Here is a 115,343-nt window from a genome sequence, read left to right as displayed (position 1 = left end):
GTCAAACAGGTAGTAGGTACACATACTGAGAACCAGACCTGTGATTGCCACTGGAATGGTTTTGCCATTAAAAAGCTTGCCCACTGCAATGGTCATGAGTAAGGTCGCAACGATAAAGCCGAACCCTTCAAAAATAACTGCATATACGGTCAAGGCCAGTACACACAGCACTAGCTTGCCCAGCAAATGCTTGGTCCATCCCAGTTCAACCGGTTCAAACATGATGGCTGGACGTACGGTCAGATAGACTGCACTTGCTGTAATTAAGCCCATTAGTAAAATTGGAAAGGCTTTGGGTCCTACTGGATCGTAGGAAATTGGAGCTTCAAAACTGCAAGCATAGATCAGTAAAAATAATCCGCAGACCGCAATGATGCCCGTAAGAATACGTTCAGATTTCATCATCTACCCTCAAAACAAAAACTGAGCTGAAAATGGTTTTCAACTCAGTTCTTTTGTTATTTTGACAATTTATATTCTTCAGATAACTGACGCATTTCCGCAGTCTGCTTATAGACATAAGCAGTCAGTTCTTCACCGGTCAACTCGAATGGCAACAAGTCTTGATTTTCACGTACTGCATCGAACTTCTGGTTAGCCATCATTTGATCAAAAGCATTTTTCCACCAGTTAAAGGCTTCATCACTGACTTTTGGACCCATATAGAAGCCACGAATTACAGGCCATTCCAGATCATAGCCCTGCTCTTTTGCAGTTGGTAGCTGAGAGAATTTACCTTCTAAACGTTTGTCAGAGAAAACAGCCAGAATTCGGATATTACCTGCTTCGAGGTGAGCGCCTACTTCACTGACATTCCCCACACCCACCTGAATATGTTGACCAAGCAGCGAAGTCAGGACTTCACCACCACCTTCAAGTGCCACAAAGCTCATATCAGCAGGGTTCACACCAGCTTTCTTCGCCAGAATGGCAGTTTGCATCCAGTCCTGGCCGCCTACACTACCTGCCCCCCCAAAGCTGATTGCTTTTGGATTTTTTTGCAGGGCTTTCATTAAGTCGTCCAGCGTTTTTAATGGTGAATCTTTATGTACAGAAACCAGACCATAATCTACGGCCACACCAGACAGCCATTTCACGTCTTTTTCAGTAAAATTACCGAATTTCCCTTGTGCCAGGTTCAAAAGTGAACCAGTAGAAAATGCAATCACCGCGTTATTATTTGCCGGATCGTTATTCACAATCTTGTTATACGCGACTGCTCCGACACCGCCCGGCATATAAGTCACACGCATCGGGTCTTTTAGGGTTTCAGTCTGTTTAAAACCTGACTGAATAAGCTTACAGGTCATGTCAAAACCACCACCTGGTTTGGCTGGAGCAATACATTCAGGGCGCTTTGGCTGACCAGGATCTTTAGATGCATTGCCAGTGCCGCATCCTACGACTGCTAAACTGGCGCATGCGACTGCAATTAATTTTAGATTTTTCATGATTGTTACTTCCTTATAACTTACTTGTTGTCCATTTAGGTTTTTAAATCTCTTACCTATAGCCATCATCGACCTCCATGGTCCTGTTCTGGTTTGGGTGTTTAAATCTTTACTTAGTTTTTGCACGATGTTTTGCAACACGCTCTTCGACTGCAAATTTTAATAAGGCCGCACTGCGGTAGAATCCATGGGCAAACTTGCCGAAAGGAATAGTCAGGAAGAAGGTCATTACGGTAGCCAAGTGGATAATCAGTAATAAAGCCATCGCTGAAGTATCACGGAAAGCCAATAAAGCCAGGCCAGTAATACTGATCAGCAGCAGTAAGAAGATAAAACCGCGATCTATTGGTTTCTGTTTTGCATCACCATGCAAAGGATGACGTTTGATATTCAGATATAGAAGGCCAATTGGACCAATCACCAAACCTAAGCCACCTAGTGTTCCCAGAATGACAGGCAAGCTGGTGTAACCATACGGTGCCTGTAAACCTAAGAAGTAGTGATAAAGTGTCGCAACACTGGTCGCAGCGAAGCAAAGTAAGAAGCCATACATAGTGAAGTGATGGAAAATACGACGGATCTGGGTATAACGATCATCTTCTTCATTACAGCCTTTACCATGTCCACCATCCAGATATTTTAGCGTTAGTACATTTTTAGAGGCTTGTAGAATATCTGGTTGTGCCACACCTTCTGGAATAATTTTTGAAGTCTGTCTCCAGAATTTCGCAATCCCTAAACCGAGTAGAATGAATGCCACAATAAATACTGAGCCGAACAACACTGCCAAGAAGTTATGCGGAAAAATCGCATAGAAATTACCTTGGTAGCGACCGAATAAATCAGTACCATTTAGCCAAACACCACCCAACATGAGCAAGAAGAAAAGCACAGACATTGCAGAAACCAATGGAATACCGGTTTTCTTATAAATTGAGCCAAAAGAAGCAGGTACTGCAAATTCCTGATAGGTTTCCAGACGGACTTGCGCCATCGCTTGTGGAATATTCACACCAAATTCATGTGGCGGTGCATACTGACAGGCATGCAGACAGGCACCACAGTTATGGCACAGATTAGCCATGTAGTGAATATCTGCCTGAGTGAACTCAAGACGTTTCGTCATGGCAGGGAATACAGCACAGAACGTTTCACAATAACGGCAGGCATTACAAATCTGCAAAGCCTGTTTTACTTGTTGTTCATTATCGGTTAGCTGCACTACAGGAATTAAAGTCTTTACATTTGCATTCATATTTTAAACTCCCTGCTTTAATGCAGCTTTTGCCGCATTTTTACCAGCAATACGTCCAAAGGTTGTGCCAATCGACATGCCTACACCTGCGGTATATCCTTGGCCCAACACATTCCCTGCCATCATTTCGCCTGCTACATACAAGTTGGGACTTGGTTTATTATTAAAACGTACTGCCGCATCGTCTTCGACTTTCAATCCTAGGTATGTGAAAGTAATCCCCGGACGTAATGCATAAGCATAAAATGGTGGCTGATCCAAAGGCACAGCCCAGTGAGTTTTAGCTGGTGTCAGGTTTTCGGTATGACAGTTGTCGAGAACAGTATGGTTGAATTCGCCTTTGACACAAGCCTGGTTATAGTCCGCGACGGTTTTAGATAGTGTTACAACATCTAGATTGAGTTTTTCAGCAAGCTCTTCAATCGTATTCGCTTTAGTGCCTTCAAATACAGGTGGCATGAAACGCCCCACTGATTTTGAATCAATAATCGAGTAGGCAATTTGGTTCGGTTGTTTGGCTACCAGGCGTCCCCAGATCGCATAACGTTTTGGCCAGAAGTCCTCGCCTTCATCATAAAAGCGTTCGGCATTTTTATTCACTACAATGCCTAAAGATACGCAATCAATTCGTGTACAAATGCCACCATCATAAAGCGGTGCACGTGCATCAACAGCAACACAGTGCGATTGTGATGGATCACCGATAATATCGGCTCCTTGGTCGATCATGAATTTCAGCAAGTTACCCTGGTTGAAGCGTGTACCACGGATAATAAAGTTGTCCGCGGGCCATTCACCATTTTCGTTCTGACCCCATGCTTCTTTCAACCATTCGCGATTTGACTCAAAACCACCTGCAGCCAAAACACAAGATGCACCTTCAAAGCGCGTACCATCTTCTGCCACGACAGATTTAAATACACCTTCTTCAATAATCACTTGAGTAATTTTAGTGTTATAGCGAATCTCTACCCCTAGATCTTGAGCACTTCTGAAATAGGCATTAACCAGGGCTTTTCCGCCCCCCATAAAGAAAGCATTGGTGCGTGCCACGTGCAAAGCCCCTGATAAAGGTGGCTGAAAATTTACACCATGCTTACGCATCCAGTCACGACAGGTTGCAGTTGAACGAATAACGAGACGAGCCAGATGCTCATTAGTTTTACCAGCAGTAACTTTTAATAAATCCTGCCAGTATTCTTCTTCAGGATAGGCATCAATCAGCACGTCCTGAGGTGCATCATGCATACAACGTAAATTACGTGTGTGCTGTGAGTTTCCACCTCGCCATTCTTTGGGAGCTGCCTCCAAAAGCAATACTGAAGCACCCGCTTCTCGTGCAGTGAGTGCTGCACATAATGCGGCATTCCCACCGCCAATCACAATTACATCATGCATTCGATGTCTTCCCTTTCGAATTTGATGCAATTTAAGACTAAAAATAGGGATTTCAGTGATAGGCTGAATTTAAATAGGTGTTTAATAAAATTAAATAGGCTAAAAGTCTAATAGTTCTGCACCTGACCATAAACCTTTATTTATTAATTCCTTAACACAAATTTTTATTGCAACTTTGGTGGCAAGACTTGCTGGAGAAAGTTCTTCTTCTGAAATACTAATTAAATAGTTGATTCTGGCAAGTTCTGGTTCGACTACTTTCAACAAGCAAATATCAGATTTAAGATAATCGAAGTGAGCACTCACAGGCTGAATCGTAGCCATATTTAAGTGACTGACACAGTTCATCAGTAAATGCAGTCCATCGACCTCATAATCAACATCTAATAACTCTACTTTCTGGTCTAAGAACTTACGTAAACCATGTCTTTGGCTAGGTAAAACGAGTGGTAAACGGTTTACTCTTTCCAAATCAATTTGGCCGTTTTGAATACAATTTTCTAAATCATGTTGTTGTAATAAGGCTCTGTTAGCCATTAAAAACATTTGTTCTTTTAATAAAGGCTGAACAGACCAATTGGCATCTACGTCCTGTGTAAAAATAATAGCAATATCAAGTTGTCTTGAATTGACAAGATTGGTGAGGTTTCCAGATAAGCTTTCCACTAAATGAATCTTGATATCCGGATAGCGTTCGGACATGAGTTGCATAAATGGTATGCCCAGTACAGATGCAATACTTGGTGAAAAGCCCACGCTTACATGACCTGTTAGACGAGAGGAATGCGCGGCCTCAATTGCATACTGTACATGACGTAATGATAATTGCGCTTGCTTAAAAAAAGCTAACCCTGCTGGAGTAGGTGTAACCCCGGTAGAAGTACGGCTTAACAGGCGGGTACATAGCTCATCTTCCAGTTTAGCAATTTGCTGACTTAAAGCAGATGTTCCAACATCTAGTTTTTGTGCAGCTTTGCCCAGGCTTCCAGACTCTACAATTGTGATAAAGTATTTTAGCTGTTTTAATTCCACTCATTTCCCTTGATACGTTTTAATAGCAATATGTTAGGTAGATACAATATACGGTGTAAACCTACTCAAGAGAATGATAAAAAAGAGGTATTGAAGTTTTAGATATTCATCTTTTTTACTAATGCTGTTTATTTTTTGAGTCTGTAAGACTGATAATTAATTTAGGCATCTTTTTACAGTATCCTAAAACGCCTTCGGATATTATCGGACAACAGAAAAATATAAGTTATTAATTTTTAATAACATTAGGATTAATTCGAATGTAATCAAACAAGGAGATGGTGCGCTCAGCGCGCATAAGAATGAAGTTTTATCTTTTTGATTAATAAATATAAAAAATTAATTCTTAACAGCATATACCATAAAAAATACCGTATAAATATGGCAGAGTAAAACTTGAAGTGCGACATAAACCACCTAATTAATTTAAAGGGTTTATGGAGTATATAAAATTGTCATACCATCATCTTAACTTTGAAGATCGTACTGCATTAATGCTTGAGTCAAGAAAAGAAGGCTTTTCAGCCAGAAAATTTGCTGAACTCATTAAAAGACATCCTAGTACGATCTATCGTGAGCTTAAAAGAAATAGCATCAATGACGTTTATCAAGCTCGATATGCTTCTGATAACACCTTCGCTAGACGTAGACGTGGTCACAGAAAACTCAAAATCGATTCAATCCTCTGGAAATTTATTGTTGAAGCGATCCGTTGTTTATGGTCTCCTCAGCAAATAGCAAAGCGTTTAAAGACATTTCCTGATTTGGATCAAACAATGAATGTAAGCCATACAACGATTTATTCAACGATACGAGCATTACCAAAGGGTGAGTTGAAAAAAGACTTATTATCCTGTCTGCGTCATGAAAATAAAAAGCGAAAAGCTAACGGTGAACCTAAAAAAGATTCTATATTACAGGATATTAAAACTATTCATGAGCGCCCAGCCGAAGTTCAAGAAAGAAAAATACCGGGTCATTGGGAAGCTGATTTAATTAAAGGTAAAGACAATAAAAGTTCGATAGCAACACTTATTGAACGAAATACACGGCTCTGTATCTTGGCAACATTACCTGATGCAAAGGCAGAATCAGTGCGCAAGGCTTTAACTGAAGCTCTGAAATATTTACCTGCAGAACTGCGTAAAACGTTGACCTATGACCGTGGACGCGAGATGTCAGAACATAAAATACTCGAAGAAGATTTAGGCATAGATGTATATTTCTGTGACCCACATTCACCTTGGCAAAAAGGCACATGCGAAAATATGAATGGTTTAATTAGGCAATATTTACCTAAAGGGATTGATTTAAATCAGGCAGATCAGCATTATTTAAATCAAGTTGCCATGTCACTGAATACTCGTCCTAGAAAGGCGTTAGATTGGCTTACACCATTAGAGAAATTTGCTCAGCTTGTTGATTATCATATGGCTTTTGAAACTGTCGCACCTCATGTTTGAATTCGCCTATTATCTATTTTATATCTTACTTATTGATTGCCCCCCTGCATGAGTTTTCAGGCAATCGGAGTATCTATACAAGATCACAATCACTTGCAAATCGTCATAATAATACTAGGTAATAATAAATAGTTCTTACTACAAATTTTGCAATTACACTATTTCCCTTTACAGGAACGTCTTAAATAGCACTCTCCCATGCTTCACACTCGGCAGAATCCGTAATCTGCTCAAGATAGCAACTATAAAAAGTTTAAACAATTTTTCACAAGTCGTATTTCTTAAAGAAACTAGTTACGCATCAGTAAATCATAAAAGCAGATTTTACCCCTTAATATTATTAATGGATCCAATTTATACTTTTATTGTACATTTTATATTGACTATTCGCATCAATAGTCATAAATTGGATCCAATTGATAAGGAGATCAGAATATGTTCATTAAAAATGCTTGGTATGTGGCAGCGCGTCCTGAAGAAGTTATGGAAAAGCCATTAGGTCGTCAGATCTGTGGTGAAAAGATGGTGTTTTATCGTGGTAAAGAAAATAAGGTCTATGCAGTAGAAGACTTCTGCCCACATCGCGGTGCTCCACTATCTTTAGGCTTTGTAGAGGATGGCAATCTGGTTTGTGGTTATCACGGCTTAGTTATGGGCTGTGATGGCAAGACAGTTGCTATGCCTGGACAGCGTGTTCGTGGTTTTCCATGTAACAAGAGTTTCAGTGTCATAGAGAAATTCGGTTTTATCTGGGTGTGGCCAGGTGACCAGTCACTTGCAAGTGAAGATCAGTTACCTGAACTTGAATGGGCAGAGAATCCTGAATGGGCATATGGTGGCGGATTGTTCCACATCAATTGCGATTATCGCCTGATGATTGACAACCTGATGGATCTTACTCATGAAACTTATGTTCACTCAGCCAGTATTGGACAAAAAGAAATTGATGAAGCAGCACCTACTACTCGTATAGATGGGGATCATGTCATTACAGAACGCCATATGGAAAATATCTATGCACCTCCATTCTGGCAAATGGCATTAAGAGGCAACAATCTGGCTGATGATGTTCCGGTAGACCGCTGGCAGATCTGTCATTTCTTTGCGCCAAGTAATGTTCATATTGAAGTTGGCGTAGCACATGCAGGTAAAGGTGGCTATCAGGCAGCTGCCGAGCATAAAGTATCTTCTATTGTGGTGGACTTTATTACGCCTGAAACAGAAACCTCTCACTGGTATTTCTGGGGTATGGCCCGTCACTTCCAGCCAGAGAATGCGGAACTGACAGATCAGATCCGTGAAGGACAAGGCAAGATTTTCTCTGAAGATCTGGACATGCTGGAACAGCAACAACAAAACCTGCTCCGCTATCCTGACCGCAAGTTGCTGATGCTGAATATTGATGCAGGCGGAGTGCAAGCACGCAAAGTGATTGATCGTCTGATTAGCCAAGAACAGGTTAACGAGATTGCAGGCAAAGAGCAGATTCCGTCAGTCACGCTTGGTTAAATAGTTAAAGTTTTAGAACAGTATTTTGATTTTTTAAATTTTAGGAGCGGCACTCACATGGAAGTGACCATTCATCAGATCCATCAACACAATTCTCAAATAAATTCATTTGAGCTCATGAGTTGTAATGGGGAGCCTCTACCTCCTTTTAAAGCAGGTGCCCATATTGATGTATATATGGGCGAAGGCTTAATACGCCAATATTCCTTGGCGAATTGCAGCAGTGAACAGCACCGCTATGTAATTGGTGTACTGAATGATCCAAACTCACGTGGTGGCTCACGCTTTATGCATGAACAGTTACAGGTGGGGCAACGCATTCAGATTAGTGAACCCCGTAACCTGTTTGAGCTGAATACAGAGCTTGAACATGCAGTCCTATGTGCAGGCGGGATTGGGATTACACCAATTCTGGCAATGGCCAAAGAGTTAAAACGACTGAAAAAATCTTTCAAACTGTTTTACTTTGTTAAAACCCGTTCGGCAGTGGCTTTTCATGAGGATCTCAATCTTCTAGGTGATTCAGTTCATCTGCACATTGATGATGAAGCCGCCACACATTGCAACTTACTAAGTGCGCTTGCTCAGTCTGACTTAGCACATCATGTTTATGTATGTGGTCCACAAGGTTTTATGGATTTCGTGATCCAGACTGCCCAACAGCAATCCTGGCCTGAGACGCATATTCATAAAGAACACTTTAGTGCTCCAGCAATTGATACCAGTGAAGATGGTAGTTTCAATATTAAAGTTAAAAAAACCGGCCAACTGATCCATGTTGCACAAGACCAAACAGCTGTACAAGCACTTGAAGCTGCTGGGGTAAGTATTCCTGTTTCTTGCGAACAGGGTATTTGTGGTACCTGTTTAGTGAAGGTAGTAGAGGGTGAAATTGACCACCGGGATATGTATTTAACTGAAGAAGAACAGGCGGCACAAGATCAATTTACTCCATGCTGCTCGCGTGCAAAATCTAAAATGCTAGTTATTGATCTTTAAAAAATAAAAAACTGCTATCTCATTAGAACTAGCAGTTTAATCTTTCTCCACTTTCCACCCTTCTGCACCCTCAGAAGGGATTTTTTTATTTAAAGAAAAGGCTTAACCTTAGGAATGCGCATGTGAATTAAAAATAGAACGCATCATATCGCCCAGAGTGACTACATGGCTATGTTCACGCATCAGACTCTCTGCTCGTGCTGAATCACGATTTTTTAAAGCATTGAAAATGGCACAGTGTTGAATATGGGCATGATGCAGACGGCGAATTTCTGAGAGGGGATTATTTTTATCATAAGTTAAGGCTTGGGCAGAAGCCATGGGTAGCTGATTATTCTTACTCAGAGCCTGCACAATAGCGATATTATCTGAGCCTTGAATAATCGTATTATGAAAAATGGTATTGTAATAATGATAGATTTCAATATCCTCATTACTTAGTTCAGTTTTTTTAAATATTGGCTCTATTTGAGTAATGCACTGCATTAGCTGATCTTTTTGCTGCGTACTTAGCCCTTTTTCTGCCAGTTTTTTTGCTGCCAGGCCTTCAAGCACTCCTCGCACCTCAAGTGCATCCTGAATCAACTTGGGAGAAATTTCTCTAACTGTATAGCCGCGGGTTGGATTTTTTAATAATAATCCTTCTTGCTCAAGCAGTTTAAATGCCATACGCACCGGTTGACGTGAAACTCCAAGCATTTCTGCTGTTGGAATTTCAGCCATGCGAGCACCGCCCGGAATTTCACCTGAAATAATCATTTTTCTAAGTTCAATCAGTACTTGCTGACCTGATGACATGGACTTACTCATTTATAATATGTGTACTGATGCTACCGGGTGCATGAAAATAATTCAACAGAAGTCATGAAGATCCTATTCAGCTTATTAAGTTATTGCTTCCTCAAGAATAGACATTGAAAAGTAGCTAGACGAACTCAAATCCGACCTGATGATATAGAAAATTATCCTTCCTGAAAATGCTGTAAATTAATGGCCATGATTTCAAGATTATTCCTGATCAAAAAGGCCAGATTAATATCCACGCCTTTTAGCATCGTTTGTTCCAGTTCCTGAACGACTGCCCGACACTCACTTAATTTATTTAACCCTGCTTGAGTGACATTGACAAGAATACGACGACCATGAGAGGGATCCGATTCCTTACTAATCCAGCCGCTACTTAATAAATCCTGTAGAATTTTATTAGTCGATTGGGGTTTGATAAAAGAACGCTCCGCCAGTTTGGCATTGGAGAGATTTCCTTTTGCTGCGAGTACTGACAATGCCGTGAACTGAGGCAAAGTAATATCTAAAGGCTTTAGGCGTTCATTCAGTAATTTACTGATAATACGATCAACACGAGCTATCATATAGCTCAGGGTTGGCAGTTGATTTAACTGATGTTCCATAATACTTAATTCAACCTTAAATTCTAACCATTAAAAAGTATGGCCAATTTGGCCATACTTAAGTCATCACATTACTGAGTTTGAGTTGATGTATTTAATACAGGGACCTGCCGTGAAACTTTTGATTTACGGACCAAAAGTAACGCTGCGATCATTGCCATTAAAATCAGTGGAATACTTGCACCAATGACCATCGCTGAACTTGAACCGAGCGATAACAGCATACCTGCGAAAAGAGGCCCGGCAAAAGAACCAATTCGACCAACTGCAACTGCTGCACCAACCCCTGTTCCACGCATTTCAGTTGGGTAGAACATGGCTGCAAGACCATACAGTGCAGACTGACCACCGACAATAAATAGACCACATCCGACAGCAGATAATACAAGTAATGCCACGGTTGGTGAAATAGCCAGACAACACAGCGAGACTAGGATACCAATGTAAATCAGTTTGACCGTAGTACTCATTCGAATTTTATCTAGCAAGACGCCCATTAAAATCGAACCAAATATACCGCCAATATTATAGCCAATCTGAACATAGTTTGCTTCCGTCTTACCTAGGCCTTGTGCACCCATTAACAGAGGTAACCAGTTGAGCAGGAAATACAGCACCACAAGGGTAAAGAAGAAACTGACCCAGATCTGAATGGTAGAGAAACGACGTTCTTTGGCAAACAGCACTTCAAAGAATGGTGTCGAAGTTTTTTGCTGCGCTGCTGTCAAATAGTCTTTCGATTCAGGTAAGAATTTAATTAATAAAGGAATTAATAAAATCGGGGCAAAACCACCGACATAGAAGATATGCCGCCACTGCGCATCACCTGCAAGTGCCATCGCGACAAATGAGGTCAACATACCGCCAAATGGAATACCACTGTACATAATACTGACAGCAATCCCTTTATGTTTCTCCGACACAGCTTCCGATGCCATAATAATCATCATTGGCAATGCACCGCCCATCCCAAGACCGGTCAAGAAACGAATAATCAGTAACAAGGTATAGTCTGCTGCATAGGCGGTTAACACCGACATAACACCAAAAACTAAAATACTTGTTAACAAAACTGCTTTACGCCCGATTTTGTCTGCAAACCGTCCACCAATGATTGCGCCTGGTAAGGTTCCCAAAATTGCTGCACTAAATGCCCATGCCATTTGGGCATTGTCCAAGCCAAACTCCGCTCGCATCCGTGGTGCTGCAACGCCCATCGATTGAAGATCAAAACCTTCAAACACTGCAATTGCAAAACACAATACGAGTGTAAGCATAGCTTTACCTTTGCTACTTACACTATTTTCCATTCGTTATTGTCCTTTTAGAATTTTTTAATTCATACACTTCCCATGTATTGCTTTCCGTCCTAAGCAATTCAAAAAATATCACCTAAACTTACAATTTAATCAATATGTATTTTTATATTTTTACAATTAAAATATTTATTTTATTAAATTACATAGGCTTATAAATTATTTTTAAAAAATGCAAAATAAGACTTGAATGTAAGTTTAACTGATATTAAATTAAATCCTATCAGGACATAAAACGAACATTAAGGAGCAACACATGTCTTATCAAAACCGCTGGGAAACCGTTGATGTACAAGTTGATGCAGGTATTGCATGGGTTACTTTAAATCGCCCAGAAAAGAAAAATGCAATGAGTCCAACACTCAATAAAGAAATGATAGATGTACTTGAAACCTTAGAACTTGACCCTGCAGCGAAAGTACTTGTTTTGACTGGCGCTGGTGATTCATGGACAGCGGGTATGGATTTGAAAGAATATTTCCGCGAAGTTGATAACCAACCGGAGATCTTCCAAGAACGTATTCGCCGTGATGCATCTCGCTGGCAATGGCATTTACTTCGTTTCTATTCAAAACCAACAATTGCGATGGTAAACGGTTGGTGTTTTGGTGGTGGCTTCTCTCCTCTGGTTGCCTGTGATCTTGCCATTGCTGCAGACGAAGCTACTTTTGGTTTATCTGAAATTAACTGGGGCATCCCACCAGGTAACCTTGTAAGCAAAGCAATGGCGGATACAGTTGGCCACCGTACTGCGATGTACTACATCATGACTGGCAAGACCTTCTCAGGTGTTGAAGCTGCCAATATGGGCTTAGTCAATAAAAGTGTTCCACTTGCTCAACTTCGTGCTGAAGTAACTGAACTTGCCAACAACTTACTTGAGAAAAATCCAGTTGTACTGCGTACTGCGAAAAATGGTTTCAAACGTTGCCGTGAACTAACTTGGGAACAAAACGAAGATTACTTATATGCAAAACTGGATCAATGTAATCATCGTGATGATGAAGGTGGTCGTGAACAAGGTCTGAAGCAATTCCTTGATGACAAGTCAATTAAGCCAGGTCTTCAAGCTTACAAACGCCCTGCTTAAGCAGTATCAATTCACATTCGTCATGATGGACATGTAAGGAAACATTCGCCATGCAAAACGTACAGTTACTTATTCACGGTCAATCCGTTGCAGCAAGTTCAGGACAAACTTTTGAAAGAATCAGTCCGATCGATGGCTCAGTTGCTTCAATTAGTGCTGCTGCAACTTTATCGGATGTTGATCGTGCGATTGAATCCGCACACGAGGCATTTAAATCATGGTCTGCCCTTTCTCCAACAGACCGTCGTTTAAAACTGCTTAAAGCGGCCGACCTGATGGATCAAAAAACTGAACAATTTATTCAGACTGCGATTCATGAAATAGGTTCAACTGCAACGTGGTATGGTTTTAATGTTCACCTTGCAGCCAATATGCTACGCGAAGCTGCAGCTATGACCACACAAATTGATGGCAGTATTATTCCATCAGATGTACCGGGCAACATGGCGATGGGCATTCGCGTACCCTGTGGTGTTATCGTCGGGATGGCACCATGGAACGCCCCTGTGATTCTTGCCACACGTGCATTAGCTATGCCTCTTGCCTGTGGTAACACTGTGGTCCTTAAAGCATCTGAAGCATGCCCTGCAACACATCGTCTGATTGGTGAAGTGTTACATGAAGCAGGGATTGGAGATGGGGTAGTCAATGTCATCACTCATGCGGCCCAAGATGCCCCTCAAATTGTGGAACGCTTAATTAGCCACCCACTAACCAAGCGTATTAATTTTACCGGTTCAACCCATGTGGGCCGGATTATTGCTGAAACAGCAGCAAAATATTTAAAACCGGTCCTGCTCGAACTTGGTGGAAAAGCACCTGTAATTGTGCTTGATCAGGCTGACCTAGATGAAGCTGTTAATGCCGTAACCTTCGGTGCTTTCTTTAACCAGGGTCAAATCTGCATGTCCACAGAACGCGTCCTTGTAGATGAAAAAATTGCAGATATCTTTATCGAAAAACTCGTGGCGAAAGTCAAAACTATTCGCGCTGGCAATCCACTTGAGAGTGATGCTCCTCTTGGTGTGTTGGAAAGCTTAAAAGCAGCTGCACGTATTGAAAAGCTAATTGAAGATGCACGTGAAAAAGGTGCAAATTTACCACTCGATTTGGACATTGACGGTGCTATCATGCAACCTACGATCGTGGTCGATGTCACTAAAGAGATGCAGATTTATGCCGAAGAATCGTTCGGCCCTGTCTGCACAGTACAACGCTTTAAAACAGTTGATGACGCCGTAGAATTGGCAAATGATTCTGAATTTGGTTTATCTGCAGCTGTGTTTAGCCAAGATTTAGCACAGGCGCTTGCCGTAGCAAAACGGATTGAATCCGGTATCTGCCACATCAATGGCGCGACTGTACACGATGAAGCACAAATGCCGTTTGGTGGTGTAAAACAAAGTGGTTATGGACGATTTGGCAGTAAAGTCTCTGTTGCTGAATTTACCGAATTACGTTGGGTGACTATACAAACCAGCCCACGTCACTACCCGATCTAACGAAAATACAAAGAGTTGACATGAGGTCAACTCTTTTCATGGGAAAAGAATAGATAAAAATACATGGAGTAATAACAATGGCACGCGTGACAGTTCAATCGCATAAATATCCTGAACGTTTTGTTAAATTAGGTAGTCATGAAACACATGTTGAATATAAGAATGACGTCTTATACATTTCTCCCAAAGAACAACTTAAGCCTTATCCGCAAAAATTGACCGATCGTTTATTACAGTACGCAGAAACATACCCAAACCGTGTCTTCGCTGCTAAACGTGATAGTTCAGGTCAATGGATTGAACTGACATATGCCGAAACAGCAAATCGTGCATGGCGTATTGCACAAAGTTTAAAACAATATTCACATTTATCGACTGAACGTCCTATCGTCATTTTATCTGGTAACGATTTGGAGCATCTCACCCTATCCATGGGGGCAATGCTTGCAGGGATTCCTTTTTCCGCGGTTTCCCCAGCTTATTCTTTAATTTCCAAAGATTTTGGCAAACTCAAACATATCTTTGATGCTCTTACACCTGGTTTAGTTTTTGCCAATGATGGGGATGCTTTTGCGACTGCCATTGAGCACTGCCGTAATGCTGATGATATTGAAGTAGTCACTTCATCTGGTCAGTGTGGTAATCAAGCATGTACTTCCTTTGCAACACTGCTTGATTCTGAAATCAATGATATCAAGGCTCACTATGCCACGATTGATGAACATCAAATTGCCAAATTTTTATTTACCTCTGGTTCAACCAAAATGCCAAAGGCAGTGCCGACCACACATTTGATGCTCTGCACCAATCAGCAAATGTTGCTGCAAACTTTCCCAGAATTTGAAGATACACCACCGATTTTGGTCGATTGGTTGGCATGGCATCATACCTTCGGGGGGAGCCATAATGTCGGAATCGCACTTTACAATGGCGGCACGATTTATATTGATGATGGCAAACCGGTGCCGGGGAAAATGGAAGAAACTATTCGTAACCTGAAAGAAATTGCACCAACGGTATATTTAAATGTACCGAAGGGTTGGGAAGAAATCACGGTAGCACTTGAACAGGATGCTGAACTCCGTGAAAAATTCTTTAGCCGTGTCAAAGTGTTGTTTTTTGCTGGGGCTGCGCTATCTGAAGCAGGTTGGAACCGTCTAGATCAGATTGCACAAGCCCATTGCGGTGAACGCATCCGTATTATGAGTGGCTTAGGCATGACAGAAACCGCGCCATCTTGTGTATTTACTACAGGTCCTAAAGTCATGGCAGGCTTTATTGGCTATCCAGCGCCGGGCTGTGAAGTCAAACTGGCACCATGTGGCGATAAACTTGAATTTTGTGTTCGTGGCAAAAATGTCATGAAACATTATTGGCGTCTGCCTCAAGAACAACAAGCTGGTATTTTCGATGAAGAAGGGTTTTACCGTACCGGCGATGCTGTAAAACTTGTTGATCCAAACGACCCAAGCCAAGGCCTTATGTATGACGGACGTATTGCCGAAGACTTTAAACTCAATACTGGCACCTTTGTTAATGTGGGCACCTTACGGAATAAAGTCCTGATTAATGGCAATCTGCTTATTCAAGATGTCTGCATTACCGGTTCTAACCTGAATGCGATTGGTTTTCTGATTTTCCCGAAACTTTCAGCTTGTGCTGAATATGCAGGTTTAGATCTTAAACACACGACGGCCCAAGAAGTGTTGAGCCACCCTAAAGTGCAGCAATGGTTTAAACAATTTCTGGTGGACTTCAATAAAGATGCTACTGGCAGTTCAAATACCGTATCAATGCTGTATTTAATGACAGAAGCTCCACAGCTGGATGCCGGAGAAACCACTGATAAAGGTAACTTAAATCAGAGTGGCATTTTAAAACGTCGTGCTGCCATGGTGCAGGAACTCTATGAGAAACATGTCAATAATCCACTGATTATTCGTATTCCAACCCTTAAACAATAAGCCCTTACCCTGAGTTTAGCAGCGCTTTTTATAGCGCTGCTTGGGCAGTTGCATCCAAATTAAGGATAATTCTATGCAAAAAGATAGTGATTTCGAGCTATTTCGTGATAATTATCAACGTTTTTTAGCAGAACACGTTGCACCATTTTATGAAACTTGGGAAGAGCAAGGCTTAATCCCTCGTGAACTATGGCACAAGCTTGGGGACAATGGTTTTTTATGTGTTGATGTCCCTGAAGAGTACGGGGGCTTTGGTGCACCGATTCACTATTCACAAATGTTGGTCCAGGAAACAGCCAAAGCTGGTTTTACTGCCTTGGCAGTCGGTATTGGAGGGCAAAGTGAACTTGTCTCCCCTTATATCCAAAATATTGGTAGCGAAGAACAAAAAAAATATTGGTTACCCAAGATGGTCTCGGGTGAGGTGGTCACCGCGATCGCAATGACGGAAGCCAATGCTGGTTCAGATTTGCAAGCGATTCGCACCCAAGCCATTTTAGATGGTGATCATTATGTGGTAGACGGTTCCAAAACCTTTATTTCCAACGGACATCATGCCGACTTAATCGTACTGGTTGCAAAAACTGACCCGCAAGCACGAGCCAAAGGCATCTCCATTTTACTCGTTGATGCTCATTTAGATGGAGTGAAAAAAGGACGTGGCCTGAAAAAAATTGGACTACATGCCCAAGACACTGCTGAACTGTTTTTCGACCAAGTTCATGTACCTAAAAGTCAACTTTTGGGTCAAGAGGGTCATGGTTTTAGCTATCTGATGCTAGAACTCCCACGTGAACGCCTCAGTATTTCACTCATGGCACTTGGGGCAATCCAATGTGCTATCGACATTACCAAAGAGTATGTACTTGAACGTAAAGCCTTTGGTCAAGCTTTATCGCAATTCCAGAATACACGTTTTGTGCTTGCGCAAGCGCAAATTAAAGCACTTGCAGCTGAAGCATTTGTAGAACGTTGTAAAGACCTATATAGCCGAAATGCTCTAAGTGTGACTGAAGTGGCCGCATTGAAATGTTTTATTACTGACACCCAATGTGAAGTCATTGACCAGCTCCTGCAACTGTTTGGGGGCTACGGCTATATGCAGGAATATCCAATTTCGCGCTTCTTCGTCGATGCGCGTGTGCAAAAAATTTATGGGGGAACCAATGAAATTATGAAGGAGATCGTAGCACGCGAACTCTTGGGGAAATAAAACACGCATGACTTAAAACAATATTTTCAATAATGTTTCAGGATGAAATAATGATGAAAAATTTATGGATCACACCGTTTTTACTTTTAACTACACCTGCTTTTGCCAATAGTTTTATTGAGCAAAGTAAAGTGGATTTAACGGCTCGCAACTTCTACTTTGATCGCGATTTCCAGGTTGAAAACCGCTATCCGGCACTCCGGGACTGGAGCCAAGGCTTCATTTTAAAAGCCCAGTCAGGTTATACCGAAGGCCTTATTGGATTTGGTATCGACATTTTAGCCACCGCAGGGTTTAAGCTGGATGCTGATGCAAAGTATGGTGGTACAGGAAACCTGCCACGTAATGCCAGAACCAATGAGCCAGCAGATCAATATGGGGAAATTGGGATTACGGCTAAAGCCAAAGTTGCTCAAACTGAAGTCCGCATCGGTACATTACAACCGATGACACCAGTACTTGTCGGTTCCCCTGCGCGCCTGTTACCTCAAAGCTATCGCGGGGTTGCAGTTCAGTCTAAAGATGTGCAGGGTCTCGATTTACAAGCATCCTATATTGACAAGGTCAATCACCGTGATTCGACCAATTATGAAAACATTAAAATCTCTGGGGTAAACGGCCGTTATAGATCGGTTGAAACAGATCATTTGTACTATCTTGGTGGCCATTATGATCTCAACAATTATCCACTAAAACTGACAGCCTTCCATATGGATGTCGAAGATCTGTATCATCAATCATTATTGGGCGTCACCTACAAGCATGCCTTTAATGACGATACCGCACTGACCAGCCAGCTACGTTATTATATGAGTGATGCTGATGGTGCTGCCAAAGCAGGTAAAGTAGATAACAATCTAATCCATAGCCACTCAGAGCTAAAGCATCAAAACCATAAATTTATTCTTTCGACTTTCCATCATCTAGGTGACACGGCCTTTCCTTATCTAACTGGCGGTGAAACAGGCTTAACCATCGATACATGGACCGGCGAATTCTTAAATGCCAAAGAACGTGTTTATAGTGCCCGTTATGAATATGACTTTAAAGATTATGTTCCGGGTTTACGTTTTATGACTCGTTATACCCATGGTAGCAATATTTATGCGCCGCAACTCGGAGGCACCGATTTTGAGGAAGATGAACTCGACTTTGACATAGGTTATACCGTGCAAAATGGCCCACTGAAAAACCTTGGGCTACGTGCACGTTATGCAATTTATGATAATGATATGCCGATTACTGCCAATATTAAACCGGCTAATGAAACCCGTATCAATATTGATTACACATGGAAATTTAAATAATACCTTCAAAGGCTCTAGTTTTTAGGGTCTTTTTTATTTTAAAGGATGATAAATGAAATATTTATTTGGCATTTGGATCGGCCTAAATCTATCTGTACTCAGTTATGCAGATACACAGTTTTCGCCTCCACCACTTAAACTTGAACCCTTGGCCACTTTCAAGGTTGAATTAAATGCTCCAGTTTGGGAGTTAGGCAAAACGGCAGATATGGGACAAAGACGGATTATTCCGATTACTGGCGGCACTTTTGAAGGTCCTTCATTTAGAGGACGTATTCTCAACAATGGCGCAGACTGGCAAATCGTAGATAGCAAAGGCCTAGCGATTATCGATACACGATATCTTTTGAAAACTGATGACGGCGCATTGATTTATTTACAGACTAAAGGTTACCGACATGCTTCACCTGAAATTTTGAAACAGTTAAGTACAGGTAAAGATGTCGATCCAAGTCAGTATTATTTCAAGTTGACTATGCAATTCGAGACCAGTGCACCCCAATATGCCTGGTTAAACCAAACCGTAGCTGTAGGCAGTGCAATGCGTTTAGGTAAGGCGGTGATTTATGATGCATTTACCTTAAAATAAAAGTATGAGAAAAAATAAGTATTTGTAAAGATTGAAGGATTCATCACTATGGAAAACAAGATTCTGGAACATCTCCCACCAATTCATCATTTATTGGGGGGACATAATATTCAATGGGATGCTGAAAGACGTCAACTTACCGTGAACTACATTGCGCTCGAGAGCTTTACCAATCCGCGCGGTAGCATCGAAGGCGGTATGATTTGCGCTATGCTTGATGATGCTATGGGGATTTTGGCAGCACTAAATCAGACTTCAAAACCTGCCGCGACGATTAATTTATCGATGGATTTTTTTCGACCATGTGAAGTCGGTGAAGTACAGGCAAAAGCGTGGTTTATTAAAGAAGGAAAAACAATTCTAAGTATCGAAAGTGAAGCATGGCAACATAATAAACTGGTTGCGAAAACCAGTGCCTCTTTTATTATTCTTTCTTAAATTAACCCTTAAATTTAGCTGATCACCATAGCTATTTTATCTAATTCAAATGGTTAGTTGCTTATTTGCAACAGCAGGCTAGAAACTAAATAACCTACTGTTGCAATTAGCATAAATAGATTAAGCTTATTATTTTAACGTTTAAATTAAAGACTGAATGATTCGTCGGGCATGGGTCAAACCCACATCAATATGTATACCGATCATCTCTGGATGATTAAACTCTTCTAGGTTCTTGTACTGGTTTTCTATCACTTCTTTATCTTCATCAAAAGTCTGTTTTGTCTGATCAATGACTAGCTTTGCAATATGTTCGCGGTCATGTTTAGGGTTAGTCGACATAGTCCAAAAATAATGACAAGAATTCTCTGTTTCAGGCGTAATTGCATGAAAACCTCTCATATGAAATCCTTTGCGATCTGGATTCTCCAGGGAGTCATCACCTGCTTCTATGGCTCCTGTCCAAATACGGATATGAGAAACTCTAAAATCAATTTCTTGCCAACGGTCTATTTTATTTTTAAACGGATAAGCCATACTGTAGGTTGGCGGTGGGTCCGATTCGAGCATATGCCGTGTGACTATGACTTGATTACCTATCACTTTGGTTTTCATGGTCGCATTCATATGAGCTTTTGCATTACCACCAATAGTTTTTAAATGAACATAGGCTAAATGGCTTAAGTCCATTAAATTATCATGAATGAGCTGGTAAGGTGCCTGATAATGATATCGGTCTCCATCATATAAGTATTCTGGATCATCATGATATGGGTAATCTGGTGCTCCTATGAGAGGTACTCTTTCTGCTTTTCCATACCACAACCAAATCAAACCTTGTTTTTCTTCAAGATAAAATGATTTGATTTTCGCTTTTGAAGAGATTCTATTTTGCCCTGGAACCTCTACACACTGTCCATTTTCATCATATAGCAATCCATGGTAGCTACAGCGAATTTTCCCCTGCTCCAAAAGTCCTTGGGATAACGGCATCCCCCTATGGCAGCAGCGATCTTCTAGTGCAATAGCTTTGCCCTCATTATCTCTAAAGATAACCATTGGAATATTTAAAACTTTACGTCCAAGTAAATTATCTCGTAGCTCTTTAGAGAGTGCGATGATATACCACTGATCTTTTGGGAAAGGACTTCTTGTTGAGACTTCTTGATCTACAAGCTTAATTTGACGACCACTATTCATAGCACTACATCCTTTTTGTAATGATTCTGATGCTTTCCTTAATCACAATTATCCTGATTTAAAAATACGAGCTTTATAAATACAGAATAAGGTCTACATGAATAAAAATAGGTCAAATCAGTTGTCATGTCAACCAATTAGTTGATATAACAACAATATATCAATAAACCATGTTAAAGTGCTTAAAAGACTTTTTGATACACGCTGTATGAACACTTCACTTAAACTTCAATTAGATCGATATATTCCTGCTTTAATTAACTTTTTTTCAAATAAGATGTCGAATGGTGCATCACAATTGTATGCTTTTTTATTTGATATGGGAGTCACGGATTGGCGCATTCTTTCTCTTTTAGCGGTTGAAGAGAATATTCCTGCAAGTAGAATTTGTCATGTTATTGGACTGGATAAGAGCGCTGTGAGTCGCTCTTTAGCAAAACTCCAAGAACGTGGTTATATTAAAATGACAGTAGATAAAAAAGATTCTCGTGTGAAAAAAAATACGCTCACATCTGCTGGTTTAATCATGTATGAAAAAATGTATCAAGTAGCCAAAGAGCGAGAAGAAAAAATTTTAGAGGTACTTTCTGACGAAGATCAAGAGCATTTAATTCGGATCTTAAATATTTTAAATTGTGAAATTAATGATATTAATGAATTTTTTATAGAAAAATATATTCAAAAATAACTATCAACCTTATGATTTAAATAGGGTCTGTTGACATTTCATAAGTTATTTATCTTGAAATATCTCTCGCTAAAAGGTCAGCAAATGCTGACCTTTTGTCATTTTAACGCTTTTTATCGCATGCTTAGATATCTAGGAATACCGTTTCATTATCACCCTGGATACGTACATCAAAACGATAAACCACTTCACTATCACGTTCTTCACGTTTAGCAATTAAAGTCTGACGACGTGGCGCCCATTCGATTCCATTCAGCAATGGATCTTTAGCATTGGCTTCTGCCTCATCATCAAAGTAAATACGGGTATGTAAACCTAAGTTAATACCACGTGCAAAAATGACTAAAGCAATATGCGGTGCCTGACGGGTACCTTTACGCCCCGGTACAGCGCCTGGCTTAATCGTATCAAAGCTCCATAACCCCGTTTCAAAGTTTGCAGCTGCACGGCCCCAGCCAAAGAAATGTGGATCAGCCTGTTTACCTTGAATATCTGCCTTACTTGGATAGACGCCATTTGCATCTGCCTGCCAGATTTCAACCAATACATCACGTAAAGGTAGACCGAGGCCATCAAATACCTGACCTTCAAGGCGAATACGTTCACCTTGAGTTTCAGCTTTAACCAATTGATTATTAAAACTATGCTCAAATACTTCAATGCCTGCCTGATTGGGCATCAGGCCAATATGGACGTATGGACCACCTGTTTGAGATGGTGTTTCATGTAATTCCTGAAAATTCCAACCGTTCATCATGATGCTCCTTATCACGTTAATTCATTTTCAAAATAAGTTCCGCGGCGACCACGTAAAGTAATGTCAAAGCGATAACAACGGCTGTCAGCCTCAATGAAATTACTCTTGTCCTCCAAGGCAATCAAAGCACGGCGTTGCTGCTCTGAAGGAACCGTTTTTAGAATTGGGCAGCTGTCAATTAAAGTATCGCCTTCAAAATAAAATTGCGAAATGAGACGTTGTGCCCAGCCATCTGCCATGACCGAGAAATGAATATGTGCAGGACGCCATTCATTGATACGGTTACGCCAAGGATATGGACCCGGTTTAATGGTGCGGAAAATAAAAAAACCATTTTCATCCGTCAGCATACGACCACAACCACCAAAGTTAGGGTCCATTGCACCAATATATTGATCATTTGGATGACGATAACGACCAGAGGCATTTGCCTGCCAGACTTCAATCAGGGCATTTTTAACCGGGCGACCAAATTGGTCACGCAAGTAACCATGAATAATGACACGTTCACCAACAGGTAAACCATCTTTGGCATAGTTCAAAATCAAGTCATTGTCTTTAGGCCCTAAAAGTTCTGAAGTGAAATGTGGTGCCGTTACTTCAGTCAGGGTTTGCGCAATTGAAATGAGTGCATTTTTCGGCGAACGCAGCACACTGGTTTTATAACCCGGTGCGTAGGCCGGTGGATGATCTTCCGTATTACGTTGCGCATAAGCGCCTAGTTGATTCTGAATCATGAATCTCTCCTTGTTCAATTCTAAAAAATCGTCCGTCATTTAAGTTTGGTCGGTGCAATACCAAGTTCTACAAAAACTTCCTCTGCCATGTGCATTGCAGCGTTTGCAGCAGGTAAACCTGCATATAAAGAAGCATGTAAAAACAGTTCTTTAAGCTCATCTTTGGTAACACCATTGTTAAAACATGCACGAATATGCATACGTAACTCAGCTTCACGACCCAATGCGAGCAAAATACCGATAGTTACCAGACTACGGGTATGACGTGGTAAACCTGGACGTGACCATACTTCTCCCCAGGCAAAACGACTGATGAAGTTTTGGAAGTCTTCATTAAAGTCATTTAAATTTTCCAAAGAGCGTCCGACGTGTGCTTCACCTAACACTTCAGTGCGTACTTCTATTCCCTGTTTGTAACGTTCTTCATCATTCATGATAAATACACTCTTTCAAGTTTATAAGGCGGATTGAAGATGTCTGAGGAACACCTTCATTCCATGATGATCTTTAATTGAAATCAGTGCTTTGCAATAAATTCTGCAAAGACTTGGTTAAATTCTTGTGGAACCTCAATATTTGATAAATGTGAAGCATCTAGCACCGCAATCTCACAGTTCGGTATATGCGCTTGCATAAATTCGCCATCTGCCACCGTTGTCACAGGATCAAGTCCACCGCATAGCGCCAGACAAGGGACTTGAATCATTGCAATCCGTTCACGTAAGTCAGCTTGAGCGAGTGCACGACACGATGCTGCATAGCCTTTCGGCGGTGTCACCGACAAACTTTGAATGGTCTGCTGTGCAAGGCGATCGTGGATATAATCAAATTTGTTGCTGAACCACCGGGTGTGTGTTGTGCTGACAATATCGGCCAATCCCTGTTCTTCGACCGCATCTGCACGTGATAACCATGCTTCAGCTTGTCCAATCTTCGCGGCTGAATTGGCAATGGTAATACTCAGGAAACGCTGTGGCGCGATTAAACCCAATTGCAGACCAGTGATTCCGCCCATCGAAATACCACAAAAATGCGCTTTTTCAACTTTGAAGTGATCAAGAATATCAATGACATCATTAGCTAAGTCGCTCAGCGTGATATTTTCAATGACCGCACTTTTACCATGACCGCGGGTGTCATAACAGATCACAAAGTAGTCTTGAGCAAATGCAACGACTTGAGCCTGCCACATGCCGTGATCTGTACCCAATGAGTTCGAAAAAATAAGGGCTGGATGAGCGGTATCACCAAAAGTGTAAACTGCCAATTGTTGGCCATTACGATTATTGATAAGTGTCATGATGACTATTTTCCTTGAACACGTTGCAATACTGCATCGATCTGCTGCTGGGTATTACCTAAATAATTTTGTGGATTAAAAATCTGGCTTAATTGTTCCGAATTAAATACAGCTAAAATTTCAGGATGATTTTGTGCTACATCTAATAAGTGACGTTGTTCAGCAACTGCCTGTTTACATGCGGCTTCAACCACATGATGGGCATTGAGTCGGCCTAACTTTGGTGCCAAGGACATCATGAGGGCTTCTGCCATAATTAAGCCCTGAGTACATTCTAGATTGCGGCACATATTGTCCTTCTGTACTTCCAGGCCCTCAAAAACTTCTATCGCACGTTGCAGGCTACCAGCACACAATTGGAAGATTTCAGGCAGTGCTAGCCACTCAGCATGCCAGGCCCCCAAACTACGTTCATGTTCCTGAACCATACTTTGATAGATACTCGACATGAGTGCAGGGACACGATTGGCTGCTGCCAGAATTGATGCTGCTGCAACAGGATTACGTTTATGTGGCATCGTCGATGATCCGCCACGCCCTACTCCGCTTGGTTCAAACACTTCTGCAATTTCGGTTTGCATCATCAGTGACCAATCGCGTGCCATCTTGCCCAAGTTACCTGTAATTATGGCAAGCACATGGGTTATTTCCACAATACGATCACGTTCGCCATGCCAAGTACAATCCGGGACATTGAGTTGAAGTTCTGTTGCAAACGCCTTTACAACTGCACTGCCTTGATCAATAAGTGACGCAAGTGTGCCCACAGCTCCACCTAATTGTGCAGTGAGCGCAACATGTTTGAGTGCTTGCACACGCTCAAAATCCCGCTGTAAGCTTGAAAGCCAACGTGCAGTTTTATGACCGAACGTCATTGGTAAACCTTGTTGTAACCATGTCCGACCAATCATGACTTGATCACGATATTGTTCGGTAAGTACCTGAGTTACATGAATAGCTACCGTCAACTGTTTTTCGATAATATCTAAGGCATCTCGACACTGTAAAATACAGGCCGTATCAATAATATCTTGGCTTGTCGCCCCCCAATGCACATAGCGTGAAGCATCTTCATCAACTTTTTTAACGGCAGCCGTCAATTGCTTCACAAAGGGAATTGCAATGTTTCCAGCAAGTCCTGATGTACTTGCAAGCGCAGTAAAGTCAATGATCTCATTCACCTGTTGTTGGGCAACGTATACAATATTTGCTGCCGCTGAAGCAGGAATCACACCCACTTTTGCCTGAGCTTGAGCCAATGCTGCTTCTGCTTGCAACATATAACGCACTACCCCTTCATCACTAAATATTGCAGTGATCTCAGTTTGGTAAAATAGACTTGCGTACAATTGGCTCATTTGAATATCCTTTTTCTAACTCGTTTTAAATACCTTTCATTGTTTTGTTTTTAAGCAAAAAATGAAAGGTATTTAAATTTATACATGTTCAATAATCAAAGCGATGCCTTGACCGACACCAATACACATTGAACATAGAGCGTATTGACCACCAGTCTGTTCCAGCTGGTTCAGTGCAGTCGTCACCAGACGTGCACCAGATGCACCGAGTGGATGACCCAAAGCAATTGCACCACCGTTCGGATTGACTTTCTCTGAACCGTCCTCTATACCCAAGTCACGTGTACATGCCAAAGCTTGAGCAGCAAAAGCTTCATTCAGCTCAATCACATCCATCTGCTCTAAAGTCAGACCAGTTTGCGCCAATAGTTTCTTGATGGCAGGTGCTGGACCAAAGCCCATGATGCGTGGTTCAACACCCACAACTGTTGAGCCAATAATTTTGGCACGTGGTTTTAAGCCGTGTTGAGCAACCGCTTCATCAGAAGCAATCAGTAGAGCAGCCGCACCATCGTTAATACCAGATGCATTACCCGCCGTTACCGTACCGTCTGCTTTTACCACAGGTTTCAGTTTTGCCAACGCTTCTGCAGTGGTAGACGCACGTGGATGTTCATCTTTATCCACGACCACCGGATTGCCTTTACGTTGTGGAATCACCACCGGAATGATTTCTTTATCAAAGAAACCTTTGGCTTGCGCTGCAGCTGTACGTTGTTGGCTGGTCAAGGCAAATTTGTCCTGATCGGCACGGTTGATCCCGAACTGTTCAGCGACATTTTCTGCCGTTTGCGGCATGGTTTCTACGCCGTACATTTCTTTCAGTTTCGGGTTAATGAAACGCCAGCCCATGGTGGTGTCTTCAATCTTTTGACTACGACCGTAAGCCGTTTCTGACTTGCCCATCACGAATGGAGCACGCGACATGCTTTCTACACCACCGGCAATAATCAGTTCTGCTTCGCCCGCTTTAATGGTACGTGCTGCAATCGCAATCGCATCCAGCGATGAACCACATAGACGGTTAATTGTCGTTGCAGGCACTTGGTACGGTAAACCGGCTAAGAGAGCCGACATACGACCCACGTTACGGTTGTCTTCACCGGCCTGGTTGGCACAGCCATAGATCACATCATCGACCTGTTCCCAGTTCACACTTGGGTTACGTTCCATCAATGCTTTAATTGGCAGCGCACCCAGGTCATCTGCACGGACAGCTGCCAGTCCACCGGCATAACGGCCGAATGGGGTACGGATGGCATCAATGATGTATGCGTTTTTCATATTTTTACTTTCCAAATCTTTGAATCCCTCCCAACCTCCCTTTACTAAAGGGAGGAGTAATCCCCTCAAGAAAAAAGGGTGGAAGTCCCTGCTTTATTAAAGGAGGGACTTAGGGAGGATTTATAAATTAATTTTGAGTCGCATCAACTAGTTTTGCATCCGTCATCGACTGCAATTCTTCAAATGACAGCCCTTCGACTTTCTCAATCACTTTCATGCCTTCATCTGTCACGTCAATCACGCACAGGTCGGTATAAATACGGTCTACACATTTCAAGCCTGTTGCAGGATAAGTCAGTTCAGCGACAATCTTCGGTTCGCCTTTTTTAGTCACGTGATCGGTCGTAATAAAGACTTTTTTCGCACCTACGGCCAAGTCCATTGCACCACCTACCGCAGGAATCGCATCCGGTGCGCCAGTATGCCAGTTAGCCAGGTCGCCATTTTCAGCCACTTGGAATGCACCCAGTACCGCGATGTCTAAGTGACCGCCACGCATCATCGCGAATGAATCACCGTGATGGAAGTAAGCACCGCCTTCCAGCAAGGTCACATATTCTTTACCTGCGTTGATCAGCTCAGGATCTTCTTCACCTTTTGTAGGTGGCGGACCGAAAGCCAATAAGCCATTTTCAGAGTGCAAGAACACGTCTTTGTCTGAAGGCAGGTAGTTCGAAATTTTGGTTGGCAAGCCAATGCCAAGGTTGACATAAGCACCGTCTGGAATGTCTTGTGCAACACGTTCAGCAATTTGGTCACGGGTCAGTTTGCTATAGCTCATTTCTTTTCTCCTAATCCGTGATTACTGTGCAGGTTTCACTCGTACAACATGTTGTACAAAAATTCCCGGGGTGATGATGTGTTCAGGATCTAAAGCACCTAACTCAACCACTTCAGAGACTTGTGCAATCGTGACATCGGCAGCCATCGCCATGATTGGGCCAAAGTTACGTGCAGATTTGCGGTAAACCAGGTTACCCCAACGGTCGCCTTGCTGTGCTTTGATTAAAGCAAAGTCAGCTTTAATTGGGTTTTCTAAAACGTAGTCTTTGCCTTCATAGTTCATGGTTGGTTTGCCTTCTGCCAGCAATGTACCAAAACCAGTCGGGGTGTAGATTGGACCCAAGCCCATACCTGCAGCCTGAATACGGCATGCCAGGTTACCTTGAGGAACCAGTTCTAATTCGATTTTTCCTGCACGGTACAATTCGTCAAATACCCAGGAATCAGACTGACGCGGGAATGAGCAGATGATTTTACGCACTGCACCAGCTTTGAGTAATTTAGCCAGACCGTAGTCGCCATTACCGGCATTGTTATTGACGATCACCAGATCTTTCACACCAAGTTTGATCAAACCATCAATCAGCTCAGCAGGCTGACCTGCAGTACCAAAACCACCGATCATGATGGTAGATCCGTCTTTGATTTGTGAAAGTGCTTCGACCAGTGAGGCAGAACTTTTATCGATCATCAAATAACTCCATGTATTGCCACTCAGTACAAAAATTTTGAGAACCTAAGGTTCTGGTTTGAACACATTCTGGACGGAGAACAAATTCCAACCAAAATCCTTAGGATTCTGTGTGATCTATTCTTGATAAATTCCAAGCTTTCGACTACGGTTTAAAAATAGTTTTGTACGGTTTACATAATCATTGCACGATGATCGAACAAAAATTTTATTAATTCTCAGAATTGAATAAAGCAACTGTAAAAATAGTGAGTGAATTAATATATGAAGATTAAGGAATTGACATGACAATCAATAACGGTGCCCGCGATCAGCTGATCCAGAATCCTGAAAATAAAAAAATAATTCGTCATGAGGATTTTATTGCTGGAGTAAGTAAGGGGCTGGCGATTCTGGATTGCTTTGCCAATGATCGATATCGTTTAAACGTTAGTATGGCAGCTGAAAAGACAGGACTTACACGAGCTGCTGCACGTCGTCATTTACTGACACTGGAATATCTTGGTTATTTAGATTTTGATGGACATTTTTATTCTTTGAGTCCCAAAGTACTTAAATTTTCAGGGGCTTATCTGAGTGGAGCACAGTTACCCAAGATTGCTCAACCACTTCTTAATTTACTGACCCAGCAAACTTCATTAATTTACTCTGTGATGGTCTTGGATGGTTTTGAGGCGATTACCATCGCGCGTAGTGCCGCCCATCAACAAACTGATCGAGTCAATCCTTATGGCTTACATCTCGGTAATCGGTTACCCGCGCATGCTACTTCAGCAGGAAAAGTTTTATTGAGTTATTTAGGTCCTGAGTCACAGCAAGAATGGCTTGAGCAATATCCTTTAAAATCACTGACCAAATACACCTATACAGATAATCAGGCATTTTTAGCTCTATTACAGCAAATTCGTGCTGATGAATTTTGCTATTCAGCAGAAGAGCATGAACTTGGTGTTCATGCGCTCGCAGTTCCAATTTATAATCACCGTGCCGATGTGGTTGCTGCTTTAAATATCGTATCTCCTACTGGACGTACCAGTAAAGAATATTTACAACAGCATATTTTGCCTTTACTACAACAAACAGCGCGTGAATTCCGTCAATTTGTTTAAGCCATTTTCTAGATAGAATGTGAATGTTGTAAATGAATACCTTTTCTCTAAAATAAAAAAACACATCGAGCTCAAATGAACTCGATGTGTTTTGAATCTAGCGCAGATTTAAATAACAAAAGTCTTTAAATTTGCACTTAGCTCGCTTTTTGTAGCGGTAAGCCTACATAATTTTCAGCCAGTGTAGTCTGACCTGCTTCTGAACCTAAAATATAGCTTAATTCTGCTTGTTTGATTTTATGTTCAAACTCAGTTTCTGTTTCAAAACGATGAAGTAAATGTGTCATCCACCAAGAAAAACGTTCTGCTTTCCAGACACGTTTTAAACAGTTTTCCGAATAGCTATCAATGCCGGCTTCTGAACCATTGTCATAGTATTCAATCAAGGCTTTAGACAAGAATGCGATATCTGATGCAGCAAGATTAAGACCTTTGGCACCTGTTGGCGGAACAATATGCGCTGCATCCCCTGCCAGGAACAATTTCCCAAAACGCATTGGCTCGGTTACAAAACTACGCAGTGGTGCAATACTCTTTTCAATTGAAGGACCTGTGATCAGTTTTTCACGACTTTCAGGATCAAGACGCTTTTTCAGTTCTTCCCAGAATTGTTCATCTGACCAGTTTTCAACTTTGTCTGTTAATGGAACTTGCAGGTAGTAACGGCTGCGTGTGTTTGAACGCATACTGCAGAGTGCAAAACCACGCTCGGACTGTACATAAATCAACTCATCTGCTATTGGTGGTACATCTGCAAGTACACCCAACCAGCCAAATGGGTACACTTTTTCAAAGGTCTTGATTTTATCTTCAGGAACACTTGCACGGCATACACCATGGTAGCCATCACAACCTGCGATAAAATCACATTGAACTGTGACCTGACGGCCTTCATGTTCAAATGTCACCGAAGGCTGCTCACCATAAAATTCATGAACTTGTACATTACTTGCTTCGTAGAAAGACATTAATTGCGCTTCAATACGTGCTTGCATCAGGTCTTTGGTTACTTCAGTTTGACCATAAACAGTGACCTGCTTACCTCCGGTGAGTTGGGTTAGATCCACACGGTGTTTCTCACCATTGGTTAGAATTTCAATACCGTTATGTGGTAAGCCCTTTTCTCTGAGTTGAGCATCTACACCGGCTTCAGCCAAAAGGTCAACAGATACCTGCTCGAGAATACCAGCACGGATACGGCTTGCTACATACTCAGCACTACGCTGCTCAATTAAAATATGATCAATACCGGCTTTATAGAGTAATTGTCCAAGCAATAATCCTGCTGGACCTGAACCAATAATTGCGACTTTAGTATTTAAAATTTCCATATGCTGACAATTCCTTAATAGCCATCCTTTTTTACAAGCTAAAAAATTTTTATGTTTCTGCCTAGACTTTAGCCTCAATCCGTACCGAAATAGGTGATTTTTGTCCGATGATCGGACAAGATATTTAAGAAAATAACTAATGAGGGATATATAATTGCGCAAGGATTTAATTTTTAGTGAGAATAATAATGAGTCTATTCAATATGATGATTACATTGCAGGTCTAGCAAAAGGTTTAAGTTTGCTAGAATGCTTCGGTATTGAACGTCAAAAGCTCAATGTTACTCAGATTGCTGAACGTACCGGACTAAGCCGTACTGCGGCACGACGCTATGTCCGTACACTCAAATTTCTGGGTTATCTCGATACAGATGAACATTTTTACTGGCTAACCTATAAGGTGCTACGCTTTTCCAGTGCTTATCTCAGTTCTGCATATTTACCGAAAGTTGCCCAGCCCATGCTTAATCTCTTAAGCATAAAAACTGCTTTAAGCTATTCGGTGGCAGTGCTGGATGAGCATGAAGTCGTACCTGTCGCAAAAAGTATTGCTCCCCAAATTGATACCAGCAAACTTAGTCCGCTTGGTGTACATCTGGGGAATCGCCTGCCTGCTTATGCAACATCAACGGGTAAAATATTGCTTTCACGTTTAAGTTTTGAAGCCCAACAGCAATGGCTAGATAAATTCAACCTGAAAAGACTCACTCCTTACACGATTACGGATCCTCAAGTATTTTTAAAAATATTGCAGGAAGTGGGTCAGCTTGATTACTGTATTTCTACAGAAGAACATGAATTAGGAATCATTGCGATGGCCGTACCGATTTTAAATATGCAGGGAGATACTGTAGCTGCACTAAACTGTATAGGCTCAAGCAATCGGATTGATGCCAATTATTTAATACAAAATATCCTTCCATTGCTCAAACAAACTGCTCATGATTTGCGTGCCATACTTTGATGATATTGCATGATTTCTATACTCATTTATGTTTTATATGCTGAGTAATTGATCATGCATATTGTTTTTTACAAAATGAATGCCTGTATTCATACTTTTTAATTCCTAGTATTTCACTTGATTATTCAATGATTTCCTAGGATCTGTGGATCCAATTAATCCATAAAAACGATTAAAACATTTATTTTATGCTTGAATTTGGATCCAATAATGCTACATTTTGCATATCGCAGATTTGCTGATTAAAACTTCAGCAACAAAACATGGACGGGTTTTGGTGCGATGAACATATTAAAAACATTACTAGGATGACACCTAAGGGCTAGGTAGGGCTGATTAAATGAATCAATTATTGATATTCGTTGATAGGTTCATATCCCCGCGATAGGTGTCTAAATCCATGGAGAAAGTAAATGGTTCAGAACCCTCGTGAGGAAATGAATAACAAAACCATGAATAGATATCAGTGGTTTGTTATCGGTATCTGTGTTTTTTTAAATGTCATCGATGGCTTCGATGTGTTGGTGATGGCATTCACTGCATCATCGGTATCAGCTGAATGGGGACTTACAGGTGCGCAATTAGGTGCTTTATTAAGTGCTGGTCTATTTGGTATGGGGGCTGGTTCTATATTCCTGGCACCTTGGGCAGACAAAATTGGTCGTCGCCCATTAATCCTGCTTTGTCTACTCATTAGTGGTGTCAGCATGATTGCTGCTTCACTAGTACAGAATGCAACTCAACTCGGTATTATGCGTTTTATTACTGGTCTGGGGATTGGTGGTATTTTAGCGAGCAGTAATGTGATTGCCAGTGAATATGCATCTTTACGCTGGAGAAGCCTGGCGGTAAGTTTGCAGTCCACTGGATATGCAATTGGTGCAACTATTGGCGGTATGATCGCAATTGCTTTGATCAGCCATTTCGGCTGGCGTTCTGTGTTCCTTGCAGGTGGCTTAACGACCATGTTAATGCTGGTGGTGGCATACTTCACTTTACCTGAATCACTTGACTACCTGCTGGTCAAACAGCCAAAAAATGCTTTGGATCGTATTAATCATCTCTGCCAACGTATTGGTTTAACTCGTATTCCTCAGCTTCCTGAAGGTATCCATAATACAGCACAGCCTAAAATAGGAATTGCCAAATTATTCACTGCTGGTCTTGGCTTACAAACTATTTTTCTTTGGTTAAGTTTCTTCTTCGTGATGTTTGGCTTCTACTTCGTAATGAGCTGGACACCAAAAATCTTGTCTGCAAATGGCATGACGACTGAACAAGGGGTGACTGCAGGTGTACTGATCAGTGCGGGAGGGATGTTTGGTGCAGCCCTAATTGGTCTCATCAGTGCACGTGTACGTATATTCTATGTTCAAGCTGCCTTCCTGGCATTAACCGCTATTTTAATTCTGCTCTTTGTGAATAGTACTAGCACACTTACCATTGCCTTTATCCTATCTGTTTTTCTGGGCGTATTGTCAAATGGCTGTGTGGCAGGTCTTTATGCTATGTCCCCATCAATTTATGAAGCAGATGTTCGTGCTACCGGTGTAGGTTCTGCAATTGGTTTTGGTCGTATTGGTGGAATTTTATCACCATTGGTTGCTGGTGCATTCTTAGACGGCGGTATTTCTTCCCTTACCCTGTATGGCTATTATGCGGGTGCTTTTGTTCTTGCGATTATGACTGTTCTAAGCCTGTCAAAATTACAAAATAAACACGCAGCTCAACTGAATTTCCAAAGCTCAACTGTAAGTTCATAACACTTTTATCGCTTCATTATGATGAGCTGAACATGAAGTTCAGCTCTATTTAAATATATAGGGACAATATTATGAGATTTTCTGCAATCTTTTTGGGGATACTTTCGCCTGTAGTTTTAGCTCCTGCGTTTGCAAACAGTTTTACTGATGATTCACAGATCACATTGACAGCACGTAATTTCTATTTTGATCGTGATTATAAGCGTGGAGATGATTTTCCAGCAGCACGTGACTGGGCACAGGGTTTTATCTTGAAAGCAAATTCTGGTTATACGCCAGGGGTTGTCGGATTTGGTGTAGATATTCTGGGCCTAGCAGGTTTTAACTTATTGGGTGATAGTGTCAATGAGTATGCTGCTTCAGGTTTATTACCTGTGGGCAAAGACAGAAAGCGTGCTGACCAATATGGTGAAATCCGTTGGACCGCCAAGGCAAAAGTACAGGACTCGACTTTACATGTAGGGACATTAACACCGATGTTTCCTGTATTATTTTCCAGCCCTGCCCGTCTATTTCAGCAGAACTATCGTGGTGCTCATCTCCAGTTTAATGAAATAGAAAACTTGAAGGTTCACGCCCTTTATACAGACCGTGTCAACCAGCGAGATTCTACTAACTATGAAAAAATTCGAGTAGGTAATCCTAATGGACGGTTCAACACCACTGCTGAATCTTCTGGCCTGCATATGTTAGGGGCTGAATATAGGGTAAATGATCAGATTGCGACACAAATTTTTCATGCAGACTTACATGATGTATATCAACAAAGTTTCTTGGGTCTAAAAACCAAACATGATATTGGCATCGGTAATTTCCTATCTGATTTACGTTTGTTCGTGAGTGAAGATTCAGGTGATGCCCTTGCAGGTGATATCGAGAACCAGCACTTCAGCGGGATCTTCGGTTTGAATCGTAGCAATCACACGTTTAGTCTTGGCTATATGCAATCGTTTGGTGATACTGCCCTACCTACATTAGCAGGGGCTGAACCTGCAGTATTCCTAGACAGTATGAGTGCTGACTTTACGAATATTAATGAAAAAGTCTACCACGTCCGTTATGACTACGATTTTAAAGACACGACACTTAATGGTCTTAAATTTATGACCCGTTATAGTAAAGGAGTGGATATTGAAATTAGAAATCTACCGGGCGAAGAATTTGAACAAGATGCACTAGATTTTGATTTAAGCTATCGCATTCCAACAGGTAAGCTTGAAGGCTTAAACCTGCGCGCGCGTTACAGTCATTATCGTAATGATATGCCTGCACAAGGTATGGCTTTCCGCTCTGATAATGAAACCCGTGTAAATATTGATTACACTTGGAAATTTAAATAAATCTTAATTGATTTTAAAAATAAAAGGTCTTGATCTGACACTACTCTTTTGAGTAGTGTCAGATCCTAGTTTACTTTTATTGAAATACATTAAAAACTAGAATCAATTAAATAGCTTAAATTATTATTTTTGAGATGACATTAATTAAAATCAAAACCTAACCTATTCATTTCAAATTAATTTTATAGAATACAAAAATTCATTGACCCAATTTTGACCCAACTTAGATTTAGTACATTGAATCACTTTAAAATCTTGTTCACATTCAAATTCAGAATTTGAAAAATTATAGGCAGTATATAAAAAAAATTATGGCAGGAGCAAAAAGTAAGTTAATAAAACATTTTTTAGGGGATCCTTTTATTGTTCTTTCTTTTTAGATCCAAATTTTACTTGTCGAATTACCTATCATTCACTCATTTTTCATTCATATTTTCTATTGTGTTTAGATTGCTTTAAGGAAATTTAAACAATAATATTAATGATAATTATTATCACTTACATTAAACAGAATGTCTTACACCGTTCCTTCATCATTTAAGCTATCTTTACTCAGTTTTTCGATTTTAATTACACAGCAAAGTTTTGCCGATGATACTCAGCAATTACCGACGATTACCGTTACAGCGGAATCAGAACAGAGTGAGCTCAGCTCTGAACAGAGTAAAGCCTATATCATCCAAAACTCGTCAACCGCCTCAAAACTGAATATTCCACTTAAGGAAACGCCGCAAACAGTCAATGTCCTTACCCGCCAGCAACTGGATGACTTTGCCTTGGATAATACCCGGGACGTACTGCGTAATGCCCCTGGCATTATTGTAAACAATCAGGAAACGGAACGGACCTCCTACCTTGCCCGAGGTTTCGAGATTTCAAATGTTTTAGTGGATGGCGTTGGTATTCCACTCGAAGGCTATAATTATAATAATGATAATCCGGACAGTTTTTTGTTTGACCGTATCGAAGTGGTCAAAGGCGCGAATGCCTTAAATAATGGAATTGGTGATCCTGGTGCAACCATTAACATGATTCGCAAACGCCCGACTCAGGAACTTCAGGCAACCTTGAATGCCAGTTACGGTTCATGGAATACGCAGCGCTATGAAGCAGATATATCCTCTCCTCTCACCCAGGATGGAAAAGTCAGAGGCCGTGTATTTGGCTATCAACAAAATGGCGACAGTTATCTGGATCGTTATACACTGGAAAAGAACGGCATAGGTGCTGTTGTGGAGGCAGATCTAACTGATACAACCCTATTCACTGCTGGCTATACCGAAACCAATCACAAGCCGAATGGTGTGAATTGGGGTTCTAATCCGCTGATCAATACCGAAGGCGAGCAGCTCAGTTACTCACGGAATTATAATTACAGCCCAAGCTGGACCTATTGGGATAGCAATATTAAAAGTTACTTTGCCGAGCTGGAACAAAAACTGGGTGGCGACTGGACAGCCAAACTAACTTATGATGAAAAACAGACTCAGCGGGATTCAAAACTCTTGTTCCTATTGGGCAACCCCGGTCCAAATGGCACTTCAGGCATCTTCCTATATCCAGGCATGTATATTGATGACAATAAAGAACAACAAGCCAGCCTGAGTTTCAGCGGTACCTATCCGCTTTGGGGACAACGCCATGAAGCCTCATTGGGCTATGTTTGGGCTAAAAATCGTCTGGATGAATTGGGTTATGCTGGCAGCTTTGCCAATCCGCTGACCACAGATTTAGCCAGTTTTAGCCCAGAAGAACCGAGCTGGGATCTATCGAAAACCAGTGGGGAAATGCATATCCGGCAGAAGAACCAGAGCCTTTATGCTGCGACCCGACTGCATCTGAATGATGATCTGAAACTGCTTTTAGGTGCGAACTACGTTCAGGCTGAAAGCAGTGGCAGTAGTTATGGAAAAGATACTGTTTATGATGAAGATAAAGTTTTACCCTATGCCGGTCTGACCTATAACTTTAGCCCTGAATATACAGGCTATCTGAGTTATACCTCGATTTTCCGTCCGCAAACCACCAAAGCAGATGATGGCAGCATTAACAAACCGATCGAAGGTGAAAGCTATGAAGTCGGAGTCAAAGGTTCTTGGCTAGATGACAAGCTTACCGCCACCATGGCTGTGTTCAGAACGGAGCAAAGTAATTATCCGCTTCGTGATTCTGATGGTATCCCGACTTTACGCACAACTCAGGTCAGTGACCTGCGTTCCCAAGGCTACGAGTTCGGCTTGGCAGGACAAGTGACCGACTATTTAAACTTAAGCTTTGGTTATACCCAGTTTAGCCTGAAAGATCTGATCAATGGCGGTGATGCGCGTACCTTCAATCCGACCCAGTCTTTTAATCTTTTAACGACCTATCAGGTGCCACAAATTCCAAAACTGAAACTGGGCCTTGGTGTGCAGTGGCAGGATCAAACCTATCTGGATGTGCCTGAAGCAACCGCCAATGGAGTGATTACCCAGAAAGCTGGAGTCATTGAGCAGGATGCCTATGCGCTCGTGAACTTAATGGCCAGCTATGAACTGAATGAGCATATGACCTTGCAAGCCAACGGCAACAATCTGACCAATGAAAAATATTTGTTTAATTTCCCCAATCAGCAAGGTTTTTATGGTGCACCAGCGAATTACAGCGTTGCCGTGAAATTTAAATACTGATTTTCAAGCTTAGCCTTAATGACATGTTCAGGGCTAAATCATCACTACATACACAAAAATAGGTAAAACAAATGAAAAAAATGATCGCTTTGACCCTTGGCCTGTCTATCACACTTTCAGCTCAGGCGCATATGCTTTGGCTAGAACGTGGCACAAATCAGCAGACTCATGCGTTCTTTGGTGAATATAGTGAACAGCTCAAAGAAACGCAGCAAGGTGCCCTCAAGTCTTTCAATCAGGCAAAGGCCGTTCAGGCCAAAAAAACATTTAGTCCTCAAATGCAACAGGATCATTTGCTCTATGCAACCCAAGGCCAGACCGATGTCCAGCTCAGTCATGAATTGATCTATGGAGAATCATTGCTGAGCTATCATGCCAAATCCGGCAGACAAAACTTGAAAGCAGAGTCCGAACTGGATATTGTCCCGACCCAGATCAACAGCAATACATTCACTGTGCTGTATCAGGGTAAAGCTGCTGCGGATGTTGAAGTCACAGTCTTTTCCCCGCAATTCTGGCTAAAAAAATACACCACCAACGGCCAAGGCCAAATTACCATTGCCACGCCATGGAAAGGTCAATATGTCATTGAAGTCAGCAAAGAAGCAGACAAGGCAGGAAAGTTAAATCAGCAGGCCTATAAAAAACAGTATCTGGTCACGACTTTAAGTTTTGTTCATTAAGTTTTTTAGATTTTCATCAGTATAGATTTATTCAAGGCCAAATATGATGTCTGTAATGCAGCCACTCGCCATTTTCTATCGCTTAGGCATGACCTTTGGCATGGGCTACTTGTGCAGTTATTTGATCGCACTCGATCTGGCTTACTTTCTACAGGTTTTTCTGCCCAAAGCGGAATCCGTCTATTTGGCCACCTTTACTGCCCTGATTTTTTATGTCTGTTTTGTGATTGGCATCTTCTGTATCCAGAGTTTAAAAAAGCTTTCGGTCTATAGCCTGCTTCCTTTCCTTAGCTTATTTACCATCTCCCGCTTCATAGGTTAAACCATGCATAAATCTGTCCGTCAATCCATGGCATGGTTACATTCATGGCTGGGTTTAAGCTTTGGCTGGTTACTCTTTGCGATCTTTTTAACAGGCGCGGTCACCTATTACCGACATGAAATCAGTCTATGGATGCAGCCTGAATTTGCCACAATGCAGGTCAATCAGGAAACTGCCTTAAAATCTGCTTACAGCTATTTACAGCAGCATGCACCGGACGCCCAAAACTGGTATATCGGAGTTGCCAATCAAGATTCACCTGTGAATAAAGTTTATTGGCAAAAAATGGATGGTGGCTATGAAGTCAAAACCCTGAATGCTTCGACAGGAAAAGAATTACAACTTTCAGCCACACAAGGGGGAAATTTTTTCTATAATTTTCATTTTCAGCTCTATGGTATGCCCTACACGATTGGTCGTCTCATTGTGACGATTGCTGCCTTTATCATGTTACTGACTCTAATTTCAGGAATCATTACCCATAAAAAAATCCTGACAGACTTTTTTACCCTAAGAGCCTTTAAAGGACAGCGCTCTTATCTGGATTTTCATAATGTTAGTTCAGTGATTGCTCTGCCGTTCTTTTTGACCATGACATTTACCGGGTTGGCGATTTTCTTTTATATCGTGTTGCCTTCCGGTATGAAAAAACTTTATCCAGACAATCCCTTTCAATATTTTGAAGAAATTCGCACAATCAATACATCAGCCACCCCCTCAGTTCCTGTGAAAACCCAGATGCTGCCAATTCAACATTTTATCACCACGGCGCAGCAACACTGGGGACATGCGGAATTTGACAATATCACGGTCAAGCAGCCCAATACCCAGCTGGCACACATGACCTTAACCCAACTGAAAGATCACTCCATTACCCGAAATCAGGCACAGCTCATTTTAAATGCCGCTACCGGAAAATTGCTTGAAAATACACGCAATGAAAGTGCAATTGCCACACTCAATGCCGGCATGTATGGCTTGCATATGGCGCGTTTTGCCGAGCCAGCCTTACGTTTAGGACTGTTTTTCTCTGGCCTATTGGGCTGTGCCATGATTGCCTCCGGTCTGCTGCTGTGGAGTCTGAAGCGCCAGATGCAGAAAAAATCAGCGCGGTTTCATCTCGGACATTATTTGGTGAACCGCTTGAATATCACCATGATCATTGGCTTGCCGCTTGCCATGCTGGCTTATCTCTATGCGAATCGTTTTATCAGCATCCCTGTAAGTGCACCAAATTATGAAATTTATAGTTTTTTCAGTATTTGGCTCGGCAGTTTCATTCTGGCATGTTTAACACCGCAGCAATATTTATGGAAGACTCAGCTTAAAATCCTGATTGGTACTGCTTTTATGCTGCCGCTGATCAATATTTATTATCTCATTTCCCATGACTATATTGATTCTTTTACAACTTACTGGCCGTTTCTGAGAATCGATCTGATGCTATGGAGCTTGGCACTGCTTGCCCTTTTTTTACACCAGAAAATTACGCCCATTCAGCAAAAGGCGGTCAATAAAATTCAGGCCAAACTAAAAGTCACGCAACAGGAATCATCAACATGATATGGATTGCAGTGATCGGTCTGCTTTGGCTGAGCTGTTTTGGTTTTTATACGGTAAGTGAAAAGCAGATCCTAAAAACCCGAAAATCTCGTTACACTTTTTTAGCGAATTTTCCTACGCACACTAAATTCGTTGCGGGTATTTTCTTATTCGTCGCAATGTTTTTATTGCGTACCCAGTTTAGCTCGAGTATTAGCTTTGTGGCTCTATGGATATTTCTAAGTCCTGTACTTTTTATCTTTATTCTAAAAATAAACAATTTAGAAAAAAAACTATGAAGATTCGATTTGCACTATACGTCAGTATGAATATAAAATCTGGATTGCTCCCAGTATCCTAGACATGAGACAGCCTCATTTTGGAGCTGGAATGATCTAAATTAAATTCATCAGAATCACTCTATTTTAATATTAATAAATAAAGTCGGCTTTGTTGCACAAACCTAGCCTATAAGGTTTATTCAGTCCTATAATTTCAAAATGAATAAACATACTCCTAAAACTTATCGTACAACCAACTGGTCTTCCTATAATCGCGCTCTTATTAATCGGGGCAACATTTCCATTTGGTTTGATCCAAACACTCAGTGGTATGCACAACCACAAGACAAGCAAGGTCGAAATCAAACTTACTCCGATAAGGCTATTCAATGCTGTTTAATGATCAAATCTTTATTTAGACTCTCTTTACGCATGGTCACAGGTTTTGTTCAAAGTCTGATTAAACTTTGTAGATTAAATTGGACCGCACCAGATTACAGTACGCTTTGTCGAAGACAAAAACATATTAATATTGCGATTAGCTATCAAAAAAGTAGTGATGGGCTACATCTACTCGTCGACTCAACTGGCTTAAAGTTTCTAGGTGAAGGTGAGTGGAAACGTAAGAAACATGGACCTGAATATCGTCGCCAATGGCGTAAGCTTCATATTGGCATCGATGCTGAAACCTTGCAAATACGTGCAGTACAGCTTACTACAAATAATGTGAGCGATTCGCAAGTACTCGGTGATTTACTTGCTCAAATTCCCTTAGATGAACGAATTGATTCGGTCTATACCGATGGTGCTTATGACACGAAGCACTGCAGACAAGTCATTCTAGATCGAGATGCACATGCGGTCATTCCGCCAAGAAAAAAATGCAAAACCATGGAAAGATCAGAAATTGAGATCTTTAGAGCGGAATGAGTTACTGAAAACAGTTAAAAGTTTAGGAAGAACGCTTTGGAAAAAATGGTCTGGTTATCATCGTCGAAGTTTAGTTGAAACCAAGATGCATTGCATCAAACTATTAGGTGATAAATTAACAGCAAGGAGTTTTTCTAGTCAGGTGAATGAGATTCATGCACGCATAGCCGTATTGAACAAATTTACAGAATTAGGTCGTCCTCATACCCAAGTTGTCACTTGAATTCTGTTCAAATGAGCAGAGTGTTGTCTTTTAAATCTTTGTGCAACAAAGCCTCGGACAATAGAAAGATTTAAGTTATTAATCTTTAATAATATTATGATTGGATAGGATTTATTCAAATAAAGAAATGGTGCGCTCAGCGGGACTCGAACCCACGCCACAGGCTTCGGAGACCTGTACTCTATCCAGTTGAGCTATGAGCGCTTATATGAGGAGTGCGCACATCATAACAAAAAATCGCATAAGGTAAACAACTATATATAAGCTAGTGATTTTAGTGACTACGCTTTGAACAATCTTCTCACACCTTTATAAAAGAATTCCCACTCAATCACTTGGCTTATTTATACAGATCACTCACAATATCTCAATTTTTCACCATTTGAGATCTCCATGACTGATGCATTGACCTTAAGGGATTTGTCAAAGACCTATCGCAATGGCTTTCAAGCATTAAAAGGTATTAATCTGGATGTACCAGAGGGTGAGTTTTATGCCCTGCTCGGCCCGAATGGTGCAGGTAAATCTACAACCATCGGCATCATTAGTTCCTTAACAAGAAAAACCTCTGGGACTGTTGAGATTTTTGGTCACAACTTGGATACCCACCCTTCTGAAGCGAAACAGTGTTTAGGCGTAGTACCACAAGAATTCAACTTCTCCCAGTTCGAGAAAACGTTCGACATCCTTGTTACGCAGGCGGGTTATTACGGTATTCCAAAGAAAATTGCTCAAGAACGTGCCGAAGAATATTTAAACCAACTGGGTTTGTGGGAAAAACGCGCTACACAGGCACGCATGCTTTCAGGCGGGATGAAACGTCGTCTGATGATCGCTCGTGCCATGATGCATGAACCAAAACTGTTAATTCTGGATGAACCAACGGCGGGTGTCGATATCGAGCTGCGTCGCTCGATGTGGGACTTTCTGAATGAGATGAACAATAAAGGTACATCAATCATTCTGACCACTCACTACTTAGAAGAAGCAGAGATGCTGTGTCGCCGGATTGCAATCATTGACCGTGGTGTCATTAAAGAAGACACCACCATGAAGAACTTCCTCAATCAGCTAAATGAAGAATCCTTTATCTTCGATCTGGCCGAACCAATCGAACCTCTCCAGCTCGATATTATTGGTGTGAAGTTTAATCTGGTCGATCCAATGACATTGGAAGTCACTTTAGATAAAGCACATAGTATGAATGAACTGTTCCAGTTACTCGAAGCACAGAATATCCAAGTACGTAGTATGCGTAACAAATCCAACCGTCTTGAAGAATTGTTTGTGAAAATGGTTGAGAAAAACCTCAATGGAGCTGCGCAATGAATTTAAATCAGCTTGGCGTTGCCCTCTATACCATCATTTATAAAGAAATCCGCCGCTTTATGCGGATCTGGCCCCAAACCCTACTTCCACCTGCCATTACCATGACTTTATATTTCGTGATTTTTGGTAATCTGGTGGGTTCACGGATTGGAGAAATGGGCGGCTTTAGCTATATGCAGTTCATTGTGCCCGGTTTGATCATGATGGCGGTCATTACCAACAGTTATGCCAACGTATCTTCCAGCTTCTTTAGCTCTAAATTTCAAAAGAGCATTGAAGAACTGATTATGAGTCCGGTACCGCTACATGCAATCCTGTGGGGCTATGTTCTAGGTGGCGTGGCACGTGGTATTTTGGTGGCAATTATTGTGACCAGCATGAGTCTATTTTTTACTGACTTATATATTACTAACTGGTTCGTAACTATATATACAGTACTCGTTACTTCGCTACTGTTTTCATTGGGTGGCTTTATTAATGCGGTATATGCCAAATCCTTTGATGACATCTCGATTATCCCCACTTTTGTGCTGACTCCCCTGACTTATTTAGGTGGTGTATTCTATGCCATCAGTGTTTTAAGCCCTTTTTGGCAAAATCTCTCTTTAATTAACCCGATCGTCTATATGGTGAATGCATTCCGTTTCGGCATTTTAGGTCATAGCGATGTCAATGTTTCCATTTCATTGGCTGTGATTACCTTCTGGTGTGCTGTGTTATACGGTATTGCTTACTATTTATTGTCTCGTGGTTCAGGAATGCGTGAATAATGAGTGTAGAACATTCTCTTCTTGGTAAAGAAACCAACTATCCAACAGAATATCAACCGGAGATTCTGTACCCAATCTCACGTGCGCCTGCGCGTGAGAAATATGCTCATATTGAAGCAATTCAACAAGGTACGGACTGGTGGCATATTTTTGAAATATCCTGGTTAAATGCTGCCGGTGTACCACAGGTCGCAATTGGTCGAATGACTTTACCCGCATCTTCTCCAAACTTGATTGAATCCAAATCTCTTAAGCTGTATTTCAACAGTCTGAATTTTGCCAAGTTTGAGTCTAAAGCAGCTTTTATTGCGACAGTCGAACAGGATTTATCTAAAGCCGCTGAAGCGGACGTAAAGCTAGATCTGTTCCATATAGATGAGCTGGACATTGCCAAGCCTGAAGGAATCTGCCTGGATGAACTGATCCCAGAACGTCTGGAAAATCATCCTGATGCAACGTTATTGGCTCTAGATAATAAAAGCGATGAAAATGTCGAAGTTCAGCTATATTCACATTTATTAAGAAGTAACTGTCCAGTCACTGGACAACCAGACTGGGGTACAGTATTTATACGCTATCAAGGTAAAAAACCTTGTTATAAGAGCATATTGGCTTATATTATTTCGTATCGTCAGCACAACGGTTTCCATGAACAATGTGTGGAACAGATATTTGCCGATATCTGGCAAAATCTAAAACCGGAAAAGCTGATGGTATATGCGACCTATACACGCCGTGGTGGATTGGATATCAACCCTTGCCGTGTATCGGACTCCACATGGATGCCTCGCCCTATTCGTTTAGCGCGACAATAAGAAACATTGAGGTTTAACGATGCCTTTTTTTGGATTTATTCCTTCAGCAGAACTTTTAAATACAATTCAGACTGCACAGAAAAATAAAAACTCCAGCGAACCGCTGTATCCACTTCGTGACAAAACGGCATTAATGATCAATGATGAGATCATTGATGCCATTTTGACTGAACTTGTACGCAAATTTCCAGCAAGTGATAAGCGTGATACTGCGGAAAAACTGGCAGGATATATCAAGTCCACGGTAGCAGTCTTGCTCAAGCAGTTATTGGGCAAAGCTCCTAATGATGTGGTACGTGAATCCATTGCCTTTTCTGAACGCAGTCTGTTTAAGGATCCTGAAGGCAACATCCGTATCGGTGAATCTCTAGATGCCAATCTGGTCACTAGCCTTAAGTACCAGTTTGCTGAAGTAAAAGCAGGCAATGAAATCGATAAACAGACCTTGAGCAATCTCTATAAAGAGTTTGGTGAGGCGACTGTGCGTCATTTCATGGTGGATTTTAACAAAACCCTGGATCTGGGCATGATTAAACGTAAAGCGGCCGATATCGGTGCTTCTGCAGTGATCAAGGCAATCAACATTGCTGCTGATAAAATCATCCTGAAATTAAACAAGGATGAACTAAAGGCAATGGCGGAATACCACGACACTTTGTTCTATTCTTAATATAAGTTGATCAAAAAAGCCTGACTGATGTCGGGCTTTTTTATTGCCAATGAAATAGCTTGTTACAGTAAACGCATCTTCACAAGAAAAATGCGTTAAAAATAGCCATACTTTGTCTCTTTTTGTCAAAGCGGTTGGATGTCATTATCCAGTCAATGTTATCTTTAATAGTCCTGAGCAATTGTGTTCTGTTTACAAGATTTTATCGATTTTTTGCCTCTTTTTTCGGGCATAAATAGAATTGCAGGATGCCCCCTATTGCCAACTCATTCATGAAATTGGAAATCACTGTCAGATGTTAAAACCACATTTTTATAAAAAACTTAAACAACTTTCTCTGGTATTCGCTGCACTAAGTTTTAGTAGTTTTAGCCAAGCCAATGATTTCCAAACGCATCCCTCTTATTCTGCTTTTAAAATCAAAACCATGCAACAGTATGGTTTAAGTAATGAACAGATTGACTGGGCCATGAATGGTACACGCAATTTGCCGAATGTGCTGAGCATCATGAGCCGTCCTGGTGAAAGCAAACCGTGGTATAGCTATAAAACCAATTTTCTGGCTGAAAGTACTATTCAGCGTGGTGTGCGTTTTAAACAGCAGTATGCCGATACCCTGAATCGTGCTGAACAGCAGTTTGGTGTACCACAGGCGATTATTCTGGGGATTCTGGGAGTAGAAACCGGTTTTGGTAGCAACAAAGGTTCTTTTATCACCCGTGATGCATTAGCCACTCTTGGATTTAATGGTGATCGCCGCAATGAATACTTTCAGGATGAGCTTTCTGCTCTGATTGCCTGGTCATATAAAGATGGGGTGCCAACCAACTCTGTAGTGGGTTCTTATGCCGGTGCGATCGGTTATCCTCAGTTTATGCCAAGCAATATTCCCAAGTTTGGTGTCGACTATGATGGCAATGGTCATATTGATCTTCGTAACTCTGCTGTGGACGCTATTGGTTCAATTGCCAATTATCTGGCTCAGCATGGCTGGCAACGCAACCAGCCAATTGCTTTCCCTGCACGTTATGCTGGTTCAAATCCGGATGCAATAATTGCCAAGGACCTGACCCAGCCAACACCCTATGGTGTATTAAAAACTCAAGGAATTAGTCCTATGAATCCGATCGTAAAAATCGACGATCTGGATTTGGTCAATGTCATTCAATTGCAAGAAAATTATGGACCGATTTACTACATTACTTATCCAAATTTTCAGGTGATTACCACCTATAATCGCAGCCGAATGTACGCCACTGCTTTGTGGTTATTAGGTACAGAAATCGTGAGTCGATAAGGCTCTTATTTACCGCAAGACACAAAAGTCAACAAATATTTATGAGAAATAGTTCAAATTCTGGACTTTTTTCATACTTTGTTACAATTATGGTTATTTTTTAACCAATTATTGTTTATTTTACGTTCTTTTCAAGACTATTTTAATTAAAGACTAGACAGGCTATTACCGGCATGAATATTATCCATTTCGTCAAATGTAGTTGCATAAGTTAAATATCAGGCTCGTTTACTTGGTTTTTCAGCACTTTAGATTAACCTTTTGAACCCGCTGCTAGGAGTTGATTCGATGCATTCTTCAATCAAATACTTAATGGCCATTGCCACGACCGTCACACTGACGCAGTCGCAGGCAGAATTGGTTCAGTCATCATCATTAAATAATGATAATGACCGTTCGCGTGTTGCCACACGTGTTCTGAATCGTGAAGCTCAAAGCTTCAATTCAAACTTTACAAATTTAAACAGCCTTTCAATCACTGAGCGTTCTGGCGATAAAGTTCGTCGTGAAACGATTGCAGCTAAAATTGAAATCCCTGAAGATGAGCCTTCAGTGATTGAAAAACTGAACACTGTTGCTTCCAACACAGTTCGTAAATTCAGCCAGACTGGTACAGCATCTTGGTATGGTCGTCAGTTCCACGGTCGTAAAACGGCTAGCGGCGAAACTTTCGACATGAACGGAATGACTGCAGCTCACCGTAGCCTCCCATTGAATTGTTACATTCGTGTGACTAACAAGAACAATGGTAAGAGTGTGGTAGTGAAAGTAAATGACCGTGGTCCATTCCATGGCAACCGTGTACTTGATTTATCTTATGGTGCAGCCAAGCAAATTGGCATCACCAATGCGGGTACTGCCAAAGTTAGTATTGAGCGTGTACAAGGGCCAAACTCTTAAGATTTAGCTTATTAACGCATTTGACCAAAAGCCACAGATAATGTGGCTTTTTTTTATGGAATGATTTGCTGTGCTTAAATTAGAACTTATTTTAGGTGTACTGTTACTGCTCTTATCCGCCCTGCTCGTCTATTGGTCTTTCTCCAGTAAGCTGATTTCCTGACAAGTGCGTTTTGACCACCACCCTGTTCTGCTTTATATTTTAAGAAATAGAAGCAGCAGGAGTGGAAAATGAAAACTGTAACGGAATGGTTTGATGAATACAGCGACAGTCATCAAAACAAGACTAATAAGCTGATCCACTGGGTCTGTGTGCCCACTATCTATTTTTCTATTATTGGTATTCTTGCTCACTTCAGTGTATTACTCACTGCATTACTGGTTGTCTTGGCGATGATCTTTTATACACGTCTTGATATTGTATTGGCGGTTGCTATGGCAGCACTGACTTTAGTTATGGCCTGGTTGATCTGGATCCTACCAGTCGGCGTCGGTTTTTATATCGGGCTATTTGTTTTTGCCTGGGTTGGCCAGTTTTATGGCCATAAAGTGGAAGGGAAAAAGCCTTCTTTCTTTAAAGACCTCCAATTCCTTCTTATTGGCCCGATTTGGTGCATGGATGCCTATCTAGGCAAAGTAATTCCTTTTTGGAAAAGTCGCCAAATAAGCGAAATGAAGCGCATTTAGCGCTATTTTTCATTTTCCTTCATGGGAAGGACCTTATTGATAGGTTCTTCCTTGATGTTTTAACCAGCCATCAACATGTTTTCGGCTTGGATCATGATGCGTCCAATGAATGACCCCACCTTTTTCGCTATATTCATATTCACCAAAAAATTCGACCACGTCGCCTTTTTAAACATTTGAAATACGCGGTGCCAGATCAATATTATGAGCGATCAGCACGGTATGGGTATTGCCATTATTCAGTTCTAAAATAAACTTCTGATGACGAGACCCTTCATTATCATCTTTTAATATCGCAATCACCTCGCCTGCACCTTGAACCTGAATATCACTTTGTCTTTGCTGATAAGCCTGTTGTATACGTGCAATACCCGTATCTACCGTATTAATATTTGCACGATCAGGCTGCTGTTTATGTTGTTCAGTAGCTTCCTGTACAGGTGTGAAAGTATTGGTCTGTTGCTTGGACTCAGACAGATCAAGTCCCAAATAAGCAGCAACCATTAGTACGATGACTGCCCCAATCCCTATATTTGCTTTATTTGCTTTATTTGCTTTATTTGCTTTATTTGCCATCATTCTCCCCTGATCAGTAATGACTTAATCATAAAAAAAGCCCCATTAAATGGGGCTTTTTTTAACTTTTACCTAAAGGTAAAAATTATTGAGCAGCAGCAGCTTGAGCAGCAGCAACTTCATCAGCAAAGCTCATTTCAGCTTTCTTCTCGATGCCTTCACCCACTTCGAAGCGAGTAAATTGAGCAACTGTAGTACCAGTTGTTTTAAGGATTTCAGCAACTTTTTTGTCGTTGTCGATAACGTATTGTTGACGCTCAAGAACAACTTCGTTCAGGTATTTCTCAACAGAACCTACAACCATCTTCTCAACGATGTTTGCTGGTTTGCCAGATTCAAGTGCTTTCGCTTCAGCGATTTCTTTTTCTTTCGCAATTAGCTCGGCTGGAACTTGTTCAGCAGAAACTGCAACCGGGTTGAACGCAGCAACGTGCATTGCAATACCTTTACCAGTCGCGTCGTCACCTGTATAAGACACAACAACACCGATCTTAAGACCGTGTTTATAAACTGCAAGGTTTTCGCCTTCAACAATTTTCGCACGACGTACTTGGATGTTTTCACCGATTTTTTGAACAAGCGCGATACGAGCTTCTTCAACAGTAGCACCATCTTCAAGTTTAAGTTCAGCGATTTTAGCAACATCAGTTTCGTTAGCAGCAAGAGCAGCAGCAGCAACTTTAGCAGAGAAACCAGCAAAGTTTTCGTCTTTAGCAACGAAGTCAGTTTGACAGTTTACTTCTAAAAGAATTGCTTTTTTGCCTTCCTGAGCGATCGTGATCGCGCCGTCAGCAGCAATATTACCAGCTTTTTTAGCTGCTTTTGCTTGACCAGATTTACGCAGGTTATCGATCGCAAGTTCGATGTCACCACCAGCTTCTGTCAAAGCTTTTTTACATTCCATCATTGCAAGACCTGTACGATCACGCAATTCTTTAACCATGCTTGCTGTAACTGCAGTCATGTTTATCTCCTAAATTCGGTAGAAAATGAATTCTTTATAGAACAGAAACGGCCCAGAGGATTCTCATGGGCCGCCTGCATACACGACGCTTACTTTGCCACCATCACGTGTCGCAAAAATGACAAGCTAGCGTCTAACGCATTAAGCCTCAGAAGCTGGAGCTTCTTCTGCTTTAGCTTGTGCATTTGCTTGTGATTGAGCATATTCTTTACCAGCAAGAATCGCGTCAGCCATAGCAGAAGCATAAAGAGTAACTGCACGGATCGCATCGTCGTTACCCGGAATAACGTAATCTACGTTGTCTGGGTTAGAGTTTGTATCAACGATACCGATTACAGGAATACCAAGGTTTTTAGCTTCTTTGATTGCAATTGCTTCGTGATCAACGTCGATTACGAATAATGCGTCAGGTAAACCACCCATGTTTTTAACGCCGCCAAGACCGCGTTCAAGTTTTTCCATCTCACGAGTACGCTCAAGAGCTTCACGTTTAGTCAGCTTAGCGAAAGTACCGTCTTGAGATTGAGTTTGAAGGTCTTTTAGACGGTTGATTGACTGACGAAGAGTTTTCCAGTTCGTCAACATACCACCTAACCAACGGTGATCAACGTATGGTTGACCAGCGCGTTGAGCTTGCTCACGGATGATTGCAGAAGCTGCACGTTTAGTACCAACGAACAAAACTTTGTTCTTTTTGCTAGCCAATTGGTTAGCAAAGTTCAAAGCATCATTTAACGCAGGAACAGTGTGCTCAAGGTTGATGATGTGAATTTTGTTACGCGCGCCAAAGATGTATTGACGCATTTTTGGGTTCCAGAAACGAGTTTGGTGACCAAAGTGCGCGCCAGCTTGTAGAAGGTCGCGCATGCTTACGTTGTAATCTGCCATTTTCTTTACCTTAAAGATTTGGGTTAGGCCTCCATATATCCGCATTCTCCACCCTTGCGGGCACCCAGAGTAATGTGACGATATATGTGCGGATTTTTAATACACCATTCATCAAGCTACGCAAATATATTCACGAAAAAGCATTTGATAAAATGGGCGGCTATTTATACCATAGTCGCACACAAATTTCCAAAAGTTTTTAGAGATCATGAACACTACTTATCAAGCTCCCCGTCGTTTAATTAAATCCGCTGAAGATATCGAAAAGATGCGTGTAGCTGGACGACTGGCAGCAGAAGTTTTGGATATGATCAAACCGCATATCAAACCAGGTGTATCAACGCTTGAATTGGATACGATTTGTCATGACTATATTGTAAATGTACAGAATGCGATTCCAGCATGTCTGGGCTATGGCGCAGCGCCAGGCCGTCCTGCTTTCCAGCATACGATCTGTACATCAGTCAACCATGTGGTCTGTCACGGTATTCCCTCTGAAGGCAAGATCCTGAAAAAAGGCGATATTCTTAATATTGACGTGACTGTCATCAAAGATGGTTTTCATGGCGATACCAACATGATGTACATCGTGGGGGGTGAAACTTCTATTCTGGCGAACCGCCTATGTAAAGTCGCTCAAGAAGCGATGTATCGTGGGATCGCAGTAGTTAAGCCAGGTGCAACCATGGGTGATATCGGTCATGCGATCCAAAAATATGTGGAATCTGAACGTTTTAGCGTAGTACGTGAATACTGCGGTCATGGCATCGGTACCACTTTCCATGACGAACCGCAGGTGCTGCATTATGGCCAGCCAAATACCGGTATGATCTTAGAAGAAGGTATGACATTTACGATTGAACCAATGGTCAATGCAGGTGTTTGGCAAACCAAATTGCTGGGTGACAAATGGACGGTTGTGACCAAGGATCACAAATTATCTGCGCAATATGAGCATACTCTTTTAGTAACAAAACATGGCGTAGAAGTCCTGACTGCCCGCCCTGAAGAAGATTTGTCACGTTTTACGGCATAATCCTTACAGGAAGCGCACAAAAAAGGTTACCCTCAGGTAGCCTTTTTTATTTTATATTTCACATATTTTATAGATTTCAAGTTTAGCCTGAAAGCCTTCAGTTACTGCGCCTTAACATCGAAGTTCAAGATAAACTTCGGCTATCAAAACACTTTTTCCGTAAAGTTTTATAAATTCTTTTGCCTAATGTGCACCAATATAGGCTAAGATATTGTGCTTTTTATTTTTTAATCCCTATAAGAAGGAATACCGCCGTGGACGTACGTCTCTCTGATCGTGTAAATGCCATCAAACCGTCCCCAACGCTTGCTGTGACTAACAAAGCTGCTGAACTTAAAGCTGCTGGTCATAACGTAATTGGCTTGGGTGCAGGTGAACCAGATTTTGATACACCGCAACACATCAAAGATGCAGCAATTGCAGCGATTAACAACGGTTTCACCAAATACACCGCTGTAGACGGTACGCCAGGTCTTAAAAAAGCCATTATTGCCAAATTCAAACGTGACAACAACCTTGACTATGCAGCAAACCAGATCCTGGTTTCTTGTGGGGGCAAGCAATCATTCTTTAACCTGGCACTTGCCTTGTTAAACAAGGGTGATGAAGTCATCATCCCTGCACCATTCTGGGTAAGCTACCCTGATATGGTGATCATTGCTGAAGGTGTTCCTGTTATTGTGAAATGTGGTGAAGAACAACGTTTCAAAATTACGCCTGAACAATTAGAAGCGGCGATCACTGACAAAACTCGTCTAGTGGTATTGAACAGCCCTTCTAACCCGACTGGCATGATCTATACGAAAGCTGAACTAGAAGCTTTAGCTGCAGTACTGCGCAAATACCCAGAAGTATTCATTGCGTCTGACGACATGTATGAACCAATCCGTTGGGATGACGAGTTCTACAATATCGCAACTGTTGCGCCAGACCTTTATGACCGTACAATCGTATTAAACGGTGTGTCTAAAGCCTATGCAATGACAGGCTGGCGTATCGGCTACGCAGCTGGTCCTGCGAAACTGATTGGCGCAATGAAGAAAATCCAGTCTCAATCAACTTCTAACCCGACTTCAATTTCGCAAGTTGCTGCTGAAGCTGCATTGAATGGTCCTCAAGACGTACTTGAGCCAATGATTGAAGCATTCAAACGTCGTCATGACCTGGTTGTAAAAGGCTTAAATGATATCAATGGTATTTCTTGCCTACCTGCGGACGGTGCATTCTATGCATACGCAAACATCAAACCATTGATTCGTGCCAAAGGTCTTAAATCTTGCACAGAATTCTCTGCTTGGTTACTGGAAGAAACTGGTGTTGCAGTCGTTCCTGGTGATGCATTCGGTCTAGGCGGCTTCATGCGTATCTCTTACGCAACTGCTGACGAAGTACTGGTTGATGCACTTGCTCGTATCAAGAAAGCTGCTGATTCAATCGAAGGCGTAGATGCTGCGATTGCGTCTATCGAAGCTGAAAAAGCTGCTAAATAATTTAGAGACTTTCTCAAGTTTTTAAATAAGAAACCCGCGTTTATCGCGGGTTTTTTTATTTGCTCTCTTTAAATTTAACCTTAAATTTTGCACTTTCAAAACTAAAATTATGAGCGATCCGAATTAAACATCTCGATGACTTCAGCTTCAGTCATTTTTTGGGTTTGATTATTAAATAAATAGAAGGCTGGCTGATGATCCACATAAATCTCCAGATTAAAATCCAAATCCTCAGGTAATTCCTCCAATGTAAAAACATTGATATGGGCAAATGAGTGATCTTTGGTCCGCCAAAAAATAAAAGTACCACAAACCCTACAAAAGCCACGCTCCGCCCATTCTGAAGAGTTAAAAACAGATAAATACTGCTGATCGACAAAATGAATATCTTCGATATCAATAGTCATTAATGGCCCACCGGTCTGGCGGCGACACATCGAGCAATGACAGGCAGCAACTTCATGATTCCTGAGTTGTACTTCAAACCGAGTCACACCACATAAACATCTTGCTTTCATCAGTATTCCTCATTGAACTTATTTTTTATATTTATTTTTAAGCCAAGGTATAAACCCTGCATACTCCAATCATACAATTTTTAATTGATGCCTGGGCCTCCATCCATCTAGAATTAAAAGATTATTCCAAAATCTAAAACAACAAGAGTAAGCAATGGATATCAAGAATCTATCAGGTTTACAGATTATGCAAGAAATGAGTAATGGCAATCTGCCGATGCCTTCTATGGCAACAACCATTCCCATGAAACCTACTTTAATTGAAAGTGGTCAGGTCACGTTTGAGGTGCAGGCAGATCAACGCCATTTAAACCCTTTAGGCGGTGTACATGGGGGCTTTACTGCAACAGTACTGGATACCGTAACAGGCTGTGCAATTCATACCGTTTTAGAAGCAGGTGCAGGATATGGCACGATTGATCTCAATATTAAAATGTGTCGCCCCATTCCCCAAAACAGACCATTGACGGCTATTGGTCAAATCATTAATACCAGCAAAAATCTTGCAATCTCAGAAGGAAAAATTATCGATGAAGATGGCAAGCTTTATGCTCATGCAACAGCCACCTGTATGATTTTTCGTTAAAACCCTCTAGTTTAAGAAAGGCTTAAAGCATACCCCACTTCGCCTGCGGTGCTTGAACAGCTTTTGGTTGAGTCAAAGCCTGATACTCAAAATAATGTCTAGAGACATTCGCCAGACTTAATTCTTGAGTCTGTGCAGTAGATGTCTGCCAAACTTTAGACTGATTTGAACCCGTAATGAGATTGCCCGAAATAGCATAAATAAACAGATCTTTTGGCTGTATTTCAGGCGCATTCAGGAATACTTCAAAGCTAAATTGGCGTTCCTTCTCAACCAGCCATTTTTCTGCAAACCACAATTGTAACAAGTCACCCAAATACAACTGTTTTGCAGTTAAGGGCCATAAACGGATTTCAGCGCCATGAACAGGAGTAAAATATCGGGTAGAATCTTGAATAATATCAAGGTAGTTTTCTTGATAGAAAGACAGTTGGGCGAAAATTTGAGGGATAGTGAGCGTATTCATTCGCTTTCTCCGGTTTAGCCATTTTTGTGCTGGCAAGTAGGTTTAAATCCACACTGTTTGACCATCTGGTCAAACGACTTTATATTTTCAATTTAGCAATTCGCTTATGCGCTGACAAGCTTTTTTTGAATTTTATAATTGATTGTCTAAATTAAAATCAGACAAACTATATTTGCAATAAATATAGAAGTTTTTGCTTGACCCCTGTCAAAATCCCTCTATAATCGCATTCAGATTCTCCCATAGCTCAGTCGGTAGAGCGACGGACTGTTAATCCGCAGGTCCCTGGTTCGAGCCCAGGTGGGAGAGCCAAATTCAAGAAAGCCCAAGCATTTAAGACTTGGGCTTTTTTATTGCTCCAATCTTTACTCGCATCAAAACTTTTCATCTCCCCCGTCTCACTCCTCCATGAAACTAGAATGATACTGATTGATAAACATACTCTGATCAGATATGAAGGATTTTATTTTTAACTCGTACATTTTTTTAACAATTAATATTTAATATACCCCTAAGTAGAGTCGCCTTTCAATCGACACAGTATTATTAGAAATTTAAAATTGCTTAGGCTATTTTTTAAACTTAAAACACACTCAGCTTTACTTTCGAAAAATATAAAAAAATCCTCCATTTCGGAGGATTTTTTTAAGGATGCTTTAGGCAACTTTTATTGGCACACCACTATGGAAGCGAAACATATCATCAGGGCTTAAAATCAGATTTTTTTCCACTTCTCTGATATGTTCAATACGTGCCTGAATATCTTCTTTTGGATTTTTCAGTTTTGCTGTTTTCGCTACATCCATAGCGAGTGCCAGATAGTCCTCAAAGTGGCGCGATTCGGACTTGAGCAGGTAACGGTAATAACGTCCCAGCTCATCATCAACATGTGGTGCCAGCGCATAAAAACGTTCACAAGAGCGAGCTTCCACAAAAGCACCAATGACTAACACATCAATCAGCGCTTCTGGCTCATAAGTGCGGATCTCTTTGCGTAAGCCGCCGGCATAGCGTCCTGCACTAAGACCAGTCCACTTCTGACCACGCTTGTTCATGAATTCCAGCACCTGTTCATAGTGCAGCATTTCTTCGCGTACCAGCTGTGCCAGCTTTACCTGTAAGTCTACGAAAAAGCTGTAACGAAACATCAGATTCATTGCAGTACTGGCAGCTTTCTTCTCACAGTTGGCATGATCCTGCATCAGGATCTCCAGATTCTGTAAGGCTTCGTCCAGCCAGGCTTTAGGAGTTTCACAACCCAAGAAACCAATGACTGGCTTCATGAGTTCATCATAATCAATATTCGACATAACTTTTTAATCTTAACGTGCAGCTTTAATTGCAGCCTTCATTTGTTGTACAGCTTGTGCCAGACCAACAAAAACTGCATCTGCAATAATCGAGTGACCAATGTTTAATTCATGAATTTGCGGAATTGCAGCAATTGGAGTGACATTATCCAGATTCAGACCATGACCTGCATTCACCACCAGACCTTTAGAAGCAGCATATTCTGCCCCTTTGATAATGCGCTCTAGTTCGGCCTTTTGTGCTTCAGGTGTTTCAGCATCCGCATAAGCACCGGTATGGATTTCAATCGTTGGTGCACCACACGCGACCGCAGCATCAATCTGGGCAATGTCTGCATCAATAAATAACGACACATCACAACCAATCGCAGTCAGTTCTTCAGTGGCTTTTTTCACATCTTCAAAATGACCAACCACATCCAGACCGCCTTCAGTAGTGACTTCCTGACGTTTTTCAGGCACGAAACAGACATGATGCGGCTGAATTTCTTTAGCAAAAGCCACCATTTCATCAGTCACAGCCATTTCCAGATTCATATGCGTGGTCAATACCGGACGCATACGACGTACATCATCATCCTGGATATGACGACGGTCTTCGCGTAAATGCAGAGTAATGCCCTCTGCACCCGCCTGTTCGCAGATCAATGCAGCATTGACTGGGTCTGGGTACGTCGTACCACGTGCTTGTCTTAAAGTTGCGACATGGTCAATATTGACACCAAGTAATGCAGCCATAATATTTTCCTAACTACGATTGAGATTGAGAATTTTGGATCCACAATTGTCGACTTTTGAGTGGTCGGTCACCAAGTAAGGCGGTAATCACCTGTCGATAAAGCTTCGTCAATAATTGTAACTGTTCTGGATTAAAATCCCTACCGTTTTCATAGCTCAACATAGTTAAAATCTGCTGTCCCGACAGGGTTGAACGTGAGGCTTTGGCAGAGGGCATGAAACCATCATTGAGCTGAAAATAGTAATGCTGTTGAGGAGCGATAACTACCTGATTTGCATCGACTGAAAAGTCCAGACCATAACCAAGTTCTTCCAGCAAAACATGCTCAAACTGGCGCAAGATCTGCTTGAGATAGGTATTCGGATCAGTTTGTGTAGAAAGCTGCTGCAAAGCCACTAAAGTTTCGCCATATTTAGCATAAGTCTGCGGCATTTCTACTTCGAGTGGGCAAAGTCGCAGCAGAATCTCGTTCAGATAAAATCCTGAAAAGAATGCATCCCCAAAAAAGAAAATGGGCTGATTGACAATTTCAAGCTTCGTAAAATTTTTGAGTTCAGATTTACCGGATGCTTGCAAGCTGATTGGCTGATATTGTGGTGGTGGCGTCTGTCTTAAAATCCCATCGATACGGCCGTATTCCTGGGTAAATAAATGCACAATATGGCTGCGATCACGATATTTTCGGTGATGAATCATGTATCCATGCAGCACTTCGTTACGCATAGGCTGCTTCTTTAATCTTTATTCTTTTTTGAATTTTTCTCATCTTCTTCGTCATCCCCATCCGGAATGGCGGCGCCCACAACGGCCGCAGTACCTTTGACTGCGACTTTTGTAGTTTTATAAGCAACTTTCACTGGAACGGTCACAACTTTATGAATACAACCCTGCAAGAATAAAACACATACAGTAATTGCCAGCAATTTCATCATGATCCATTCCTGCAAAATTAAATATCGCTATAACCTAAGCTTTTTAATGCTCGTTCATCATCAGACCAGCCACCTTTGACTTTCACCCAAAGTGTCAGCATGATTTTCTGTTCGAACATTTTTTCCATATCGACACGTGCATCCATGCCAATTTTTTTCAACTTAGAGCCTTTTTCACCAATCACAATGGCTTTCTGGCCAGGGCGATCAACGAAAATCGTCGCATCGATATAGGTACATGCCGGTTTCATGCGACCGGTTTTCTCATTCAAGGTCGGCTCCTCCGTTTTAAAGGATTCGATCTGAACAGTTAAGTCATATGGCAGCTCTTCACCCAACTGACGCATGATCTTTTCACGGATAATTTCAGATGCCAGGAAGCGCTCTGAACGGTCAGTCAGCTGATCCAGTGAATATAACGGTGGCTGGAACGGCAGATAATTAGCAATCGTTGTACGCAGATGCTCAAGGTTAGCACCACGCAACGCAGAAACCGGTACGATTTCAGCAAAGTTCATCAGCTTGGCACGTTCTTGAATCAAAGGTAATGCATGGTTTTTATTTTCTAGTGTATCAATCTTATTGATCACCAGAATGACCGGCATATCCGCATTTTTCAGCTTTTCCAAAACCAGGTCGTCGTTTGGCGTCCACTTATCTGCATCAACAACAAATAAAACCAGGTTTACATCCCGTAGTGCAGAGTGTGCAGCGCGGTTCATCATTTTATTGATGGCACGTACTTCTTTCTTGTGCATCCCTGGAGTATCCACAAATACTGCCTGAGATTTCTCACGTGAATCAATGCCCACAATCTTGTGACGTGTGGTTTGTGGCTTACGTGAAGTAATCGAAAGTTTCTGTCCCAAAATATGGTTCATCAAGGTTGATTTACCCACGTTTGGACGACCAACAATCGCAACAAAACCACTGCGGTAATCCGAAGGGATTTCAGTGCCTTGTTCGCTAAAAAATTGACTAATTAAGTCATTGCTGTCGCTTTGCGACTCGTGATCAGCATCGATGTGATCGGAATGAGTAGTCATTAAGACTTGTGCTCCAATAGTTTTAAAATTTCTGCTGCAACTGCTTGTTCAGCAAAACGGCGACTTGAACCCTCGCCGATCAGGATAGGTAAGTCCTCAATCCGGCACTCCACTTTGAAATGCTGGTTTGGGGCATCCCCTTGAATATCTACAACCTCGTAAACTGGGAGAGGTTTCTTACGTGCTTGTAAATACTCTTGTAAGCGAGATTTAGGGTCTTTAAGCTGATCGGTCGGCTCAATATGGTCTAAATACGGTTCGTACCATTTTAACACAATCAGCTCTAACACGGTGAGATCACCGCAATCGACATAGATCGCACCAATAATGGCTTCTACCGTATCTGCCAGTATAGACTCACGATGATGACCACCAGATTTCAATTCACCGGTACTGAGAATTAAATTCTGGCTCAGCTTTAAATCATTGGCGATTTTTCCTAATGCTTCCTGACGAACCAGAGTCGCACGCATACGCGTTAAACGGCCTTCATTTTCGTGTGGATAAGCAGTGAAGAGATAATTGGCAATGATCATCCCTAAAAGCGAATCGCCCAGAAATTCCAGGCGCTCGTAGTTGTGTTTATGACTGACTGAACGATGGGTCAATGCCAGTTTCAGCAAATCAGCCTGTTTAAACTGATAGCCGATCCGCTTGGCAAGACGTTCATCATTTAGCTTTGACTGTGCTTTGATCAAACTCTTTCTCAAACTTCATCACTAAATCGATATTCATTAGAAAATTCTTGCGAACTTCATAATTCTTTCTTACGACCATCGCTTGCGCATTGTCGAGAATAACATTCTGCTTAATGTCAAAATCGCGAATATTATTCATCTCTAAACGCTTAGACAGTTCCGAATTAAATTTCTCCGGCGTGATATTTGCAGGAGCTGTTTTTAGTAGCTCCTCAATCTGGCTATCTACTAGGCGATCATCGAAATACGGTCCCCATACCGCAATTGCGATTTTTGCCAGAAAAGCAAACCCCATAATTGCAAACAATATTGCAATATACGATGCACCTTGTTGATGTCTCATTTTTATTTTCCCAATTGAAACAATAAATTAGTCAATTGTTCCGTTTCGGCTAAACGAAGGTAATTTAAAACCTGGTTCTTTATGCATCCATACATAGAATGCGCGACCGGTTAAATTTTCTTCCGGAACAAATCCCCAGAAGCGACTGTCAGCACTCTGATCACGATTATCCCCCATCGCAAAGTACTGACCTTCTGGAACTTTTACTTCCCAATATAAACCATTTTCACCTGAATATTTACCATTTTCCACAAAGTTGATAAATGGTGCCTGACGCGCCACATTTACCCCTTCAAGCTCACGCATGGTAAAGGTATGCTTACCTAAAGTCTCTTTGTGATAAATTGATTCAGGCGTATCTAAACGGTCTTTTTCACGGCTAAATTCAACAGGAACTTTAGTGACTTTTTCACCATTAATAATCAATTGACCATGATCATAGACAATATGATCACCCGGTAAACCTACAATACGTTTGATATAGCTAATGCCAGGTTGTGGTGGATAACGGAATACCGCCACTTCACCACGTTCTGGACTTCCAGTATCAATAATTTTGCTATTGATGATGGGCAGACGCACACCATAATCGAATTTATTGACCAGAATGAAGTCACCTGTTTCTAGAGTGGGCACCATGGAATCAGATGGAATATTAAAAGGCTCGTACAAGAATGAACGCAAAACCAGCACAACGGTCAGCACTGGCCAGAAGTCATAAGCCCAGGTAATGATAAAATTTTCATTGCCCTTGCCTTTGGTCTGTCGTTGTTTCAGAACAAACTTATCAAGCAGCCAGATTGCAATAAAAAACAGCGTGGCAGGAACAAGAATTAAATTAAAATCAAAATCCATGGGCTTATATCCTTATTATTTTAGCGTTCGACTTTTAATACGGCTAAGAACGCTTCTTGTGGGATTTCTACGCTACCCACCTGTTTCATACGTTTCTTACCTTCTTTCTGTTTAGACAGAAGTTTTTTCTTACGTGACACGTCACCACCATAACATTTCGCCAATACGTTTTTACGCATCGCTTTTACAGTCGAACGGGCAATGATTTGCGCACCAATGGCTGCCTGAATCGCGACATCAAACATTTGACGTGGAATCAGGTCTTTCATTTTTTCAACCAGGGCAATACCACGGTGACGTGCATCCTGACGGTGACAGATCATCGCCAAGGCATCCACTTTGTCACCATTGATCAGAACATCAACTTTAACCAATGATGAACTTTCAAAGCGCACAAAGTTATAGTCCAGTGAGGCAAAACCGCGTGAGCAAGACTTCAGTTTGTCGAAGAAATCCATGACCACTTCAGCCATTGGAATTTCAAAGGTAATGGATACCTGATTACTCATGAACTTCATGTCTTTTTGCACGCCACGGCGCTCAACACACAAGGTCATCACATTGCCCAGATATTCTTGTGGTACTAAGATATGACATTCTGCAATCGGTTCACGCAGGTCTTCTACTGTTGAACCGTCTGGCATTTTTGATGGACTGTCGACATAGATCGTTTGACCATTTTTCATCACCGCTTCATAAATTACAGTCGGTGCAGATGAAATCAGATCCAGATCGTATTCACGTTCTAAACGCTCCTGCACGATCTCCATATGCAGCATACCCAAGAAGCCACAACGGAAACCAAAACCAAGTGCATCTGAGCTTTCTGGTTCAAAGAACAAGGCAGAGTCGTTAATCTGTAATTTTTGCAGCGCTTCACGGAAAGGTTCAAAGTCACTGGCATCAATCGGGAACAGACCAGCATAAACCTGTGGTTTAACCTTCTTGAAACCCGGTAACACTTCAACATCTGGAGTGGATGCAAGGGTGATCGTATCACCGACTGGCGCACCAAAGATGTCTTTAATCCCTGCAATCACAAAACCTACTTCACCCGCTTCAAGAATATCGGTTTCGGTATGCTTTGGATTGAAGATACCCACTGAAGTAATGATGTGCGTCTGACCAGTTGATTTCATCAACATCTTGTCGCCTTTACGTACACGACCCTGTTTCACACGAACTAAAGACACAACGCCCAGGTAGTTATCGAACCATGAGTCGATAATCAATGCTTGCAGCGGTGCATCACGGTCACCTGTTGGCGCAGGAATCACATTCACCAGAGTTTCCAGCACACCTTCAATACCCAGGCCTGTTTTTGCAGAACAGGTCGGTGCTTCAGTGGCTTCAATACCAATGATATCTTCAATTTCCTGAATTACACGCTCAGGTTCAGCCTGCGGCAAGTCAATCTTGTTCAGAACTGGCAATACTTCCAGACCTTGCTCAATTGCGGTATAGCAGTTTGCAACAGACTGTGCTTCTACACCCTGTGCTGCATCTACAACCAGCAATGCACCTTCACACGCAGCAAGCGAACGCGATACTTCATAAGAGAAGTCCACGTGTCCCGGGGTATCAATGAAGTTCAGCTGATATTCCTGACCATTCGGGTGTGTGTAGTACAAGGTCACCGATGCCGCTTTAATGGTAATCCCACGTTCGCGTTCAAGTTCCATAGAATCGAGAACCTGAGCCTGCATTTCACGATCCTGCAAACCACCACAGGTTTGAATGAATCGATCCGCCAGGGTCGATTTACCGTGGTCAATATGCGCAATAATCGAGAAGTTACGAATGTTTTTAATATCAACAGATTTTTTAGCTTGCGCCATGGGCTACCTTGAGAAAAAAACGCGCCATGCAATATAAAGGGATTGCACAACAAAAGCCGAATAGAAATTGCCGAGGATTATAGCAGAATGCAGTTACAGAAAAAGAATTATATTTTCGTCGCTCATTCCACTACTTTATTTGCCATGAAATCGCTCTAACCAAGTTTTGGCAACATCAGAGCGATTGTCATTTAAATACACATAACCATACTTAAATCTGCTTCATTGCTGATATTTAATCTGTCAGATACAACTGACTAAAATCCAAAGGATTGATATCTGCTAATAAGGGTTGATACGCTTGGGTAAATGTCGGGGACATCCGCTTCGGACGGCCAGTGGCAATTTCCACACAGGCCCATTGCGTACTCCCTGTAAAGAGTAGGCTCTGATCTGCCGGGCGATAGAAGGCATACTGGCGGAATGAATAGAGTGCATTGATATCATTTAACCAAGTACGCAAAATCAGCTCATCACCTTCAAATGCTGCCTTGCGATATTGCACATGATGCTCAACTGCGACCATGGCATGCTTTAGTTCCAGGTACTGCTCTAGACCCAAACCGATCTGTTCAATATGCGCGGTTGCAACATCCTGCATCCACTGCACATAGACCACATTATTTACATGCCCCAAGATATCAATATGTTCTGGTTTTACTGTTAACTTCAGATCAAAAATACCCTTCACGCGTTGCTTATCCTTTAGATCATATAGCGACTTAGAGTCTACAGATTTTATTTGCAGGGTAAATTGCCAAATATTAAAAAAACCGCCTGAGTTCAGACGGTTTTTACCAACAAATGATGCGTTTATGAGACCCGCATGCCCACGATCACGCGCTGTCCTTGACGGATAAGTGTTACCCGCGCGACGCTGCCTTTGTTTAATTCAGATACAGTTTCCACAAACTGGTTGCTGTTCAGAACAGTCTTGCCATTAATATTGGTCACCACATCATTCGGCATAATACGTGCTTGTGCCGCAACTCCACCTGGACGCACATCCTGAATCACTACACCACCTTTGATATCTAAACTACTCATTTCATTTGGTGTCAGGTTACGAATAGTGACCCCGATGACTGGTCCTTTGTTTGGTTGCGCCTGATTGCTGGCATTCGCTGGGGTATCGTCCGGTGCTGCACTTAAAGTGGCATTGATATTACGGCGTTTGTCATCACGCAAGACTTCTAACTGGATCTGCTGTTTTGGTGCAGAACGGTTTAAGTAATTCAACAATTCACTGGTACGAGAAATATCAGTCCCGTTATATTTAAGAATGACATCTCCCGCCTGTAAGCCTGCTTTGGCCGCTGGCGAGTTGGGTGCAATCTGGGTTACCAATGAACCTTCCGGCTTAGACAGCTTATAAGATTCTGCCAGATTACGGTCAATATCTTGCAAGCTTACGCCCAGATAAGAACGGGTAACTTTACCATTGCGTTTCAACTGGTCTGCCACTTCCATTGCGACATCAATGGGAATGGAGAATGACAAGCCCATATAACCGCCAGTTCCACTAAAGATACGTGAATTCACCCCGACTACTTCACCCTGCTGGTTAAACAGCGGCCCACCAGAATTCCCCGGGTTTAAAGCTACGTCAGTCTGAATGAATGGCACTGCAGTTTCACCCATCATATTACGCATCTTGGCGCTGACAATTCCGGCAGAAGCCGAATAGTCAAAACCAAATGGTGAACCGATGGCGAGTACAGGCTCACCGACACGTAAACGCCCCACATCTCCCGTGCGTAATTCCGGGAAACCTGCACCATTGACCTTCAGTAAAGCCACGTCAGTACGTTCATCGCTACCTACAACTGTCGCATCAATTTCACGACGGTCATTTAAGGTAATGGTCACCTTGGATGCATTTTCAATCACATGGTGATTAGTCAGCAAATAGCCGTCTTTACTGATAAAGAAGGCGCTGCCATACCCTGTTTTTTCTTGAGGTGCACGTGGCTGAGGAATAATGACCTGATTACCAAAGAAACGGCGTAAAATATCTGGAATTTGTTGTTGTAATAGTTCTTCTTCGGACATTTTTTTAACAACATTGACACTCACCACTGCCGGACTGACTTGTGCAACCAGATTTGAAAAATCAACTGGAGTGGCTGCCCCCGCCTGCAATGCTGTCATTGTTAACGTTGCTGCAAATATTCCGTGTTTAACATCCAAGATTTTCATATATTTATTCACTCAAATGACTGATAAACCTATTTAAATTAGTTTTATCATAAACTATACAAAATTTAAGTAACGAAATGTTCTTATTCTACTTCCTGATATTATGCCATTTTTAAAGACTTAAGTTTCAGCTTTCATTACTTTTTTTCATAAATTTATGGGTAGATAAATGCTTGCCTTTTGTACAAAAAAGCGCTGTGATAGCCGGACTTTTTTTCAGTTAGCTGAATAGTCATGTCTAATTTACACACGACACATCATTTTGATGTGATTATTGTGGGCAGCGGCGGCGCCGGCTTAAGTTTAGCCTTATCTCTACCAGAACATTTTAATATTGCAGTTTTAGCCAAATCAACGCTTACGGATGCGAGTACATTTTATGCCCAGGGGGGTGTGGCAGCTGTACTTGATGAAATGGATTCTCTCGAGCAGCATATCGATGACACCATGATTGCCGGGGCACAATTGTGTGAAATGGATGCAGTCAAGCAGACCGTTGAAGGTGGCAAGCCTTCAGTCGATTTCCTGCTTAAGCATGGTGTGCAGTTCACACTAGACGAACAGGAACAACTGCATTTGACCCGTGAAGGGGGCCATTCTCAGCGCCGTATTATTCACGCAGCAGATGCTACAGGACGTGCAATTTCCACTACTTTGGTACAGCGCGCTCAAGAAAAGCAGAATATTCATATCTTTGAAAATTATATTGCGATTGATCTGATCTGCTCCAAAAAACTTGGTCATGCAGGTGAAAACCGGGCTCTCGGCCTGTATGCATTGGATGAACACACCGAACAGGTACATACTTTCCTAGCACCATTTACTGCCCTAGCCTGTGGTGGTGCAATGAAGGCTTATCTTTATACATCTAATCCAGATATTGCCACTGGTGACGGTATTGCGATGGCTTATCGTGCCGGCTGCCGTGTCGCCAATATGGAGTTCAACCAGTTTCATCCGACCTGTTTATACCATCCGCAAGCGCGTTCATTCCTGATTACTGAAGCCATGCGTGGTGAAGGGGCATACTTACGTCTACCGGATGATGAACGTTTCATGCTGCGTTTTGATGAACGTGCTGAACTGGCACCGCGTGACATCGTGGCGCGTGCCATTGACTATGAAATTAAACGCTTGGGGATCCGTCATGTCTGGCTGGACATTACCCATAAAGATGAAGGCTTTATTAAAGAGCACTTCCCGACGCTGTATGCACGCCTATTAGAGCTGGGAATTGATATCACCAAGGAAATGATTCCGGTCGTACCCGCAGCACACTATACCTGTGGCGGTGTAGTGGTTGATGAGAATAGTCAGACTGATGTTGCTGGTCTATATGCTATTGGGGAGACTTCTTATACCGGCCTGCATGGCGCGAATCGTATGGCCAGTAATTCACTGCTGGAATGCTTTGTTTATGGCATGAGTGCAGCCAAGCATATTCAGGAAAATTTTAAAGCGGATCAATCCGTACCTGAAGTCCCAGCTTGGGATGATTCACAGGTAACGAATCCGGATGAAGATGTAGTGATTCTGCAAAACTGGGATGAGCTGCGTCAGACTATGTGGAACTATGTAGGCATTGTCCGTACCACCAAGCGTCTGGAACGTGCCTTGCACCGGATTGAAATGCTGAAAAAAGAAATTACCGAATATTATCAGGATTATCAGGTCAGCAAAAACCTGATAGAACTGCGTAATCTGGTGCTGGTATCGGAGATGATTGTGCGCTGTGCCATGCAACGTAAAGAATCCCGTGGTCTGCACTATACCTTGGACTATCCGGAACAGTTACCTGAGTTACGCAAAACCGTACTGATTCCCCCAAGTTTTAAAGTGGAACAGCCATTGGTGAATGCAGCAGAAGTTTAAACACTTAAGTGTAAGAAACCGGATCTCATGATCCGGTTTTTTATTTGCTACATATCTTGATTGCGGCTTCCAAGATTTTGAGATAAATCTGAACCCATCACTTGAATATAAGCACAACTACGGCGTGCCGTCTAATGTGAATAATGCTCATTAAGTCTCTCTAGCAGTTTTTTTGAAAGTGGATGTAGCTTCTGTTGAATTAGCTGCTAACTTCATGATCTGCAGTTGCCATTGCCTCTTTCAATCTTCCCACAAATTATGCCTCATTATTTGCACAGGGCCAGCTTTTGTATCGCCGCTCCCAAATCAGCTATATAAATAATAATTAAATCACAACCAATTGAATTTATTTATTTTATCATTATAAAAAAAATATAGTTCTTTTATTTTATGTGATTAAGATACTGATTTAGGCGGAATCGCATAAGTTCCGGTGACATGTGCAACAGGTTCTTCCATACCTTCTGAATAGACCCAAACTTCCCCGACAATAAGCGCTTTTCCAACTTTTATCAGGCGACATTTTCCAATCAGATCACGCTGTCCATCCGGCTTACGCAAAAAATTAATATTGATATTGGTGGTAACAGCTAATCCCACCAGACCAATCTCTCCTAAAATTGCGACATACAAACCAAAGTCCGCGATCGTCATTATGGTTGGCCCAGAAATCGTACCACCTGGACGCAACTGGCTATCACTCACACGGTAACGAACAGTTGAGGTTTGAGGCTGTACATTAATGACCTCACAATGCTCAAGGCTTTGCGGAAATTCTACTTCTAAAAACTGCTGGATCTGTTCAAGTGTACTTTTCATAAAAAATCTTCCATATTGAAAACAATATAGAAGATTTTTTAAAGAATTGAACTGATTTTAATCTGACTGCTCAGACCACCTGTAATTCTGCCATGGCTTGAGCGAAAACCTGCTCTGGAGTTTGAGTCGCATCGAGACGCTTCATACGTTGCGGATGACGCTGCCACAAAGTTTCATAACCGCTTCTTACTTTCTCAAAGAAAGAGACTTTCTCCTGTTCAAAACGATCCAGCGCACCACGTTCACGGGCACGGTTCATGCCGAGTTCAATTGGCGCATCCAGCCAGAAAGTGACATCTGGCATACGTGTCACGAAATTATCATTCAGCAAATTCAGCTTGGCTTCACTGAGTCCACGCCCTGCACATTGATAGGCAAAACTGGCATCAGTAAAACGGTCACACAAGACCATCTTACCTGCCTTAAGCGCAGGTAGAATAACCTGTGCTAAATGCTGCGCGCGTGCGGCATACATCAATAACAGCTCAGTGTCATTACACATGGCTTCTTCATGATTCACCGCCAGCAATAGTGAACGGATCTGTTCGGCCATCGGCGTGCCACCCGGTTCACGGGTCAACACCACTTCTTTGCCCTGTGCAACAAAATCATCATAGATACGACGAATGAGCGTGGTTTTCCCTACACCTTCAGTGCCTTCAAAGCTGATAAACATGCTCACTCCTTAATTTTTTGAACGTAAAACAGTGAGATATTCCTGCACTGCTCTATTGTGATCTTGTAGATTCGTGCTGAACTTATGCCCACCATTACCCGTTGCAACAAAGTAAATATTTTGTGAATTATCTGGATGCATCGCTGCTTCAATCGCTTTTTTGCTCGGCAGGGCAATTGGTGTTGGCGGCAAGCCTGAAATGGTATAGGTGTTATATGCTGTCGGTGTACGCAGATCCTGACGGGTAATATTGCCTTGATATTTATCTCCCATGCCATAAATTACGGTTGGGTCAGTTTGCAAGCGCATCCCCATTTTCAGACGGCGTACAAATACACCAGACACCTGCTCCAGTTCACTATCCAGACTGGTTTCTTTTTCAATAATCGAGGCCATAATCAGTGCTTCGTATTTATTCTGATAAGGCAAACCACTGGCACGGTTTTTCCAAGCCTCATCTAAAGACTGCATCTGATGACGATACAAATCTGTCAGAATCTTACGGTCGGTTTCACCTTTGGCAAAGAAATAGGTATTCGGTGCAAATAAACCCTCAGGATGATCAAACGGAATATTTAACTCTTTCAACAATTGATCAGTTGGCAGATTTACTACTTCTTTCGTGACTAAATCATCTTTCTTTAAGGTATCGATCAGCTGTTTGAAAGTGGTACCTTCAATGACCAGAATACGGTTCATCTGGGCATTTTCCGAATTGGAAATCATTTCCAGCACTTGACGGATACTCATGCCATCGCGTACTTCATAAACACCTGCTTTCATCGTGTCATGAATGATAAAACGCTGATAAACTTTCAAAAGGATCGGAAAGCTGACATGACCTTCTTTCGCCAGACGGTCAATAAAGCCAGAATAGGTATCCCCAGCACTGATCGCCAGCATCTGTTTTTTACCTTCAACCGGATAATCTCTAAACAGGCTGCTTTTGAGAATCACGGCCAAGATCAATACAAGACCCAGGACAACGACCAATACACCTTTAAGTTGAAAAGCTGATTTCGCTTTATTTTTCTTTTTTCGTGTGGATTTGCTGGCGGACATATTTTAAATGATCTGATGTAAATGAAGACGATGAAATAACTCAATACAGACTTCTGTATCCAGTGTTTTTTGTTCAAATTGAGTAACAATTTTCATAGGGCTCAGTGCATTGCAGAAGAATAGACTCTGAATAGAAGAAATTTCATTCAAATCCAGACTGCGCTGTTCACAAATAATGCCTTGCTGCAACATACGCTCCAGAATCTCGGCACGCATTACCCCTGTAACGCCATTATAGCGAAGTTCCGGAGTAATCCACGTGTTGTTTATCCTTAAAAAACAATTACTGCTTACCCCTTCAACAATTTCACCCTGCACATCACAAACCAGTGCTTCGCCCCAGCCCTGCTGATCTGCTTCCTGTTTGAGCATGACCTGCTCTAAACGATTCAGTGTTTTTAACCCGACTAATTGCGGCATACACAGACCAAGTGCAGTATTTAAGACACCACTTTCAATCTGCTCAAAGTGATGCTCATGAAGCATTTGCGGATAGTAATACAGCCAAACATCTGCTGGATGGTCTGGCAAGCTATAGCCGCGCTGGCCAATGCCCCGACTCAGAATAATTTTCAAGGTGCCGTTTAAGCTAGAAGTTAAGTCACGTAATTGTTCTAAAGTTGCATCAATCAGGTTTAAGTCCGCTTGTAGCTGCATTTTCTGACTGCTTATATGCAGGCGTGATAAATGCCGTTCCTGCAGTTCAATACGGTTATTGCGAATCCGGGCTGTAGTAAAGCAGCCATCGCCATAATGAAAGGCGCGATCAAGCAAATCTATCTGATTGACTTGTTGTGCATTTTTAAAACACAGCATGATTTCCCACCTCTCAGGTCGATGTCACAGCATACAAAGCTATACTGCATACACATATCTGTTTTACTCACATAAAATTCTTTTTTAATTATTTTTTATGTAAAAAAACTCCAGCTATTCTTGCCCCATCCAACAAAAACCAAGAACACTTGAGGCAAATATGAACGTCCATAAATTAAAAATTGGGGTACTTGCAGCACTGATTTCAGCGACTGCATTTAGTGTGTCTGCAAAGGATTTTTTAAATGTATCCTATGACCCAACTCGCGAATTGTACGACAACTTTAACAAAGAATTCAGTGCTTACTGGAAAAAATCTACTGGCCAAGATATTAATTTTAAACAATCACATGGCGGTTCAGGCAAACAGGCACGTGCCGTGATTGATGGTCTGGATGCAGATGTCGTTACACTGGCTCTGGCAGCAGATATTGATGAAATTGCTAAACGTGGCCTGTTACCGGCAGACTGGCAGAAGAAATTCCCGCAAAACTCGACACCATATACCTCAACAATTGTTTTCTTAGTCAAAAAAGGCAATCCGAAAGGCATTAAGGACTGGGGCGACCTAGTTAAACCGGGTGTAGATATCATTACGCCAAACCCGAAGACTTCTGGTGGCGCGCGCTGGAACTACCTGGCAGCTTGGGCATGGGCAAAACACCAGCCAGGGGGTAATGATGCCAAGGCACAAGAATTCGTTCGCCAGATTTATAAACAGACCAAAGTACTGGATTCTGGTGCGCGTGGTGCAACAACGACATTTGCTGAACGCGGCATTGGTGATGTATTGCTGGCTTGGGAAAATGAAGCACATCTGGCACTTCGTGAACAACCCGGCAAGTTTGAAATCATCACGCCTTCTCTGTCTATTCTGGCTGAACCACCTGTGGCAATTGTAGAAAAGAATGCCAAGAAAGATGGTAATGAAAATCTGGCTAAAGCCTACCTCAACTATCTGTACTCACCTGCTGGCCAAGCCGTTGCAGCAAAGAACTTCTACCGTCCTCGTAATGCAGCCGTGTTAAAGCAATACAGTCATGTATTTAAATCACTAAAACTGGTTACGATTGATAAAGAATTTGGAGGCTGGACTAAGGTTCAGAAGCAACACTTTGACAATGGCGGTATCTTTGACCAGATCGTAAAAGCAAACAGTGCAAAATAAAGTCTTATAAATGCAGCGTTAATGGCCTTATTTAATAAGGCCATTTTTGTTTCAAATACGTACTTATCCACTTATCTTTTATTTTCATATAAAATTCATTTTTAATTATTTTTTATGCATAAAGAATAAGTTTATTCTTCACTCATGTTACAAAACGTGTAAGAGTTTGAGGTTCACATGAGCATTACAACAAAATTAAAAATTGGGGTTTTGGCTGCTGTTGTTTCAGCAACTTCTTTTGGTGCAACAGCGCGGGATTTTCTGAATGTCTCTTATGATCCGACGCGTGAACTCTATGAAGACGTCAACAAAGAATTTGGCAAATACTGGAAAAGCCGTACGGGCCAAACTATTAACTTTAAACAGTCACATGGTGGTTCTGGTAAACAGGCACGTGCTGTGATTGATGGTCTGGAAGCTGATGTAGTAACCTTAGCACTGGCTGCTGATATCGACGTTATTGCAGAAAAAGCCAAATTACTCCCTGCGGATTGGCAAAAAAAATTGCCTCACAACTCTACACCTTATACATCAACCATCGTATTCCTGGTGCGTAAAGGCAATCCAAAGAATATTAAAGATTGGGGCGATCTGGTTAAACCTAATGTCGCAATCATTACACCAAATCCAAAAACCTCTGGTGGGGCGCGTTGGAATTATCTGGCAGCGTGGGCTTATGCAAAACACCTACCAGGCGGTAATGATGCCAAAGCCCAAGAATTTGTTCGCAAAATTTATAAGCAGACCAAAGTCCTAGATTCAGGTGCACGTGGTTCAACAACGACATTTGCTGAACGCGGCATTGGTGATGTATTGCTGGCGTGGGAAAATGAAGCGCATCTGGCACTTCGTGAACAACCTGGCAAGTTTGAAATCATCACACCTTCTCTGTCTATTCTGGCTGAACCACCAGTTGCGATCGTAGAAAAAACAGTAGCGAAAAAAGGCAACAAATACCTGGCACAAGGTTACCTGAACTTCCTCTACTCACCACTAGGTCAAGAAATTTCAGCACGTAACTTCTACCGCCCACGTAATGAAAAAGTACTGGCAAAGTACAGTCAGGTCTTCAAGCCATTAAAACTGGTGACGATTGATCAGGAATTTGGGGGTTGGGACAAAGTGCAAAAAGCTCACTTTGAAAATGGCGGCATTTTCGATCAAATCGTGAAAGCCAATACAGCAAAATAAGTTTTGCATTGAACAGATAAGGAGCATTCGCATGATACATACCCTCATTGTTCCAGGTGTAGGTGGCAGTGAACATGATCACTGGCAATCCTGGTTGCAACGTGGCCTGATGCAATGCTCCCGTGTTCAACAGCAAGACTGGAACCATCCGGTACTAAGTAGCTGGGTAGCGCAGTTTGTCAAATCTGTACAGCAGATTGAAGATGATATTGAAATCGTAGCGCACAGCTTTGGCTGCCTGACCAGTCTTGCAGCACTTGACCAGCATCCAGAACTTTGTCGAAAAATTAAAAAACTGGTTCTGGTGGCTCCGGCCAATCCGGCCCGTTTTGGTGAAAATGGCTTTGCACGTCATAGCCAAACAGATTACAGCGCTTATTTTCATCAGCTCAAGCTTCAGGTTCCGACCATCATGCTGATCAGTGAAAATGACCCTTGGCTGAGTTTTGAAGATGCACATGCTTTTGCCAGATCCTGGAAAATCCAACCGATTAATCTGGGCGCAGTCGGTCATGTTAATGTTGCTTCGGGCTTTGGCCCCTTCCCTGAAATTAAACAATACCTAAATTCAGAGATGTCGATGCAACATATCAGTAATGCTGATGAAGGCAAGTATTTTTTTAAATTTGCATTTTAGATGTTGCAAATTATGCTTGTCGCAAATTTCATTTTTAATATTCGCTGGTTGTATTCAATCAGCATTCTCTCTTTTGAGGAGTAATCATGTCGCAGCGATCCCGAGTGCTGCCAGGATTTGGTCTATCTCTAGGCTTTACCCTAGCGTATTTGTCATTAATCGTTCTTATTCCGCTGTCTGCCGTATTTATTAAATCGCTTGGCATTGGCTGGGATGGCTTATGGGAAATCCTGAGCTCTGAACGTATTCTCAAATCACTTCAGCTGAGTTTTAGTGCCGCCATTATCGCAGCCCTGATCAATGTTGTTTTTGGTCTGTTACTGGCTTGGTGTCTGGTACGTTATAGCTTCCCGGGTAAACGTATTATTGATGCTCTGGTAGATTTACCATTTGCCCTGCCAACTGCCGTAGCCGGTATTGCATTAACTTCACTGTATGCACCTACAGGCTGGATCGGTCAGTATCTGGAACCAATAGGTATTCAAGTGGCTTATACCCCGATAGGTATTACCTTGGCGCTGATCTTTATTGGGATTCCTTTTGTGGTGCGTACGGTTCAGCCAGTACTGTCTGATCTGGAAACTGAACTTGAGGAAGCTGCTTCTGCGCTCGGGGCAAACCGCTTCCAAATCGTGACCAAAATTATTTTCCCGATTCTGCTACCCGCATTGATTACAGGCTTTGCCCTGGCATTTGCACGTGGCGTGGGTGAATACGGTTCGGTCATCTTTATTGCCGGTAACCAGCCGTTTAAAACGGAAATTGCTCCACTCATGATTATCTCGCGTCTGGAAGAATATGACTATGCGGGTGCAACCACGATTGCTGTCGTGATGCTATTGATTTCATTTGTGATGCTATTCCTGATTAACTTGTTACAAGCTTGGGCTAGCCGTCGCACAGGGAGAACTGCACGATGAGTTTAAATACCAACAGCAATGCACTTGCTGAAAAGCTGCAATCCCGTGATGCAACTCGCGAGCCAAAATGGGTACGTTATACCCTGCTCACAATTGCGCTGATCTTCTTTTTAAGCTGCCTGATTCTGCCACTGGTATTGGTCTTTGTTGAAGCATTTAAGCAAGGCGTCGGCGTATATACTCAGGCACTGGTTCATCCAGACACATTATCTGCGGTGAAACTAACGCTATTAACTGCTGCAATTGCAGTACCGTTAAACGTGGTATTTGGTGTGGCTGCTGCCTGGTCAGTGGCGAAGTTTAACTTCCCGGGCAAGTCCATTCTGACCACGATTATTGATATACCTTTCTCGGTATCCCCAGTCATCGCCGGTATGATGCTGGTGCTGATTTTCGGTACCCAAGGCTGGATGGGTAGCTGGTTAATGGATAATGACATTAAGATCCTGTACGCCGTACCCGCAATTGTTTTGGCCACCATCTTTATTACGGTACCTTTCGTAGCGCGTGAATTGATTCCTTTAATGGAAGCTCAAGGCACCGAAGAAGAAGAAGCTGCAATTGTACTCGGTGCATCAGGCTGGAAAACCTTCTGGAAAGTGACCCTGCCAAACATTAAATGGGGTCTGATCTATGGCGTGATTCTGTGTAATGCACGTGCCATGGGTGAGTTCGGCGCGGTATCGGTAGTATCCGGTCATATCCGCGGTGAAACCAATACTTTGCCGCTACATGTCGAAATTCTCTATAACGAATATACCTTTAGTGCTGCGTTTGCTGTGTCTTCGCTCCTGGCTCTCCTCGCAATTGTGACCCTGGTGCTTAAAACCTGGGTAGAAATGCGCCAGGAAAAACAAAACAAACGTAATGACGATTTAACAGTTTCTTAAGGAATGCCCACATGAGTATTCAAGTTAAAAATATTGAAAAACACTTTGGTGCATTCCATGCACTGAATAATATTTCCCTGGATTTCCCGGATGGCCAGTTAGTAGCTCTTTTGGGTCCTTCAGGCTGTGGTAAAACCACCCTGCTGCGTATTATCGCTGGTCTTGAATCTGCAGATGGTGGTCAGGTCATTCTGGAAGGTCAGGATGCAACCAACGTCCATGTGCGTGAACGTGAAGTCGGTTTTGTCTTCCAGCACTATGCGCTATTCCGTCATATGACAGTGTATGACAACGTGGCATTTGGTTTACGTGTTCGCCCACGTTCAACCCGTCCATCAGAGACTGAAATCAAGAAACGTGTTACCCGTTTACTGGATCTGGTTCAACTGGGCTTTCTGGCAGATCGCTACCCTGCTCAATTATCTGGTGGTCAGCGTCAGCGTATTGCGCTTGCGCGTGCCCTAGCGGTTGAACCACGCGTACTACTACTAGATGAACCTTTTGGTGCGCTAGATGCCAAAGTGCGTAAAGAACTGCGTCGCTGGTTACGTACCCTGCATGATGAGCTGCATATCACTTCTATCTTCGTGACGCACGACCAGGAAGAAGCACTGGAAGTTGCAGATCAAATTGTGGTGATGAACAAAGGGAATGTCGAACAGATTGGTTCACCACGTGAAGTATATGAAACCCCGAAAACGCCATTCGTGTTCGACTTCCTTGGTCAAGCCAACCGTTTCGAAGGTCAGAATAATGGTGGCATTATTCAGTTGGGTGAAGATCGTATCCAATTTGAGGGAGCTCAAAAACATCCACAAGGTGACGTGATTGTATTCGCCCGCCCTGATGAATTGCGTATCTCCGCTCAGCCACAAGAGAATGCAATTCAGGCGACTTTCATTCGTGAATTATGGATTGCCGGTAAAGTCGTTGCAGAACTGAATGACCGTCAGGGTAACCTGATTGAAATTTCACTGACGCCTGAAGAAGCGCGAGCGCATCAATTCCGACCAAATCAGACCGTATGGTTAAGTCCACTTAACCTGCATTTATTTGCAAATCAGGTTGCTTAAGAAACATTCAGATGGGGCCATTTCAGCCCCATCCGCTTATAGGGTATATAGAAAATGAATTTCCAACAATTAAGAATTATTCGAGAAACTGTTCGTCAAAAATTTAATTTAACTGAAGCTTCTGCAGCACTGTATACCTCACAATCGGGTGTGAGTAAGCATATTAAAGACCTGGAAGATGAACTTGGTGTACAGTTGTTCATCCGTAAAGGTAAGCGTCTACTCGGTCTGACTGAACCAGGTCAGGCACTGCTCGGAATTGTGGAGCGCATGCTGGTCGATGCTGACAATATCAAACGTCTGGCAGATGACTTTAACAAGGTTGATGAAGGGACATTGACCATTGCGACAACGCATACCCAGGCACGTTATGTATTACCGCCGATCGTGAATCAGTTCAAAAAAGAATTTCCAAAAGTTCATCTGATTCTGCAACAGGCCAGTCCGGTTGAAATTACTGAAATGCTGCTACAAGGTGAAGCAGACATCGGGATTGCGACTGAAGCCTTAACTACTGAAGATAACCTGGCCAGTGTGCCGTACTATAACTGGCAACACAGCATTATTACGCCTCAAAACCACCCATTAACCAAGAAAGATAATATCCGTATTGAAGATCTGGCGAATTATCCGATCATCACTTATCACGGTGGTTTTACAGGCCGTTCTAAAATCGATACCGCTTTTGAAGAAGCAGGTTTTGATGTGGATATCGTAATGTCCGCCCTAGATGCCGACGTAATCAAAACTTATGTAGAGCTGAATATGGGGGTCGGTATTGTCAATGATGTGGCATACGACCCAGAACGTGATTATCGCTTAAAACAGATTAAAACTGATATTTTTGGTGTAAATACCACATGGATTGCTGTACGTAAAGGCCATTTATTACGTGGTTATGGCTACGAATTTATCTCGCTTTGCTCTCCAGATGCAGACATTCGAGCACTAAAAAAAGTAGCTTATCCGGATGACTAATTTATAAAATCTAAATAAATGGAATGAGGCTTTTTAGCCTCTTTTTTATGCTTGTTTCAACTAAGTATGTTTGAAATACAGGCATAATTGAGCTTCAGAAGAATATTTAAAAATTAAGAACCTTATGGACTTTTAGCCTGATTTATTGAAGTATGATTAAACACTTAAATTAATTTAATAACTTGATAGATATAAAAAAACGAGCCGAAGCTCGTTTTTTTATTAAATCAAATAATTAGAAGCGGAAGCTTACACCCAGTTTAGCTACTGGTAACCATTCATATTTATTGTCTTCACGAATATTACGTTCTTCACGTTCTACTTGATCGGCAAAATCAGCAACTATCCCATCTTCACTTGTAGCCGAACCTGAAGATGTTAAGTTGACTGTTGGATTACCGTTATAGTAAGCACCGATCTCACCAAACAATCCCCAACGGTTAGTAATTGCAGGAGAGAAACCAATACCTACATATGGGGCAATATTATTTTTGTAAGATAATTGACCATCAATACGTGCACCTCCAGGACCTGCTTCAAATGGAACATCATTAACACTGAAGCTTTCACCAGCACCTACACGACGAGTAATATCATAATCATTATCAATATATGCTACACCTGCAGCCATATAGAACCAGTTTGCCCAAGGACGAATTTCAGCATTCAAGTAGGTTAAATTATTATCCATATCTAAGTCATATTTCGAACCGTCAATTGATAAATCATCGGTCCAAGAAATGTCACCACCGTTATAACCCAAGGTTAAACCTACGTATGGGTTTACACTCCAGGAGATTGCACCACCGTAACCAGTAGTACCGACTTCAGCACGTACAGATGCTGGCTTAAAGAAAGAGAATTCAGCAACGCCTTCATCGGTTACAATGACTTCATCAGCGGCCATGACAGAAGTGGTTGCCGCAGCAAGTACGGACAGCGCAAAATATTTAGCAAAAGTTTTCATCTATGTCTCCTCAAAAAAATTATTTTTAACGTTTTTACTCTTCGTTATGCCTGCATCTTAATTCACAATATGATCACTCTTTATTCAAGTTTTGCTGAGTTTATGTAAACTTTTGATACATTTGATGCCTTTTATATGATTTTCATGAGGTTTTTTGCACAGTCACCTTAATTAGATGCTTTTACTGGAAATTTTCTGTTTATTGATTAAATCATGAGCTATATAAAGATAATATTCATTAATTTTTGAATGAAACTTGACACATCCATTTTCTCCATAATTCGGAAGAATTAATTTTGATATAAGTCGTGTTTTCCATCTAATCTTTGCTCAATATAGTGTAAAATCTTGGAAATTTTTTTTCTGGAAGGAAGATCATGTCTCAGCTTTCAACAATCATTGAACAAGCGTTTGAAGACCGTGCGAATTTCACAGCAGCGGATTGTCCTGCTGAAGTTCGTCAAGCAGTTGAGGAAGTAATTGCTGGCCTGGACAATGGCTCTCTACGTGTAGCTGAAAAAATCGATGGTGAATGGGTCGTTCATCAATGGATTAAGAAAGCTGTACTGTTGTCTTTCAAACTGAATGACAACAAACCAATGGAAGCATGCGATCTTCGCTTTTATGACAAAGTAGATACTAAATTTGGTGACTGGACTGAAGAACAGTTCAAAGCTGCTGGTGTACGTGTCGTACCACCTGCTGTAGCACGTAAAGGTTCTTACCAGGCGAAAAACGTGGTATTGATGCCTTCTTATGTGAACATTGGTGCGTATGTTGATGAAGGTACGATGGTTGATACATGGGCAACTGTAGGTTCATGTGCGCAAATCGGTAAAAATGTTCACCTGTCAGGTGGTGTAGGGATTGGTGGTGTTCTTGAGCCACTTCAAGCAAACCCAACCATTATCGAAGACAACTGCTTTATCGGTGCACGTTCTGAAATCGTAGAAGGCGTAATCGTAGAAGAAGGCTCTGTGATTTCTATGGGCGTATTCATTGGTCAATCTACCAAGATTTATGACCGTGAAACTGGCGAAATCCACTACGGCCGTGTACCTGCTGGTTCAGTCGTTGTATCTGGCAGCCTTCCTTCTAAATGCGGTAAATACAGCCTGTACGCTGCTGTGATCGTGAAAAAAGTTGACGCGAAAACACGTGCGAAAACTAGCCTGAACGATTTGTTGCGTGAAGACTAAGTCCTAACTTTTTAGGAACTTAATGTTCCTCAGAGCTTTAGTCGCTCTTCGTCTCTACGGTCAGCAATGATCGTAGGGATTTTTATTTTTATACATTGTTCTTTCTTCCCTGGTTAATTTTGTTATGAGTACGCTTCGATCTTCTGCTATCCCTGTTTCTGATCCGTCTGCGGGTTTACGCATCACGGAGATCTTTTATTCATTACAGGGTGAAGCCAATACTGCAGGTCTGCCAACGGTCTTTATCCGTCTAACCGGTTGTCCTTTACGTTGTACCTATTGCGATACCACTTATTCTTTCGAAGGTGGTGAGCGTAAATCTTTAGAAGAAATCATTCAAACCACACTCGATTTTAAGACACCTTATATCTGCGTGACTGGTGGTGAACCACTGGTGCAGCCGAATGCCTTGCCTTTAATGCAGCGCCTGGCCGATGCAGGCTGTGAAGTCTCCTTGGAAACCAGCGGTGCGCTGGATGTGTCTAAGGTAGACCCTCGTGTATCAAAAGTATTAGACTTGAAAACGCCAACTTCGGGTGAAGTTGCACGAAATTTGCTTTCCAATCTCGACCATTTAACCCAGCACGATCAGATCAAGTTCGTAATCTGTAATCGTGAAGATTATGAATGGTCCAAACAGCAGGTTGAACAGTACCAGTTGAATGAAAAAGTCAGTACGGTCTGGTTCTCGCCTGCTTTTGAAGTTGAAAAAGGTACGGCGCGTATGCCACAGCTGGCACGTGATCTGGCCCAATGGATTTTAGAAGACCATCTCCCTGTTCGCTTCCAGCTACAGTTACATAAACTATTATGGAATGACGAAACTGGTCGTTAATTATTTATCAAATATTTTGGAGATTTAGCTATGCGCCCTCGTGCCATTGTATTGTTATCTGGCGGATTAGACTCAACCACGTGTTTAGCCTGGGCGCAGGCACGCTACGAATGTATTGCTTTAAGTTTTATGTATGGCCAGCGTTCGACCACTGAACTTGATGCAGCAAGAGCTTTGACTGGTCGTGCAGGTGTGGAACATCGTGTCATCAATATTGACTTAGGCAACCTCGGTGGCTCTGCCCTGACTGATCACAGTATTGATGTGCCAGACCAACTTCAGGAAGGTATTCCTGTGACGTATGTCCCAGCACGCAATACAATTTTCCTGTCTTATGCACTGGCTGCAGCTGAAGTTTTTGGTGCAGAAGCAATTGTGATCGGAATTAATGCCGTCGATTATTCCGGTTATCCTGACTGTCGTCCTGAATTTATTGAAGCCTTTGCCAATATGGCTCGCCTTGCCACCAAGGTAGGCGTGGAAGGTAAACCGCTCAAATTTGAAACACCTCTGTTACATTTATCCAAAGCAAATATCATTCGCTTAGGACTTGATCATGGCGTAGACTATAGCCAAACGGTATCTTGCTACCAGGCAGATGACCAAGGACGTGCCTGTGGTACATGTGACAGCTGCCGTCTGCGTAAACAAGGTTTTGCAGATGCAGGTGTTGAAGACCCGACACGTTATATACCGTAATAACAAGGTAGAGTTTATGAAAAATTTTAAATCAAATATTGTTCTTTCAGCTTTAGTTTCAGCCGCTGCGATGTTTGCAACTACTGCTCAAGCAGATGACAGCAAGCTGCAAAATGCTTATAAAAGCACCAATGTTAAAGCTGCTTTGATCAATGTTTGTAAAGATGAAACTGGTAAAGGCAAACAGCTGACCAGTGCTGAAGTGAGCAAATATTGTACTTGTGCGGTTGAGGCAGATGGTAAATTGACCAATGCACAAAAATGGGAAATTCAAAGCACGATTAACCAGAAGAAAAGTCCAGCAACTTTAGCTTTTGTACAAAAACAAAATAAAGATTTGCAGGCATGTTTTGGTCCACAGTTAACTGGAAAGTTAAAAACTTTAACTGAACAGGCTCAAAAAGCTGCTGCTGCCAAAAAATAATTTCTGATTATTCTTTGCATAAATAAGCCACTATAATGTGGCTTATTTTTTTGTGAAAATTACAACAGCAATGGAGTTTTTTATGTCTGAGATCGGCTTGCTTGACCATGTTTTCCCTACTACGACTGGTGAAATCAACTTGACTCAATTAGATGCAGCGTGGTTAATCATCTATTTTTATCCAAAAGACTCCACCCCAGGCTGTACTACACAAGCTGCTGGTTTTTCCTGTCTAAAAGACCAGTTTGATGCGCTAAATACAACAATTCTGGGGGTATCACGCGATTCAGTTAAAGCTCACCAAAACTTTACGGAAAAGCAGAACCTGAGCATCAACCTGATCAGTGATAAAGAAGAACTACTCTGCACTCACTTTAACGTGATTAAAGAAAAGAACATGTATGGCAAAAAAGTTATGGGCATTGAGCGCTCTACTTTCATTTTCCATAATGGCAAACTGGTGAAGGAATACCGTAAAGTAAAAGCAGCGGGGCATGCTGAACAGGTTTTAGAAGATTTAAAAGCACTCCAAGCAACTTAAAATCTATTTGATATAAAAAAATGAGTCCCAATTAGACTCATTTTTTTATCACTCAAACAAAGATGAAGGATACTGTAATTCCCCACATTACCATCGCAATCAGTACATCAAGATATCAGTTCACAGCAACAAGCCATGAAAGGCTGTCAAGCTCAACTGATTGGCGCTATGCATTATAGAATGGTAGCGACACCTGCATTTTCTCAGCGATGGTTTAGTCAAGGCATTCATCGCAAGTCTCTGCATAAGGCCCCTGCGATTGTTTATAAAGATCAGGATCACATGCATGGTAAAGCTTGACTGACTCATTACGGTCTTTCTCAACAAAGCTATCCTTCTTACTCTATTTCTTCTTCGACTACTTTTGCAGAAGCAGTCTTTGCCGGACTGGGTTATGGTCTGGTGCCGGATTATCAGATTGCAGATCGGTTTCAACAAAACGCTTTGCTAGAAATCCTTCCAGAATGCAGAACAGATGTGAAACTGTATTGGCATCACTGGAAACAGCAGTCACCAGCTTTACAACAACTCACCCAAACTATTCTAGAACAGGCAGAGCAACATTTAAATTATCCCCTTCCAATTTAGACTGCTCTGCCACATTTAAAGAAATGAACAGCTAAATTATGAGGCCTTCCACTGCCCGATCAGATGAATATTGACCTTTTCACCTACACCAGCTGTGGCTTTTTTCATACCAAAATCTGAACGGTTAATCACTGTTTTCGAATTCACATCAAGTAAATTCGGGTTGGTTTTATTTGGTGTTAGCGTGGTATCAAAAACTACTGGACGCGTCACACCCCGTAAACTCAAATTACCCAATACCTGATAGCGGTTCGTTCCATTTGGTTTAAACTGGGTACTTTTAAAATTCACAGTTTTATAACGTGAAGCATCAAACAGATCTTCACCCATAATCATATTTTTTAGACTTGGCTTGGACAGCTGTAGACTATCTACCTGCATGGTAAATTCAGTTGAAGCCTGTTGTGGTTTTTGAGGATCAAACTGAATCGAGGCTTGGAATTGCTGAAAACTTCCCTTTACGACAGTCAAACCCAATGAATTAATACTAAAACCCACGCTACTTTTAGGCGTCAAGCTCCAGCTGGCAGAGGCTGCTGATATACTTACTACTGAAAGGCATCCTGCATAGGCTATATTTTTTAGGATAAGATTCATTGTGTTGCTCCCTAACAATCAAATGAACTCCTCACCTTAAAACAGTTTTAGCTCAGATTCGTTTTATCATTCGTTTTAAACTTGTGTGCCAATTGTTGATAAGTCTCAGTATTTTTAAACTTATGTAAAAACTCGCTGGTTCCTAAAGGAAATGCTGATTCCATAATGTCACCATGATAATAGGCTTCCCGTAATGGTGTTGCTGAAATGGCACCGACTAGACTGTCTAGTTCCACCATTTCCCATTCTGGGAACAGTCTTAAATAATAAGAGGACTCATCTTTAAAATGTCCAATCAGACCAACTTTGGCATTTAGCTCTGCCACTCCGGCAACCAGTAATTTTACCAGTTTTTGCCATTTTTCATCATTATAGACATCAATGACATGTACGAATTTAATACGCTTCTGATCTGCTTCGGAAAAATTCGACAGGATCATTTCTTCACGTTCAGAGGCCAGAAATGGGTTTTTGATATTACGTTCCTGCTGCGCTGATCCTAAAGCCAGAATCACCTGCTGGCTTTGCTGCAAAGCAATTTTAATGGTTTGCATATGTGCCAGATGAAAAGGCTGGAAGCGACCAATAAAAACCAGATAATCAAATTTATATTTCATAGCACATCTTACTTTTATGAACGCATCAGTTATGTCGTAGGGAAATTTTTACGACATAATAAGCGCCAATAAATTCATATTAATAAAGCAAGGATAGTACGATGACACTGAGCTGTATTCAACAACCGCATCAGCATTTAAATGCGAATTTAGACAATGGCATACTGACCTTAGCCATTCACCGTCCTGAAGCGAAAAATGCGCTCTACGGCGAGCTGTACTTATGGATTGCTCAGGCCCTGGATGAAGCGGACCAGGATAGTAGCGTGCGTGTGGTGATTCTACGTGGTCAGGATGCGGACTTTAGTGCCGGCAATGACATGCAGGACTTTATGAAGTTCATCCAGACACCTTTACAGGGTAAAGCCGGTGATACACCGCCCTTTGTTCTGCTCAAGTCTGCTGCAAAATTCTCCAAGCCTTTGATTGCTGCAGTGCGTGGTGTTGCCATTGGCATCGGGGTAACGATTCTGCTGCACGCCGATCTGGTGTATAGCGATAATACGGCCCTGTTCCAGATTCCATTTGTCAGCCTTGGTCTGTCTCCTGAAGGTGCATCAAGCAAACTGCTGGTACAACAGGCTGGCTATCACAGAGCCGCTGAACTGCTCCTGACAGCTCAAAGATTTAATAGTGAAAAAGCCTTAAGTGCAGGTTTGATCAATAGCATCGAAGAAGATGTGTATGCAGCTGCACAAAAACAGGCTCAAACTCTTGCCGCTTTACCCTTGGCTTCTATTAAGCAGACCAAAGCACTAATGAAGCATAATCTGGCTGAAATTATTGAATGCATTGATGATGAGGCAGAAATCTTTATGAAGCGTGTAGGCTCACCTGAAATGATGGAAGCAGTTCAGGCCTTTATACAAAAACGGAAACCTGATTTCACACAATTCAACTAATTCTGAAACTTATCTTTTAATTGAGGCAGTTTAGACTGCCTCAATCTTTTATATTTCTGAAAGAACCCAGCTTATGACAAATGAAAACTCCCAAATGACTTCTCAAACAACTGATAGTTCAAATCCTGACAAGAAGCGTTATTACGAGCCGGCACCACAGGATATTGATGTAGAGAATTTCCGTAAGGTCATTGAAAGCCGCCGTTCAGTGCGTAAATTTACCAAAAAACCAATCCCTGCTGAGGTACTGGATGCCTGTCTGGATCTGGCACTACTGGCACCAAATTCATCAAATCTGCAGCCATGGACATTTTATGTTGTGCAGAACCCATCCAAGAAAAAGCATCTGGTGAAAGCCTGCATGAGCCAACTGGCCGCTAAAACAGCTTCTGAACTGATTGTTTGTATTGCTCGTACTGACCGCATTGATGAAATGGCGAAACTGAATATTAGTGAGTTTCCATTTCCTGAGGCGCCTCCAGCAATCAAAAAGTACTATAAGTACATTCCCTATAACTACAAGACAGGCTATCTGAATGCCTTTGGTAACTTTAAGAAAGTCGCTTTCAAAGTAGCCCGTACTCTGGATAAGCAGATGCCGGTTTCTGCTTTCAGCCCCGCTGATGCAAAACTATGGGCGACTAAAACCACGGCGCTGGCTTGTGAAAATCTGGTTTTAGCTTTACGCGCTTATGGTTTTGATAGCTGTATGATGGAAGGCTTCGATGAGCCCATGGTTCGTGAAATTCTGGAATTAAATGACGAACAGTATCCAGTCATGGTGATTGGTGCAGGTGAACGTGCTAAAGATGGGGTATTCTTCCCGCAGTACCGTTTTGATCGTGAGTTATTCATTCAAAAGGTTTAAACAGCATTTAAAATTTAAATCTTTTATTTGCTAGATGATTAGCGACATGGATGTCGCTGTTAGGCAGAGATTCAGGGATGAATCTTCTGCCTAACAAAAGATTTTGGTGACCTTACGGAATATATTCCTCATCCCTCAAAGTAACATCAGCCTATGAACGAATATTACAACTTCTCACACTTTATGAGGCTATGCCATCTTAACGCCTACAAAGATTTTTTAAATTTTTGACCCACTAGTCTAAGAATAGTTCGCTCTTAATTTCCGATAATCAATCCAGTTACAATGAAATCCGACCGGCACCCGAACTGGTAAATGAATCGTTGCAATGGGTCCTTCTGTAATATGCTGGGCATCCAGAATTACCACTTTCGAGGGGCTACAATCTAAAGCATGGATATAAGACATTAACCATCCATCATTTTCTGCCTGAGCATTTTCCCGTGCGACAAAGACTGCCTCACCAGTGACCCAGTTTTCTCCAAAGGAATAACTTTCTGTGGTTCTGGTTCTTAAATTAAAACACATCACCGTATTGCTGCTGACATGGGAAGGATCATCAAATTCACCAAAATAAATACTATAGATATAACGATACTGTCGCCCAATAAATGCTTCATTAATCCGTGGAAATTCCTGCTTGATATTTGATAATACGGTTCGTGTCACTTTTCCTGTTCCTTGTTCAAAAATAAAGCGCTCTAGTCGTATATCCTGATCTTCAATCGGTCCCTGAATCGAGCGGATCAATGCTTTGGAGTGCACTACCGCATCCATCACTATATCGCCAGTATTCAGATCATAGGCATTCACGGTATGAAAAATAAAACAGGGATCAATCTCATACCAGCGCATGTCAGTGACTTTGCCACCAAAAGGTAATACACCTATACGTGCCTGTCGTTTTGGATTCCATTGATAAGGCAGCATTGAACCTTTTAAAGCACTGCGAACCGAGAAATTCACATTCAGATCCAGAATCAGCACCTGAGATTTGGTAATAGCACAATCATGAATCATCGGTCCATGTTTCACTGGAAACTCGACCTGGTGTTTTAATTTACCGTGCGAATCTATATGCAGATAAAAAACTTTATTTTGGCTCAAGGCATCATAGCAAACTGCATGAATATCCCCTGTTTCGGGATCAACATGCGGATGAGCTGTGAATGGTAAATCCTCTTCATTTTTAAAAAGATGATGTCGTTCGGATTCCAGCTTACTATTGACTTCAACTGGATAAGCACCCGCTTCAACTAAAGCCCAGATTTTTCCAGCAAAGTTAATGACATTGGTATTCACGGCATCAGCAACACCTCGCGTTTTGCCTGGAATCAGTGGTCGGTGAAGTTTCTTCTGCACGCTGGCAACTCCGACGTAACTGCTCTTATACCAATGTGCCTTACCGCCTTTCAGTCTCAAGGCATGAATCATGCCATCGCCAGTGAACCAATGATAATTTCTGGGATTTTTGACCAGAATTGGATTTGGGCCAATCCGCATTAGTGCACCATCGAGTTCTGCCGGAATCTGTCCTTCTACCATGAGTTGAGTAGAGAAATGCTCCTGCCGTTGCGGGGCAAATATACTATCCAGATAAGGATTATCATTGGAATAGAGAATACGACTATGCAGAATTTCTGCACTGTATTGAATGGATTTACTAAGCGTATTTTTGAGCATTCTGCTAAGCGGTTTTGGCCAATGCATTGTTATTTTCCTTATTGTATTTTTTATCTGGAGTGCTATGGCAAATTTTATAATAACAAAAGCAGTTTGACTGTTTTTTAAATGTAGACTGACGGCGCGCCAGGATGAACACGCCGTAATGAATATGATATGAATAATACTTTGAGGTTTAGACTTTGATATCCAGCAGCTGGATAAACTCAAAAGCTGGCTCTTCATAAGGATGGCTGTCTTTTAAGGCTTTAGCGACCTCGACTGCTTTTTCATCTGGCACCAGAATTTCTACCCGCCATTCTTCTACCTGCTCCAGTTGACCGACTTCACCAATATGAGGATCTGCACCTTCTTGCGGCTTAAACTGTCCGGTTCCCAAAACCTGCCAGGCGCAATTGGTATACTCACCAATACCCCCTGCTCCTGCTGAAAACACTGCATTTTTAGTGTCTTCCAGATTTTCGTCCGGTACGTAATAAATCAGCTTTAACATATATTCTTTCCTGAAATTCAGATATTTATTGTATTTTTAAGGGCTTGGGTAATTATCTTCAATGCAGGATTTTGAGAATTCTTGTTAAATGTTGCATACAAGCCTAGTTTTGGGAGCATCTGATCAGTCTGGATAATCTTTACATGATCATTCAAAAATCTCAGTAAATACTCAGGAGCAAAACTAAAACCCATCCCCATATTGGTCAGATTGATGTGTTGCAATACATTGGTCACCCACAGTAGCTGTTCATGTTCGAGCTGATCAATACCAAGCAGCTGATCCAGCTTTTCATAAAACACGGGTGAGGCATTCTGCTCACACATAATAATATTATGATTTTTCAGTTCCTGTAGTTTCAGGATTCGATCTGTAGGATGCAAATGATGAGCAGCTAGCAAGTAAATCTGTTCGGTCAATAAATGAATATTGTCAAAATCTGGATGATCCAGATGAAAACGGGTAATACATAAATCCAGTTCAGCATTTTTTAGCCGCTGAATTTGCTCCATACAGGTCAGGCTATGCAAGTGAATTTTTAAGTCAGGCATGGTTTTTTTAAGCTGCGCCAGAATCTGAGGCATCACCTTGATTTCTGCAACATTCAGAAAGCCAATATGAATCTGATTATTTTTTTGCTGTGCGACCTGGCGTGCTGCTGCCACTGCCAGCTTGGCATTTTCTAGTGCTTTTTCCGCATAGATCTGAAAAGCCCGCCCTTCATAGGTAAGTTTGACTTTTCTGGATGAACGATCAAACAGGTTCACCCCAACTTCCTGTTCCAGATCCTTAATTTGCTGGCTTAATGACGGTTGAGCAGTAAACAGCTTTTCGGCAGCCTTGGTAAAACTTTGTTGCTGCGCCACAGTCATAAAATAGCGTAAATGTCGAAGTTCCATAAGCTGCCCGGTTTCTGATCAGGTCAGCATCTTAAGATTATGACCCGCGCATTGCAAATAAGAATAGGTCGATAGTTTATATGAATATCGGTATATGAACAGATCCTGTTTTACTAGACTGCATGACCATATAGATGGCTTGTTCTTCACGCATATACATGGAGTCTTGTATGACACAGCATTATGACACTGATGTTTTGATCATTGGTACCGGTCCTGCAGGTTCAACATTGGGTTTGGCTTTGGCTAATTACGGTATCAAGGTACAACTGTTTACTCAGTTTAGCTGGCTGGCCAATAGTCCACGCGCACATATTACTAACCAACGTGCCATGGAGGTATTACGTGATTTAGGAGTTGAAGAACAGGTCAAAGAAATTGCTACACCTTGGGATCAAATGGGTGAGAGCCTGATTACCACCAGCCTGGTTGGCGAAGAAATTGCGCGCATGAGTGCCTGGGGTACCGGTGAGGAACGTCATGGTGACTATATCAAAGGCAGTCCATGCCCAGTGGTTGATCTGATTCAGCCAAAAATGGAAGCTTTACTGGTGAAGAATGCGGGTGAACGTGGCGCCATTTATAACTTTAATACTGAATATCTCTCTCATGTACAGGATGAAGATGGCGTCACAGCGACTTTCCTGAACCGGATTACCAATACTGAATTTAGCTTAAGAGCGAAATATCTGGTCGGTATGGATGGTGCCAAGTCACGCGTACTGGAACAACTTGGTTTGCCATTGGAAGGTGTCATGGCCCGTGCCGGTACAGTATATGTGACCTTTAAGGCTGATTTGACTAAATATGTGCAGCACCGCCCTGCCATCCTGCAATGGATTGTCAATCCGGAAGCGAGCTTTGGTGATCTTGGTATGGGTTTACTGCGTGCCATTACACCATGGAATGAATGGATTATGGGCTGGGGCTTTGACATTTCCAAAGGTGAGCCACAAGTCACTGAAGAACAGGTTCGGGCACGTCTTAATACATTTGTTGGTGCTGAAGTAGAAGATATCGAAATTCAAAAACTGTCTTACTGGTATGTGAACCAGACCTGGGCAACCGAATATTCCAAAGGCCGTGTGTTCTGTGGCGGAGATGCAGTGCATCGTCATCCACCATCCAGTGGTTTAGGTTCGAATACCTGTATGCAGGATGCCTTTAACCTGGGCTGGAAACTGGCTTATGCAGTCAAAGGCTGGGCTGTGCCTTCCCTGCTGGATTCCTATACAATTGAACGTGCACCTGTGGGCAAACAGATCGTGGCGCGTGCGAACCAGTCACGTTTTGACTATAAATACCTGAAAGAAGTCTTTGGTTTTGATCAAGGCGTGACGACACAAAAACAAATGCTGGAACGTATCTTTGCTGAAGATGAGCAAGGTGCTGAAATCCGTCAAAAGCTGTTTAAAGCATTGGCAGTTAAAAACTATGAGTTTAATGCGCAAGGTGTAGAGTTAAATCAGCGCTATACCTCCAATGCAGTCATTAGCGAAGCTGAGCCTGAAAGATTTAAGCGTGATCAGCAGCTTTATCTGCAAGCAACAACGCGCCCGGGTGCCAAAGTGCCGCATACCTGGCTGATCAATGCCAATGGTCAAAAACAGTCCACGCTAGATATTACCGGTAAAGGTCGTTTTACTCTGCTGACAGGTTTATCTGGCAAAGGTTGGAAACAGGCGGCTGAAGCATTGAAACTGCCATATCTGGATGTGATTCAGATTGGTTCACGTAACTATCGTGATGTGTATGGCACCTGGAATGCCAAGTCTGAAATTCATGAATCTGGCGTAATTCTGGTTCGTCCAGATGGTTATGTGGCATGGCGTTATCAGGACAGTACCAATGATCAGTTTGATTTTGTGAATACACTGAAGGCGGTGTTGAAACAGATTCAATTAACTGTTTAGAGATAAAGAGCCACCTTCGGGTGGTTTTTCTTTATTAGTGGTAAAAGAATCACAGTTGTCGATCATTAAGATCATACATCTTTTCCCTAATATCTCATTATTTTAAAAATACCCTACGGCATAGATGCCACTCGTCAACTCGTAGGACATAGATGCCCATCAGGCTAACAAAGGATTTTGGTTACTTTACGGAATATATTTCTCATTCTTCAAAGTAACCAAGACGCTTCATTAAAAGTAATACACACATAAAATCAAAAATGAAAAAAACCACCTCTCGGTGGCTTTTATTAAATCTGATGATCAAGAACCCTGTAGCAAATAACTGCCTAGCAAAAATAGCACCTGTAAACCAACAACAAAACCAAATAACCACCAACCTTTCTGACGTAGTTCCGTTCTATCTATTATTCTGAGTGTTTTAGCCATGTCATCACCTCATACATGAGTGTTGATACTAAAATGATCTATATCATCTTTGCTTTAAAATGCATATCTATTGTGCATAAATTACACAATATCACCTCTATACCTATATAAAAGCAAAATCCAAACCAGTTCAGTGAGAGATTAAAAATAAAAGCAAAATGCTTTAAAAACAAAAAACCACCGAATGGGTGGCTGAGTATCTACATCTTACTGAATAAATTACTATTTTTCCATATGATAAATTTTAGTTATTGTTTTTAAAAAACTATTAATTACAATAATCATTTCGCGGCATTATCATCGAAGTACTATCCAATGCTTTAGAAAATTCTACTTTTTCGTAAAAGCGTTGTTTAGTATTAGTTGTGATTTCCTCTATACTTTTTCACAACATTCAATGAAACATGATTTTCAAGCGGAAATACATCGTATATGCACGAGATTGCTCGTGCGACTTCAAAATTTAATCTTCTCACATGAATCGTGTCAGTTTTATCTACCATTAATACTGCTTGCGCTGAGCTTTGGCAACTATCCTATTTTTTAGCCGTATCGATTCGATGAAAGTTCACTCCCCACATATACCACTCACAACCTGCTAAAAACGTGAATATAAACACTGTCATTATTTTTATAATTATTTTATGCATCAAATAAAGCTGTAATAAACTCTACCTCTAAATTCGTAATACAATTCAGCTAAATTCAACTGACATATGAAAATTATACAAAACGAGTTTTGGCAAATAAAAAAAGCCACCTTCCGGTGGCTTTCTCAACTCACTGATTTAATTAACCAATAAATTTACGAGCATTACGGAACATACGTAACCAAGCACCGTCCTGATCCCAGTCTTCTGGTTTCCAAGAATGCTGGATTGCACGGAAGTTACGCTCAGGGTGTGGCATCAGGATCGTTGCACGACCATCTTTAGAGGTCACACCAGAGATACCTTCAGGCGAACCGTTCGGGTTCAATGGATATTGCTCAGTTGCATTACCCTGGCTATCTACATAACGCATGATTACCTGGTTATTGGCATTCAACGCAGTAATGCTTTCAGCTGATGCAACCACACGACCTTCACCATGAGCCACAGCGATTGGCAGGATTGAGCCTTCCATACCTTCAAGCAATACAGAATGAGATTTCTCTACACGAACGTTTACGCTACGCGCTTCAAATACTTCTGACTTGTTGCGATGGAAACGAGGCCATGCATTCGCACCTGGAATCAATGGAGCCAATTGAGACAACATCTGACAACCGTTACAAATACCTAGAGAGAAGGTTTCCTGGCGGTTGAAGAATTTCTCAAACTGGTCACGCAGTTGCTGGTTAAAGAGTACTGATTTTGCCCAGCCGCCGCCTGCACCCAATACGTCACCATAAGAGAAGCCACCACATGTCACCAGACCTTCGAAATCATCAAGGCTGATACGGCCTGCCAACAGGTCGCTCATGTGTACGTCAACTGTACTAAAACCAACTTTGTCGAACGCAGCTGCCATTTCGACATGACCGTTGACACCTTGCTCACGCAGAATAGCCATGCTTGGACGACGTGAGTTAATGAACGGTGCTTCGATTTGTTCGTTCAGATCAAATGTCGGTTGAGCAATCAAACCTTTGTGCGCTTTGTCTGTAACTAATGCAAATTCCTGATCCGCAGTTTCTACGTTGTCACGTAAACGCTGGATTTGATGAGAAACTTCAGTCCAAGCCACTTGCAGGTCAGCACGTTCAAGTACCAGACCATTTACAGATAACTGGTCAGAGTTATTCACTGTACCAACTACAGAGATCGCATCTTTCAGAGTAGAAGCAGCGATTTCTGCTTGCAATGCTTCCCAATCTGCTTTCGCAATTTGCAGAACTGCACCGATTTCTTCAGCGAACAATGCTTCAACTGATTGGTCTTCTAGCGCCACACCTAAGCGTGCAGCAAACATCATTTCTGCAACAGTCGCTAATAAACCACCATCACCGATGTCATGGTAAGCCTTGATCAGACCACGGTTGTTCCAATCTTGAACCAGTGCAAAGAATGCTTTGAAGTCATCGAAGCTATCAACATCTGGAGTTACAGAACCGATGGCTTTATACACCTGAGCCAGGATCGAACCGCCCAGACGGAACTGACCCTTAGACAGATCAATACGAACCAGTACAGACTCAATATTTTTCAGCTCAGGGGTTAATGTTTTACGAACATCAGTGACTGGTGCAAATGCAGTAATCACGCCTGACATTGGAGAAGTCACAGATTTGTCTTCGCCTTCGTCATCCCAAGTGGTACGCATTGAAAGCGAGTCTTTACCGACTGGAATTGCGATACCCAATGCTGGGCACATTTCCATACCAATCGCTTTAACGCCTTCAAATAGGGCTTGATCTTCACCCGGTTGACCCGCAGCAGCCATCCAGTTTGCAGACAATTTAATGTCGCTGATTTGATCAATCTTCGCAGACATGATATTCGAGATTGATTCAGCAACAGATAAACGCGCAGAAGCTGCTGGGTTTAACAATGCAACTGGTGGACGTTCGCCCATTGCCATTGCTTCACCAGTGTAACCTACAAGGCTTGTTGTGGTGACTGCAGCATCCGCTACAGGCACTTGCCATGGACCAACCATCTGGTCACGTGCAACCATACCGGTAATCGAACGGTCACCAATGGTGATTAAGAATGATTTAGAGGCAACCGTCGGGTTCTTAATGACACGATAAATCGCATCTTTAAGATCAGTCACTTTAGACGCATCGAAGTCGTCGCCTTTGCGTTCAGCTGTTTCGTATGAGCGGCTCATACGCGGTGTACCGCCAAGCATTACCTGCATTGGCATATCCACAGGCTTGTTGCCGAACAATGGATCTTCAACAGTCAAGTGACGCGCTTCAGTCGCTTCACCCAATACCGCAAACGGACAACGTTCACGTGCACAGATTGATTCAAATAATTCTAATGAAGACGGGCGGATCGCAAGCACATAACGTTCTTGTGCTTCGTTTGACCAGATTTCCATTGGAGACATACCTGGCTCAAGCGATGGAATCTTACGCAGATCAAGTACCGCACCAAGCTCGTGATCGTTTACAAGTTCAGGCATTGCGTTTGAAATACCACCCGCACCCACATCGTGTACTGAAACGATCGGGTTGTGATCTTCCATGCGCCAGCAGGTATCAATCACTTCCTGACAACGGCGTTCCATTTCCGGGTTTTCACGCTGTACAGAAGCAAAGTCCAGGTTTTCACCAAGTTTACCGCTGTCTACAGAAGACGCTGCACCACCGCCAAGACCGATCAGCATCGCAGGACCACCAAGAACGATCAGTAAATCGCCTGGCTGGATTGCATCTTTTTCAACATGGTCTGAACGGATGTTACCGTAACCACCGGCAATCATGATTGGCTTATGGAAACCCTTGACTTCGCCATTTACATTTTGTTCAAAAGTACGGAAGTAACCATTTAACGCAGGACGACCAAATTCATTGTTGAACGCGGCACCACCCAATGGACCTTCAATCATGATTTGAAGTGGAGATGCCATACGTGATGGTTTGCCGTAGTTTTCTTCCCAAGGCTGTTCAAAGCCAGGAATATTCAGGTTAGATACGGTGAAACCAGTTAAACCAGCTTTTGGCTTACCACCACGACCAGTCGCGCCTTCATCACGGATTTCTCCGCCTGAACCTGTCGCTGCACCGGCAAATGGTGCAATCGCTGTTGGATGGTTGTGGGTTTCCACTTTCATCAGGATGTGAGCAGCCTGGCTCTTGTATTTATAAACGTGTTGACCGTTTTCTTCTTGCGTTGGGTAGAAACGCTGAGTATCAAAACCAACAATCACGGATGCGTTGTCTTTATATGCTGACAATACGTCTGTTGGTGATTCTTTATAGGTATTTTTGATCATCTGGAACAATGATAATGGCTGAACTTCACCATCAATGGTCCATTCAGAACCAAAGATTTTATGACGGCAGTGTTCAGAGTTTGCCTGAGCAAACATCATCAGTTCGATGTCATTCGGGTTACGGCCCAGTTTAGTGAACGCTTCTGTCAGGTAATCAATTTCCTGATCAGACAGTGCAAAACCAAACTCATTGTTAGCTTTTACCAGTGCTTCTTTACCCTGCCCCAGAATATCAATCGAGTTCAAAGGTTTTGGCGCAGTTTCGATGAATAGTGCAGCCGCATCTTCAATTGCATTAAATACGCTTTCAGTCATGCGGTCATGTAAGACCTGTAATGCTTCTGTAGAAAGCTCTTTTACACCCTTCAGCGTAAATAAAACACCGCGTTCAAGACGATGAACCGGTGTATTACAATTCTTGAAAATATCAGTCGCTTTCGAGGACCACGGCGAAATCGTGCCGACACGCGGTGTGACTAAAATCTGGATTTCATCACTTGCAGCCTGGTGCAGTTCAAATGATTGACCATCGTTGAGAAGCTGTAAAGCGGATTGCTGTTGTTGCTCGTTGAGCGCTTGGTCAAAAAGATAAACAAATTGACTTTCTAGTGATTGAACAGAACTAATTGACGACAAACGCGAAAGTAGTTGAGTTTTCTTAAAAGAAGAATGTGCAGGTGCACCGGCAACGATAAACATGCTGATTTTGGCTCCACGGGATGGTCTTGTGAACCATGCCACAATGTGACTTGAGAGAGCGCATATTCTACTGTGAAATACTGGAATCAGCTAGTGAGGAATTAATAAATCTGATCGCTAAACTATCAGGATTTTTAAAATAATACTTTTATTTTCAGTTAAAAAAATTTAATGTAGTCGATTAGATTAACACATTTTCTTGCAGAAAAATCAAAACCGTTAAAGTTTTATTTTTAGTCGCAAAATTGTATTATTTTTCAACAACAAATTTATCTAGAATTAAACCTTCTTACTTGCTTCAGTGTGCCGAATACCTTAAAAAAACTCCCTTTATTTGAAAATAAATATTTCTTGTCGTCTATTGAAGTATCTCAATATTAAAATCATCTTTTAAAAACTCTTTACTCTTATCTCACTTTAAGACGGCAACTTATGTCGCAACTCCATATATTTTTAGCTCCATTTTTGGCATCATGCGTTAAAGAATTGATTGAATAATGATAAATGACTCAAATGCGTTGGCTGGAATTACTCTCCACTGTCCGTATTGGCAGCAAAAAGCAAAGTTCTGAACTGGCGCGTAGCCCGTTCCATAAAGACTATGATCGTATTATTTTTTCGCAAAGTTTTCGCCAGCTAAATCGTAAAACCCAGGTCCACCCTCTGACTCAGCATGATGGCATTCATACCCGTTTAACCCATTCACTGGAAGTGTCCTGTATTGGGCGTTCTCTGGGTATGCTGGCTGCGGAAAAAATCAAGGATCAGTTACCTCCCTGGATTTCTCCTGCCGATGTCGGTGCCATCATTCAGGCTGCCTGTCTGGCACATGATATTGGTAATCCGCCTTTTGGCCATGCCGGTGAATACGCTATTCGTGAATGGTTTGATGATGCCTCTCATACTGATTTCCTGAAAAACTTAAGTCCGGAGCAGGAAGCCGATGTTCGTCAGTTTGAAGGTAATGCTCAAGGTCTGCGCCTGCTGACCAAGATTGACTATCATCCTAACGATGGCGGTATGCGTTTGACCTATGCCACTTTAGGTGCTTACTTGAAATATCCATGGCTCTCTCAGACCATCGATCCTACTGGCAATACGCCAGCCAGCCATCGTCCGAAATTTGGTTGTTATCAGTCTGAAAAAGAGATTTTAAAAGAAATTGCTGAACAGCTTGGACTGATACAGCTGGGTGAATATCGCTACTGTCGTCATCCCCTAACCTATCTGCTCGAAGCTGCCGATGATATCTGTTATGCCCTGATTGATCTCGAAGATGGCATCAGTCTGAATATGCTCAGCTATGCCGAAGTAGAACCAGTATTTTTAAACTTGTTAGGCGATTATGGAACACCTTCCGAGATCGGGATGCCGGATACAACCTGGCAGCAAAAAATTGCTGCCCTGCGTGGTCGGGTAATGAAACGTCTGGTAGCTGAAGTCACGACGGCATTTGCCCATCACCAGCAGGAAATTCTGATGGGCCAGCTAAAAGGCTCATTGTTAGGTTATTGCAGTTCAGACATTGAGATCGGGATTAACCGGGCCAAAGAACTGGCGAGAGACAAAATCTTTGAACATCCGCAAAAAGCCGGTCTGGAAATTATTGCCCATCAGAGTCTGCAAACCATTCTGGATGCCTTTATTCCCTTAACCACACCCCATAAAAACCTGAGCTTTAAGGAACAGCGCCTAATGGCGATTCTGAACCGTTCAGGTGCGCAGTTCCATGCAGATCATTATGACAATATCATGCAGGTACTGGATATTATTTCCAAGTTTTCGGATCATCAGGCTTATAACCTGGCTCAGGAACTGCATGGCAATAAAGCTGGATTAATTTAATAATTTATACGATTTGCTGATAATCTCGACAAATCGCAACTTTTTGATTTGCAGTATTTTGCCTTTGGCCCGGATGCTGACTAATATGCCCGTATTGAAATTGAGTATTTATAAAAAATGATTGGATGTCTGATTGGTGAAGTGCTGGCACTGGAAGCACCGACTGTTTTATTGAATGTAAATGGTGTCGGTTATGAAATTGATACGCCATTGACTACCTTTTGCCAGCTGCAAAAAGGCCAGAAAATTACCCTATGGACGCATTTGGCTGTGCGTGAAGATGCCCAGTTACTTTATGGCTTTATCAATGCCCAGGAAAAAACCATTTTCCGTACTTTATTAAAGGTGAACGGCGTTGGCCCTAAAATGGCACTTGGCATTCTGTCTACCCTGAGTGTAGAAATGCTGATTCATACCGTTGAACATGAAGATGTGAATACACTGGTGAAAGTGCCCGGCGTAGGTAAAAAAACCGCAGAACGCCTGATGATTGAATTACGTGACCGCTTTAAAGCCATGGCTTCAGGTACAGCACCAAGCAACTCTACCACTGAGCAAATCCAATTTACTGGCAATTCTGCAGTGGCAGAAGCGGAAGCTGCATTACAGTCATTGGGTTACAAACCTCTAGAAGCCCAAAAACTGGTTAATGCAGCCAAAGGTGATTTTACTGAAGCCAGTGATATTATCCGTGCGGCATTAAAGTCGATGAATAAATAATAGGAAAATGACTTAATGTTAAATAAGTTTGTTTATTCTCCTATTTTCAATACTTGACTAGCGACATGGATGTCGCTGTTAGATTGGGATATAGGGACATATCCTCAATCTAACAAAGGGTTTTGTTACTTTTGCCCTGTTAAAAGTAAGAGTATGCCTGCACAATGGCATAAAAATTCCAAGCGTATTTTGAGGCTATGACTTTATTCACCTCAAATAAACCATAGAGAAAGACTCAAAAGATATGCAAGACCGTCTCATCAGTGGTTCTGAAAAACCCGAAGATCAGTTTGATCGTGCGATTCGCCCGACCTCCCTCGATGACTACATTGGTCAGCCAGTGGTTCGTGAGCAAATGGAAATCTTTATCGGTGCAGCTCGCGGCCGTGAAGAAGCCCTGGATCACACCCTGATCTTTGGTCCTCCCGGTCTGGGCAAGACCACGCTGGCCAATATTATCGCGCGTGAAATGGGTGGTAACTTAAAGTCGACTTCTGGACCAGTTTTAGAGCGTGCGGGTGACTTGGCAGCCATGCTGACCAACTTAGAGGAAGGTGACGTTTTATTTATTGATGAAATTCATCGTCTTTCACCCGTCATTGAAGAAATCCTGTATCCGGCGATGGAAGATTACCAACTCGACATCATGATTGGTGAAGGTCCTGCGGCACGTTCGATTAAACTGGATTTACCGCCATTTACCTTGGTAGCTGCTACCACACGTGCAGGTTTGCTCACCTCTCCGCTGCGTGACCGTTTCGGGATTGTGCAGCGTCTAGAGTTCTATTCAGTTGAAGACTTAACCCATATTGTGAAACGTTCAGCGAGTTTGATGGATGTGCCAATGACTAACGAAGGTGCGCTTGAAGTTGCTCGTCGCTCTCGTGGTACACCACGTATTGCCAACCGTTTACTCCGTCGTGTGCGTGATTATGCTCAAGTCAAAGGTACAGGCGAAGTCACTCAAGATATGGCACAACGTGCACTTGATATGCTGAATGTGGATAAAGATGGTTTGGATACGCTCGACCGCCGTTATTTGTCGATGCTGCTTGAACGTTTTGATGGTGGTCCTGCCGGTGTTGAAGCGTTGGCTGCAGCGATGGCTGAAGATTCAGGCACGTTGGAAGATGTCATTGAGCCGTATTTGATTCAACAAGGGTATGTCATGCGTACTGCACGTGGTCGTATAGCAACTAATATGGCGTATTTGCAGTTTGGGTTGACACCACCTGAACCGAAAGATAAGTGATTTTAAAAAGCAGCTTAGGCTGCTTTTTTATTAATCTTCATAAATAAGTTTAAGTTCATCATTCAAATAGTTTTGCACCAAAATTTCACTCACTTTAAACTCTTTTATCCATTGATCAAGACTTTCACTCAAAGCTGGTTCATGCATATTGGCAGTATATAGACTCCAAGAAAGTAATTGCATTCTTCGAAAATGTTTATTTAATTCTTGTGCATGTCGATTTTCATTCCCTAGATATACTTTTAGACGATTGATAGAACTTTGATAATTATTAAGTACTATCTTGAAATCACCATAATGCCTAGAATGAAAAAAATCATTAAATTTCTGTTGTCGTATCTCATTAATCCCTATTTCAATTTGGTTTTGTATATTTCCAGCCAAGTAAAGATTATCACTCACTAACTCTTTTATTTTATCCAAAATATTATTTCTATTTAATATTTTCAGTTCTCTAATCTTTAACCTTTCTTGTTGCTTTACGAGATTTTTATTAGAAACTATTTGGCTTTCTGTTGATTTCTTCACAATATATATAGTAATTAAGAATCCTATAAAGCTAATAAGAGCTGATGCTATAACACTAATTACAACAACCCAATCTGTCGAGTGCTGCACATCTAAATATACTTTCTGATCTTTAGGCTGTTCTAGTACCAAAGCTTGTTTTTCTTCTATTGCCACGTTATCCCCTTTCTTATTTAAAATCGACTAATAATTCTTTATATTCTAAACACTTTCAAATCGTGACAAAAGAAAAAGCCAACTGACCATGTCTAAATCAGTTGGCAAAAGCACAAACCTTTTTCTAAGTTTTATTCTGCTTATTTTTCTTCTTTCTTAAACTCCTTAAAGTCCGCTTTACGAATCATGGCATGAATCCCTTTGGTTTTATCGACCACTTGAGACACCTCAAAATCCGTCGCAGCGCTTAAATACGCATAGGCAATTTCTTCTGAAATCCCATATTCATCAACCAGAAAACGTACCGCTTCACGCGTTGATTTACGCATCGCTTCATCAAGGTCTTCATCTAAACCTGGTGTAATCCAAAACTCATCATTTTCACCCAAAGGCTGCTTCAACGATTTACCTGGTATTTTGTCACTCCCCGCTTTTAATACCGTAATTTTAAAGGTCGCACGTGCAGAACCTTCAAGTGCGGTCAATGCGACCTCACCATCACCTTGAACAAAATGACTATCACCCGTATAGAACAACGCACCCGGTACTTGAACTGGATAGTAAGCCGTTGCACCTGCGGTTAAATCATTAATATCAATGTTACCGCCATAGAACGATGGTGGCACAGAATGCACAGGGTCGCTCGTATTTGGTGCAACGCCCATCGTGCCCATAAATGGATTCAATGGGAAACGAATTGCTTTGCCTGACTCGGTTTTTAAAACGCCTTCCCAAATACCCTCTTTATTCTTTTCAATTGGAGTAAAGATGGAAACATTGCCATAGGCTTCTGGGTTTGCAGGCGATGCATGATCATGCTTTTGACGCTTAGGAAACTCAGGCAATGTGCCTTTGCCATGGCGGTTCGAAATCACACCATACGGCACACGTGGCTCAACCTTTAAAATCTCGACTTTTAAAATATCACCTGGCATCGCATCTTTCACATAGACAGGTCCGGTAATAATATGTGGACCGTCTTTATGGAAATCGTGTTTCAGCTTTGAACCTGTAATTAGTTTCGCTTCAGGCAAAATATGCTCAGGTTTCACACCTTTAGAAGTGAAATACTTTTCAGCATCACGCCCTTGGTCTTCAAGCAAGCCTTCATGCGAAACTGTATCAAAGGTAATAGTGCTGCCTGATGGAATGGTCAACACAGGTTTGGCATCTTTGTTAGGTAAATAGCCCCAAGTGATGGTATTCAAGGTGCTTGGAATATAATAATTCCCTTTATATTCGCCACTTTTGAGTAAGGTTGGTTTACTTTCAAGCTGTTTTAAAATTTTAAAATCTTCAGCTGCCGCATGCGCAGAAATAAAAGAAAAGCTTGCTGCAACAGCAAGAGACAAAGCTAAAGGTTTTAACATATGTTCAAATTCCATGAAAAATTAATGCAAGCTAACTTCATGCAATCCCAATGCCAATCTGGTACATACCCCATCATAAATATTCAAAATTTAATCATTTGATCGATCTATACTTCTTTGAATAAATTTCAATATAGAAAGCAGGTATATGAAGAGAGAAAAACCACATGTCCCTGTGATACATAAAATTACAATAAAACTTACTGAATAATTTCCTTAAACAGCAAGGTAACTCCCTCTTTATACCTTAGAAGTATTGACTATATACCGTGCAGGTTTTGGTTAATTTAAAGCCAGTCTGCCATTCTAGGATATCCATTTAATCATCTCCGATTCTTAAGGTTCTCCCCAGATATGAATATGTATAAGCAGCTTTGCCTTTGTCTTCCACTTGCGTTTGCCAGTCAGATGAGTCTGGCAGACTGGATTGATAATTCTGTGCAGAAAGCTGAAGCTCATACCATCAAGTTACGCCAGCATATCCACCAGCATCCTGAACTGGGCAATATGGAATTTAAAACCTCCGAACTGGTGCAAAGGGAACTGAAGTCCTATGGTATTGAGGTCCGCAAAGGTTATGCCAAGACTGGTGTGATTGGAGTTTTGAAAGGTGCAAAACCGGGTCCAGTCATGGCCCTGCGTGCAGATATGGATGCCTTACCCATCCAGGAAACTGCACCAGTATCATTCGCCAGCAAGCAAAAAGCGATTTATCAGGGCAAAGAAACCCATGTAATGCATGCCTGCGGTCATGACGCACATACTGCCATGCTCCTAGGTGCTGCCAAAGTTCTGGCCGCTAACAAGGACAAGATTGCAGGAACAGTGGTGTTTGTATTCCAGCCAGCTGAAGAAGGCGGTGCAGATATTGATAATTTCACCCATGGCGATCAGATTGGCTCACGTAAAATGATTGCCGACGGTGCCTTGAACAATCCAAAACCTGAAGTGATTTTTGGGATGCATGTCATGGCAGGTATGCCAAGTGGCAATATTTTCTATAAAGATGGTGCGATTTTAAATAGTGCCGATCATTTACGTATTCAGGTGAATGGCAGTCAGGTACATGGCTCCATGCCTTGGGCAGGGAAAGACCCGATCTATACTTCTGCCCAGATGGTGACCAATTTACAAAGTCTGATCAGCCGTAAAGCCGACCTGACTAAAGGGATGGGCGTGGTCAGTATTGGCAGCATTCAGGGCGGTACAACAGGTAACGTCATTCCAGATCAGGTCAATATGGTTGGCACCATCCGCTCCAATAGTGAAGATGTGCGTCAAGGCATTTTAAAAGACTTGCCGAAAATGCTGGAACACAATGCTGCTGCCAACGATGTCAAGGTCAAGGTTGAAATTTCTCCCTATGCACCGGTCACCACCAATGATAAAATTTTGACTGAATTGATGCGCCCGACATTGGCGAGTGTGCATGGCGAAGATAAACTGCATGTTTTAGACAACAATGCTAGCGCTAGTGAAGATTTTGCTTACTATGGCCAGCTGATGCCATCCCTGTTTGTGTTTGTTGGAGCAACACCAGCCGATCAGGATATGAATCAGGCCGCACCAAACCATAACCCGAATTTCATTGTGGATGATGCGACCCTGAAAACCGGTGTAGAAAGTCATGTTCGCTTTGTCCTCGACTATCCGAAAGTGGCTGAGCAGGTGCAGGCCAACTGGAAAAAGAAGAAATAATCTGATGTATCCAAATGAATTAGTTTTTGGACTCATTCATTTTTTCATCTTTCGATAGGCTTTGTTGCACAAAGATTTGAAATGCAAAGCGCCCCTAATTGAGCCAAATTTAAGGCGTAACTTGGGTAAGTGGGCGACCTAATTCCGTAAATCTGTTAAGGACTGCTACACGTGCATGGATCTCATTCACTTGGCTACCAAAACTCCTTGCGCTGAGTTTATCTCCTAATAATTTAATGCAGTGCATCTTAGTTTCAACCAAACTTCGCCGATGATAGCCTGACCATTTTTTCCATAGTGTCCTGCCTAAACGTTTAATTGTTCGAAGTAATTCATTTCGCTCTAGCGAGCTACTCTTTGTATCTTTCCATTGTTTCGCATTTTTTCTAGGTGGAATCACCGCATGCGCTTGCCGATCTGCAATGACCTGACGGCATTGCTTGGTGTCATAAGCTCCATCGGTATAAACAGAGTCAATCCGCTCATCTTGTGGAATCTGATCAAGTAAATCACCAAGCACCTGTGAATCACTGACATTATTGGTTGTAAGCTGAACTGCTCGTATTTGTAGGGTTTTGGCATCTATACCAATATGAAGTTTACGCCATTGGCGACGATATTCAGATCCATGTTTCTTGCGTTTCCATTCGCCCTCACCTAGAAACTTCATGCCTGTAGAGTCCATGAGTAGATGCAGCCCATCGCTACTTTTTTGGTAGCTGATTACAATATCAATATGCTTTTGTCTTCTACAAAGCGTGGTGTAATCTGGAGCTATCCAATTTAATCCGCAAAGTTTAATCAGACTTTGTACAAAGCCAGTAACCATACGTAAAGACAGACGAAATAAGGATTTAATCATTAAGCAGCATTGGATGGCTGCGTCGGAGTAGGTTTGATTTCGCCCTTGTTTGCCTTTTGATGGAGCATACCATTGCGTAGCAGGATCAAACCAAATGGCAATATTTCCGCGACTCATGAGTGCTCGGTTATATGCGGGCCAATTGGTTGTGCGGTAGATTTTGTGTGTAGGCTTCTTCATTTGAAAATTATATCGCTAAAAAAGCCTTTACAGATAGGTTTGTGCAACAAAGCCTTCTAAGACTATAAAAAAGTATTCAATGAGGATTAAGTCATGAAAGTGTTCTTATTGGCGACCTGCGCTATTTTATATCCTGCAATAACTTCTGCCCAAGATGTCTGGGAGTGCAATAATGCAATTTTGCAAAGTCTTTGCCCGCATCCAAATTGTATTAAAAACCCATCTAGTTCTTCACCAGATAAATTAACAATTTCAGTCAATCATCATAAACATGTCTCCATCTGTGCCGAAAATGCCTGCTGGAATGGTGAAGCTTCAGTGACTTACGTCAACGCTCAACCCCTACTTCAACTTCCTCAAATTCGTTGGGTAGATCGTGATTACCCTCATAATAGTCCAAGTTATGTACTGTCCATAAACCGCGATACGCAATCCATTTTCTTTAAAGGCGATCGTGATAATCATCCAGTTCAGTGCAGGACTGTTTAAAAATTAATTGATTAGTTCTTATCGCTAGCAGTCTCTCTAATACCGCCCCGACAGGTAAAATTTTTCACGTCTTTGAAATCTTGTGCCATTGGTCAAAAAAGTCAGTATGCTAAACTGCCCAGCCTGATATCACTTGACTTGTAGCCTGATTTTGGCAAATTCTAAGCTCAAAATTAGGTGCAGAAAGCAGCATTAATCTGCATGTAAAACCAATGGAAAAGCATTATGGCGAATAAATTTGAATTCAATATCCGCGTTTATATTGAAGACACAGATGCGGGTGGCATTGTCTATCACGCCAATCATATTCGCTTTATGGAACGTACACGTACCGAATGGCTGCGTGCATCAGGCATCAGCCACTACTGGCATCAAAAAGATTACAATTTTGTTGTACATAAAATTAACGTGAAATATTCGCGTCCTATTATGATGGATGACTTAATTACCGTCACTGCAAGTGTCGTTTCACTTAAAGCTTCATCTTTTGTATTGCAACAAAATATTTATCGTGGTGAAATCATGCTTGCATCGGGTGAGGTAGAGCTGGCCTGTATCGGCGCTGATATGCGTCCACGTCGCCTACCTGATGAAATACGCGACCTGATTCGAAAAGAATTGGAACAAGATTAAAAAAATGAATTGGCACATGTAAACACTATGGCAACCGAGTTAGCATCATCCCTACAAGTATCAGATCTTATTTTACAAGCAAGCCCTGTCGTACAACTGGTTATGCTGTCTCTTTTACTGGCATCTCTGTATAGCTGGTATCTGATTGCCAAGCTTTACATGGGCTACAAAAAAGCACAGGCAGAAGATGAACATTTTCAGAAGATCTTCTGGTCTGGCGCTGAACTGAATACGCTTTATAACAATGCTCAGCTGAACTCTAAACGTACTGGTCTGGAAGATATTTTCTATCAGGGCCTGGGTGAGTTTCTTAAACTGAAAAAACGCAATGCCTCTACTACCCAGTCGATTGAAGGCACTGAACGTATTCTGCGCGTGGGCTTAAGCCGTGATCAGGGTAGCCTGGAAAATGGCTTAGGTGCCTTGGCCAGTATCGGTTCAGTTGCGCCTTATGTCGGTCTGTTCGGTACAGTCTGGGGCATCATGAATGCTTTCATTGGTCTGGCAGATATGGATCAGGTCACGCTAGCAACTGTAGCGCCAGGCATTGCGGAAGCTTTAATTGCAACCGCAATTGGTTTATTTGCTGCCATTCCAGCAGTATTGGCATTCAACCATTACACAGCTAAAGGTGAAGCAGTTTATTCTGATCGTGCCCTGTTCGCAGAAGAAATGGTGGCCCTGTTACAACGTCAGTCACTTGGCCAGCCTCAGGACAATGACTAATGGCTATTCAACGTTCAGGACGCTTTGAGCGTATTAAAAAACCACTGAAAAGTGACATGAACGTCGTGCCTTATATTGACGTGATGTTGGTGCTTCTGGTGATTTTTATGGTGACGGCACCTATGATTACTACCGGTATTAAGGTTGATTTGCCACAAGCCAATAGCAATCCCATTCAAGCTGAGGACCGCCCTGCCATCGTGACTTTAGAAGCAGATGGTACGATTAAATTAGAAGATAAAAATCACGCAAATGATGTGTTAACGCTCGATGAATTAAAAACAGTCCTGACCAATGCACAAAATGAAGCACAGACTGCGAACAAACAGCTTAGCGTTTTGATTAATGGGAGTGAGACTCGTCCTTATGGCGAAGTCATGAAACTCATGTCTGCCCTACAGGATGCCGGTCTCGCACAAGTCGGCTTGCTTACCGCCCCTATAAAGTAATTTATGAAAGATTTCAAAAAGCCACCCTCTAAGCAGAAAGTGCTTGCGATTGGATTCACGATCGGAGTCCATACAGTCGCTTTGGTGGGATTACTTTATCTGGGGATGAGCAAACCGCCGGAACCGCCAAAACAGATTAAAACTGTACTGGTAAATCCTGAAGACCTAAAACCGGTCACACGTGAAGAAACCGAGTTTGATGAAACTGCCCATGAAAATGTGGCAGAACAGATCACGCAGACTGCTGAGCCTACGGAAGCAGCCCCAGTAATTCCAACTGCTGCCCCTCCAGTGACGCCACCGGCACCAAAAGTAGATACTCAAAAGGCCGCACAAGAAGCGAAAGTCGCAGAAGCAGCACAACGCAAGACTGAACAACAAGCAGCAGAAACAGCAAAACGTGCTGAGGCTGCAGAACAGGCCAAGGCAGCGGCTGCTAAAGCAAAAGCCGATGCTGCAAACAAATCAAAAGCTGAACAAGAAGCTGCCCGCCGTGCAGAACAGCAAGCTCAGCAGAAAGCAGCTGCTGCAGAAAAAGCAAAACTAGAAGCACAAAAGCGAGCTGACTTAGCAGCTAAACAGGAAGCGGATGCACAGGCGAAAGCCAAGGCTGAAGCTGCTGCTAAGGCAAAAGCCGATACTGCTGCGAAAAATAAAGCTGCCGCTGATGCAAAAGCGAAAGCTGATGCCGAAGCAAAACGTAAGGCTGATGCTGCCGCGAAAGCCAAAGCAGATGCCGCTGCCAAGGAAAAATCGGATACCGCTGCAAAAGCGAAAGCCGATGCTGAGGCCAAACGCAAGGCAGAAGCAGATGCTAAAGCTAGAGCGGATGCCGCCGCCAAAAATAAAGCTGCTGCCGATGCAAAAGCTAAAGCGGATGCCGAAGCTAAAGCACAGGCTGAAGCTGAGGCAAAGGCTTCTGCTGCTAAACAGGCTGCTGAAGAAGCTGCCCAGAAAAAAGCTGAAGTAAAACGGATTGCCTCTACAGCAAAACGCGACTTTGAAAATAAGATCAAGCGTGCCTGGGATACGCCTACTGGTTCTTCCGGTCAGAAAGCGACTGCCCGCGTTACCCTGAGTGACAGCGGTTCTGTGGTTTCTGTGATCGTGAATGCTAGCGATCCGGACATGAAAGCCAGTGTAGAAGCCGCAGTTCGTGCTGCTGCACCCTACCCGATGCCATCAGATCCAGATGCACGGCGTGAAGCCCGGAGTTTCACCTCTACCTTCACTGCACAATGAAAATTTAAGCCATAATCTGAAAAACAGTTATGGCTTTTATTTTTTTAAGTTAAACTTCAGCAAAAAGCGGCAAAATAATATTCACTTTTCACAGTGTTATAACAGTTTGATCATTGCTGAGTGGTTTCATTCAGCCAAATTCATGCGATGATGTAACGCAATCATATTCACAATAAATCCGTTGATTTGAGTAAATAACGAATGATGGAAAAAACGCGCAAACACTTACTCTGCCTTGCCATATTCGCTGCGCTGGGCACACTGACTGCAACACAATCACAGGCGCAACTGCATCTTGAAATTACCAAGGCTCCTGAAGCAGCTCCAAAGATTGCGATCGTGCCATTCAGTCAGGACCAGAGCATCTACCCGATTGTGGAAAATGACCTGAACCGTTCTGGCAAGTTTACTAGTGCTTCAAAAAACCTGCCGGCAACAGCAACCCTGAATAATCCGAATGCGGATGCCTGGGCGACTGCAGGTGTCCCTTATGTGGTAACAGGCTCATCCAAAACCAATGCTGATGGTTCTTATGAAATTCAATATCAGCTTTATGATATTGAGAAAAAACAGTATCTATTGAATGAACTGTTAACAGTACCGGCTACACGCACCCGTCAAGCTGCTCACATGATCAGTGATGCCATTTTCCAGGCATTGACCGGTATTCCGGGCGATTTCAGCGGCCGTATTGCTTATGTACTGCGCAATCCTGCGACACCTGATCAGCGTTATACCCTGCAGATTGCTGATACCGATGGTGAACAACCAAAAACCATCCTGACTTCACGTGATCCAATCCTGTCCCCAGCCTGGACACCAGATGCGAAAAAGATTGCCTATGTTTCATTTGAAACCAAACGTCCGGCAATTTACCTACAAAATCTGGCAACTGGTCAACGTGAAAAATTGGCCAGCTTCCGTGGTCTCAATGGTGCGCCAAGTTTTTCCCCAGATGGTAAGAGCATGCTATTTACAGCTTCTATGCATGGCAATCCTGAAATCTATGAAATGAATCTGGAAACTCGCCAGTTAAAACGACTGACAAATGACTCAGCGATTGATACTGAGGCGCGTTATGCACCAGATGGCAAATCTTTTATTTTTACCTCTGACCGCGGCGGTTCACCACAGATCTATCGTTATGATTTTGCCAACAGTGCAACCAAGCGTCTTACTTTCCGTGGTGCTTTCAATGCTCGCGGTACTTTAAGCGCAGATGGTAAAAAACTGGCATTAGTTCACCGTCCAAGTGGAAGTAATTACAAAGTTGCCATTCAAGACTTGAATTCAGGTGTGAATAATATCCTCACGCCTACCAGTCTGGATGAATCACCAAGCTTCTCACCAAATGGTCAGATGGTAGTCTATGCAACACGTGAAGGTTCACGTGGGCTGCTATCGATCATGTCACTTGATGGCCGTTTCCGTATGAACCTGCCAAGTGAACAAGGTGAAGTTCGTGAACCAGCTTGGGCACCTAAATAATCCATTACTTCAACATACTCAAAACTTCATGGAGATGAAGATGAAAAAAGTACAATTATTCGCACTTCCATTACTGGCTGCTGCACTAGTGATGACTGGCTGTGCCAGCCGTAAACCGGCAACACAAACGCAAACTGGTGAACTTGGCACAGGTTCAGCAACAACTGTCGACACTCAAGGTTTGAGCGAAGATGCTGCACTAAATGCACAAAGCATGGCTGGTGCATCTTCTAAAGGTGTGACTGCTGAAAATAAAGCTTACCTGGCAAAACGTGTGGTGCACTTCGACTATGACAGTAGCGAACTGTCAAATGACGATCTTCTTACCCTGCAAGCCCATGCCCAATTCCTGATGGCAAATGCGAATTCACGTGTTGCTTTGACAGGTCACACCGATGAACGTGGTACACGTGAATACAACATGGCACTTGGTGAACGTCGTGCCAAAGCGGTAGAAAGCTTCCTGATAACAACTGGCGTGAATGCAGGTCAACTTGAAGCGGTGAGCTATGGTAAAGAAATGCCAGTGAATCCAGGTCATGACGAAAATGCCTGGAAAGAAAACCGTCGTGTAGAAATTAACTACGAAGCGGTTCCACCACTACTCAAATAAAACTGCCGGAACTGTTCTCAGTTCTGCAAATAAAAAAGCACTCATTGATGAGTGCTTTTTTTGAATGCGAAAAATATTTTAGTGTTGAGCTTCTTCGTCCTCGGGATGCTGCATCGACTCAATCATGTCGTGTTTATTGAACTCTTTATACTCCGGCTTAGCCTCATAAGCCTTCCAGGCTTCCTTCATCTTATCTTCAGAAATTTCATCTAAATTAATGGCTTCGCTCGGCGTAGGAGTCGCATCAAACTTTAATGTTGTCATATTTGTGCTCCTGAACCTATGTTTTCCTTTTAATCAACATAGCATTTTCTAGCGGACTTGCAAGTGTAAAATCATAGCAAATAGTCTCAGTTTAATTTTTCTTTTACCTCGTTCTCATCTAAAATATAGCCCAATTACATTTTTATCATTCTGATAAATTTTTATTCGGAGTTTTTCTGACATGTCTTACCTAAGCCTTTCCCAATTTTTACAGCAAAAAACTGGGAATCTCACACCTGAACTTGCACAAGTGATTGAAACAATTGCAAATACATGTAAGACAATTGATCAAGCACTGCAAAAAGGTGCATTGGCTGGCGTATTGGGCAGTGCTCAGCATGAGAACGTTCAGGGCGAAGAACAAAAAAAACTGGATGTCATCTCTAATGACTATTTGATCGATGCATTAAAAATTCATCCAAATGTAGGTGGTCTGGCATCTGAAGAACTGGATGAGTTCACTCCTGCACAGGAAAATGGTCAGTTCCTGGTATTGTTCGATCCACTTGATGGTTCAAGCAATATTGATATCAATATGTGTGTTGGCACCATCTTCTCGATTTTACCTGCTAAGAATGCTGTAACTCAGGCAGAAGACTTCATGCAAGCGGGTGTCAATCAGGTTGCAGCCGGTTATGTATTGTATGGTCCATCTACCATGATGGCACTGACTGTAGGTGCAGGTACAATCTTTTTCACTTTCGATCCAGAAACCCAGGAATTCCTGCTGACTTCTGAAAATATTCAGGTTGCTGCAGATACTAAAGAATATGCAATTAATGCATCAAACCAACGTCATTGGGAAGAACCTGTAAAACGTTATATCGATGAACTTCTTGCAGGCAAAACTGGTCCTCGTGAAAAAGACTTTAACATGCGCTGGGTTGCATGTATGGTAGGCGACATTCACCGTATCCTGTGTCGTAGCGGTATCTTCATGTATCCATATGACCTGAAAGATCCGAAAAAAGCTGGCCGTTTACGTCTGATGTATGAGGCAAATCCAATGAGTATGTTGATGGAACAGGCAGGTGGTGCATCTACGACTGGTCGTGTTCGCATTCTTGACATCCAGCCTACTGACTTGCATCAGCGTGTTCCAGTGATCATCGGTTCGAAAAACGAAGTGGATCTTGTCACTAGCTACCATAACTAATATTTAAAAACGGCAGTTGGCGTTCTGCTGACTGCCGTGGACTTCTCTCCCATGCCAACGATCTTCCTTGAATCTAAAGATAATCCTAAAATTAAGCACTTGCGTGGCTTGATTGAACAGAATTCGTATCGAAAAAAGCAAGGACAAACTGTGCTTGAAGGCACACACCTTTGTCTTGCATGGCTTCATGAAAGCAAGAAAATCAATTCTATTTTCACCACCGAACATGCCCTGCAACATCCGGACTTTGAGATCATTTTACAGAAATACACCGGTGTCGTTTTTGTTATTGGTGAATCTTTATATAAAGACTTGAGTACATTAGGGACTTCGATTGCCTGCATGGCGATCGTGGATATTCCAAGCTCTAGTCAGGCATTGGATTTCACCGCAGACACACTGATTCTTGAAAATGTTCAAGATCCGGGCAATGTCGGTACTTTGCTCCGCTCAGCTGCTGCGGCTGGCATTGATCAGATCATTTGCACCAAAGGTTCTGCATCGCTCTGGTCTCCACGGGTATTACGTGCAGGAATGGGTGCACATTTTTCTTTACAGTGTTTTGAAAATGTCACTTTAGAAGAAGTGCTTAATAACTTTAAGATTCCTGTTTATGTGACCAGCTCTCACCGTTCTAGCAGCTTATATAGCAAAGATTTGCGTAAGGCCTGTGTATGGATTCTGGGCAATGAAGGTCAAGGCGTTTCTGACTATGCACTGGAACATGCCGAAGCCGTCACTATCCCTCAACCAGGCGGTCAGGAATCACTGAATGTTGCCATTGCAGGTTCAATCTGTTTCTTTGAAATGGTCCGTCAACGGATCTGATCACACATTTAAGTTACTTTATTTTATTTCTCAGCGACCTGCATAAAAAATAGATTACACTAGAAAAAATAATCAAGTGTAATGTCAACCAAACCATTATTTTCAACGTTATATAGACATGTACTTGAAAATAATGGTGGGTATCCAATGACAGGATTTTCCATCTCTATGGATTTAGCGCCAAAACAGCTTCAGTCGCAAGATGCTAGTACTCTAAAGAGTACAGCCGAGTCACGCCTGAAGAATTTTATGCAAGATGTGACGGGTCGTGCATTGGTGATGATGGAAAGTGCAACCCAAAGCCAGCATGGCATTGCCATGGATCTGGTCCAGGAAGCGTTTATTTCCCTGCATAAATCCTATGCAGACCGATCCACTGAAGAATGGTATCCCCTGTTTTACACCATTTTAAATAACAAGTTACAGGACTGGCGACGTAAAGAAATGCGTCGTAATCAGCCATTTTCATTTTTTAAAAAAGTTCAGCTCGATGACGATGATGCCGAACTCAATGATGTCGTCGATGAAGCAACGCCATCCCCATTGGAGTTTCTGGATCAAGCCGTTACAGCCGAAGAAATTCAGCAAGCCATTGCCCAATTGCCTGTTCGTCAGCAACAGGCTTTCATGCTTCGTGCATGGGAAGGCTTTGATACGCATACCACCGCACAAATTATGAACTGCAGCGAAGGCAGTGTGAAAACTCACTATCACCGTGCAATCCAGGGTCTGCGTGCCTCACTTGCACATTTAAATCCATTTCTGGGAGGGTCATCCGAATGAATCAAGATGATTTCTTAAAAAAAGTAACTTCCAAACTTGATGGTATGGCACAGCAGCATAAGGACAAACCTGTTGTGATGAACCGTGTTCTTGAAGAAATTCAGGAGACCAAGCATTCTCGTTTTGCATTCTTCAAAATGTCAGGTTTTGCACTTGCAGCTGCCATTGCAGGTATTGTTGTTTTACCAAATGTCGCTAACCAAGAGGAGCCTCAAACCCAGGTAGTGTCCGTACCTAAGCTTTCACCCCAAATGGTTGAAGACTTAGAAATGTTAATGGTTTTAGGTGAGGACCAGGTTCCACATGGCAGCTAAAAAACTAGCACTCGCATTTTGTGCATTCGGCTTTCTGCAAACCAGCTTTGCCGGATTTGAGCGTTTTTGGATTTTTTCCAAAGATGCTGATACACAAGTCAATGAAACCTGGAATAGTCTTTCAGATGCAGAACAGGTTGCTTTAATTAAGCGTTATCAGACCTTAAAAGAACTTCCTGCAGAGCAAAGCGTAAGCTTACAACAGCGCATGGACTGGTTTACCCAACTGCCCGAAGCTGAAAAGCAAAAGATGCGCGAAACCTGGCAGAAAATGAGTTCTCATGAACGCAAAGAGTTAGCTTCACGTATGCAAAAAGCAACGCCTGAACAACGCCCTGTGATTCGTGAAGAATATTTCAACAAACATTTGATAGTTGCTGAAAACTAACTCTCCCAGCCCGACTATTAAAATTATTGCCAAAAATAAAAGATATTAAAAAAGCCTCAATTGAGGCTTTTTTATTGTTTCTATAATGCTTTAGCTCTTGAATAAACGACGTGAACGATAAGCTGCAATGCCAAGCAGACCGAATAAAGCAATGATATTAATGGCACCGCCACCGCTGCTATCGCTATTGGTATTTTTCGCGCTATTTCTTAAAATAATAGTTGCAGTATTTGACTTTATACCTTCTGTATCATAATAGTGATACTTAATTGGATAATCAAACTGACTTAAATTATTTTTAATCTCGAAAGTAATTTTACCACCATAACATTTCTCACTCGTCGTTCCATCCAGACATACTCCCTCACGTTCCGCATACATATTGATTAATGAAGGATCAATATCTTCAAAGCGAATAGGTGCTGCAGTGTTATCCAAATGAGTTGGAGTTTTCCTGTATTGTGGCGCTAAATTATCCATTGGTCCATCATCGTCGAAGTCATTACTTAATGGATTGACTTCTACCCTTAAATCATTTTCTGGACGAATGGTATAAATATCATTTTTAGCTACAGGTGCAATATTGTTAAAGGTTGCAGCTAATACACCCGATGAACTTTCTGCCACTACACCATTCGCTCTTTCACTATCGGAAAGATTCTCTGTAAGAGTATAAACACAATACTCACTCACACCAGGCGGTGTGATAGCACCATCCTTACGGTAAAACATAATACGTTTCAGCTCAGGCACCCATTCACATACTTGTTGTTCGTCTGGACCAAAAGGAAATAAGTTAGTTCCACCTGTAGCACTGGCATCCAATTTTCCTACACCTTTGGCTTGAGTACTTATCGAATACTGATCTGCATCAAATGGTTTATTTCGTAGTTCACCATCTTTTTCAATTTGTTTAGGTAATGCCAATTCAAATGGATCGATATAAATTGCACGGTATTTTGCAGATATTTTCGTATTTGTTAATAAAGAATTAAAGTCATCGAGTTCAGCCTGAATTTGCAATTTTCTTGGTGCATTTCCAGGATCATCCAGCATAGCTTTCAGCTGCTGGATTCGATCTTCATAAACAGTAATCATTTCACTATATGCGATATTACTTAATGACTGTATATCCGCTGCAGTTAGGCGCATCAATTCAACAGAACCAATATCGCAGGTATTGGCATTCTCTGGATTGAGCAATAATGTTCCATTCGAAACACGGAAAATTTCACGCTGATCACTTTCACTACAGTTAAGATGTCCAGCATTTACAAAATCTGTATTACTGTTTTTATCTATAGGGTAATACAGTGGCAAATATATATTATATGGAGAGGCAGGTTTATAATCCGAGAGCAATTCTGAACGTTCTATGGCTGCAGGGATGATGATGTTTTTCGCAGCATCTATTAATTTTACGGCCGGAACCGTACATGTACTATCTAATGCATTATTTGTCAGAATCATATTAATTGACTGATCTGCCGTATTCCCTCCATTTAAGGCATAACTACAGGATTGACCGGTATTAAATGCCAATATATTAGAGTTAAATGCTTTCATTCCCTTATCATCATATAAGAGGGTTGCAGCAGCTTCATTTTCTACAATCGTATTACTCACTAAACCTAATAAAGCTAAACCATTAAGAGGCTTTTCAGCACGAGAGCTGAACTGAATAATTGCACCATCTTCTTCATCTACCCTATTTTTAGCAATAGTAGAAGCATGAATATCAATACTGCCTGCGCCACAATAATCAATAATGCTTGTGCTGGAACTCATTCCCGTTTGATAATTACCATTCTCGACAATACTGCTATGACTGATACTAGTTGGTGAGGTCGTTGGTAGTCCTTTACGCTCACAATCCATTGCCCAGACACTACCCAGTGGTGCATGATTACGCATGATCAGGGTTTTAATGAGAGATACGGTTCTTTCACTATCACTACCGACAAAGTAGATCGCTCCGCCCTCATTATCCGCTTTGGAATCGAGAATGGCGGAATTGTAGATTTTGAGTATTCCCCCAATAAATAAAGCTCCACCATTGCCACGATCGGTACTAGATGCCTTGGCATAACCATTCTTTAGCGCAATATTATTAATTTCAAGTGTAGTTCCAGAAG

114 protein-coding genes, 2 tRNA genes and 2 pseudogenes (2 of these 118 running past the window's edge) are annotated in these 115,343 nt (G+C 42.0%); 66 read left to right on the top strand and 52 right to left on the bottom strand.

Translation table 11 applies throughout. The features are described from left to right. The 5 genes from F955_RS06020 to F955_RS06000 form a co-directional block, all read right to left on the bottom strand. Positions 1–405, bottom strand: the 5' portion of a protein-coding gene (locus tag F955_RS06020; protein WP_100222411.1) for a tripartite tricarboxylate transporter TctB family protein. 42 nt of this gene lie to the left of the window's left edge; 405 of the gene's 447 nt are visible here — the first part of the coding sequence; its start codon is at positions 403–405; its stop codon lies off the left edge, out of view. Between the two features lie 53 nt (positions 406–458). Beyond that, a complete protein-coding gene (locus F955_RS06015) occupies positions 459–1,517 on the bottom strand; it encodes a Bug family tripartite tricarboxylate transporter substrate binding protein (protein ID WP_004892406.1) in 1,059 nt (352 codons plus the stop codon). Positions 1,518–1,560: 43 nt separating this feature from the next. Continuing rightward, positions 1,561–2,706, bottom strand: a complete 1,146-nt coding sequence (gene tcuB, locus F955_RS06010; protein WP_004892403.1) for a tricarballylate utilization 4Fe-4S protein TcuB — start codon at positions 2,704–2,706, stop codon at positions 1,561–1,563. 3 nt (positions 2,707–2,709) lie between these two features. Next, the gene (gene tcuA / locus F955_RS06005; protein WP_004892401.1) at positions 2,710–4,104 is read right to left on the bottom strand and encodes an FAD-dependent tricarballylate dehydrogenase TcuA; all 1,395 of its coding nucleotides are present in this window, start codon (positions 4,102–4,104) and stop codon (positions 2,710–2,712) included. A 99-nt stretch (positions 4,105–4,203) separates the two neighbouring features. Further along, positions 4,204–5,136 carry a LysR family transcriptional regulator gene (locus tag F955_RS06000; protein WP_004892399.1) on the bottom strand — a complete coding sequence of 311 codons (933 nt, stop codon included), beginning with the start codon at positions 5,134–5,136 and terminating at the stop codon, positions 4,204–4,206. 437 nt (positions 5,137–5,573) lie between these two features. Here F955_RS06000 and F955_RS05995 point away from each other — a divergent pair, with 437 nt between their 5' ends. From F955_RS05995 to F955_RS05985, 3 genes are all read left to right on the top strand, one after another. Continuing rightward, positions 5,574–6,599 (top strand): IS30-like element ISAba125 family transposase, encoded by a 1,026-nt coding sequence (locus F955_RS05995; protein ID WP_004994718.1) that lies wholly within the window; start codon positions 5,574–5,576, stop codon positions 6,597–6,599. 435 nt (positions 6,600–7,034) lie between these two features. After that, complete coding sequence (locus F955_RS05990; protein WP_004892396.1) at positions 7,035–8,108, top strand: aromatic ring-hydroxylating dioxygenase subunit alpha; 1,074 nt, start codon at positions 7,035–7,037, stop codon at positions 8,106–8,108. 57 nt (positions 8,109–8,165) lie between these two features. Continuing rightward, entirely contained in the window at positions 8,166–9,107 is a 942-nt protein-coding gene (locus F955_RS05985; RefSeq protein WP_004892393.1) for a PDR/VanB family oxidoreductase, read from the top strand. 108 nt (positions 9,108–9,215) lie between these two features. Here F955_RS05985 and F955_RS05980 read toward each other — a convergent pair whose 3' ends face one another. From F955_RS05980 to mhpT, 3 genes are all read right to left on the bottom strand, one after another. Continuing rightward, positions 9,216–9,905, bottom strand: a complete 690-nt coding sequence (locus F955_RS05980; protein WP_004892390.1) for a GntR family transcriptional regulator — start codon at positions 9,903–9,905, stop codon at positions 9,216–9,218. A gap of 164 nt (positions 9,906–10,069) precedes the next feature. Further along, on the bottom strand, positions 10,070–10,516 hold the full coding sequence (locus F955_RS05975; RefSeq protein ID WP_004892388.1) for a MarR family winged helix-turn-helix transcriptional regulator: 447 nt from the start codon (positions 10,514–10,516) through the stop codon (positions 10,070–10,072). A 71-nt stretch (positions 10,517–10,587) separates the two neighbouring features. After that, on the bottom strand, positions 10,588–11,826 hold the full coding sequence (gene mhpT / locus F955_RS05970) for a 3-(3-hydroxy-phenyl)propionate transporter MhpT (protein WP_004892385.1): 1,239 nt from the start codon (positions 11,824–11,826) through the stop codon (positions 10,588–10,590). A 262-nt stretch (positions 11,827–12,088) separates the two neighbouring features. On the opposite strand from mhpT, the gene F955_RS05965 reads away from it, so the two are divergent. The 7 genes from F955_RS05965 to F955_RS05935 all read left to right on the top strand — a co-directional run bounded on the left by F955_RS05965 (position 12,089) and on the right by F955_RS05935 (position 19,935). Continuing rightward, complete coding sequence (locus F955_RS05965; protein WP_004892382.1) at positions 12,089–12,922, top strand: p-hydroxycinnamoyl CoA hydratase/lyase; 834 nt, start codon at positions 12,089–12,091, stop codon at positions 12,920–12,922. A 50-nt stretch (positions 12,923–12,972) separates the two neighbouring features. Then, complete coding sequence (locus tag F955_RS05960; protein ID WP_004892380.1) at positions 12,973–14,424, top strand: aldehyde dehydrogenase; 1,452 nt, start codon at positions 12,973–12,975, stop codon at positions 14,422–14,424. Between the two features lie 77 nt (positions 14,425–14,501). Continuing rightward, positions 14,502–16,388, top strand: a complete 1,887-nt coding sequence (locus F955_RS05955; protein WP_004892377.1) for a feruloyl-CoA synthase — start codon at positions 14,502–14,504, stop codon at positions 16,386–16,388. Between the two features lie 73 nt (positions 16,389–16,461). Beyond that, a complete protein-coding gene (locus F955_RS05950) occupies positions 16,462–17,601 on the top strand; it encodes an acyl-CoA dehydrogenase family protein (protein WP_004892376.1) in 1,140 nt (379 codons plus the stop codon). A gap of 53 nt (positions 17,602–17,654) precedes the next feature. Further along, positions 17,655–18,908 (top strand): OprD family porin, encoded by a 1,254-nt coding sequence (locus F955_RS05945; protein WP_026056771.1) that lies wholly within the window; start codon positions 17,655–17,657, stop codon positions 18,906–18,908. A 52-nt stretch (positions 18,909–18,960) separates the two neighbouring features. Beyond that, the gene (locus F955_RS05940; RefSeq protein WP_004892370.1) at positions 18,961–19,497 is read left to right on the top strand and encodes a DUF3237 domain-containing protein; all 537 of its coding nucleotides are present in this window, start codon (positions 18,961–18,963) and stop codon (positions 19,495–19,497) included. Between the two features lie 48 nt (positions 19,498–19,545). Next, complete coding sequence (locus F955_RS05935) at positions 19,546–19,935, top strand: PaaI family thioesterase (protein WP_004892368.1); 390 nt, start codon at positions 19,546–19,548, stop codon at positions 19,933–19,935. A gap of 141 nt (positions 19,936–20,076) precedes the next feature. On the opposite strand, the gene F955_RS05930 is transcribed toward F955_RS05935, so the two are convergent. Beyond that, complete coding sequence (locus tag F955_RS05930; protein WP_004892365.1) at positions 20,077–21,135, bottom strand: aromatic ring-hydroxylating oxygenase subunit alpha; 1,059 nt, start codon at positions 21,133–21,135, stop codon at positions 20,077–20,079. Between the two features lie 208 nt (positions 21,136–21,343). On the opposite strand from F955_RS05930, the gene F955_RS05925 reads away from it, so the two are divergent. Further along, positions 21,344–21,823, top strand: a complete 480-nt coding sequence (locus F955_RS05925; protein ID WP_004892361.1) for a MarR family winged helix-turn-helix transcriptional regulator — start codon at positions 21,344–21,346, stop codon at positions 21,821–21,823. A 124-nt stretch (positions 21,824–21,947) separates the two neighbouring features. Here F955_RS05925 and pcaG read toward each other — a convergent pair whose 3' ends face one another. The 8 genes from pcaG to F955_RS05885 form a co-directional block, all read right to left on the bottom strand. Continuing rightward, positions 21,948–22,577 (bottom strand): protocatechuate 3,4-dioxygenase subunit alpha, encoded by a 630-nt coding sequence (gene pcaG, locus F955_RS05920; RefSeq protein ID WP_004892358.1) that lies wholly within the window; start codon positions 22,575–22,577, stop codon positions 21,948–21,950. 14 nt (positions 22,578–22,591) lie between these two features. Beyond that, positions 22,592–23,317, bottom strand: a complete 726-nt coding sequence (gene pcaH / locus F955_RS05915) for a protocatechuate 3,4-dioxygenase subunit beta (protein WP_004892356.1) — start codon at positions 23,315–23,317, stop codon at positions 22,592–22,594. A gap of 35 nt (positions 23,318–23,352) precedes the next feature. After that, positions 23,353–23,751: a 4-carboxymuconolactone decarboxylase gene (pcaC, locus tag F955_RS05910; RefSeq protein WP_004892353.1), complete on the bottom strand. Its 399-nt coding sequence runs from the start codon at positions 23,749–23,751 to the stop codon at positions 23,353–23,355. A gap of 83 nt (positions 23,752–23,834) precedes the next feature. Further along, positions 23,835–24,617 (bottom strand): alpha/beta fold hydrolase, encoded by a 783-nt coding sequence (locus F955_RS05905; protein WP_004892350.1) that lies wholly within the window; start codon positions 24,615–24,617, stop codon positions 23,835–23,837. Between the two features lie 5 nt (positions 24,618–24,622). Beyond that, positions 24,623–25,975 carry a 3-carboxy-cis,cis-muconate cycloisomerase gene (locus F955_RS05900; RefSeq protein ID WP_004892348.1) on the bottom strand — a complete coding sequence of 451 codons (1,353 nt, stop codon included), beginning with the start codon at positions 25,973–25,975 and terminating at the stop codon, positions 24,623–24,625. A 78-nt stretch (positions 25,976–26,053) separates the two neighbouring features. Then, entirely contained in the window at positions 26,054–27,259 is a 1,206-nt protein-coding gene (pcaF, locus tag F955_RS05895) for a 3-oxoadipyl-CoA thiolase (RefSeq protein WP_004892345.1), read from the bottom strand. Between the two features lie 127 nt (positions 27,260–27,386). After that, on the bottom strand, positions 27,387–28,040 hold the full coding sequence (locus F955_RS05890; protein WP_004892341.1) for a 3-oxoacid CoA-transferase subunit B: 654 nt from the start codon (positions 28,038–28,040) through the stop codon (positions 27,387–27,389). Between the two features lie 21 nt (positions 28,041–28,061). After that, entirely contained in the window at positions 28,062–28,733 is a 672-nt protein-coding gene (locus F955_RS05885; protein WP_004892338.1) for a 3-oxoacid CoA-transferase subunit A, read from the bottom strand. A gap of 284 nt (positions 28,734–29,017) precedes the next feature. On the opposite strand from F955_RS05885, the gene pcaU reads away from it, so the two are divergent. Beyond that, on the top strand, positions 29,018–29,842 hold the full coding sequence (gene pcaU / locus F955_RS05880) for an IclR family transcriptional regulator PcaU (protein WP_004892336.1): 825 nt from the start codon (positions 29,018–29,020) through the stop codon (positions 29,840–29,842). A 137-nt stretch (positions 29,843–29,979) separates the two neighbouring features. Here the strand turns inward: pcaU and pobA are convergent, their stop codons facing one another. After that, positions 29,980–31,173 carry a 4-hydroxybenzoate 3-monooxygenase gene (pobA, locus tag F955_RS05875; RefSeq protein WP_004892334.1) on the bottom strand — a complete coding sequence of 398 codons (1,194 nt, stop codon included), beginning with the start codon at positions 31,171–31,173 and terminating at the stop codon, positions 29,980–29,982. A gap of 154 nt (positions 31,174–31,327) precedes the next feature. On the opposite strand from pobA, the gene F955_RS05870 reads away from it, so the two are divergent. The 9 genes and pseudogenes from F955_RS05870 (at position 31,328) to F955_RS05830 (ending at position 41,890) form a co-directional block, all read left to right on the top strand. After that, positions 31,328–32,137, top strand: coding sequence for an IclR family transcriptional regulator domain-containing protein (locus F955_RS05870; RefSeq protein WP_004892333.1), 810 nt, complete (start codon positions 31,328–31,330; stop codon positions 32,135–32,137). Between the two features lie 413 nt (positions 32,138–32,550). Further along, the gene (locus tag F955_RS05865) at positions 32,551–33,900 is read left to right on the top strand and encodes an MFS transporter (protein ID WP_004892329.1); all 1,350 of its coding nucleotides are present in this window, start codon (positions 32,551–32,553) and stop codon (positions 33,898–33,900) included. A 71-nt stretch (positions 33,901–33,971) separates the two neighbouring features. Further along, on the top strand, positions 33,972–35,240 hold the full coding sequence (locus F955_RS05860; RefSeq protein ID WP_004892328.1) for an OprD family outer membrane porin: 1,269 nt from the start codon (positions 33,972–33,974) through the stop codon (positions 35,238–35,240). Between the two features lie 512 nt (positions 35,241–35,752). Further along, a complete protein-coding gene (locus F955_RS05855) occupies positions 35,753–37,909 on the top strand; it encodes a TonB-dependent siderophore receptor (protein ID WP_004892326.1) in 2,157 nt (718 codons plus the stop codon). A 71-nt stretch (positions 37,910–37,980) separates the two neighbouring features. Next, the gene (locus F955_RS05850) at positions 37,981–38,592 is read left to right on the top strand and encodes a DUF4198 domain-containing protein (RefSeq protein WP_004892324.1); all 612 of its coding nucleotides are present in this window, start codon (positions 37,981–37,983) and stop codon (positions 38,590–38,592) included. A 43-nt stretch (positions 38,593–38,635) separates the two neighbouring features. After that, the gene (locus F955_RS05845; RefSeq protein ID WP_004892322.1) at positions 38,636–38,914 is read left to right on the top strand and encodes a hypothetical protein; all 279 of its coding nucleotides are present in this window, start codon (positions 38,636–38,638) and stop codon (positions 38,912–38,914) included. Between the two features lie 3 nt (positions 38,915–38,917). After that, positions 38,918–40,477 (top strand): PepSY-associated TM helix domain-containing protein, encoded by a 1,560-nt coding sequence (locus tag F955_RS05840; RefSeq protein ID WP_004892320.1) that lies wholly within the window; start codon positions 38,918–38,920, stop codon positions 40,475–40,477. Continuing rightward, on the top strand, positions 40,474–40,755 hold the full coding sequence (locus tag F955_RS17030) for a hypothetical protein (RefSeq protein ID WP_004892318.1): 282 nt from the start codon (positions 40,474–40,476) through the stop codon (positions 40,753–40,755). The genes F955_RS05840 and F955_RS17030 overlap by 4 nt, the downstream gene beginning before the upstream one ends. Before the next feature lie 201 nt (positions 40,756–40,956). Then, positions 40,957–41,890, top strand: a pseudogene (locus tag F955_RS05830) (IS5 family transposase). 128 nt (positions 41,891–42,018) lie between these two features. On the opposite strand, the gene F955_RS05825 reads toward F955_RS05830, so the two are convergent. After that, a tRNA-Arg gene (locus tag F955_RS05825) sits at positions 42,019–42,094 on the bottom strand. 189 nt (positions 42,095–42,283) lie between these two features. Between F955_RS05825 and F955_RS05820 the strand changes: the two genes are divergently transcribed. From F955_RS05820 to F955_RS05790, 7 genes are all read left to right on the top strand, one after another. Continuing rightward, positions 42,284–43,219: an ABC transporter ATP-binding protein gene (locus tag F955_RS05820; protein ID WP_004892312.1), complete on the top strand. Its 936-nt coding sequence runs from the start codon at positions 42,284–42,286 to the stop codon at positions 43,217–43,219. Continuing rightward, positions 43,216–43,989: an ABC transporter permease gene (locus F955_RS05815; RefSeq protein WP_004815236.1), complete on the top strand. Its 774-nt coding sequence runs from the start codon at positions 43,216–43,218 to the stop codon at positions 43,987–43,989. Before F955_RS05820 ends, F955_RS05815 begins: the two co-directional genes overlap by 4 nt. Further along, entirely contained in the window at positions 43,989–44,804 is an 816-nt protein-coding gene (queF, locus tag F955_RS05810; protein ID WP_004892310.1) for an NADPH-dependent 7-cyano-7-deazaguanine reductase QueF, read from the top strand. Before F955_RS05815 ends, queF begins: the two co-directional genes overlap by 1 nt. A 19-nt stretch (positions 44,805–44,823) precedes the next feature. Further along, a complete protein-coding gene (locus F955_RS05805) occupies positions 44,824–45,474 on the top strand; it encodes a hypothetical protein (RefSeq protein ID WP_004892307.1) in 651 nt (216 codons plus the stop codon). A gap of 295 nt (positions 45,475–45,769) precedes the next feature. Beyond that, positions 45,770–46,771: a lytic murein transglycosylase B gene (gene mltB, locus F955_RS05800; protein WP_004892304.1), complete on the top strand. Its 1,002-nt coding sequence runs from the start codon at positions 45,770–45,772 to the stop codon at positions 46,769–46,771. 288 nt (positions 46,772–47,059) lie between these two features. Further along, complete coding sequence (locus tag F955_RS05795; RefSeq protein ID WP_004815231.1) at positions 47,060–47,671, top strand: septal ring lytic transglycosylase RlpA family protein; 612 nt, start codon at positions 47,060–47,062, stop codon at positions 47,669–47,671. Positions 47,672–47,902: 231 nt separating this feature from the next. Continuing rightward, positions 47,903–48,358, top strand: a complete 456-nt coding sequence (locus tag F955_RS05790; RefSeq protein WP_004892301.1) for an Mpo1 family 2-hydroxy fatty acid dioxygenase — start codon at positions 47,903–47,905, stop codon at positions 48,356–48,358. A 33-nt stretch (positions 48,359–48,391) separates the two neighbouring features. Here the strand turns inward: F955_RS05790 and F955_RS05785 are convergent. The 3 genes and pseudogenes from F955_RS05785 to rpsB form a co-directional block, all read right to left on the bottom strand. Next, positions 48,392–48,934 (bottom strand): annotated as a pseudogene (locus F955_RS05785) (DUF3465 domain-containing protein). 85 nt (positions 48,935–49,019) lie between these two features. Then, complete coding sequence (gene tsf, locus F955_RS05780) at positions 49,020–49,898, bottom strand: translation elongation factor Ts (RefSeq protein ID WP_004892295.1); 879 nt, start codon at positions 49,896–49,898, stop codon at positions 49,020–49,022. 141 nt (positions 49,899–50,039) lie between these two features. Beyond that, positions 50,040–50,786 carry a 30S ribosomal protein S2 gene (gene rpsB, locus F955_RS05775; protein ID WP_004892292.1) on the bottom strand — a complete coding sequence of 249 codons (747 nt, stop codon included), beginning with the start codon at positions 50,784–50,786 and terminating at the stop codon, positions 50,040–50,042. A 208-nt stretch (positions 50,787–50,994) separates the two neighbouring features. Here rpsB and map point away from each other — a divergent pair, with 208 nt between their 5' ends. Both map and F955_RS05765 read left to right on the top strand, forming a co-directional pair. After that, the gene (gene map / locus F955_RS05770) at positions 50,995–51,822 is read left to right on the top strand and encodes a type I methionyl aminopeptidase (protein ID WP_004892289.1); all 828 of its coding nucleotides are present in this window, start codon (positions 50,995–50,997) and stop codon (positions 51,820–51,822) included. A 254-nt stretch (positions 51,823–52,076) separates the two neighbouring features. Beyond that, on the top strand, positions 52,077–53,312 hold the full coding sequence (locus F955_RS05765) for a pyridoxal phosphate-dependent aminotransferase (protein ID WP_004892285.1): 1,236 nt from the start codon (positions 52,077–52,079) through the stop codon (positions 53,310–53,312). A gap of 107 nt (positions 53,313–53,419) precedes the next feature. On the opposite strand, the gene F955_RS05760 is transcribed toward F955_RS05765, so the two are convergent. Further along, positions 53,420–53,830, bottom strand: a complete 411-nt coding sequence (locus F955_RS05760; RefSeq protein ID WP_004892283.1) for a GFA family protein — start codon at positions 53,828–53,830, stop codon at positions 53,420–53,422. A gap of 154 nt (positions 53,831–53,984) precedes the next feature. Here F955_RS05760 and F955_RS05755 point away from each other — a divergent pair, with 154 nt between their 5' ends. Beyond that, the gene (locus F955_RS05755) at positions 53,985–54,416 is read left to right on the top strand and encodes a PaaI family thioesterase (protein ID WP_004892281.1); all 432 of its coding nucleotides are present in this window, start codon (positions 53,985–53,987) and stop codon (positions 54,414–54,416) included. 22 nt (positions 54,417–54,438) lie between these two features. On the opposite strand, the gene F955_RS05750 is transcribed toward F955_RS05755, so the two are convergent. Further along, positions 54,439–54,882: a hypothetical protein gene (locus tag F955_RS05750; protein WP_004892279.1), complete on the bottom strand. Its 444-nt coding sequence runs from the start codon at positions 54,880–54,882 to the stop codon at positions 54,439–54,441. Positions 54,883–55,118: 236 nt separating this feature from the next. On the opposite strand from F955_RS05750, the gene F955_RS05745 reads away from it, so the two are divergent. Next, positions 55,119–55,194: transfer RNA gene (locus tag F955_RS05745), tRNA-Asn, on the top strand. 344 nt (positions 55,195–55,538) lie between these two features. On the opposite strand, the gene miaE is transcribed toward F955_RS05745, so the two are convergent. The 11 genes from miaE to F955_RS05690 form a co-directional block, all read right to left on the bottom strand. Continuing rightward, positions 55,539–56,192, bottom strand: coding sequence for a MiaE family protein (miaE, locus tag F955_RS05740; protein WP_004892275.1), 654 nt, complete (start codon positions 56,190–56,192; stop codon positions 55,539–55,541). A 12-nt stretch (positions 56,193–56,204) separates the two neighbouring features. After that, positions 56,205–56,930 (bottom strand): pyridoxine 5'-phosphate synthase, encoded by a 726-nt coding sequence (pdxJ, locus tag F955_RS05735; RefSeq protein WP_004892273.1) that lies wholly within the window; start codon positions 56,928–56,930, stop codon positions 56,205–56,207. Positions 56,931–56,943: 13 nt separating this feature from the next. Then, a complete protein-coding gene (gene recO / locus F955_RS05730; protein ID WP_004892271.1) occupies positions 56,944–57,654 on the bottom strand; it encodes a DNA repair protein RecO in 711 nt (236 codons plus the stop codon). A gap of 11 nt (positions 57,655–57,665) precedes the next feature. After that, complete coding sequence (locus tag F955_RS05725; RefSeq protein ID WP_004892268.1) at positions 57,666–57,863, bottom strand: NF038104 family lipoprotein; 198 nt, start codon at positions 57,861–57,863, stop codon at positions 57,666–57,668. A gap of 17 nt (positions 57,864–57,880) precedes the next feature. After that, positions 57,881–58,909, bottom strand: a complete 1,029-nt coding sequence (era, locus tag F955_RS05720; protein ID WP_004815199.1) for a GTPase Era — start codon at positions 58,907–58,909, stop codon at positions 57,881–57,883. Continuing rightward, positions 58,909–59,607: a ribonuclease III gene (gene rnc / locus F955_RS05715; RefSeq protein WP_004892265.1), complete on the bottom strand. Its 699-nt coding sequence runs from the start codon at positions 59,605–59,607 to the stop codon at positions 58,909–58,911. The genes era and rnc overlap by 1 nt, the downstream gene beginning before the upstream one ends. After that, positions 59,579–59,950, bottom strand: coding sequence for a DUF4845 domain-containing protein (locus F955_RS05710; RefSeq protein ID WP_004815195.1), 372 nt, complete (start codon positions 59,948–59,950; stop codon positions 59,579–59,581). The genes rnc and F955_RS05710 overlap by 29 nt, the downstream gene beginning before the upstream one ends. A 27-nt stretch (positions 59,951–59,977) precedes the next feature. Beyond that, positions 59,978–60,805, bottom strand: coding sequence for a signal peptidase I (lepB, locus tag F955_RS05705; protein WP_004815193.1), 828 nt, complete (start codon positions 60,803–60,805; stop codon positions 59,978–59,980). A 20-nt stretch (positions 60,806–60,825) separates the two neighbouring features. Continuing rightward, positions 60,826–62,643, bottom strand: a complete 1,818-nt coding sequence (gene lepA / locus F955_RS05700; RefSeq protein WP_004815191.1) for a translation elongation factor 4 — start codon at positions 62,641–62,643, stop codon at positions 60,826–60,828. A 235-nt stretch (positions 62,644–62,878) separates the two neighbouring features. Then, a complete protein-coding gene (locus F955_RS05695; protein ID WP_004892263.1) occupies positions 62,879–63,334 on the bottom strand; it encodes an acyl-CoA thioesterase in 456 nt (151 codons plus the stop codon). 122 nt (positions 63,335–63,456) lie between these two features. After that, complete coding sequence (locus F955_RS05690) at positions 63,457–64,842, bottom strand: Do family serine endopeptidase (RefSeq protein WP_004892260.1); 1,386 nt, start codon at positions 64,840–64,842, stop codon at positions 63,457–63,459. A 228-nt stretch (positions 64,843–65,070) separates the two neighbouring features. Here F955_RS05690 and nadB point away from each other — a divergent pair, with 228 nt between their 5' ends. Next, on the top strand, positions 65,071–66,714 hold the full coding sequence (gene nadB / locus F955_RS05685) for an L-aspartate oxidase (RefSeq protein WP_167539041.1): 1,644 nt from the start codon (positions 65,071–65,073) through the stop codon (positions 66,712–66,714). Between the two features lie 396 nt (positions 66,715–67,110). Here the strand turns inward: nadB and F955_RS05680 are convergent, their stop codons facing one another. The 4 genes from F955_RS05680 to pabC all read right to left on the bottom strand — a co-directional run bounded on the left by F955_RS05680 (position 67,111) and on the right by pabC (position 70,087). Continuing rightward, positions 67,111–67,533, bottom strand: a complete 423-nt coding sequence (locus F955_RS05680) for a PaaI family thioesterase (RefSeq protein WP_004892257.1) — start codon at positions 67,531–67,533, stop codon at positions 67,111–67,113. Positions 67,534–67,603: 70 nt separating this feature from the next. Continuing rightward, the gene (gene tmk / locus F955_RS05675) at positions 67,604–68,209 is read right to left on the bottom strand and encodes a dTMP kinase (protein WP_004892254.1); all 606 of its coding nucleotides are present in this window, start codon (positions 68,207–68,209) and stop codon (positions 67,604–67,606) included. 9 nt (positions 68,210–68,218) lie between these two features. Next, positions 68,219–69,271: an endolytic transglycosylase MltG gene (mltG, locus tag F955_RS05670; protein WP_004892253.1), complete on the bottom strand. Its 1,053-nt coding sequence runs from the start codon at positions 69,269–69,271 to the stop codon at positions 68,219–68,221. 3 nt (positions 69,272–69,274) lie between these two features. Further along, complete coding sequence (gene pabC / locus F955_RS05665) at positions 69,275–70,087, bottom strand: aminodeoxychorismate lyase (RefSeq protein WP_004892249.1); 813 nt, start codon at positions 70,085–70,087, stop codon at positions 69,275–69,277. 160 nt (positions 70,088–70,247) lie between these two features. Here pabC and F955_RS05660 point away from each other — a divergent pair, with 160 nt between their 5' ends. The 7 genes from F955_RS05660 (at position 70,248) to F955_RS05630 (ending at position 76,944) form a co-directional block, all read left to right on the top strand. After that, a complete protein-coding gene (locus F955_RS05660; protein ID WP_004892246.1) occupies positions 70,248–71,255 on the top strand; it encodes a sulfate ABC transporter substrate-binding protein in 1,008 nt (335 codons plus the stop codon). A 177-nt stretch (positions 71,256–71,432) separates the two neighbouring features. Further along, on the top strand, positions 71,433–72,446 hold the full coding sequence (locus tag F955_RS05655; RefSeq protein WP_004892244.1) for a sulfate ABC transporter substrate-binding protein: 1,014 nt from the start codon (positions 71,433–71,435) through the stop codon (positions 72,444–72,446). Positions 72,447–72,477: 31 nt separating this feature from the next. Further along, positions 72,478–73,083 carry an RBBP9/YdeN family alpha/beta hydrolase gene (locus F955_RS05650; protein WP_004892242.1) on the top strand — a complete coding sequence of 202 codons (606 nt, stop codon included), beginning with the start codon at positions 72,478–72,480 and terminating at the stop codon, positions 73,081–73,083. Between the two features lie 86 nt (positions 73,084–73,169). After that, on the top strand, positions 73,170–74,003 hold the full coding sequence (cysT, locus tag F955_RS05645; RefSeq protein WP_004815168.1) for a sulfate ABC transporter permease subunit CysT: 834 nt from the start codon (positions 73,170–73,172) through the stop codon (positions 74,001–74,003). Continuing rightward, complete coding sequence (gene cysW, locus F955_RS05640; RefSeq protein ID WP_004892240.1) at positions 74,000–74,893, top strand: sulfate ABC transporter permease subunit CysW; 894 nt, start codon at positions 74,000–74,002, stop codon at positions 74,891–74,893. Before cysT ends, cysW begins: the two co-directional genes overlap by 4 nt. An 11-nt stretch (positions 74,894–74,904) precedes the next feature. Next, on the top strand, positions 74,905–75,966 hold the full coding sequence (locus F955_RS05635; RefSeq protein ID WP_004892238.1) for a sulfate/molybdate ABC transporter ATP-binding protein: 1,062 nt from the start codon (positions 74,905–74,907) through the stop codon (positions 75,964–75,966). A 54-nt stretch (positions 75,967–76,020) separates the two neighbouring features. Beyond that, a complete protein-coding gene (locus F955_RS05630) occupies positions 76,021–76,944 on the top strand; it encodes a CysB family HTH-type transcriptional regulator (protein WP_004892236.1) in 924 nt (307 codons plus the stop codon). A gap of 235 nt (positions 76,945–77,179) precedes the next feature. On the opposite strand, the gene carO is transcribed toward F955_RS05630, so the two are convergent. After that, positions 77,180–77,911, bottom strand: coding sequence for an ornithine uptake porin CarO (carO, locus tag F955_RS05625; protein ID WP_004892234.1), 732 nt, complete (start codon positions 77,909–77,911; stop codon positions 77,180–77,182). Positions 77,912–78,288: 377 nt separating this feature from the next. Here carO and dapD point away from each other — a divergent pair, with 377 nt between their 5' ends. From dapD to F955_RS16295, 7 genes are all read left to right on the top strand, one after another. Next, entirely contained in the window at positions 78,289–79,110 is an 822-nt protein-coding gene (gene dapD / locus F955_RS05620) for a 2,3,4,5-tetrahydropyridine-2,6-dicarboxylate N-succinyltransferase (RefSeq protein ID WP_004815162.1), read from the top strand. Positions 79,111–79,234: 124 nt separating this feature from the next. Next, entirely contained in the window at positions 79,235–79,945 is a 711-nt protein-coding gene (queE, locus tag F955_RS05615) for a 7-carboxy-7-deazaguanine synthase QueE (RefSeq protein WP_004892230.1), read from the top strand. A 30-nt stretch (positions 79,946–79,975) separates the two neighbouring features. After that, complete coding sequence (gene queC / locus F955_RS05610; RefSeq protein ID WP_004892228.1) at positions 79,976–80,644, top strand: 7-cyano-7-deazaguanine synthase QueC; 669 nt, start codon at positions 79,976–79,978, stop codon at positions 80,642–80,644. Positions 80,645–80,660: 16 nt separating this feature from the next. Continuing rightward, complete coding sequence (locus tag F955_RS05605; RefSeq protein WP_004892225.1) at positions 80,661–81,068, top strand: hypothetical protein; 408 nt, start codon at positions 80,661–80,663, stop codon at positions 81,066–81,068. Positions 81,069–81,150: 82 nt separating this feature from the next. After that, entirely contained in the window at positions 81,151–81,609 is a 459-nt protein-coding gene (locus tag F955_RS05600) for a peroxiredoxin (RefSeq protein WP_004892223.1), read from the top strand. Between the two features lie 135 nt (positions 81,610–81,744). Beyond that, complete coding sequence (locus F955_RS16705; RefSeq protein WP_004892221.1) at positions 81,745–81,909, top strand: type 2 periplasmic-binding domain-containing protein; 165 nt, start codon at positions 81,745–81,747, stop codon at positions 81,907–81,909. Then, positions 81,910–82,197, top strand: coding sequence for a LysR substrate-binding domain-containing protein (locus F955_RS16295; RefSeq protein WP_081400759.1), 288 nt, complete (start codon positions 81,910–81,912; stop codon positions 82,195–82,197). A gap of 36 nt (positions 82,198–82,233) precedes the next feature. On the opposite strand, the gene F955_RS05595 is transcribed toward F955_RS16295, so the two are convergent. Both F955_RS05595 and F955_RS05590 read right to left on the bottom strand, forming a co-directional pair. Continuing rightward, positions 82,234–82,794 (bottom strand): YceI family protein, encoded by a 561-nt coding sequence (locus F955_RS05595; protein ID WP_004892218.1) that lies wholly within the window; start codon positions 82,792–82,794, stop codon positions 82,234–82,236. A gap of 47 nt (positions 82,795–82,841) precedes the next feature. Further along, positions 82,842–83,411 carry a nicotinate-nicotinamide nucleotide adenylyltransferase gene (locus F955_RS05590; protein ID WP_004892217.1) on the bottom strand — a complete coding sequence of 190 codons (570 nt, stop codon included), beginning with the start codon at positions 83,409–83,411 and terminating at the stop codon, positions 82,842–82,844. A gap of 101 nt (positions 83,412–83,512) precedes the next feature. Between F955_RS05590 and F955_RS05585 the strand changes: the two genes are divergently transcribed. Together F955_RS05585 and F955_RS05580 are read left to right on the top strand one after the other, a co-directional pair. Beyond that, a complete protein-coding gene (locus F955_RS05585; protein WP_004815149.1) occupies positions 83,513–84,313 on the top strand; it encodes an enoyl-CoA hydratase in 801 nt (266 codons plus the stop codon). A gap of 73 nt (positions 84,314–84,386) precedes the next feature. Beyond that, complete coding sequence (locus tag F955_RS05580) at positions 84,387–85,181, top strand: nitroreductase family protein (protein WP_004815147.1); 795 nt, start codon at positions 84,387–84,389, stop codon at positions 85,179–85,181. Positions 85,182–85,421: 240 nt separating this feature from the next. On the opposite strand, the gene F955_RS05575 is transcribed toward F955_RS05580, so the two are convergent. From F955_RS05575 to F955_RS05565, 3 genes are all read right to left on the bottom strand, one after another. After that, the gene (locus F955_RS05575; RefSeq protein ID WP_004815145.1) at positions 85,422–86,891 is read right to left on the bottom strand and encodes a carotenoid oxygenase family protein; all 1,470 of its coding nucleotides are present in this window, start codon (positions 86,889–86,891) and stop codon (positions 85,422–85,424) included. Between the two features lie 148 nt (positions 86,892–87,039). Next, complete coding sequence (locus tag F955_RS05570; protein ID WP_004892213.1) at positions 87,040–87,357, bottom strand: YqfO family protein; 318 nt, start codon at positions 87,355–87,357, stop codon at positions 87,040–87,042. A gap of 17 nt (positions 87,358–87,374) precedes the next feature. Then, a complete protein-coding gene (locus F955_RS05565) occupies positions 87,375–88,256 on the bottom strand; it encodes a LysR substrate-binding domain-containing protein (RefSeq protein WP_004892210.1) in 882 nt (293 codons plus the stop codon). A gap of 170 nt (positions 88,257–88,426) precedes the next feature. Between F955_RS05565 and F955_RS05560 the strand changes: the two genes are divergently transcribed. After that, on the top strand, positions 88,427–90,169 hold the full coding sequence (locus F955_RS05560) for an FAD-dependent oxidoreductase (RefSeq protein WP_004892206.1): 1,743 nt from the start codon (positions 88,427–88,429) through the stop codon (positions 90,167–90,169). A 303-nt stretch (positions 90,170–90,472) separates the two neighbouring features. On the opposite strand, the gene F955_RS16970 is transcribed toward F955_RS05560, so the two are convergent. Beyond that, on the bottom strand, positions 90,473–90,598 hold the full coding sequence (locus tag F955_RS16970) for a KGW motif small protein (RefSeq protein ID WP_004815134.1): 126 nt from the start codon (positions 90,596–90,598) through the stop codon (positions 90,473–90,475). A gap of 792 nt (positions 90,599–91,390) precedes the next feature. Further along, positions 91,391–95,224 carry a phosphoribosylformylglycinamidine synthase gene (gene purL, locus F955_RS05555; protein WP_004892203.1) on the bottom strand — a complete coding sequence of 1,278 codons (3,834 nt, stop codon included), beginning with the start codon at positions 95,222–95,224 and terminating at the stop codon, positions 91,391–91,393. Positions 95,225–95,728: 504 nt separating this feature from the next. Here purL and F955_RS05550 point away from each other — a divergent pair. From F955_RS05550 to ruvB, 3 genes are all read left to right on the top strand, one after another. Then, entirely contained in the window at positions 95,729–97,069 is a 1,341-nt protein-coding gene (locus tag F955_RS05550) for a deoxyguanosinetriphosphate triphosphohydrolase (RefSeq protein ID WP_004815127.1), read from the top strand. Between the two features lie 117 nt (positions 97,070–97,186). Then, a complete protein-coding gene (gene ruvA, locus F955_RS05545) occupies positions 97,187–97,789 on the top strand; it encodes a Holliday junction branch migration protein RuvA (protein ID WP_004892200.1) in 603 nt (200 codons plus the stop codon). 244 nt (positions 97,790–98,033) lie between these two features. Then, positions 98,034–99,041 (top strand): Holliday junction branch migration DNA helicase RuvB, encoded by a 1,008-nt coding sequence (gene ruvB, locus F955_RS05540; protein ID WP_004892197.1) that lies wholly within the window; start codon positions 98,034–98,036, stop codon positions 99,039–99,041. A 30-nt stretch (positions 99,042–99,071) separates the two neighbouring features. Here the strand turns inward: ruvB and F955_RS05535 are convergent, their stop codons facing one another. Further along, positions 99,072–99,725, bottom strand: coding sequence for a hypothetical protein (locus F955_RS05535; RefSeq protein ID WP_004892195.1), 654 nt, complete (start codon positions 99,723–99,725; stop codon positions 99,072–99,074). Positions 99,726–99,865: 140 nt separating this feature from the next. Continuing rightward, complete coding sequence (locus F955_RS05530; protein WP_004892192.1) at positions 99,866–101,095, bottom strand: acetamidase/formamidase family protein; 1,230 nt, start codon at positions 101,093–101,095, stop codon at positions 99,866–99,868. Between the two features lie 360 nt (positions 101,096–101,455). On the opposite strand from F955_RS05530, the gene F955_RS05525 reads away from it, so the two are divergent. Further along, positions 101,456–102,793, top strand: a complete 1,338-nt coding sequence (locus tag F955_RS05525) for an amidohydrolase (protein ID WP_167539040.1) — start codon at positions 101,456–101,458, stop codon at positions 102,791–102,793. Between the two features lie 109 nt (positions 102,794–102,902). Here F955_RS05525 and F955_RS05520 read toward each other — a convergent pair whose 3' ends face one another. Beyond that, a complete protein-coding gene (locus F955_RS05520) occupies positions 102,903–103,835 on the bottom strand; it encodes an IS5 family transposase (RefSeq protein ID WP_008302424.1) in 933 nt (310 codons plus the stop codon). Between the two features lie 93 nt (positions 103,836–103,928). On the opposite strand from F955_RS05520, the gene F955_RS05515 reads away from it, so the two are divergent. From F955_RS05515 to pal, 7 genes are all read left to right on the top strand, one after another. Next, positions 103,929–104,324, top strand: coding sequence for a hypothetical protein (locus tag F955_RS05515; RefSeq protein ID WP_004892185.1), 396 nt, complete (start codon positions 103,929–103,931; stop codon positions 104,322–104,324). Positions 104,325–104,549: 225 nt separating this feature from the next. Then, positions 104,550–104,957, top strand: coding sequence for a tol-pal system-associated acyl-CoA thioesterase (gene ybgC / locus F955_RS05510; protein WP_004892182.1), 408 nt, complete (start codon positions 104,550–104,552; stop codon positions 104,955–104,957). A gap of 27 nt (positions 104,958–104,984) precedes the next feature. Then, the gene (tolQ, locus tag F955_RS05505; protein WP_004892180.1) at positions 104,985–105,683 is read left to right on the top strand and encodes a protein TolQ; all 699 of its coding nucleotides are present in this window, start codon (positions 104,985–104,987) and stop codon (positions 105,681–105,683) included. After that, complete coding sequence (gene tolR / locus F955_RS05500) at positions 105,683–106,132, top strand: protein TolR (protein ID WP_004815110.1); 450 nt, start codon at positions 105,683–105,685, stop codon at positions 106,130–106,132. Before tolQ ends, tolR begins: the two co-directional genes overlap by 1 nt. 3 nt (positions 106,133–106,135) lie before the next feature. Next, entirely contained in the window at positions 106,136–107,374 is a 1,239-nt protein-coding gene (tolA, locus tag F955_RS05495; RefSeq protein WP_004892176.1) for a cell envelope integrity protein TolA, read from the top strand. Between the two features lie 204 nt (positions 107,375–107,578). Further along, positions 107,579–108,862: a Tol-Pal system beta propeller repeat protein TolB gene (tolB, locus tag F955_RS05490; protein ID WP_026056787.1), complete on the top strand. Its 1,284-nt coding sequence runs from the start codon at positions 107,579–107,581 to the stop codon at positions 108,860–108,862. Between the two features lie 40 nt (positions 108,863–108,902). Beyond that, positions 108,903–109,475 carry a peptidoglycan-associated lipoprotein Pal gene (gene pal, locus F955_RS05485; RefSeq protein WP_004815103.1) on the top strand — a complete coding sequence of 191 codons (573 nt, stop codon included), beginning with the start codon at positions 108,903–108,905 and terminating at the stop codon, positions 109,473–109,475. A 78-nt stretch (positions 109,476–109,553) separates the two neighbouring features. Here the strand turns inward: pal and F955_RS05480 are convergent, their stop codons facing one another. Continuing rightward, on the bottom strand, positions 109,554–109,739 hold the full coding sequence (locus F955_RS05480) for an NF038105 family protein (RefSeq protein ID WP_004815102.1): 186 nt from the start codon (positions 109,737–109,739) through the stop codon (positions 109,554–109,556). Positions 109,740–109,920: 181 nt separating this feature from the next. Between F955_RS05480 and F955_RS05475 the strand changes: the two genes are divergently transcribed. The 5 genes from F955_RS05475 (at position 109,921) to F955_RS05455 (ending at position 113,208) form a co-directional block, all read left to right on the top strand. Further along, positions 109,921–110,895: a class 1 fructose-bisphosphatase gene (locus F955_RS05475; RefSeq protein WP_004892169.1), complete on the top strand. Its 975-nt coding sequence runs from the start codon at positions 109,921–109,923 to the stop codon at positions 110,893–110,895. A gap of 51 nt (positions 110,896–110,946) precedes the next feature. Then, positions 110,947–111,723 carry a TrmH family RNA methyltransferase gene (locus F955_RS05470; RefSeq protein WP_004892167.1) on the top strand — a complete coding sequence of 259 codons (777 nt, stop codon included), beginning with the start codon at positions 110,947–110,949 and terminating at the stop codon, positions 111,721–111,723. A 168-nt stretch (positions 111,724–111,891) separates the two neighbouring features. Beyond that, positions 111,892–112,506 (top strand): RNA polymerase sigma factor, encoded by a 615-nt coding sequence (locus F955_RS05465; protein ID WP_004815096.1) that lies wholly within the window; start codon positions 111,892–111,894, stop codon positions 112,504–112,506. Further along, the gene (locus F955_RS05460; RefSeq protein WP_004815094.1) at positions 112,503–112,820 is read left to right on the top strand and encodes a hypothetical protein; all 318 of its coding nucleotides are present in this window, start codon (positions 112,503–112,505) and stop codon (positions 112,818–112,820) included. The genes F955_RS05465 and F955_RS05460 overlap by 4 nt, the downstream gene beginning before the upstream one ends. After that, positions 112,810–113,208, top strand: a complete 399-nt coding sequence (locus F955_RS05455) for a DUF3106 domain-containing protein (RefSeq protein WP_004892165.1) — start codon at positions 112,810–112,812, stop codon at positions 113,206–113,208. Before F955_RS05460 ends, F955_RS05455 begins: the two co-directional genes overlap by 11 nt. A gap of 90 nt (positions 113,209–113,298) precedes the next feature. Here F955_RS05455 and F955_RS05450 read toward each other — a convergent pair whose 3' ends face one another. Beyond that, positions 113,299–115,343: the 3' portion of a CSLREA domain-containing protein gene (locus F955_RS05450; RefSeq protein ID WP_004892162.1), read on the bottom strand. The gene runs 406 nt beyond the window's last position; only the last 2,045 of its 2,451 coding nucleotides appear in the window; its start codon lies beyond the right edge, outside the window — the gene reads right to left on this strand; it ends in the stop codon at positions 113,299–113,301.

It is taken from the genome of Acinetobacter schindleri CIP 107287, assembly GCF_000368625.1.
Lineage (GTDB): Bacteria > Pseudomonadota > Gammaproteobacteria > Pseudomonadales > Moraxellaceae > Acinetobacter > Acinetobacter schindleri.
Note: the sequence above shows the minus strand (reverse complement) of the source record. Positions and strands in the feature narration are given on the sequence as shown.

Bases quoted from the DNA above. Each gene is read 5' to 3' on its own strand.
- F955_RS05965 (WP_004892382.1), top strand. From the start codon at position 12,089: ATGTCTTATCAAAACCGCTGGGAAACCGTTGATGTACAAGTTGATGCA.
- F955_RS05475 (WP_004892169.1), top strand. From the start codon at position 109,921: ATGTCTTACCTAAGCCTTTCCCAATTTTTACAGCAAAAAACTGGGAAT.
- rpsB (WP_004892292.1), bottom strand. From the start codon at position 50,786: ATGGCAGATTACAACGTAAGCATGCGCGACCTTCTACAAGCTGGCGCG.
- F955_RS05850 (WP_004892324.1), top strand. From the start codon at position 37,981: ATGAAAAAAATGATCGCTTTGACCCTTGGCCTGTCTATCACACTTTCA.
- F955_RS05795 (WP_004815231.1), top strand. From the start codon at position 47,060: ATGCATTCTTCAATCAAATACTTAATGGCCATTGCCACGACCGTCACA.
- queF (WP_004892310.1), top strand. From the start codon at position 43,989: ATGAGTGTAGAACATTCTCTTCTTGGTAAAGAAACCAACTATCCAACA.
- pcaU (WP_004892336.1), top strand. From the start codon at position 29,018: ATGACAATCAATAACGGTGCCCGCGATCAGCTGATCCAGAATCCTGAA.
- ruvA (WP_004892200.1), top strand. From the start codon at position 97,187: ATGATTGGATGTCTGATTGGTGAAGTGCTGGCACTGGAAGCACCGACT.
- tsf (WP_004892295.1), bottom strand. From the start codon at position 49,898: ATGACTGCAGTTACAGCAAGCATGGTTAAAGAATTGCGTGATCGTACA.
- F955_RS05460 (WP_004815094.1), top strand. From the start codon at position 112,503: ATGAATCAAGATGATTTCTTAAAAAAAGTAACTTCCAAACTTGATGGT.
- queE (WP_004892230.1), top strand. From the start codon at position 79,235: ATGAGTACGCTTCGATCTTCTGCTATCCCTGTTTCTGATCCGTCTGCG.
- F955_RS05750 (WP_004892279.1), bottom strand. From the start codon at position 54,882: ATGAATACGCTCACTATCCCTCAAATTTTCGCCCAACTGTCTTTCTAT.
- F955_RS16970 (WP_004815134.1), bottom strand. From the start codon at position 90,598: ATGGCTAAAACACTCAGAATAATAGATAGAACGGAACTACGTCAGAAA.
- pal (WP_004815103.1), top strand. From the start codon at position 108,903: ATGAAAAAAGTACAATTATTCGCACTTCCATTACTGGCTGCTGCACTA.
- F955_RS05725 (WP_004892268.1), bottom strand. From the start codon at position 57,863: ATGATGAAATTGCTGGCAATTACTGTATGTGTTTTATTCTTGCAGGGT.
- F955_RS05760 (WP_004892283.1), bottom strand. From the start codon at position 53,830: ATGAAAGCAAGATGTTTATGTGGTGTGACTCGGTTTGAAGTACAACTC.
- F955_RS17030 (WP_004892318.1), top strand. From the start codon at position 40,474: ATGATATGGATTGCAGTGATCGGTCTGCTTTGGCTGAGCTGTTTTGGT.
- F955_RS05590 (WP_004892217.1), bottom strand. From the start codon at position 83,411: ATGAAATATAAATTTGATTATCTGGTTTTTATTGGTCGCTTCCAGCCT.
- F955_RS05525 (WP_167539040.1), top strand. From the start codon at position 101,456: ATGTATAAGCAGCTTTGCCTTTGTCTTCCACTTGCGTTTGCCAGTCAG.
- F955_RS05860 (WP_004892328.1), top strand. From the start codon at position 33,972: ATGAGATTTTCTGCAATCTTTTTGGGGATACTTTCGCCTGTAGTTTTA.
- F955_RS05930 (WP_004892365.1), bottom strand. From the start codon at position 21,135: ATGAATAGTGGTCGTCAAATTAAGCTTGTAGATCAAGAAGTCTCAACA.
- F955_RS05585 (WP_004815149.1), top strand. From the start codon at position 83,513: ATGACACTGAGCTGTATTCAACAACCGCATCAGCATTTAAATGCGAAT.
- F955_RS05975 (WP_004892388.1), bottom strand. From the start codon at position 10,516: ATGGAACATCAGTTAAATCAACTGCCAACCCTGAGCTATATGATAGCT.
- F955_RS05595 (WP_004892218.1), bottom strand. From the start codon at position 82,794: ATGAATCTTATCCTAAAAAATATAGCCTATGCAGGATGCCTTTCAGTA.
- F955_RS05755 (WP_004892281.1), top strand. From the start codon at position 53,985: ATGGATATCAAGAATCTATCAGGTTTACAGATTATGCAAGAAATGAGT.
- F955_RS05530 (WP_004892192.1), bottom strand. From the start codon at position 101,095: ATGTTAAAACCTTTAGCTTTGTCTCTTGCTGTTGCAGCAAGCTTTTCT.
- F955_RS05805 (WP_004892307.1), top strand. From the start codon at position 44,824: ATGCCTTTTTTTGGATTTATTCCTTCAGCAGAACTTTTAAATACAATT.
- F955_RS05455 (WP_004892165.1), top strand. From the start codon at position 112,810: ATGGCAGCTAAAAAACTAGCACTCGCATTTTGTGCATTCGGCTTTCTG.
- F955_RS05660 (WP_004892246.1), top strand. From the start codon at position 70,248: ATGAACGTCCATAAATTAAAAATTGGGGTACTTGCAGCACTGATTTCA.
- F955_RS05470 (WP_004892167.1), top strand. From the start codon at position 110,947: ATGCCAACGATCTTCCTTGAATCTAAAGATAATCCTAAAATTAAGCAC.
- purL (WP_004892203.1), bottom strand. From the start codon at position 95,224: ATGTTTATCGTTGCCGGTGCACCTGCACATTCTTCTTTTAAGAAAACT.
- tolR (WP_004815110.1), top strand. From the start codon at position 105,683: ATGGCTATTCAACGTTCAGGACGCTTTGAGCGTATTAAAAAACCACTG.
- F955_RS05990 (WP_004892396.1), top strand. From the start codon at position 7,035: ATGTTCATTAAAAATGCTTGGTATGTGGCAGCGCGTCCTGAAGAAGTT.
- F955_RS05945 (WP_026056771.1), top strand. From the start codon at position 17,655: ATGAAAAATTTATGGATCACACCGTTTTTACTTTTAACTACACCTGCT.
- F955_RS05985 (WP_004892393.1), top strand. From the start codon at position 8,166: ATGGAAGTGACCATTCATCAGATCCATCAACACAATTCTCAAATAAAT.
- F955_RS05515 (WP_004892185.1), top strand. From the start codon at position 103,929: ATGAAAGTGTTCTTATTGGCGACCTGCGCTATTTTATATCCTGCAATA.
- F955_RS05550 (WP_004815127.1), top strand. From the start codon at position 95,729: ATGACTCAAATGCGTTGGCTGGAATTACTCTCCACTGTCCGTATTGGC.
- F955_RS05655 (WP_004892244.1), top strand. From the start codon at position 71,433: ATGAGCATTACAACAAAATTAAAAATTGGGGTTTTGGCTGCTGTTGTT.
- F955_RS05995 (WP_004994718.1), top strand. From the start codon at position 5,574: ATGGAGTATATAAAATTGTCATACCATCATCTTAACTTTGAAGATCGT.
- F955_RS05465 (WP_004815096.1), top strand. From the start codon at position 111,892: ATGGATTTAGCGCCAAAACAGCTTCAGTCGCAAGATGCTAGTACTCTA.
- tolB (WP_026056787.1), top strand. From the start codon at position 107,579: ATGGAAAAAACGCGCAAACACTTACTCTGCCTTGCCATATTCGCTGCG.
- miaE (WP_004892275.1), bottom strand. From the start codon at position 56,192: ATGTCGAATATTGATTATGATGAACTCATGAAGCCAGTCATTGGTTTC.
- F955_RS16705 (WP_004892221.1), top strand. From the start codon at position 81,745: ATGAAAGGCTGTCAAGCTCAACTGATTGGCGCTATGCATTATAGAATG.
- F955_RS05960 (WP_004892380.1), top strand. From the start codon at position 12,973: ATGCAAAACGTACAGTTACTTATTCACGGTCAATCCGTTGCAGCAAGT.
- F955_RS05935 (WP_004892368.1), top strand. From the start codon at position 19,546: ATGGAAAACAAGATTCTGGAACATCTCCCACCAATTCATCATTTATTG.
- F955_RS05520 (WP_008302424.1), bottom strand. From the start codon at position 103,835: ATGAAGAAGCCTACACACAAAATCTACCGCACAACCAATTGGCCCGCA.
- F955_RS05900 (WP_004892348.1), bottom strand. From the start codon at position 25,975: ATGAGCCAATTGTACGCAAGTCTATTTTACCAAACTGAGATCACTGCA.
- F955_RS05560 (WP_004892206.1), top strand. From the start codon at position 88,427: ATGACACAGCATTATGACACTGATGTTTTGATCATTGGTACCGGTCCT.
- lepB (WP_004815193.1), bottom strand. From the start codon at position 60,805: ATGGATTTTGATTTTAATTTAATTCTTGTTCCTGCCACGCTGTTTTTT.
- map (WP_004892289.1), top strand. From the start codon at position 50,995: ATGAACACTACTTATCAAGCTCCCCGTCGTTTAATTAAATCCGCTGAA.
- cysW (WP_004892240.1), top strand. From the start codon at position 74,000: ATGAGTTTAAATACCAACAGCAATGCACTTGCTGAAAAGCTGCAATCC.
- F955_RS05630 (WP_004892236.1), top strand. From the start codon at position 76,021: ATGAATTTCCAACAATTAAGAATTATTCGAGAAACTGTTCGTCAAAAA.
- F955_RS05820 (WP_004892312.1), top strand. From the start codon at position 42,284: ATGACTGATGCATTGACCTTAAGGGATTTGTCAAAGACCTATCGCAAT.
- F955_RS05650 (WP_004892242.1), top strand. From the start codon at position 72,478: ATGATACATACCCTCATTGTTCCAGGTGTAGGTGGCAGTGAACATGAT.
- F955_RS05840 (WP_004892320.1), top strand. From the start codon at position 38,918: ATGCATAAATCTGTCCGTCAATCCATGGCATGGTTACATTCATGGCTG.
- dapD (WP_004815162.1), top strand. From the start codon at position 78,289: ATGTCTCAGCTTTCAACAATCATTGAACAAGCGTTTGAAGACCGTGCG.
- F955_RS05905 (WP_004892350.1), bottom strand. From the start codon at position 24,617: ATGACACTTATCAATAATCGTAATGGCCAACAATTGGCAGTTTACACT.
- ybgC (WP_004892182.1), top strand. From the start codon at position 104,550: ATGGCGAATAAATTTGAATTCAATATCCGCGTTTATATTGAAGACACA.
- F955_RS05565 (WP_004892210.1), bottom strand. From the start codon at position 88,256: ATGGAACTTCGACATTTACGCTATTTTATGACTGTGGCGCAGCAACAA.
- F955_RS05600 (WP_004892223.1), top strand. From the start codon at position 81,151: ATGTCTGAGATCGGCTTGCTTGACCATGTTTTCCCTACTACGACTGGT.
- F955_RS05710 (WP_004815195.1), bottom strand. From the start codon at position 59,950: ATGAGACATCAACAAGGTGCATCGTATATTGCAATATTGTTTGCAATT.
- F955_RS05680 (WP_004892257.1), bottom strand. From the start codon at position 67,533: ATGAAAAGTACACTTGAACAGATCCAGCAGTTTTTAGAAGTAGAATTT.
- F955_RS05865 (WP_004892329.1), top strand. From the start codon at position 32,551: ATGGTTCAGAACCCTCGTGAGGAAATGAATAACAAAACCATGAATAGA.
- F955_RS05845 (WP_004892322.1), top strand. From the start codon at position 38,636: ATGATGTCTGTAATGCAGCCACTCGCCATTTTCTATCGCTTAGGCATG.
- tolQ (WP_004892180.1), top strand. From the start codon at position 104,985: ATGGCAACCGAGTTAGCATCATCCCTACAAGTATCAGATCTTATTTTA.
- F955_RS05570 (WP_004892213.1), bottom strand. From the start codon at position 87,357: ATGTTAAAGCTGATTTATTACGTACCGGACGAAAATCTGGAAGACACT.
- pcaF (WP_004892345.1), bottom strand. From the start codon at position 27,259: ATGAAAAACGCATACATCATTGATGCCATCCGTACCCCATTCGGCCGT.
- queC (WP_004892228.1), top strand. From the start codon at position 79,976: ATGCGCCCTCGTGCCATTGTATTGTTATCTGGCGGATTAGACTCAACC.
- F955_RS05980 (WP_004892390.1), bottom strand. From the start codon at position 9,905: ATGTCATCAGGTCAGCAAGTACTGATTGAACTTAGAAAAATGATTATT.
- cysT (WP_004815168.1), top strand. From the start codon at position 73,170: ATGTCGCAGCGATCCCGAGTGCTGCCAGGATTTGGTCTATCTCTAGGC.
- tmk (WP_004892254.1), bottom strand. From the start codon at position 68,209: ATGTTTATCAGCTTTGAAGGCACTGAAGGTGTAGGGAAAACCACGCTC.
- F955_RS05855 (WP_004892326.1), top strand. From the start codon at position 35,753: ATGTCTTACACCGTTCCTTCATCATTTAAGCTATCTTTACTCAGTTTT.
- mltG (WP_004892253.1), bottom strand. From the start codon at position 69,271: ATGTCCGCCAGCAAATCCACACGAAAAAAGAAAAATAAAGCGAAATCA.
- F955_RS05815 (WP_004815236.1), top strand. From the start codon at position 43,216: ATGAATTTAAATCAGCTTGGCGTTGCCCTCTATACCATCATTTATAAA.
- F955_RS05940 (WP_004892370.1), top strand. From the start codon at position 18,961: ATGAAATATTTATTTGGCATTTGGATCGGCCTAAATCTATCTGTACTC.
- era (WP_004815199.1), bottom strand. From the start codon at position 58,909: ATGACTACTCATTCCGATCACATCGATGCTGATCACGAGTCGCAAAGC.
- F955_RS05580 (WP_004815147.1), top strand. From the start codon at position 84,387: ATGACAAATGAAAACTCCCAAATGACTTCTCAAACAACTGATAGTTCA.
- F955_RS05635 (WP_004892238.1), top strand. From the start codon at position 74,905: ATGAGTATTCAAGTTAAAAATATTGAAAAACACTTTGGTGCATTCCAT.
- tcuA (WP_004892401.1), bottom strand. From the start codon at position 4,104: ATGCATGATGTAATTGTGATTGGCGGTGGGAATGCCGCATTATGTGCA.
- carO (WP_004892234.1), bottom strand. From the start codon at position 77,911: ATGAAAACTTTTGCTAAATATTTTGCGCTGTCCGTACTTGCTGCGGCA.
- F955_RS05480 (WP_004815102.1), bottom strand. From the start codon at position 109,739: ATGACAACATTAAAGTTTGATGCGACTCCTACGCCGAGCGAAGCCATT.
- F955_RS05790 (WP_004892301.1), top strand. From the start codon at position 47,903: ATGAAAACTGTAACGGAATGGTTTGATGAATACAGCGACAGTCATCAA.
- pabC (WP_004892249.1), bottom strand. From the start codon at position 70,087: ATGCTGTGTTTTAAAAATGCACAACAAGTCAATCAGATAGATTTGCTT.
- pcaC (WP_004892353.1), bottom strand. From the start codon at position 23,751: ATGAATGATGAAGAACGTTACAAACAGGGAATAGAAGTACGCACTGAA.
- pcaH (WP_004892356.1), bottom strand. From the start codon at position 23,317: ATGATTCAGAATCAACTAGGCGCTTATGCGCAACGTAATACGGAAGAT.
- F955_RS05605 (WP_004892225.1), top strand. From the start codon at position 80,661: ATGAAAAATTTTAAATCAAATATTGTTCTTTCAGCTTTAGTTTCAGCC.
- F955_RS05890 (WP_004892341.1), bottom strand. From the start codon at position 28,040: ATGAGCTATAGCAAACTGACCCGTGACCAAATTGCTGAACGTGTTGCA.
- F955_RS05690 (WP_004892260.1), bottom strand. From the start codon at position 64,842: ATGAAAATCTTGGATGTTAAACACGGAATATTTGCAGCAACGTTAACA.
- mhpT (WP_004892385.1), bottom strand. From the start codon at position 11,826: ATGGAAAATAGTGTAAGTAGCAAAGGTAAAGCTATGCTTACACTCGTA.
- tolA (WP_004892176.1), top strand. From the start codon at position 106,136: ATGAAAGATTTCAAAAAGCCACCCTCTAAGCAGAAAGTGCTTGCGATT.
- recO (WP_004892271.1), bottom strand. From the start codon at position 57,654: ATGCGTAACGAAGTGCTGCATGGATACATGATTCATCACCGAAAATAT.
- ruvB (WP_004892197.1), top strand. From the start codon at position 98,034: ATGCAAGACCGTCTCATCAGTGGTTCTGAAAAACCCGAAGATCAGTTT.
- pcaG (WP_004892358.1), bottom strand. From the start codon at position 22,577: ATGAACGGTTGGAATTTTCAGGAATTACATGAAACACCATCTCAAACA.
- mltB (WP_004892304.1), top strand. From the start codon at position 45,770: ATGTTAAAACCACATTTTTATAAAAAACTTAAACAACTTTCTCTGGTA.
- F955_RS05950 (WP_004892376.1), top strand. From the start codon at position 16,462: ATGCAAAAAGATAGTGATTTCGAGCTATTTCGTGATAATTATCAACGT.
- F955_RS06015 (WP_004892406.1), bottom strand. From the start codon at position 1,517: ATGGCTATAGGTAAGAGATTTAAAAACCTAAATGGACAACAAGTAAGT.
- pobA (WP_004892334.1), bottom strand. From the start codon at position 31,173: ATGGAAATTTTAAATACTAAAGTCGCAATTATTGGTTCAGGTCCAGCA.
- lepA (WP_004815191.1), bottom strand. From the start codon at position 62,643: ATGGCGCAAGCTAAAAAATCTGTTGATATTAAAAACATTCGTAACTTC.
- F955_RS05955 (WP_004892377.1), top strand. From the start codon at position 14,502: ATGGCACGCGTGACAGTTCAATCGCATAAATATCCTGAACGTTTTGTT.
- pdxJ (WP_004892273.1), bottom strand. From the start codon at position 56,930: ATGGCTGCATTACTTGGTGTCAATATTGACCATGTCGCAACTTTAAGA.
- F955_RS05885 (WP_004892338.1), bottom strand. From the start codon at position 28,733: ATGATCGATAAAAGTTCTGCCTCACTGGTCGAAGCACTTTCACAAATC.
- tcuB (WP_004892403.1), bottom strand. From the start codon at position 2,706: ATGAATGCAAATGTAAAGACTTTAATTCCTGTAGTGCAGCTAACCGAT.
- F955_RS05925 (WP_004892361.1), top strand. From the start codon at position 21,344: ATGAACACTTCACTTAAACTTCAATTAGATCGATATATTCCTGCTTTA.
- F955_RS05575 (WP_004815145.1), bottom strand. From the start codon at position 86,891: ATGCATTGGCCAAAACCGCTTAGCAGAATGCTCAAAAATACGCTTAGT.